Below are 111809 nucleotides of genomic sequence, written 5' to 3' on the forward strand. Positions count from 1 at the left end.
AACAGGTTAACCGCCGGACCATGATCGCGCAACGCCGACCCGCCCCCTCGCGCCCGGTGGGCGGCCGAGGGTGGGGCGGGTGCGCGAGTTTGAATACAGAGCTGTACTGTATTCATGGATCGAGAGGAGACCCACGATGTACGAGACCGAGGCGATCACCCTCCCCACCCTGCGGCCGAATCCGTTCGACCCTCCCGACGGCCTCGCCGAGCTGCGCGCGACCACCCCCATCACCCGCCTCGCCTACCCCGACGGCCACCTGGGCTGGCTGGTCACCAGTCACGCGCTCGTGCGCGAGGTGCTGGCCGACCGGCGCTTCAGCACCCGCACCGAGCTGCGGCACGTCCCCATCGAGAGCACCAGCACGGGCCGGCCGAGCCCGCCCGGGATGTTCATCGGGATGGACCCGCCCGATCACACCCGTTACCGCCAGTTGCTCACCGGCGAGTTCACGGTGCGCAGGATGCGCATGCTCACCGAGCGCATCGAGGAGGTCACCGAGCAGCAGCTCGACCTCATGGAGCGGCAGGGCCCGCCGGCCGATCTGGTGGAGACGTTCGCGGCGCCGGTGCCGGCGGTGGTCATCTGCGAGCTGCTCGGCGTGCCCGAAGAGGAGCGGGCGGGCTTCATGGCCGAGGCCACCGAGCTGGTGCGCCCGGACGCCCCGCAGGAGCGGAAGATCTCCACGTTCCTGACGATGCAGGCGCGCATCCGCGACCTGGTCGTGGCCAAGCGGGCCGAGCCCACCGACGACATGCTCAGCGGCCTGACCAGGAGCGACCTCACCGACGAGGAGCTGGCCAACATCGGCTTCCTGCTCCTGGGCTCCGGCCTCGACACCACCGCCAACATGCTCGCCCTGGGCACGTTCGCGCTGCTGCGCCACCCCGGCCAGCCGGCCGTCCTGCGCGACGAGCCCGGCCGGGTGGACCAGATGGTGGAGGAGCTGCTGCGCTACCTCACGATCGTCCCCTTCCTCGTCCGTACGGCGCTGGAGGACGTCGAGCTGGGCGGCGAGGTGGTCAGGGCCGGTGAGACGGTCACCGTCTCGATGCCGTCCGCCAACCGCGACCCGGGCCGCTTCCCCGACCCGGACGTCCTCGACCTGCGCCGGGACACCGGCGGGCACGTGGGCTTCGGCCACGGCGTGCACCAGTGCCTGGGCCAGCAGCTGGCCAGGGTGGAGATGCGGGCCGGCTATCCTGCGCTGTTCAGGCGGTTCCCGTCGCTGCGGCTGGCGGTCGAGCCGGAGCAGGTGCCGCTCCGTACCGACATGCTCATCTACGGGGTCCACAGCCTCCCGGTGGCCTGGGACGTCCGGTGATGAGCGGCGTCAAGGGCAGGGTCTGCCTCGTCACGGGCGCGTCGTCCGGCATCGGCCGCGCCACCGCGCTGGAGCTGCTGCGCGCCGGCCACACCGTGTACGGCCTGGCGCGCCGCGTGGAGCGGATGGACGCGCTCCGCGACGCCGGCGGCCACGCGATCGGCGCGGACGTGACCAAGGACGCCGACCTGGAGCGGGCCGTGCGGACGGTCCTCGACGAGCAGGGGCGCATCGACGTGCTGGTGAACAACGCGGGCACCTCCGTGTACGGCGCCACCGAGGAGGTGCCGATGGAGCGGGCGCGGCAGGTGTTCGAGGTCAACCTGTTCGGCCTGGCCCGGCTGACCCAGCTCGTCCTGCCGCACATGCGCGAGCGCCGCGCCGGCACGATCGTCAACATCTCCTCGATCGGCGGCGAGATCGCCCTGCCGCTGGGCGCCTGGTACCACGCCTCCAAGCACGCGCTGGAAGGGTATTCCGACTCGCTCCGGGAGGAGGTGGGGCGGTTCGGGGTGCGGGTCGTGGTGGTGCAGCCCGGGATCATCAAGACGGAGTTCGGCGACGACACGCCGCGCGAGCTGCGGGAGATCTCGGGGCACGGGGCATACGCGGACGACGCGGAGTGGATGGCGCGGCGGACCGAGGCGGGGTTCGGGCCGGGCAGCAAGGCGTCGGACCCGAGCGTGGTGGGCCGGGCCGTCGTGCGGATCGTGGCCGCGCGCGACCCGAAGCCCCGCTACCCCGTCGGTTACCTGGCCGGGCTGCTGCTGTGGGTCAATAGACTCCTGCCGGACCGCCTCTACGACAAGATGGTGACCCGCCGCGCATGATGACCACCGACGACCTCGGCACGACCGGCACGCGAGCCGCGCGACCGGCCGGACGGCCGCGCAACCAGGAGGCCGACACGGCCATCCTGGCGGCCGCGCTCGACCTGCTCATCGAGTACGGCGCCCAGCAGACCAGCATCGAGCAGGTCGCCAAGCGGGCCGGCGTGACGAGGGCGACGGTCTACCGCAGGTACGCCGACAAGACGGCGCTGCTGGTGCGCACCCTGAAGTGGGCCCTGCACGACAACGACCCGGCGCTCACCGGCTGGCGCGACCTGGACCACATGTTCGAGGAATGGGCGCTGCATCTCGCCGATCCGCGCAACCGGGTCCTGCTCCGGCGGGTCTTCGGCACGGTCGACGACTATCCCGAGCTGGTGCGGACGTACCGGGAGAGCAACGGCGGGCGGCGGGCGGCGGTGGTGCGCGAAGCGCTGACCGCGGCCCGCGAGCGCGGGGAGCTCCCGTCCGACCTCGACGTGGACGTGGTGCAGGAGCTGCTGACCAGCGCGGTGACGGGCCATCTGGTCGGCCGCCCCGACGACGAGGGCGCCGAGGAGATCAAGGCGTACTTCCTTACGATCATGCGGCAGGTCGGTTACCGGCGATATATCAGCTGACCAGATTACATTTCAGGCAGTCACGTTACATTTCGCGACACCTCTTGCTTTCCCGACACGATCTCTTCACGCTTCTCGACAGAAGCGTAAAGATCACCTCTTGTCTCGAGGGACTCGAAGGAGAGTCGCGTGCCCAACACCCCCCGCTGGCGTGCGGTCCTGACCGGGATCGCCGTCATCGCAGGCTTATGCGTGCCGCAGGTCCCGGCGCTGGCCGCGCCGGAGCCCGCGAAGATCGACGCCGCCGTCCAGGCGCAGCTCGACAAGGACGACAAGGCCACCTTCTGGGTCCGGTTGAAAGGGGCGGCCGACCTGAGCGGCGCCCGCCGGGCCGTCACCAAGGACACGAAGGCCGAGCTGGTCTTCGAGGCCAAGACCGAGCGGGCCGCCGCCTCCCAGGCGGGCCTGCGCAAGCTGCTCGACTCCCGCCGCACCGACTACACCCCGTACTGGATCGTCAACGCCGTACGGGTGACCGCCGACGCGAAGCTCGCGGGCGAGATCGCCAAGCTGGCCGAGGTCGAGAGCATCCAGCCGGTCCGCACCGTCAAGCTGCCCGACCCCACGCCCGGCAAGGCAGAGGCGAAGATCAACGCGGTCGAGTGGAACATCGACCGGGTCAACGCCCCGCGCGTCTGGAGCGAGCTGGGCAACCGCGGCGAGGGCATCGTGATCGCCCACATCGACTCCGGCGCCCAGTTCGACCACCCCGACCTGGTGCAGAGCTACCGGGGCAGGAACCAGGACGGCACGTTCACGCACGACTACAACTGGTTCGACCCGGCGCGCGTCTGCCCGACCGCCGCGCCGTGTGACAACAACGGCCACGGCACGCACACCATGGGCACGATGGTCGGCGCGAACGGCATCGGCGTCGCGCCCGGCGCCAAGTGGATCGCCGCCAAGGGCTGCGAGGTCAACACCTGCACCGACGCCTCCCTGCTGGCGGCCGGGCAGTGGGTCCTGGCGCCGACCGACCTGAACGGCCAGAACCCGCGCCCCGACCTGGCCCCCGACATCGTCAACAACTCCTGGGGCGGCGACGGCTACGACCCCTGGTACAAGGAGACGGTCGAGGCGTGGGTCGCGGCCGGGATCTTCCCGGCGTTCGCCAACGGCAACGAGGGCCCCGCCTGCCGCACCAGCGGCTCGCCCGGCCAGTACGTGGAGAGCTACAGCGCGGGCGGCTTCGACATCAACAACACGCTGTACAACCGCTCCAGCAAGGGCGAGGGCGAGAACGGCGAGATCAAGCCGAACATCGCGGCCCCGGCCGTCAACGTGCGCTCCTCGACCCCGGGCAACTCCTACGAAAGCTTCACCGGCACCTCGATGGCCTCGCCGCACGTGGCGGCCACGGTCGCGCTGATCTGGTCCGGCTCGCCCGGCCTGCAGGGCAAGGTGGCGGCCACCCGGCCGCTGCTCGACAGCACCGCCGTCGACGTCGGCGACACCAGCTGCGGCGGCACCGCGGCCGACAACAACGTCTGGGGCGAGGGCCGGCTCGACACGTACGCCGCCGTGCAGGCCGCGCCGCACGAGGACCTCGGCGACCTGCGCGGCACCGTCACCTCGGGCGGCTCGCCCGTGGCGGGCGTGACGATCACGCTCTCGGGGCCGCTGAGCCGTACGGTGACCACCGGCCAGGACGGCACGTACGCCGTGCCGCGCCTGCTGCCGGGCGACTACCAGGTCAGCGCGGAGAAGTTCGGCTACGAGAAGGCGGGCGCGACGGCCACGATCGCGGCCGGGCAGGCCGCGACCGCGGACGTGTCCCTGACCAGGCTGCAGTCCGGCGTGGTGTCCGGCACGGTCAGCACCGCGGGCACGCCGGAGGCGGGCGCGACGGTGGAGGCCACCGGCACGCCGGTGAGCGCCGTGACCGACGCCTCGGGCCGCTACAGCCTGACGCTGCCGCGGGGCGACTACGAGCTGCGGATCACGCCGGTGTCCCGCTGCTCCAGCGGCACGACGGCGTCCGTCTCGGTGGCCGGTGACGTGACCAAGGACATCGAGCTGCCGCTGCGCGGCGACAACTTCGGCTACACCTGCAGGAGCGGCGCCCAGGCGTACGTGGCGGGCACCGACAAGCTGGCGCTGAGCGGCGACGACGAGGCCGTGCAGGTGACGCTGCCGTTCCCGATCCCGTACTACGGCACGGGGTACGGCAAGGCGTGGATCGGTACGAACGGGTACGTCTCGTTCGCCACCGACCGGGTCACCACCGGCAGCAACGGCCGGCTGCCGACCACGACCACGCCCAACAACGCGGTCTACCCGTACTGGGACGACCTCATCATGGACGCCCAGGCCGGGGTCTACACCGGGGTGACGGGCACGGCGCCGCACCGGACGTTCGTCGTGGAGTGGCGCAACGCCGGCTTCTACAACGCCGCCGACCTGCGGGTGTCGTTCTCGGCGCTGCTTGGTGAGGACGGCTCGATCGCCTTCCGGTACAAGGACATCGACAGCGAGCGCGAGCAGGGTTCCAGCGCCACCATCGGCATCGAGAACGCGGGCGGCACCGACGCCATGCTCTACTCCTACGAGGAGCCGGTGGTGTCCACCGGGCAGGGCCTGACGTTCACGGCCAGCCGGCACGGCCTGGTCACCGGCGCGGTCACCGACGCCAACGACGGCAAGCCGCTGGCCGGGGCGACGGTGAAGGTGGGCGACGTGGCCACGTTCACGACCGCCGAGGACGGCTCGTTCTACGGGCAGGTGCTGGCCGGCGACTACGACGTCGTGGTGTCCAAGGAGCACTACGGCACCTTCACCAAGGCCGTCACGGTCGCGCCCACCACGGTGACGCGGATCGACACGGCGCTGGTCACCGGCCAGGTGAGCGCGTCGGCGGGCGAGCTGACCGTGGTGATGCCGGCCGGGTCCACCCGCACCAGGACGCTGGAGCTGACGAACCTGGGCGCGCCGACGCCGTACACGGTGGCCTCGGAGCCGTGGTTCGCCACGACGCCGGCCTCGGGCGAGCTGGCCAAGGGGCAGAAGGTGACGCTGAAGGCGACGCTCTCCAGCGCGGGCGTCGCGCCCGGCACGGTCAAGACCGGCACGCTCCTCGTCCGGTCGGCCAGCGGCCGGCAGCCGACCATCGAGATCAAGGTGTCGGTCGTGGTGCCGAAGCTGCAGGTCGCCATCGACACGGGCGCCACGAAGAACGTGGTCGACGCCGCCGGTGACACCTGGACGCCGGACAAGAAGTACGCGGCGGGGAGCTACGGCTACGTGGCCACCTCGACCAGCACGTCGAGCACGTCCAAGACCATCGCGGGCACCGCCGACCAGGCACTGTTCAGGACCGCCAGGGAGAAGATGCTGGAGTACCGCTTCGACAACGTGCCCGCCGGCACGTACACGGTCGAGCTGGACTTCGCCGACCTGAAGAGCACGCAGCCGGGCAAGCGGGTCTTCGACGTCCTCGTCGAGGGGCAGCTGGCGATCCCGGCGCTCGACCTGGCCCTGGAGGCGGGCACGTACACGGCGGTGAGCAGGCAGTACACGGTGAAGGTCACCGACGGCCAGCTCAACGTGCGCTTCGCCACCCGGCAGGGCGCCACGATCGTGAACGCCGTCCGCATCTCGGAGCGCCCCGACCGGGCGACTCCGTAGCGGCCCACGGGTGCCCCCGGGCTGTCATGGCCCGGGGGCATCTGTTACTGGTTAGTACATGAGACGCGTGCGGCTCCAGCGGGATCTTCCCGTTCCGATGCCCGACGGCGTGACACTCCTGGCCGACCACTACGCCCCGGCCGGCGGCGAGCGGGCACCCGTCATCCTGATGCGCTCCCCGTACGGCCGTCGCGGCCTGTTCGGCTGGTACTACGGCCGCGGCTTCGCGCGGCACGGCTTCCACGTCGTCATCCAGAGCTGCCGCGGCGGCTTCGGCTCCGGCGGGCTGCTCGACCCGCTCGGCGACGAGCACGACGACGGCCTGGCCACCATCGCCTGGCTGCGCAAGCAGCCCTGGTACGGCGGCTCGTTCGCGATGTTCGGCCCCTCCTACCTCGGCTACGCGCAGTGGGCCGTCGCGCCCTACGCCGGGCCCGAGCTGAAGGCCATGGCCACCCAGATCACCGCCTCCCAGTTCAGGGACGCCGCCTACGTGGGCGGCGCGTTCGCGCTGGAGTCGACGCTGAGCTGGACCACGCTCACCGACGGCATGTCGCGCCGGTTCGGGGGCGCCGCCCTGCTGACCGCGCCCCGGCTGACCCGCAGGGCGGTCCTGTCCGGCCGCCCCGTGGCCGAGCTGGACCTGGCCTCGGCCGGGCGGCCGCTCCGGTTCTACCAGGACCTGCTCATGCACCACGCCCACCCGGACGTCCCCTACTGGGACAAACGTGACTTCTCACCGCAGGTGGGTGAGGTGGAGGCGGCCGTCACCATGCTGGGCGGCTGGTACGACGTCTTCCTGCCGTGGCAGCTCAAGGACTACACCGCGATGCGGGCCGCGGGGCGGCGGCCGTACCTGACGATCGGGCCGTGGTACCACATCGACACCCGGCACGGGCGGCCCGCCATGGCCGAGTCGCTGGCCTGGTTCCGCGCGCACCTGCTGGGCGACCGCTCCGGGCTGCGGCCCGACCCCGTGCGCCTGTACGTGACGGGGGCCGAGGAATGGCGCGACTTCCCCGACTGGCCGCCGCCGGGGACGCGGGAGCAGCGCTGGCACCTGCAGCACGGCTTCGGGCTGGGGACGGACGGGCCCCTGGACGCCCCGCCCGACCGGTTCCGGTACCACCCCTCCCATCCGACACCGGTGATCGGCGGGCCGGTCCTGCTCGGCGACTCCCGGCCGCGTGATCAGCGGCGGCTGGAACAGCGGCGCGACGTGCTGGTGTACAGTTCGGCGGCACTGGAGTCGGACGTGGAGATGATCGGGCCGGTGCGGGGCGAGCTGTTCGTGCGGTCGAGCACGCCGTACGTGGACGTGGTGGTGCGGGTGTGCGACGTGCACCCGGACGGGCGCTCGTTCAACGTGTGCGAGGGCGTGCGCCGCCTCTCGGCGTCGGACTCCCTCGACGGGGTACGGCGGGTCTGCGTGGACCTGTGGCCGATCGCGCACCGGTTCGGGCGCGACCACCGGATCAGGGTGCACGTGGCGGCCGGGGCGTACCCGACGATCGCCCGCAACCCCGGCAACGGCGATCCGCTCGGCGGCGGCGACGGCGCGATGGTGCCCGCCGACGTCGAGGTGTTCCACTCCCCCGACCTTCCCTCCGCCGTGGTGCTGCCGCTGTGCGCGCCTCGCGGTTGATGTCGCTGGTCCTGCTGCTGCAGGGCCGGGGCGGGATGACGGCGGCCGAGCTGGCCAAGGAGCTGGAGGTCTCCGAGCGGACCGTGCATCGGGACGTGCTCGCGCTGTCGGAGGCGGGCGTGCCCGTCTACGCCGACCGGGGACGGGGCGGCGGCTACCGGCTGCTGGACGGGTACCGGACGCGGCTGACCGGGCTGGACCGGGCCGAGGCGGAGGCGCTGTTCCTGTCGGGGGTGCCGGCGGCGCTGCGGGAGATGGGGCTGGAGGAGGTGGCGGCCACGGCCCGGCTGAAGGCCGCCGCCGCGCTCTCCCCCGCGCTGCGGGACGCGCCGGCCGTCGCGGCGCAGCGCTTCCACCTGGACGCGCCCGGCTGGTTCGTCGGCGACGACCCGCCGCCGGAGGCGCTCGCGCCGCTGGCCAGGGCCGTGTGGAACGACCGCCGCGTCTCGGCCGTCTACAAGGGGAAGGTGCGCACGCTGGAGCCGTACGCGCTGGTGCTCAAGGCGGGCGCCTGGTACCTGGCCGCGCGGCTCGGGACCCGGTTCCTGATCTTCCGGGTACACCGGTTCGGCGCGGTGTCCGTGCTCGCCGAGCCGTTCGACCGGGAGCCCTCCTTCGACCTGGCCGCCTTCTGGGCGGAGCAGTCGGCGGAGTTCAGCCGGTCGCTGCTGCGGGACGTGGTCACGCTGCGGCTCAGCGAGCACGGAGTGCGGATGCTGCGGCACATCGCCGACCCGGCCGCGCTCGACGACGCGCTCGCCTCGCTCCAGCCGGACGGGACGGTGCGGCTGGCGGTGGAGTCGGTGCCGGTGGCGTACTCGCAGGTGCTGCGGTTCGGGCCGGAGGCGGAGGTGCTGGACCCGCCCGAGCTGCGGAAGCTGGTCGCCGACGCCGCCGCCCGCATGTCCGCCCTCTACCGGCCCTGACCGGCCTTCAGCGGTACTCGGCCGGGTCGGTGTCCTTGCCCGGCTCCCGTACCTCCGTGATGAAGCTCCACACCCGCGGGCGGCTGCCGTCCACGTCCGTGAAGCCGTACGCGCCGGCCAGGTCCTCGCTGGCGACCGACCTGCCCGACCAGCGCTGCCGGTCGGGGTCGGTGGCGAGGGCGGCGACGCCTCTGCCGACGTACGCGGGGGTCTCGGAGACCATCCAGGTGACGTCCACCTTCGCCTCGCGCCAGTTGTCCTCGGTGACGCCGAAGTTGTCGAGCATCGCCTCCGAGCGCAGGAACCCCGGCGTCACCGCCACCGCGGTCCCCCCGTACGGGCGCAGCTCGCGCGACCAGGCGAAGGCCAGCCGGTTCACCGAGACCTTGGCCAGGTCGTAGTAGACGTTCTCGCGGTAGCGGGTCTCGTTGAAGGCCCAGGTGCCGTCGGTGACCTCGACGACCAGGCCGCCCTCGTTCCTGATCAGCAGCGGGAGCAGGTGGCGGCTGCTGATGATATGCGTGTCGACCGCCAGCCTGAGCAGCCGGAAGCCCTTGTCCATGTCGTGCTTCCAGACCGGGGTGTCCCACGCCCAGAGGTGGTCGCTGCCCCACACGTCGTTCACCAGCACGTCGAGCCTGCCCTGCTCGCGCTCCACCCGCTCGGCCAGCGCCTCGACCTGGCCGGGGTCCAGGTGGTCGACCTGGACCGCGATGCCCGTCCCGCCGGCCGCGGTCACCAGCTCCGCCGTCTCCTCGATGGTCTCCGGCCGGTTCATCTCCGAACGCCGCTCGCGCGTGCTCCTGCCCGTGCAGTAGACCGTCGCGCCGGCCGCGCCCAGCGCCACCGCGATGCCCCGTCCCGTTCCGCGGGTCGCCCCCGCCACCAAAGCAATCATGTGGCCGATCGTTCCCCGAATACCCGACATCTCGTGTCATGTTTTTTCGGATAACCCTGTGATAAGTACGGAGTTACTATGAACAGCGAATTCGAGCTCCGCGGGGTCAACCATGTCGCGCTGGTCTGCTCGGACATGAAGCAGACCGTCGACTTCTACTCGGGTGTGCTGGGCATGCCGCTGATCAAGACGATCGAGCTGCCCATGGGCTGGGGCCAGCACTTCTTCTTCGACTGCGGGGGCGGGAACGCGCTGGCGTTCTTCTGGTTCCCGGACGCGCCGGAGGGCGTGCCGGGGGTCTCGGCGCCGAAGAACCTGCCGGATCGGGGGGAACTGCTGTCGGCGGTCGGGTCGATGAACCACATCGCCTTCGACGTGCCGCCGGAGCGGATCGAGGAGTACCGGGAACGGCTCGTGGCCAAGGGGGTGGACGTGGGGGTGGTGCTCAACCACGACGACAGCGAGTTCGGGGTGGCGCCGGAGATGCACGACGGGGTGTTCGTCAGGTCGATCTACTTCAAGGATCCCGATGGGGTGCTGGTGGAGTTCGCGGCCTGGACGCGCCGGGTGGGGCAGCCGGGGGACGTCCACCACGACCCCAAAACCGCCGCCGACCGCACCATCTGACCCACGAACGCGGGCACCTCGCGCCCATGGAGGGCTGGGCACCGACGACAGCGCCGGGCTCCACCGCACCCCGACCCGCCGACGCGGCGCTCCGAAACGCCGTCCCGCATCGCCGCACCACGACGGTCCTACGCCAAGCGGCCACGCCAAGCGGCCACGCCACGCGCCGCCCGGTGATGGCCCCACGCCGCCGCCCAAGCGCCGCCCACCACGGCGCATCCCCGCGACCTGCCGACCTACGACGGTCCCAGGACGTCGCGCAACGCCCGCACGCCGCCGCACGCCGCCCTGCAACGGCCCGTCCGGTCCCGTTGTCCGGGGTCTCGCCGGTGCGGTGGGGGTGCGGGACCGTTCGTCGCGGGGAAGGGACCATTCGGCGATCAGGGGGAGGCGTGCGGCGGGTGAGTGTTTATGGTTTCTGTGGCGACGCGTGTGGCCCCCTGTCAAGGGCCAAAGATTTAGGCCAAACCGTAATATTGCCGACATTTGGATTAATACCGCCGCAAAGCTACTCTCCCTCCATTGACTACCCGTCAGGAACCGGTCACAGCCGGCTCCAGATCCACTCATCGGAGGGTTGATGACTACCGGGGAACCCGGGCAGCCACGCACCGACCGCAGCCCCTGGAATTGGCTGCTGATCCTGCCCATCGTGCTGCCGCTGCTGACGTTCCTGTTCAACGCCGACGAGCCCCGCCTGCTGGGCTTCCCGCTCTTCTACTGGCTCCAGCTGGCCTTCATCGTGGTCGGCGTCGTGTCCACGACCATCGTCTACAGGATGACCAAGTGAGCGCGCACACGACCGAGCTGGTCGTCTTCGTGCTGCTGTTCCTCCTGGTCACCGTCATGGGGTTCGTGGCCGCGCGGTGGCGGCGGCCGAACGACCTGGCCAGCCTCAACGAGTGGGGGCTCGGCGGGCGCAGCTTCGGCTCCTGGATCACGTGGTTCCTGGTGGGCGGCGACCTCTACACCGCCTACACGTTCGTGGCGGTGCCGGCGCTGGTGTTCGGCTCCGGCGCGATCGGGTTCTACGCGCTGCCGTACACGGTCGTGGTGTACCCGCTGGTGTTCCTGGTGCTGGCGCGGATGTGGTCGGTGTCGCACGTGCACGGGTTCGTCACGCCTGCCGACTTCGTCCGGGCCCGCTTCGGGTCGCCGACGCTGGCGCTGGTGATCGCGATCACCGGGCTGGTGGCGACGATGCCGTACATCGCGCTCCAGCTCATCGGCATCGAGGCGGTGCTGAAGGCGATGGGCATCACCGGGCACCTGCCGATCGTCATCGCGTTCGCGATCCTGGCCGCGTACACCTACCAGTCGGGCCTGCGAGCGCCCGCGCTGATCGCGTTCGTGAAGGACGCGCTGATCTACATCGTGATCCTGGCGGCCGTCATCTACATCCCGGCCAAGCTGGGCGGCTGGGACTCGATCTTCGACGCGGCCAAGGCCAAGTTCGACGCCACCCCGGCGCCGGGCGACGGCATCCTGCTGAACGCCAACAACCAGCTCCAGTACGTGACGCTGGCCTTCGGCTCGGCGCTGGCGCTGTTCCTCTACCCGCACAGCCTCACCGGCGTGCTGGCCTCGAAGAGCCGCAACGTCATCAAGCGCAACATGTCGGCGCTGCCCGCCTACAGCTTCGTGCTCGGCCTGATCGCGCTGCTCGGCTTCATGGCCATCTCGGCCGGCATCAAGCCGGTGATGAGCAACGGCACGGCCGACACCAACACGATCGTGCCCCTGCTGTTCGACAAGATGTTCCCCGACTGGTTCACGGGCGTCGCGTACGCGGCCATCGGCATCGGCGCACTCGTCCCGGCGGCGATCATGTCGATCGCGGCGGCGAACCTGTTCACCCGCAACATCTACCGCGAGTACTTCAACAAGAACGCCAGCGACGCCCAGGAGGCCAACGTCTCCAAGGTCGTGTCGCTGGTGGTCAAGGTGGGCGCGGTGCTGTGCATCCTGCTGCTCGACCCGCAGTTCTCGATCGACCTGCAGCTCATCGGCGGCGTGATCATCCTGCAGACGCTGCCGTCGGTGGCGCTGGGCCTGTACACGCGCTGGTTCCACAAGGGCGGCCTGATCGCCGGCTGGGCGGCCGGCCTGGCGACGGGCATGTGGATGCTGTACCTCACCCCGAACCCGGCCAAGCACCAGGAGCACTTCGGCGGCTCGGCGTTCGCGCTGTCGAACCTGGGCTTCGACACCAAGATGACGATCTACACCGGGTTCCTGGCGCTGGCCGTGAACCTGGTGGTGGCGGCGCTCGGCACGCTCCTGTTCCGGGCGACCAAGGTGGCGGACGGCGAGGACGCGACGGCCCGCGACGACTACTTCGCCGACGAGGGCGATCCGAAGGTCAAGGGCCTGGACCTGACCGGCTCGCACTGATCCCCCGGGTGACGGCCCGTCCCGCTACGAGCGGGGGCGGGCCGTCAGTCTTGCGGGTAGGCGGGGTTGGCGACCGCCAGCTTCGCCCGTACGGCCTGCTCCAGGGCGGTGACGAGCGCGTGGTCGTCCTCGATCCGGCCCTCGCGGATGGCGGCGGCCAGCTCGGCGTCGTCGGCCATGCCGAGCGCGGCCAGCCGCGCCGCGTGCTCGCGGGCCTGCTCCGGGCCGAGCGTGATCTCCCGTTCCACCATGCCGAGCACGTTGATGGCCACCCGCGCGTGGAAGCGCACCCGCCCGTCCACGGCCGGGAGCACGTCGCTCTGGAGGAAGTCGCGGACGGCGGCCACGAGCTGGGCCGCCGTGGGCACGTCGTGCGGAGCAGATGTCATCTGATGTCTCCTCAAGGCACTATTTATTCGCGTCCGATCGATGAACGGCTAGCCTGCGGCCATGCGCACAGAGTCTCCCACCGCCTCCCCCCTGGGACCGCCCCCGGAGCTCGGGCCCCGGCTCATCCGGGCCGAGCTGTTCGTCGTGTTCTCGGTCTCGCTCGGCGCCAGCGGCCTGCTGGCGCTGCTGCGGCTGATCGGCTCGCTCACGGCGCCCGAGCAGCTGAAGGGCCAGCAGGCCGTGCTGGTCCGGTCGATGGCGCCCGGGCGGCCGTGGCTCGACCTGGCGCTGCAGCTCGCCGACATCGCCGTCAGCGTGGCGCCGGTCGCGCTGGTGGCGTACCTGATGGTGCGCTCCGGGGAGTCGCTGCGCACGATCGGCGTGGACTTCCGGGAGAAGGGCCGCGACACGGTGCGCGGGGCGGTGCTGGCGGCCGCGATCGGCGGCACCGGGCTGGCGTTCTACCTCGTCGTGTGGGCCACGGGCGTGAACCTGACCGTCGTCGCCGGCCAGCTCCCCCAGGTGTGGTGGCAGGTCCCGGTGCTGCTGCTCGCCGCGGCGCAGAACGGGGTGCTGGAGGAGGTGCTCGTCGCCGGGTACCTGCTGCACCGGCTCGGGCAGGCCGGGTGGACGCCGTGGAAGGCCGTCGCGGTGTCGGCGCTGCTGCGGGGGTCGTACCACCTGTATCAGGGCTTCGGCGGATTCGTCGGGAACGTCGTGATGGGCGTGGTGTTCGGGCGGCTCTACCAGCGCTGGGGTCGCGCGATGCCGCTGGTGGTGGCGCACACGCTGATCGACGCCGTCGCCTTCGTCGGGTACGCCTTCCTGCACGGCCGCGTGAGCTGGCTGCCCTGAAACCGCCCCGAAACCGTTGACCTGACAACTGGTTTCGGGTGAGATCCGGAACATGAGCTTCGCCGTTCCCGACGGTGTCCGGCCGATCCGCGACGCCGTCCACGCGTTCATGACCGAGCGGGTGGAGCCGGCCGAGCCGGTGCTGCACGCGGGCGGGCCCGAGGCCGCGGCGGCCCTGGACGAGCTGCGGGCCGAGGCCAAGAAGGAGGGCCTGTGGGCCCTCGGCCACCCGCGCGAGCTGGGCGGCGGCGGCCTGCCGTTCCTCGACTACGTCTACGTCAACGAGGTGCAGGGCCGCAGCGAGTACGGGCAGCTCGCGCTGGGCACATTCACGCTGCAGGACTCGCTGATGCTGCACGAGCACGCCTCCCCCGAGCAGCGCGAGCGCTACCTCGAACCGCTGGTGCGGGGCGACATCTGGCCCAGCTTCGCCATGACCGAGCCGTCGATCTCCAGCAGCGACCCCACCCAGATCAGGACCGCCGCGGTGCTCGACGGGGACGAATGGGTGATCAACGGGCACAAGTGGTTCACGACCGGGGCCTCGCGGGCCGCGTACACGACCGTCATGTGCCGGACCGAGCAGGACGCGCCGCCCCACCTGGCCTTCTCCATGATCCTCGTGCCGACGGACACGCCCGGCTACCGCATCGTCCGCGAGACGCCCGTGCTGGGGCTCGACGGGGCGCACTGCGAGGTCCGGTACGAGGACGTCCGCGTCCCCGCCGCCAACCTGCTCGGCCCGCGCGGCCACGGGTTCGTCATCGCGCAGCAGCGGCTCGGGCCCGGCCGGATCTTCCACTGCATGCGCTGGCTCGGGCAGGCGCAGCGCGCGTTCGACCTGATGTGCCGCAGGTTGCAGGAGCGGACCGCGTTCGGCGAGCCGCTGGCCGGGAAGCAGCTCATGCGCCAGCACGTGTTCGACTCCTACGCCGAGATCCAGGCCGCCCGGCTGCTCACGCTCCACGCCGCCCAGTCCATGGACGGGGCCATCGACGCGCGCTCGCAGGCCCGGGTCGAGATCGGCGCGATCAAGGTGGTCGGGGCGCGCACGCTGCACAACGTGATCGACCGGGCCATCCAGGTGTACGGCGCCGCCGGGCTCACCCCCGACACGCCGCTGGACCGGATGTACCGGCACGCGCGGGCCGGGCGGATCTACGACGGGCCCGACGAGGTGCACATCGACGCGGTGGGACGGCGCATCCTCGGCGAGTACGCGGCGGGCGGCAACTGGGAGTTCGGCCTGCGATGACCCGGCTCCACGAGATCGTCGGCGAGGTGTTCGGGGCAGACGCGTCCGTGCCCTTCAGCGCCCGGCTGCCCGGCGGGGCGTCCCGGGAGACCTGGGCCCTCGACGTCGTCACGGGCTCCGAGCGGCACGAGCTGGTCCTGCGGCTCGACTCCCCCGGGGCCGCGCTGGAGGCGGGCGCGCCGCTCGCGTCGGAGGCCACGCTCATGCGGGCGGCGGCCGGCGCCGGGGTGCCGGTGCCCGCGATCGTCGCCGCCGGGGAGTCGTACATCCTCATGACCCGCGTGGCCGGGGAGACCATCCCGCGCAGGATCCTGCGCGACGACGCCTACGCGGCGGCGCGGCCCCTGCTGGCCGGGCAGTGCGGGCGGGCCCTGGCCGCGATCCACCGCATGCCGCCCGGCTGCCTGGCGCAGGAGGGGACCGAGGATCCGCTGCGGCGCTGGCGGGACGTGCTGGACCTGCTCGGCGAGCCGCACCCGGTGTTCGAGCTGGCGCTGCGCCGGCTGGCCGCCGACCGTCCCACCGGCACGCGGCGCACGGTCGTGCACGGCGACTTCCGCAACGGCAACCTCATCGTCGGCCCCGACGGCATCAGGGCGGTGCTCGACTGGGAGCTCGCCCACCTCGGCGACCCCCTCGAGGACCTCGGCTGGCTCTGCGTGAAGGCGTGGCGGTTCGGCTCGCCGCTGCCGGTGGGCGGCTTCGGCGCCTACGACGAGCTGATCGACGCGTACGAGGCCGCCGGCGGGCACCCGGTGGACCGGGACGCGCTGCGCTGGTGGGAGACGTTCGGCGTGCTCAAGTGGGGGATCATCTGCGTCATGCAGACCATGCGGCACCTGCGCGGCGGCGCCCGGTCGGTGGAGCTGGCCGCGATCGGCCGGCGCGTGTGCGAGAACGAGTGGGACCTGCTGCGCATGCTCCGGGGAAAACCCGTTGCCCCGGCGTGACCCCGGACCGCACGCTTGACCGGTGGCCATCCTGGAAGCGTCCCATCTGGTCAAGCGGTTCGGCGGGGTCACCGCCGTGCGCGACCTCAGCCTCACCGTGGGCGAGGGCGAGGTCGTCGGCCTGCTGGGCCCCAACGGCGCGGGCAAGTCGACCACCCTCCACATGCTGCTCGGCCTGATCACCCCCGACGCGGGCACGATCCGGCTGTTCGGCCTCGAGCTGGCCCGGCACCGCACCGAGACGCTCAGCCAGGTCAACTTCGCCGCCAGCTACGTGGACCTGCCCGGCGTGCTGCACGTGCACGAGGTGCTCGACGCGTTCGCCCGGCTCTACGCGCTGCGCCACCCGCGCCGCCGGGTGGCGGAGATGATCGAGCTGTTCGAGCTGGGCCCGCTGCGCAGGCGGAAGGTGATGGACCTGTCGTCGGGCCAGCGCACCCGCGTGCACCTCGCCAAGGCGCTGCTCAACGCGCCCAGGCTGCTGGTGCTCGACGAGCCCACGGCCAACCTCGACCCCGACGCCGGTGACCGCGTCCGCAGCCTGCTGTCCCGGCTGGCCAGGGAGGAGGGCAGCGCCATGCTGATCACCTCGCACAACATGCGCGAGGTCGAGCGCATGTGCGACCGGATCCACTTCATGTCGGACGGCGTCGTCGTGGCCGCCGGCAGCGCCAAGGAGCTGGCCGGCCACTACGGGGCCGAGGACCTGGAAGAGGTGTTCCTGAAGGTGGCACGCGGATGACCACGCAGCTGACCACGGTGACTCTGCCCCCGTTGAGCCTGGCCGCCCGGCGCACGCGCGTCATGGGCGTGGTCCGGCGCGACTTCGCGGCGCTGCGGCGCAGCCCGGTCAGGATGTTCGAGATCCTGTTCTGGCCGACGATCGAGCTGGTGCTGTGGGGCTTCGTGACGCTGTTCCTGCAGGCGCAGCGGGTGCCGTTCGTGGTGGCGTTCCTGCTCGGGGCGGTGCTGCTCTGGCAGGTGCTGCAGAAGGCCAGCAACGAGATCTCGATCGCGTTCCTGGAGGACATCTGGTCGCGCAACCTGCTCAACGTGCAGGTCAGCCCGCTGTCAAGCGTCGAATACCTGGCCGGGCTCGTGCTGTTCTCGCTGGGCAAGGTGGCGTTCGCGGTCGCGGTGATGGCCGGGCTGGCCCTCGGCCTGTACGGGTTCGGGCTGTCGAGCATGGGCGTGGGGCTGGTGCCGTTCATGGGGATCCTGCTCGTCCTCGGCTGGTCGCTGGGCCTGGTCGGCATCGCGGCGGTGCTCCGCTTCGGCGAGAACGCGCAGGTGATCGCCTGGTCGCTGGTGTTCGTGGTGCAGCCGCTGGCCGGGATCTTCTACCCGATCTCGGTGCTGCCCGAGCCGCTGCGGACGATCTCGTGGCTGCTGCCGGCCTCGCACGTGTTCGAGGGCATGCGCACGGTCATGGGCGGCGGCGCGGTGCCGTGGGACCGGCTGGCCTGGGCGGGCGGGCTCAACGTGGTCTACCTGGCCGGCACGGTGGGGTTGTTCGCCTGGGCGCTCAGGTATGCCCGGCGGCATGGGAAGCTCTCCCGTTTCGGGGACTGACGGCGGCGGGCTGCCGGACGAGGGCCGCGGCGATCACGTCCACCAGGCCCTCGACCACCTGCACGCGGTCCACCTCGGGGTGCTCCAGCCACCAGTCGCCGGTCGTCTGCACCATGCCGACGAACGCGTGCCCCAGCACCTGCGCCCGCACCGGGTCGGGCACCGCGCGCTCGCCGGCCAGCAGGCCGCCGAGCTCCTCTCCCAGCCCCCGCACGAGTGCGGTCATGTGGGAGCGGAACCTCGAGTCCTCGGCGCTGGCCCGGTGGAACAGGAACCGGTAGAGGTTGCGGTTGGCCGAGATCAGGTCGAGGTAGACGCCGATGGTCGCCCGCGCCCGGCCCCGCAGGTCGGCCCCGGGGGCGACGAGCTCGGGGCGGAGCTGGGCGATGACCGTGCGCACGTGGCGGTCGGCCAGCGCCTGGTAGAGGCCGCTCTTGTCGCCGAAGTGGCGGTAGAGGATGGGCTTGGTGATGCCGGCCTCGGCGGCGATGGCCGCCATCGATACCTCGGGGCCCTGGGTCAGGATGACCCGGTCGGCTGCGTCGAGCAGCGCTCTGCGCCGGTCGGGGTCCCGTCCACTCACCCGCCCAGGATAGGCCGCCCCGGAATCCGCCCTTCACCTGCCCAGGACGGACCGCAACCGGCCGGGCAGCAGCGCCGAGAGCACCAGGAGCGCGCCGATGATCGTGTAGAGGCCGGTCATCCCGGCCATCGTGCCGGGCGGCTCGGTCAGCTCGGCCCAGGGGACGCCGTTCGGCTGCGACCACGGCAGGCCGCCCTCCCGCGCCCAGGGCAGGCTGCCCGCCACGCCGAGCGCGGCGTTCAGGTCGAGGGCGAACACGGCCCCCGCCGCCGCCAGCGGGATGCCGCAGCCGAGGGCCGCCGCGGGCCAGGCGGTCAGGAGGGTGACGATGACGGCCACCGCGACCAGGTAGCCGAGCGCCGCGGGCGACGGCCCGAACGTGGCGCTGCTCGTACGCAGGGCTCTGGCGGCCGCCTCGGTCAGGTAGTAGACGGGCACGAGGGCGGCCACGCCTGCGGCGGCTCCCACCAGATGTCGATTCTCACGGGTCACACCGCCTTCGTCCCCGCCTCGTACGCTGATTACGCACGTCAGACCGCTGTCCACTGGCAGCGCGGCCGCCTTTACGTCGTAGATCACACGTTCGCCTCGAAATCGCGAAATTACTGGAAAATACTGGGACTGTTGGTACGCTCGCGCCATGAGTGACCGGCTGGACGATCTCGAGCGGCGGATCGACGAGCTCCGGGCGGGCGTGCGCAAGGCGATGCGGGTCAGGGACGGCGCCACGGCCCGCGCCCTGCGCGCCGAGCTGCGTACCGCGGAGCGCGAATGGGACGCCCTCGTGAGCGGCGAGCCGGCTCAGGCCAAGCCGGAGCCACCGCGCCTGGTGACCGTGCGCGAGCAGGTGAACCAGGGGCTGCGGCTGCTCGGCGCGCCCGCCCAGCCGCGGCTCGTCGTGGCCGTCAGCGACGTGTTCTTCGGCGGCACGATCCGCAGCGCCCAGCTCACCAGCCTGCGCAGGGACGAGGAGCGCTCGTTCCGGTCGTCGCCGCACGGGCGGCCGTACTACCTGTGCGCCGCGCTGACCGACCGCCTCTCCCCCGCCCGCGGGCTGCTCACGCTCAGCACCTGGCCGCTGGAGCGGCGGGTGGTCGGTCCGCTCAGCCCCCGCGTCGACTTCCTGACCTGCGCCATCGCGGTGGCCTCGCACGAGTCGGCCGACGGGCGGGCCGACCGGTTACTCCTGCGGATGGCCAGGAACATCCCCGGCGCCACTGACGGCACGCTGGGCCCGTCCGACCCGGATCGGGTGATCGAGGCGGCCCGCGCCGAGCTGCGCGTGCACGGCGACCGCGACACGCGGGATCGCGCCGAGCTGGCAGAACGCGCCGCGGCGCAGCTCGGTGACGCCGCCCGCCTGTTCGGCGCCGCTACGCTGAGCACGATCAAGAAGGAGAACGCGAAGTGAGCGGCTTGAAGCGCGAGGGCGAACACATCCAGCGGCTTGACGCGTTGCGCGGCACGACGCCGCCCCGCCCGCACGACGCCCGCGCCATCGCGGCCCTGGCCGCCAACCCCGGCTGCACCCGCCGGGCCCTGCTCGACGGCGCCGGCATCGACAAGGACGCCGCCGCCCGCCACCTCGGCTTCCCGGCGCCGTTCGGCCAGTCGCCGTTCGCGATCACGCGCGGCAACATGTTCGAGGCGCTGGTCAAGGCCGACGGGTGCGCGGAGCTGCTGCGGATGCTGCGCGAGCTGCTGCGCCTGCCGGTCGCCGAGGTCGCCTACCACGACGTCGAGAACGTCGGCGCCCACCTGCGCCACGCCCACACCCGCGCGCTGATCGACCGCGCGGCCCGCGACGGCCAGGACGCGGGCACGCTGTACGACCACCCGCTGCTCACCCTGGAGATCGCCGGCCACACCGCCTACCTGGAGCCCGACGTGGTGGCCTTCCAGCTCGGCGGCAGCTTCCACATCGTGGAGATCAAGTCGTTCGCGGTGATCGACGGTCAGGCCGACCCGGCGGCGGTGGCCGCGGCGGCGCGGCAGGCGGCGGTGTACGTGCTGGCGCTGCGCACGCTCCTGGAGGAGCTGGGCCACGACCCGGCGAAGGTCTCGCACGACGTGGTCCTGGTCTGCCCCGAGAACTTCGCCAACCGGCCCGTCGCGACCCTCGTCGACGTGCGCAAGCAGATGGCCGTGCTGCGCCGCCAGCTCACCCGGATGACCACGCTCGACCGGCTGCTCGAAGGGCTGCCCGACGACCTCACGTTCGACCTGCGGCCCGGCGAGGACGGGCGGCCCACCCGGCCCGTCGCCGAGCTGGGCGACGCGCTGCGCAGGGCGACCGCCCGCTACGCGCCCGACTGCATGTCCGCGTGCGACCTGTGCTTCTTCTGCCGTGACGAGGCCCGCCAGGAGGGCGCCTCCGACCTGCTCGGCCGGCAGGTGCGCGACGAGCTGGGCGGGGTGGCCTCGGTGGCGGAGGCGCTCGGGCTGGCCGACGGCGCCCACGACCCCGCCGAGGGCCAGGAGGAGATCGCCCGGCTGCTCCGCAACGCCGAACGCCTGCGCAGGGAGTGCCTCACGTGAGCATGCTGACCTCGCTCGCGCGGCTGCGGGCCCTGGAGGAGGGCATCGCGCAGCCCGTCGCGACCGTCAGGCACTGCCATCTGTCGGAGCGGCCGATGGTGTTCATCCCGCTCAAGCTCTCGGGCGAGGCCGCCGCGCCGCTGGCCGCCATGCTCGGCACCGATCGGGAACGGCCGCGCCTGCTCGTGGTGACCCAGCCGCGCAACCGCGACCTGCGCTTCGCCTGGGCCGCCGAGCTGGCCGGGGTGCTGCTGCCGTACGTCGAGGGCTTCATGGCCGACACCGAGACGGTGGAGCGCAAGAACGCCGACCCCTACGAGCGCGTGCTGGACGCGCCGCAGCTCATCGTGCCCAACCAGACCGGGGTGGCCTTCACCAGGCTGCTCGGCCGCTCCACGCGCTTCCGCCGGGCCGACGGGCCCTATCCGGTGCCCGAGGCGGTGCCGCTGCTGGGGCGGTGGCTGACGTACTTCGCGGAGCGGGCCGCGTACCCGGGCTCGTCGATGATGCTGGCCGCGACCGAGGAGCTGGGCCGGCACTGGGCGAGCGGGCAGAGCTCGCTGGAGGACGCCAACCTGGCCGCGCTGCTGGCCTGGATCACCAGAGGGCCGGACGACGAGGCCGAGGACCCGCTGATCTGGCCGCCCGCCGGGCCCGCGACCGATCCGGGGTTCGACGCGGAGGTGCTGTCGCCGGCGATGGACAGCGAGTCGCCCGAGCGCATCACCGAGGCGCTGCGCACCCAGCTCGAGCCCACGTGGCGGCTCATGTGGCAGGCCGTCGAGCTGCTGGCCGGGCTGGAGGAGGGTTCGAGCGCGGTGCAGCGGTGGGAGCAGGACCGCGGCTCGTTCAGCGGCATGGCGGTGCACATCGCCGAGGGCGCGCCGCCGCAGGCCAGGCGCGACGGGGCGGTGGCCGCCGCGGCCAAGCTGGCCCGCATGGAGCGGGCCCAGGCCGCGTACGACGTGCAGCGCGCCTACGACGACCCCCTGGTCATGGCCGAGTACCGGCTGACCGGGGAGGCGTTCGCGGGCGAGGTGATCGAGACCGTCCCCGACAACACCGAGGGCGAGGGCCGCTCCCGCAAGCTCCGCCCGCTGGTGGTGATCAAGACCGACGACCCGGTACGCCTGGCGCCCGGCACCTCGCTGGGCACCCCGCAGCGCCGCGGCCAGGGCGCCGAGCTCGTGGAGGCCGGCCAGGGCCTGGTCACCCTGAAGATCACCAAAGGCATGGGCCGGGGGAAGACGGCCGCGCCGGGAGCGGTGCCCGAGGTCGGCGAGCGGGTCTGCTACACCTCGCTGACCGACGACTTCCAGGGCTCCCCCCACCTGCCCGACTCCGAGGCCACGCCGTGGACGCACGGCGGGCCGCCGCAGGAGTACGTGCCCGACGACGAGGACGCCCAGGAGGAGTGGTCGTGACCGACAGCCCGGAGCAGGTCATCAGGAACGTCCTCGCCGACCTGCCCCGGCACCGCGGCGTCGTGGTCGACTCGCCGCCCGGCGCGGGCAAGTCCACGCTGGTGGTGCGGGCGGCGGCGCACATCGCGGCGACCGGCGAGCCCCTGATGATCGTCGCCCAGACGAACGAGCAGGTCGACGACCTGGTGACCCGCATCTCCGAGAAGCACCCCCACCTGACCGTGGGCCGGCTGTCGGCCGGTGGCTACGTGCCGCCGCTGCGGCTGCTGGAGCTGGCCGGCGTCCGGGTCGGCACCCGGATCCAGGATCTCGGCGACCCGGACGTCGTCATCGCGACCGCCGACAAGTGGGCCTGGATCGGCGGCCGGGTGTGGCCGTGGGCGATCGTGGACGAGGCGTACCAGATGCGCTCGGACAAGCTGCTGCGGATCGCGGGGCTGTTCGAGCGGGCGCTGTTCGTGGGCGATCCGGGGCAGCTCGACCCGTTCTCGATCGTGGACGGGGACCGGTGGTCGGGGCTGTCGTGGGATCCGCTGCAGAGCGCGGTGTCGGTGCTGCTGCGCCACAATCCGGACATCCCGGTGCACCGGCTGCCGGTGTCGTGGCGCCTGCCGGCCTCGGCCGCACCGGTGGTGTCGCAGGCGTTCTACCCGTTCACCGGGTTCCGGTCGGGGACGTCGCACGGCGATCGGCGGCTGGAGCTGGTGACCGGCGGCATGGGGACCGTGCACGACCGGGCGCTGGAGGAGGCCGCCCGGTCGGGGTGGGCGCTGCTGGAGCTGCCCAACCGGCACACCGTGCGTACCGACGGCGAGGCCGTGCAGGCGGTGGCCCTGCTGGCCGAGCGCCTGCTGCAGCGCGGCGCCGTGGCCTCCTCCGAGCAGGGCGAGCGGCCGGTGACGGCGGACCGCATCGCGGTCGGGGCCGCCCACCGCGACCAGGTGGCCGCCATCCGGGCCGCCGGGGTGCCGCCGGAGATCACCGTGGACACCGCGAACCGCCTGCAGGGGCGCGAGTACGACGTGACCGTCGTCCTGCACCCGCTGTCCGGCCGCCGCGACGCCACGGCCTTCCACCTGGAGTCGGGGCGGCTGTGCGTGCTGGCGTCGCGGCACCGGCACGCCTGCGTCGTGGTGGCCCGGGCGGGCATCGCCGAGCTCCTGGACGCCCACCCGTCGGCGGAGCCGGTGCAGCTGGGGGTACCGGTCAAGTTCCCCGACGGCTGGGAGGCCAACCAGTCGATCCTCGACCACCTGTCCCACCACCGCGTCTGAGAACGCCGGTCCTCAGACGCGGTGCTGCCAGACGTCGATGACCAGGACGGGGCGCATGCCGGCCGACTCGTAGAGCCCGAGCGCCGGGGTGGTGTTGTTGGAGTCGACGTGCAGGATCGTGCCCTTGCGGCCGCGTGCCGCGTCGGCGGCGAAGGCGTGGCGGAGCAGGAAGCGCCCCAGGCCCCGGCCGCGGAACTCCGGGACGACCGCGAGCGTGGCCACGTAGCCGCAGCCCTCGTCCGGGACGAACTGGTTGTTGGCGATCAGCACCCCGGCGGGGCGGCCGTCGAGGCGGGCCAGCGTGAGCTGGGCCCAGTCCGTCGTCGACTGCGCCTGCCGGCGCGAATACCACACGTCGTAGTCGACCGGCACGAACCCGAAGTGCTCGGCGAAGCCCTCCTGGTGCACCCGGTGCGCCGCGCGCCGCGCGTCGTCGCTCTCCCCCGTGTGCAGGGTCAGCCCGGCGGGCGGGGCGGGCGGCGCCACGGGCCCCCCGTGGTCGATGCGCATGCGGTGGAAGCTGGTGCCGGGCGAAAAACCGCGTGCCTCGACCGTGGCCCGCTTGGCGGTGTCGGCGCGGTAGACGCCGATGTGCAGGGTGGCGCCGTCGTGGCCGGCCTCGGCGGCCAGCTCGCCGGCCCGGCCGATCACCAGGGGCCAGAGCCGGTCGTCCAGGCCCGCCCGCCCCGGATCAGGGCCGGGCCGTACGATCACCTCGACGTCCACCGTGTCGCTGTCGCCGACGCGGCACGCCCAGGCCCACCCGTCGAGACGGCCGTCGCCGTCGCGGGCGAGCCAGCCGTCCCTGTCGCGGTCAAAGCCGGGCTCGGCCAGCTCGTCGGCGACGTCGTCGAGCGTCATGTCGGGAGAGCCGATCACCGCGGTGTCGTAGGCCGCGATCAGCTCATGGATGGCCGCGGCGTCTTCCAGGCGCGGGCGGCCGAGGGTGTGGTGCATAGCGGGGATTGTCCACAAAACACCGGCCGCGCGCCTCCCATTTTTTCCCCGAGATCGAAACGGGAGGCGCGCTCGGCCGGGTGCTCAGCCCGCGGCGGGGCTGACGGCCGGCTCGTCCTTGGCGGGCGCCGGGGCGCCGCCGCGCAGCGGGATCTCCTTGACGAACGCGGCCAGCACGGGCACGACGACCGCGAACAGGATGGCCCACCAGAAGACGCCGGAGATGGAGGTCGCCAGCGACTCCAGCAGCCCGGTGCGCATCTGCGCGGGCATCTGGGCGACCGCGCCGGGGTCCATCCTGCCGCCGCTCTTGGCCACCCGCTCGGCCGCCTGCTCGCCGAAGCGGGAGGTCAGCTCCGACAGGAAGTGGTTGTTGAAGATCGCCCCGAACAGCGAGACGCCGAACGAGCCTCCGATCGACCTGAAGAACGTGGTGGCGCTGCTGGAGACGCCCAGGTCCTTCTGCTCGACGCTGTTCTGCGCGATGAGCATCGTGGTCTGCATGAGGAAGCCCATGCCGAGGCCCAGCACGGCGATGTAGACGCCGGTGACCCAGGAGGCCGTGTGGACGTCCATCGTGGACAGCAGCCACATGCCGACCGCCATGCCGATCCCGCCGAGCACCGGGTAGATCTTGTACTTGCCCGTGACGGTGATCGCCTTGCCCACGAACAGCGACACGACCATCGCGGCGCCCATCATCGGCAGCATCAGCAGGCCGGAGTTGGTGGCCGTGGAGCCCTGCACCATCTGCTGGAACAGCGGCAGGAAGTTGATCGCGCCGAACATGGCGAAGCCCAGCAGGAAGCCGATGATCGAGATCAGCGTGAAGTTGCGGTTGGCGAAGAGCTGCAGCGGCATGATCGGCTCCTCGACCTTCCGCTCGACCACGACGAACAGCGCCAGCGTGACCACGGCGATCGCGACGAGAGAGAGGATCTGCCAGGAGCCCCAGGCGTACTCGTTGCCGCCCCAGGTCGTGATGAGCACCAGGGCGGTGATGCCGACGGACAGCAGGCCCGCGCCCGCCCAGTCGATGCGCACCTTGTTGCGCAACTTCGGAAGGTGCAGCTGCGTCACGATCATGGCCAGCGCGATCGCGCCGATCGGCAGGTTGACGTAGAAGGCCCAGCGCCAGTCGATGTTGTCGGTGATGAAGCCGCCGACCAGCGGGCCCGCGATCATCGCCAGCGACATGACGCCGGCCATGATGCCCTGGTACTCACCGCGCTCGCGGGGCGGCACCAGGTCGCCGATGATCGCCATGACGTTCACGATGAGGCCACCGGCCCCGAGCCCCTGGATCGCGCGGAACGCGATCAGCTCGGCCATGCCGCCGTCCGGCCCACCGAGCAGCGACGAACCGGCCATGCCGCAGAGCGCGGAGCCGACCATGAAGATGACGATCGAGATGATGAAGATGGTCTTGCGACCGTACAGGTCGCCGATCTTGCCCCAGATCGGCGTCGAGACGGTCGTGCCCAGCACGTACGCCGTGACGACCCAGGACAGATGCGTCAGACCGCCGAGCTCCCCGACGATGCGCGGCATGGCCGTGCCCACGATCATGTTGTCGAGCATCGCCAGGACCATGGCTAACATCAGTCCCGGCAGAACGACCATGACCTCACGGCGCCGTCCGACTGCCTCCGCCACCAGACACCCCCCCATTTGCACTTTGGATCTTGCTTACTTGCCGCCCGGCAAGCATAGAATAAGGTAGATACTTACTTGCCGGCCGTCAAGTCGAAAAGGTGTGAAGTGCGGGAAGACACTCGGACCCGGATTCAGGAGATCGCGCTCCGGCTGTTCACCGAGCAGGGATACGAGGCGACGTCACTGCGGGAGATCGCCGAGGAGCTCGGAGTGACGAAGGCCGCCCTGTACTACCACTTCAAGACGAAGGACGACATCGTCACGAGCCTGGTCGGCAACCGGCTGGTCGAGCTCGAGGAGCTCCTCGCCTGGGCCCGGAGCCGGCCGAAGACGCCGGAGACGCGGCGCGAGCTGGTCGAGCGCTACGCCGCCGGGATCCGGCGGACCCAGCACATCGGGGTGGCCAGGTTCCTGGAGCGCAACCAGACCGCCCTGCGTGACCATCCGACGCTCACCAAGACCCGCGAGCTGATGATGGAGCTCGTGGCCGAGCTGAACGAGCCCGGCGCCACGCCCGTCGAGCGCGTCAGCCGCGCGACGGCGCTGTTCGCGATACACGCGGGGAAATGGATGATCGAGGAGGGCCGGCTGTCCGAGGACGAGGTCGACAAGGCCTCCCTGGAGGTCGCCATGCGCCTGCTGGAACCATAGCTTCCGGATTCCGGACCCCTGACGGGACGATTGACGCACCGTAACGGGGGAAGGGGACTGAGCACGCATCCGAGCAGAAGGAGGAGGCCGAATGGAGGCCACGATAGCGCTCCGACTGCCCAGGGATGCGGCGAGCGTCCCCCTGATAAGGAAGATGCTGGACGGCACGCTGCGTTCCCTCGGCGTCGATCCGCAGATCCGCGACGACATCGAACTCATGCTCACCGAAGCGTGTTCCAACGTGATCAGGCACGCGGAGCCAAGCGACGACTACACGGTCAGCGCGTCCGTGCTCGATGACCGGTGCGTCATCAAGGTCATCGACAACGGAGAAGGCTTCGACCCGAACAAGATCATCAACCCCGAGCCGGGCGCCGAGCACGGGCGCGGACTGCTGATCATGCGCGCGCTCGCCGACGACATCCGGTTCGTCAACAGGCACGAGCACGGCGCGGTGGTCTGCCTGGAGAAGCGGCTGCGGTACGCGCCGGGGGCGGCCGGGCTCCAGCTCATGGCCATGTGAGCCGGCCCGCCCCATCGCTCAAAGGCGCGTGTGCCGATCCACGGGGCGATGCCCGTGGATCCGCGGACCGCGCGGGTGTCCGTGTCCCCTGGAACGGGCGGCGCCGAGCAGGAAGCCACAGGCCGCGCCAGTCGGTCACCATCGAGCCGGCCAGGCACCCGAGGACGACCAGCGCGACCACGGAGATGGCCAGCACGGCAAGGACGATGAGCAGGAGCACGACGGCGAGGGAGCCGATCGTGCCGAGCACCTCCATCATTCGGCGGAGAATGCCCGGCACCCAGCGCTTTATGCCAATTTTTCGGGATAGATCGTCCTTACTCCAGCGCACTATCGCTGCGCAGGTCGAACCGGCCCGGCAGGATGTCGAGCCGGCGCAGTATCACGCCCTCGCGCAACGCCCACGGGCACACCTCCAGCCGGTCCACCTCGAACAGGTCCATGGCCGCGTCGGCGACCAGCGCCCCGGCCGCGAGCTGCGCCGCCCGTCCCTCGGACACGCCGGGCAGCTGCGCCCGCTCGGCGCCGCCCATGGTGGTCAGCTTGACCGCCCAGTCGGCCATGGCCTGCCTGGACAGCGGGCGGGAGACGTACGGGCCGTCGCTGGAGGGCGCCGCGCCGGCGATCCTGGCGAGCTGCTTGAACGTCTTGGAGGTGGCCACCGCGCGGTCGGCCTCGCCGTTCCTGACGACGTCGCCGACCGTGCGGGCGATCTCGGTCCGTACGTGCTTGCGCAGCTTGCGCACCTCCTCGGCGGACGGCGGGTCGGCGGTGAACCAGTCACGCGTCAGCCGCCCGGCTCCCAGCGGCAGCGAGACGGCCACGTCGGGCTCCTCGTCCACACCGGAGGCGATCTCCAGCGAGCCACCGCCGATGTCGAAGACCAGCAGCCGCCCCGACGACCACCCGTACCACCGCCGCACCGCCAGGAACGTCAGCCTGGCCTCGTCACGCCCGGACAGCACCTCGATGTGCACGCCGCTGCGCTCCTCGACCTGTGCCAGGACCTCCACGCCGTTGGCCGCCTCGCGCACGGCCGAGGTGGCGAAGGCCAGCAGGTCCTCGACCCCCTTGTCCTCCGCCAGGTGCACGGCCTCCTCGACGAAGGCGCCGAGCCGCTCGACGCCCTCGTCAACGAGCCGGTTGTCCTCCCCCAGATATTCCGTGAGGCGGAGCCCCTCCTTGTGGGAGTAGGCGGGCATGGGCCGGGCGCCCCTGTGGGCGTCGACGACCAGTAAATGGACAGTGTTCGAGCCGATGTCCAGCACGCCGAGTCGCATGGGAAAACGCTACCGTTACGCGGCTTTTACAGCGAAGTTGAGTCGGAAGTGGTTGAGCATGGCCGGCAGCGCCCCCTCCAAGCGTACGGACGGTCTGACTGAGCGCTCGCGCAGGACGGCGTCCAGGAGGGCGGCGGCGGTGAACAGCACGAGGTCCTCCCCCGCGCAGCTCGCGAACCCGGCGCCGAACGGCACGCCCGCCCACTCGCCACTGCCGTCGCGCCACAGCTCGGGGCGGTAGGAGTCGCCGGGCTCGGCCCTGTTCACGTACGGGCTGTAGATCGCCGCGGTGGTGCCCTCGGGGACGTCCCATTCGGTCGGGCCGACGGCCTCGCGCACGATGGTGACCGTGATGGGCCAGAGCCGCACGGACTCCAGCACGGTGGCCCTCAGGTCGGCGGGCCCCTGATGGGCGGGCTCCTGGTGGGCGGCCAGCGCGAGCGCCCGGTAGGCCGCGGCGGCGGCCCCGTCGAAGGCGAACAGCCAGTGCGGCACCTGCCCCTCGGGGTGCACGTCGGCCGTGGCGTGCGCGCGGGCCAGCTCGGCCGCCAGGCTGCCCGGCTCGGCCCGGGCCAGGTGCCCGGCCAGCCGGCGCCGGAAGGCGTTGAACACGTCGGTGCGGAGCCCGCGCAGATCCGACCAGTTGGCGTCGGCGCGCAGCCGGTCGAGCTGCCGGGTGAGGATCACGTCGTCCCGCGCCCCGTCGCCGAGCACGATGCGCCGCACGATCCGCCAGTGCGTGGCGTGGAAGCGCGGCCAGGTCAGCAGCCCGTGGCGGGGCAGCGTGGCGGCCTCCTCCTCGACGACCCGGGCGAAGGGGGCGAATCCGGAGCAGAGCACCTGGTCGTTCAGGGCGCGCCGGCGCTCGCGCAGGCCGGGGTCGCGGGTGATCAGCAGGCCGTCGGGCTGGAAGTGGCCGAGCGCGCCGCGTTTCGCCCTGGTCGCCGGGGTGAAGTCCCGGTCGTCGAGCACCGCGCGCACGTCGCGCGCGGCCAGCGGCAGCATCACCCAGCCGCGTCCGGGCACCCGTACGAGCAGCGGGCCCTCGCCGTGCTCGGCGCGCAGCCGGGCGAGCAGCCGGATCGCCCGGCCGTCGGCGTCGGCGAGCTCCGCCAGCCGCACCGCGTACGGACGGCGCGCGACGGGGCCCTGCGCGATCGACGGCAGCGCCACCGCGGCGGCCAGGGCCAGGGTCTCTTCGGCCGTGACCCGGGGCAGCCGTGTGATCGTGGACATGTTCCAGGGACTACCCTTCCTTGGTGTCGTGGACACGTTTGGGGGACTTTTGAGCACTTGCTGTGGGCCGAGCAGAGACGGCGCCGCCGCGCAACCGTACGCGGAGCCCCACGCGCAGCCGGTGATCGCCGTACGGCGGGAGGCGCCGCGCGGGATGGTGCGCGTGCCCGGCGGAACGTTCCTCATGGGCGGCGAGGACCCCGACGGGCGGCCCGAGGACGGCGAGGGGCCGGTGCGCGAGGTGCGGCTGGACCCGTTCATGATCGATCCGACGTGCGTGACGAACGCGCAGTTCGCCACGTTCGTGAAGGAGACCGGCTACGTCACGGAGGCCGAGCGGATCGGCTGGTCGTTCGTGTTCGCCCAGTTCGCCACGGACGGGGTGATGGACGCCAGTGTGCCCGGCGCGCCCTGGTGGGCGGGCGTCGAGGGTGCCTCGTGGCGCTCGCCGGAGGGCCAGGGGTCGTCGGCCGGCGACCGGCAGAACCACCCCGTCGTGCACGTGTCCTGGAACGACGCGACCGCGTACGCCACGTGGGCGGGCAAGCGGCTGCCCACGGAGGCGGAGTGGGAGATGGCCGCCCGCGGCGGCCTGGAGCGCAAGCGCTACCCGTGGGGCGACGAACTGGCGCCCAAGGGGCGGCAGCGGTGCAACATCTGGCAGGACCGCTTCCCGGTGGCGCCGAGCAAGGGGACGGTGCCGGTCAAGTCGTTCCAGCCCAACGGGTACGGCCTCTACAACGTCTCCGGCAACGTCTGGGAGTGGACGGCCGACTGGTGGGGCACGGCCTGGGAGGCGTTCGCCGGCAACCCGGCCGGTCCCGCGCAGGGTGCGGCGAAGGTGATCCGCGGCGGCTCGTACATGTGCCACGACTCCTACTGCAACCGCTACCGCGTGGCCGCCCGCACCTCCAACACGCCTGACTCCTCCACCGGGCACACGGGTTTCCGCTGTGCGGCCCTAGTCTGATCGCATGTCACGAACCCTGCGACTGTTGATCACCGGCGGCGGCACCGGTGGTCACACCTATCCGGCTCTGACCACCCTGTCGGCCGTCCAGCGGCGTCAGGTGCCCCACGACGTGCTCTGGGTGGGCACGGCCAACGGCCTGGAGGCGCGGATCACGTCCGAGCACGGCATCCCGTTCAAGGCGATCACCACGGGTAAGCTGCGCCGCCGTCCGAACCTCAAGGAGCTGGGCACCAACATCGCCGACGTCTTCCGCATCCCGATCGGGGTGCTGCAGGCGGTGGGGCACGCGGCCCGCTACCTGCCGGACGTGGTGTTGTCGACCGGGGGCTACGTGGCGGTGCCCATCGGGGTCGCGGCCAAGCTGATCCGCCGGCCGCTGGTGATGCACGAGCAGACGACCGTCGTGGGGCTGGCCAACCGCATCCTGGCCAGGCTGGCGACCAGGATCGCGCTGTCGCACGAGTCGTCGCTGGACTATTTGCCCGCCTCCGCGCGCTCGAGGGCCGTGGTGACCGGAAACCCGATCAGGCCCGAGCTGCTGCAGGGCAACCGGGCGGCGGCGTACGACCTGTTCGGGCTGACGTTCGAGGTGCCGCTGATCTACGTGACGGGCGGCGCGCAGGGCAGCAAGCAGGTCAACACCCTGATCGCGGAGATCCTGCCGCGGCTGCTGCCGCACGCGCAGGTCGTGCACCAGTGCGGGCCGGCGTGGATCGACCAGATGCGGGCCGTGGCGCTGCCCGTGGACCTGGCCGATCGCTATCATCCGGTGCCGTACGTGGGCGGGGAGCTGGCCGACCTGTTCGCCGCCGCCGACGTGGTGATCTCCCGCAGCGGGGCGGGGACGGTGTCGGAGCTGACCGCCATCGGCAAGCCCTCCGTGCTGGTGCCCCTGATCCCCACCGGGGGTGACGAGCAGCGCAAGAACGCCGCGTACCTGGTGTCGGCGGGGGCGGCCCGGGCCCTGCTGGAGCCGCATCCGACGGCTGGGCAGCTGCTGGCCGAGCTGATGCCGTTGCTGGCCGACCCGGGGCTGCGGCATTCGATGGGGCAGGCGTCGGCCAAGCTCGGCCGCGTGGACGCCGCCGACGCCCTGTGCGACCTCCTCCTGGAAACCGCCCGGCCCACCTGACCAGGCGCCCCCTCGTCCGAAGTGCGGACCGTACTCCGGCTGAGGTCCCTTCGAGGTGAGGAGCGTCGGCCGGAGGGCGGGAGCCGCCGGCCGCACTCCGGCTGAGGCCCCCTTTGGCGCCACCCCGGCGATCGGCGCGGGCCGCACCTCCTGCGGCCCCGAGGACACCGGCGGAGGGGTCAGGGGTCGAGGTAGCGGAAGGCTTCGTGGGCGGAGGTGACGCTTCGCCGCAGCGCCTGCTCCAGCCGGTCCGCGTCCTGCGCCAGCCGCTCCAGCTCCGGCACCGCGAACCCGTCGGCCCCCGTCTCGGCCACCAGTTCCTCGTACTGGTGCAGCCGCCCCCGCAGCTCCTCGATCTGGTGGTGGGCCTGGTACGCGCGCTCGGCGTCCGCGACGTTGGACGCGTAACGTTCCAGCGCCTCGACGCGGGCCAGCACGGCCTCCTCGCTGCTGTCGAGGGCTCGCGCGAGGGGTTCGGCCACGGCCTCCACCTCGGGGGTGAGCCCCTTGGACACGGTCTCCCTGTGCTTGGTGCGCAGCGCGGACAGCTTGGCCAGCAGGCGGGCGATCTCCCACTCCTGGGCGGGCAGCATCACCGCGTTGCGCACGTCGTCGAGCAGGCCCTCGGCGTTGACCCGGGACTCGGTCACGACGGCGATGGCGCGCTGGGCGCGGGCGAGCAGGCGGGCGGAGGCCTCGTCGAGGTCCTCGGTGAGCACGTAGCGGCCCTCGTACCAGCGCAGTTGCTCGTAGACCTCCCGCTCGTACTCCTCCTCGTCGTCGTCGGGCAGGTCGTTGCGGATGAACAGCACGATCATCATGGGGATGCCCAGGAGGACGAGCATCAGCAGGCCGAGGCCCCGGCCGACCAGGCCGCTGACGGCCATCATCCCGAAGAGCGCCACCGATCCGAACGCCGCGACTATCCGGTACTGCGCGCTCGACAGGGCCCGCCTCGGCTCGGGGGCCCAGCCCTGGCGCATCTTGAGCAGCACCCGCCGGCTCTCCCTGAGCAGCTGCGCGTCATCCGGCGGCACCTCGGGGTCAACCACCACATCCGCCACGAAATCGGATCCTAAGGGAAGTCACCCCCTCAGGTGGCGAAAAGCTTCATGCGCGGAGCTGACGCTGTCACGAAGCGCTTGTTCAAGGCGGTCGGCGTCGTCGGACAACCGGCTCAGCTCCGGTACGGACGATCCGTCGGCGCCCGACTCGGCGAGGAGTTCCTCGTAGCGGGGCAGCTTGGCGCTGAGGCGTTCGATCTGGTGCCGGGCGCGGTAGGCGCGCTCGGCGTCGCCGACGTGGCCGGCGTAACGTTCCAGCGCCTCGACGCGGGCGATCACGGCCTGCTGGCTGCTGTCGAGCGCCTGGGCGAGGGGTTCGGCGACGGCGGCCACCTCGGGGGTCAGGCCTTCGGAGACGACCTCCTCGTGCTCGGCCCGCAGCTCCGACAGCTTGGCCAGCAGGCGGGCGATCTCCCACTCCTGGGCGGGCAGCATCACCGCGTTGCGCACGTCGTCCAGGAGGCCCTCGGCGTGGACGCTGGAGCCCATGACCTGGTCGATGGCGGTCTGGGCGCGGATCATCAGGGCCCTGGCGGGCTCGTCGAGCTGGTCGCGTACGACGTAACGGCCCTCGTGCCTGCGGGAGCTGTCGTAGACGGCCAGCTCCAGCGCGTGCGTGCGCTCCACCTCGGCGTCGGGCCTGGGCCTGAGCAGGACGCTGACGACGAGCAGGGCGGCGCCGGTCATGATCACGGCGAAGGGGGTGTAGCGTCCGGCGACGAAGAGGAGCAGGCCGTAGAAGACCGCGACGGCGGCGGCCCCGGTGGCGGCCAGCCTGGTCACGACGCCGACCAGCGGGCGGTGGCGCTTGTGCGCGGGCACCCAGCCGGAGCGGATGCGTACGAGGAGCTTGCGGTTGTCACGTAAGAGGGCCGCGACGTCGTCGGCCACCGCCGGATCGACTATCACCTTCGCATGACGTCCGGGCACGTTATCGATCCTATGTCCGGGTGTCATCCTTCGAGATAGCGGAACGCCTCGTGGGCGGACCGGACGCTGCGTCGTAAGGTGCGTTCGAGCACGTCGGCGTCCTCGGTCAGGCGCTCGATCTCGGGCACGGCGAGCTTGTCCGCGCCCGACTCCGCCAGCAGTTCCTCGTAGCGCGGCAGCCGGGCGCGCAGCTCCTCGATCTGGCCGCGGGCGTGGTAGGCGCGCTCGGCCTCGGCCACGTGGCCGGCGTAACGTTCCAGCGCCTCCACGCGGGCGACGACGGCGGCCTCGCTGTTGACCAGGGCCCGTTCGAGCGGCTCGATCACCGCGGCCACCTCGGGCGCGATGCCCCTGGCCAGCAGCTCCCGGTGTTCCAGGCGCAGCGCCGACAGCTTGGCGAGCAGGCGGGCGATCTCCCACTCCTGGACGGGCAGCATCACGGCGTTGCGGGCGTCGTCCAGCAGTCCTTCGGCGTTGACGTGGGAGCGCAGCACCGACCCGATGGCCCGCTGCGCCCTGACCAGGACGGCTCGCGCCTCCGGGTCGAAGTCCTCGAGCAGCAGGTAGCGGCCGTCGTACCAGCGGGCCTGCTCGTACACGGCGCGCTCCTGCGGCCGGTCGTCCTCGGGCACCTCGCTCATGGAGGCGATCTTGACCAGGACGATGAAGACGTACGTGCCGAGCAGCACGAACCCGGCCGGTGCGAACGGCGAGGCGAGCAGGAGGCCCATGAGCGCGACCACGAAGGGGGTCGCGGCCAGGAGCATGGCGCTGGACGGGCTCTTGCCGCGGGACGGGGGCGTCTCGGCGGGCGGCACCCATCCGGCCCTGATCCTGGACAGCAGCGGGGCGTTGGCACGCAGCAGTCCGGCTACTTCCGGAGGCACTCCGGGATCGACGACCACACCCACGCTCTGTCCTGGCACCCTGGCGCCCCCAACGCTCGTGATGTTCGGATATTACGTAACATTCCGGTGGAGTGTCAGCCTCAAAAGGGTCATTCGGGGGAATCGGCGGGGGCGATCCCGGGGCGCGTCCATGGCCGGCCGGGCTCATGAGGGCGCCTCGACCAGCGGCGCGGCGGGCCGCCCGGCCCTTCAGGACGCGCGAGACCCGTTCGCCGATGCTCTCGGACGCGCAACATGATCGTAGCCACGGGGGTAACCACCCGACCGGCGCGGCGCCGGCCGCCGCACGGCCAGGGCGGCGGCCACGCAGGCGACGGGGATGGCGGGCAGGACGTAGCGGTGGTCGAAGTCGAGCGCGGCCACCGGCGCCACGAGCAGGAACACCGCGAACGACCACGGCAGCAGCGCCGTGCGCGGGCGCAGCACGGCGCCGGCCCCGCCGGCCAGCAGCAGGACGCCGAACAGCGTGCCGTGCAGGAACCACGGGTACGGGTAGGCGGCCAGGATCGCGGCGAACGGCTCGACGGACCGCATGCCCCGGATGTCCGGGTCGTACTCCTTCCTGACCTGGTCCACGAGGGGCTGGCCGGACGGGAGCGGCCAGGAGCCCCGCTGGAAGGCCGTGGTCGGGCTCATGCGCTTCGGGTGGGCGACGGGCTCCCAGGTGAAGGCGAGCGAGGTGTCCCGGACGACCTCGCGCAGGTAGTCAAGGGGCTGCGCGGCGATCGCCCGGAGCGCGAACGCCCTGGCCAGGTCGTTGTGGGTGAACCGGTCGCCGGGCAGGCGGTTGAGCGAGGCCCGCGGGTCCCAGACGTACTCGGAGGCGGCGTCCAGGATGGTGCCGTTCGGGCAGAGCGCGGCCTGGTCCGCGGGCGGCCTGATGACCGAGCAGTCGGCGAAGGTCATGGTGCGGGCCCACAGGGCGACGCCGTCCGAGCCGCTCAGCGCGAACCTGCCGTGGTGCTGGGCGTACCAACCGGCGTAGGCGGCCAGCGGCAGCGCCCCCGCCACCACCATTGCGAGGGTCGCGCGCCAGGGCGTCCGCCGCAGCAGGAGGTAGAGGGCGGCCAGGCCGAGCAGCGGCACGGTGGCGGTACGGGTCAGACCGGCCAGCGCGAGGAGCACCCCGGCCACCGCCGCCGCCCGCGTGGACACCTCCCCGCGCCACATGAGCACCAGGAGCGCGGCCACGACGAGGAGGATCACCTGCGTGTCCGACAGCACGGCGTGCTCCAGGCGCACGAACGCCGGGTCGAACAGCACCGGCACCGCCGCCAGCGCCGCTCCCCAGGCGGGCAGCGACCGGCGGCGCAGCAGCAGGTAGATCATCACCCCGACGGCCAGCCCCATCGCGTGCTGCACCCCCACGACGAGCTCCACGCTCTGGAAGGGCCGCAACGCCCACAGGAACCAGGAGTAGCCCGCCGGGTGGAACGCGCCCTGCGGCCGCAGGCGCACGGCCGTGTCCAGGTAGGTGAACGAGTCGTACCAATAGAGCCGCGCCGTGTCGTACCCCAGCATGACCAGCACGCGCAGCGCGGCGGCGAGCGCGAGCACGCACCCGAACAACCCGTGGTCACGTGGCCCCGCGAGTATGGGCGCCATGGTCTTCTCCCCCGAGACCGCCAGGCGGATCCCGGCTTCAGGGGGGCCAGTCCAGCGCGCCGCCTATAACCTGAACGTCACCGAATCTGGTTATGCGCGCGTTATGCCGGCCAGAGCAGACTGGCGGGCATTTAACATCTTTTGGGGGCAAGGTGCGCGTTTTGGTCGCTGAGGATGAGCGGATGCTCGCCGACTCGATCGCCGAAGGGTTACGCGGAGAGGCACTGGCCGTCGACGTCGCCTACGACGGGGACGCGGCGCTCGAACGGCTCGGCGTGCACGACTACGACGTGCTGATCCTCGACCGCGACCTGCCGCAGGTGCACGGGGACGAGGTGTGCAAGGCCGTGGTCGAGCGCGGCTGGCTGGTGCGGGTGCTCATGCTGACCGCCGCGAGCGACGTGCGCTCGCGGGTGGTGGGGTTGTCGCTGGGGGCCGACGACTACCTGCCCAAGCCGTTCGCGTTCGAGGAGCTGGTGGCGCGGGTGCACGCGCTCGGGCGGCGGGCCAGGAGGGCCGACCCGCCCATGCTGGAGCGGGCCGGGGTGCGGCTGGACTGGGCGCACCGGCAGGTGTTCAGGGAGGGCCGGTACGTGCCGCTGGCCCGCAAGGAGTTCGGCGTGCTGGCCGAGCTGCTGCGGGCCCAGGGAGCGGTGGTCTCGGCGGAGACGTTGCTGGAGAAGGTGTGGGACGAGCACATCGACCCGTTCACGAACACGGTCCGCACCACGATGATGAAGCTGCGCAAGAAGCTCGGCGAGCCGCAGGTCATCGAGACCGTGCCGGGATCGGGGTATCGCATCCCATGAGCATGCGCCTGCGTTTCGCCCTGGTCAGCGGGGGCGTGTTCTTCGTGGTCGCCGCCCTCGCGCTGGCCGCCGTCTACTTCGTCGTCCAGACGAGCCTCCAGTACCGGGCCTCCGTGTTCACCCCCGACGAGATCCGGGTGGATCGGGACGGCTACAGCCTCTATGCCCCGCGCTACCAGGACGGGTACGAGATAGCCAGGGGGTTCGCGCTCAAGACGCACCTCACCTACCAGACCAGCGTCCTCGCCAACCTGCGCACCGCCGGCGGGCTCGCGGTGCTCGCCGGCACCGGGGTGGCGTTCGGGATCGGCTGGCGGACGGCGGGCATGGTGCTGCGCCCGCTCAGGAACGTCACCGACACCGCCCGCCGGGTCGCCCAGAGCCACAACCTGAGCGAGCGGATCGGCTACGACGGCCCCCAGGACGAGATCAAGGAGCTGACCGACGTCTACGACACCATGCTCGCCCGGCTGGCGCGCTCGTTCGACGGCCAGCGCAGGTTCGTCGCGAACGCCTCGCACGAGCTGCGCACCCCGCTCACGATCAACAGGACGCTCGTGGACGTGGCCGTGCGGCGGCCGGACGCGACCGAGGACGTCAAGCGGCTCGGCGAGTCGCTGCTGCTGGTCAACGCCCGCCACGAGCGCCTGATCGACGGCCTGCTGGCGCTGGCCGAGGGCGAGCAGGCGGTGCTGGACCGGCGGCCGTTCGACCTGGCGGACGTGGCCGAGCACGTGCTCGACCAGGCGGCGGCCGAGGCGGCCGAGCGTGAGGTGACCATGCACCGGCTGCTCGACCCCGCGCCGACGGCGGGCGAGGCGGTGCTGGTGGAGCGGCTGGTGCAGAACCTCGTGGAGAACGCCATCCGGCACAACCACGCCAAGGGCGAGGTGTGGGTCACGACGCGGCGGCGGGCCGATCGGGTCGAGCTGGTCGTGGCCAACTCGGGGCTGCAGGTGCCGTCGTACGAGATCGAGACGATCTTCGAGCCGTTCCGGCGGCTGCACGGCGACCGGCTGCGCTCGGACCGCGGCAGCGGGCTGGGGCTGTCGATCGTACGGGTGATCACCGAGGCGCACGACGGCACGGTCACGGCCACGCCCAGGGACGAGGGCGGTCTGACGATCAGCGTGGAGCTGCCCGTCGGCTCCGAGCCGGCCTGATCAGTCCAGGCCCTGGATCTCCCAGAGCGCCGTCTCCGGGACGCCCGCCTTGACGAGCTGCTCCCAGGTGCCCACCCGGTCGGCCGGGTCGGCGAGCATCGCGCGCAGGAGCGGCCGCAGCTCCGTGTGGTCGGCGCCGTCCTCGGTCCACATCGCGCCCAGGGCCCGGTGCATGGCCGGCGACCGGACGGCCACGGTCCGCACCAGCTCGTCCAGGATCGCCAGGCGGTCCCGGTACGGCAGGAAGCGGCCCTCCCCCAGCGCCGCGACCAGCAGGTCGAGCAGGCGCCGGTGCCGGGCCGAGTGGCCGGTGGCGACCGCGACGACGACGTCGCCCATGCCGCCGGTCTCCGCGCCGCCGAGCACGACGTCCTCCTTGCCGTCCTCGAGCACGCGGTGCGCCGACAGGGCGGTCACCAGCCCGGTCCAGCCCTCCTGCCCGAGCTGCCCCTTCCACAGGTGGCTGAGCGAGGACCACTGCTCCAGGTGGTCGGGCCCGGACAGGATCGACGACACGCGGACCGGCTGCTCGGACGCGCAGACGATGAGCAGGGTGAGGTTGGCCGAGTAGGCGGCCAGGCGGCGGGTCATCGTGTGGCGTACCGGCCGGAATCCGATGAAGTGGCGGCGGGGCCGCTCGTGCAGCGACCGGCGCAGCAGCCCGGCCAGCAGCTCCACACAGCGCTCGCGTACGGCGGAGGGCACCTCGTCCAGCAGCTCCAGGATGAACCCGACGGTCGGCCCGCGCTCGGCCAGGCACGAGTGGGACGTGACCGCGTACAGCAGGTCGTCGTCCACGGCCTGCACCAGCGCGAGCGGCTCGTCCCCGGCCAGGCGGCGGCGCCGGTCGAGGTCGCGCAGCGCGTACATGGTCAGCCAGGCCACCAGGAACTCGCCGAACGTGGCGTGCAGGAAGGCGTGCCCGTTCCTGCGCACGAAGAAGAAGCGCTCGGTGGCCTTGCGCGCCCAGTCGACGCGGGCCTCCCCTGGTTGATCGGGGTCGCCGGGGTCGTCCTCGCCACCCTGGCAGAGGGCGGGCAGGTCGCGGTTGAGCGCCTCGTCGGTGATGACCTGGCGGCCGCCGGCCAGCATGGACAGGGCCACCGCGCCGAGCAGGACCAGCTCCTGGTCGATGGCCACCCGGCGCACGCCGCCGGTCTCGCGTTCGGTGTAGTCGCGCAGCAGCACCTCGTACAGGCGGGCGCGCCCGAGCGGGCCGTGGTCGCGCTGGAGCGCGTTGCTGCCCGCATCGTAGAGGGCCAGCAGCAGCAGGAGCAGCGGCTGCCTGGCCATCTCGCCGTGGACGAGCGCCGCCTCGGCCGGCAGGGGCTTCAGGTCGCGGCGGGCGAGCAGGCCGCGGTTGCGGCGGTCCCAGATGGTCAGCCACTGCCGCACCTGGTCGTCGTCGAACGGCTGGAGCTGCAGCCCGAGCAGCCCCTTGGGGAACCTGATCCGGTCGGCCACCACCGTGCGGCCGGTCACGATCACCGCCACCGGGCGGCCCAGCTCCGCCTCCCTGGCCTGGAACTCCTGTACCCGTTCGAGGTAGTCGTGGCGGTCGACCCCGCCCTGCACCAGCTCGTCGAACCCGTCGAGGAGGATCACCGGCATCGCCCCGTCGGCGGCCGTCACCAGCTCGGCATAGTCCACCACCGTCCCCAGCACCGTGCCGAGAGCCTGCTCGACCTGCGCGGTGACACCCGCCCGCGCGGACACGCCGGCCAGCTCGACCCGGATCGGCAGGAACTCCGACCTGGCCAGCCGCGCGGCGAGCACCTCGGTGAGCTTGGTCTTGCCCGAGCCGGGCTCGCCCAGCACGAGCAGGGGCGCCTGGGTGGCGCGCAGCGAGGTCAGGTGGCCCACCAGGAACGCCTCGGTGTCGGGCACCGGCCGCCGGTCCTCCCACCAGTCCAGCTGGGCGGGCGTGGCGTCCCGGGTCAGCTCGGCGACCCGGAAGCGAGGGCTGAGGTAGCCCTCGCCGAGCAGCGGGAGCCAGACGTCCTCGGGCAGCTTGCCGGCGTGCAGGAGGGGCTGGTCGAGCGCGTTGGCGGCCATCCTGGCCTGGTGGATCATCGGGCGGTCGCCCACCCGGGGCGGGGCCAGCTCGGCCAGCAGCCAGGCCACCCGTGACAGCGCCGTGGCGGGCGCCGGCTTCTCGGTGACGAGGCTGCGCACCCCGAACTCGTGGCTGTCGAGCGCCAGCGACCGGTAGTCCTCGTCGTAGATGCGCAGCGCGCGGGCGGGCGGGCCCTCGGCCAGCATGCGGGGCAGCAGGAGCTGGTCGTCGACCGTCAGGTCGTCCCAGACGCTCAGCCCGCCCACGTATCCGGCCATGGCCTCCGACATGCGCTGGTAGGCACGTTCCACGGCGAGACGGGTCTCGGAGTAGGGCAGATGCGGCTCAGGGGTGGGCAGCCGCTCCAGCAGCAGGCTCGCCACCAGCCGGGCGAAGCGCTCGGCGGTGGGCACGCCGTGCGAGATCTTGCCGCCGCGGTCGAGCTGGTCGAGCGTGAACGGCAGCTTCGCCTCGCCGAGCGCCTCGAAGTAGGCCGAGATGACGATCACCGCGTGCGCGGAGGCCAGCCGCTGGGTGCGGGTGTACCGGTCGACGCCGCTCTTCAGCTCGGGCATGCGCCGCACGACGTCCTCGCCGTAGCCGACGATGCTGTTGCGCATGTCGGTCAGGCCCGTCGCGAGCTGCCCCGCCCCGGCCAGCGCCCAGCCGGTACGCGCCGCCGCCGCGGCGAACCCGACCACCTTGACGAGCCGGGCGTCCTTGCACCCGAGGATCCTCAGGGCATCGGCGTAGCTCGGGGTCTCGATCATGTGCCTTCTCCCGGGGACTGGGAGTCCCATCATGCGCTGTGCGGCCGGGCCTTTTGGCGGAAGTTACCGGGCCGTCATGTTCGCTTCACGGCCTCCTCGATCTCCGGCAGCGCCGCGGGATCCTCGATCGTGGAGGGCGTGGAGTACGGGTTGCCGTCGGCGATGTCCCGCATGGTCGCGCGCAGGATCTTGCCCGAGCGCGTCTTCGGCAGCCGGGCCACCACGACGGCGCGGCGGAAGGCGGCGACGGGGCCGATGCGCTCGCGTACCAGGGCGGTCAGCTCGCGCTCGATCTCCGCCGGGTCGCGGTCGGCGCCCGCCTTGAGCACCACGAACCCGACGGGCAACTGGCCCTTCAGCTCGTCGGCCACGCCGATCACCGCGCACTCGGCCACGTCGGGGTGGGCGGCGATGACCTCCTCCATCGCGCCGGTCGACAGGCGGTGCCCGGCGACGTTGATCACGTCGTCGATGCGGCCCATGACGTAGAGGTAGCCGTCGGCGTCCACGTGGCCGCCGTCGCCGGTGAGGTAGTGGCCGGGGTAGCGCTCCAGGTAGGAGCGGGCGAAGCGGGCCTCGTCGCGGTAGAGGGTGGGCAGCGCGCCGGGCGGGAGCGGCAGCCTGACGGTGACGGCGCCGTCCACGCCCGGCGGGCACTCGTCGCCGCCGGGGTCGAGGATGCGCACGTCCCAGCCGGGGACGGGCTTGGTGGGCGAGCCGGGCTTGAGCGGCAGCGGCTCGATGCCGACGCAGTTGGCGGCGATGGGCCAGCCGGTCTCGGTCTGCCACCAGTGGTCGATGACGGGGATGCCCAGCAGGTCGGAGGCCCAGTGGTAGGTGTCGGGGTCGAGGCGTTCGCCGGCGAGGAAGAGGTAACGCAGCCCCGACAGGTCCCACTTTTTCGGGAAAATGCCGGATGGGTCCTCTTTCTTGATGGCCCTGATCGCGGTCGGCGCGGTGAACAGCGTGCGCACCCCGTACGTGGACACCACCCGCCAGAACGCGCCCGGGTCGGGGGTGCCGACCGGTTTGCCCTCGTACAGCACGGTCGTGCAGCCGGCCAGCAGCGGCCCGTACACGATGTAGGAGTGACCGACCACCCAGCCGACGTCGGAGGCGGCCCAGTAGACCTCGCCCGGGGCGGCGCCGTACACGTGGGACATGCTCCAGTGCAGCGCGACCGCGTGCCCGCCGTTGTCGCGCACCACGCCCTTGGGCAGGCCGGTGGTGCCGGAGGTGTAGAGGATGTAGAGCGGGTCGGTGGCGGCCACGCTGACGCAATCGGCCGGCTCGGCGTCGCGCACCGCCCGCGCCCAGTCGAGGTCGCGGCCCTCGTCGAGCTCGGCCACGGCCTGCGGCCGCTGCAGGATCACGCACCTGGCGGGCCGGTGCCCGGCCTGCTCCAGCGCGGCGTCCAGCAGCGGCTTGTACGCCACCACCCGCGTCGGCTCGATGCCGCAGGACGCCGAGAGCACCACCTTGGGCCTGGCGTGGTCGATCCGCACGGCCAGCTCCCTGGCCGCGAACCCGCCGAACACCACCGAGTGCACCGCCCCGAGCCGCGCGCAGGCCAGCATCGCGATCACGGCCTCCGGCACCATGGGCATGTAGATCACCACGGTGTCGCCCGCCGTCACGCCGAGGTCGCGCAGCATGCCGGCCGTCCTGGCCACCTGGTCGAGCAGCTCGGCGTAGGTGTACGTGCGGGCCGCCCCGGTCACCGGGCTGTCGTATATCAGCGCCGCCTGGTCGCCGCGCCCGGCTGCCACGTGCCGGTCGACCGCGTTGAAGCAGGTGTTGAGCCGCCCGTCGGGGAACCACCGGCCGCCGGCCGTCACGGTCGCCGGCGCCAGGTCCCAGGAGATCCCCAGTGCCGCCTCGGCCCAGAACTCGTCGGGTTGCTCGATGCTGCGCCGGTAAGCCTGCCGGTAAGCCTCGCCATAACCGCTCACTTATCGATCAGACCAGTCCACGGGCCCATGGCGCAAGATATCCGGGTGACCGATGACATGATCCTTACCGTCGTCATGGGGTCGAGGGCGTACGGACTCGAGACGGAAGCCTCCGACACCGACCGGCGGGGCGTCTTCGTGGCGCCGACGGCCGCGTTCTGGCGGTTGGAGAAACCGGCGACGCACCGGGACGGGCCGCTGCCCGAGCAGTTCTCGTGGGAGGTCGAGCGCTTCTGCGTCCTCGCCCTCGAGGCGAACCCCACCGCGCTGGAGTGCCTGTGGTCCCCTATGGTGGAGGTGATCACGCCTGCCGGGCGGCGGCTGCGCGAGCTGCGCCGGGCGTTCCTGTCGGAACGGGCGCGGCACTCGTTCGCCGGGTACGCCGACTCGCAGTTCCGCCGGCTCGACCCGGCCGCACCCAAGTGGAAGCAGGCCATGCACATGGTCCGGCTGCTGCTCAGCGGCCTGCACCTGATCCGCCACGGGGAACCGCTGGTCCAGGTGGGACCCTATCGGGAGCGGCTGCTGGCGATCCGGCGCGGCGAGGTGCCGTGGGCGGAGGTGAACGCCTGGCGGATCGAACTGGCCGCCGAGGTGGGCGCCGCCGGCAGCGTGCTGCCGGCGGGGCCGGACCGGGAGCGGGTGGAGGAGTTCCTGGTCGGCGTGCGGAAGGAGTACCTGTGAAGCTGCCCGGATTGCTGCCCGATTGGCTGGCCGAGATCCCCGGCGAGCAGCCGTACCCGCTGGTGTTCGCGACGGTGAGCGGGGCGCACCTGTACGGGTTCCCCTCGGTGGACTCGGACGTGGACCTGCGCGGCGTGCACGTGCTGCCGGTGGAGGAGGTGGCGGGGCTGCGGCACGGGCCGCAGACGCTGGAGCGGATGTGGACGCGCGACGGCGTCGAGGTGGACCTGGTGACGCACGACCTGGCGAAGTTCTGCCGATTACTGCTGCGCCGCAACGGCTATGTGCTGGAGCAGCTGCTGTCGCCGCTGGTCGTGACGTCGTCGCCGGTGCACGAGGAGCTGGTGGCGCTGGCCCCGGGCTGCCTGACGCGCCACCACGCCCACCACTACCTGGGGTTCGCGCGGACGCAGTGGCGGCTGTTCACCAAACGCCTGGAGCTGAAGCCGCTGCTCTACACCTTCCGCGTGCTGGCCACCGGGACGCACCTCATGCGCACCGGCGAGCTGGAGGCCGACCTGACGCGCCTGTACGCGTACGGGCCCGCGTACCTGCCGGACCTGGTCGCCCGCAAGGTGGAGGCCGAGCACGTGCGCGCGCCCTCTACGCTCGGTCTGGAGGCGGACGTGGAGCGGATGACGGCGGCGCTGGAGGCGGCGCGTGACTCCTCCGACCTGCCCGAGCGCGCCACGGCGGAGGCGGCGCTGCACGACCTGGTGGTACGGGCGCGCGTGCGCGGGTGGGGCTCTCTGACGTGACGTCAGCAGGCGGGGAGCCGGTGGGCAGAGCGGACGGGCTCGAGGCCGTCGGCGGCGAGCCGGTGGGCAGGACGGACGGGCTGGAGGCCGTCGGCGAGGAGCCGGTGGACAGAGCGGACGCGCTTGAGGCCGTCGGCGGCGAGCCGGTGGGCAGGACGGACGCGCTCGGGATCGTCGGCCGGGTCCTGGCGGCTGGGTCGGGGTGCGTGGTGGTGGAGGGACCGGCGGGCATCGGCAAGAGCCGCCTGCTGGAGGAGGCCGCGGCGCGGGCGCGGGTGCGCGGGACGGCGGTGGTGCTCGGCCGCGCCACCGAGCTGGACCGGGTGGCGCCTCTGTCCACCCTCCTCCGCCCGCTCGCCTCCGATGGCGGGCCGCTCACCGCCGGAGGCGGGCCGCTGGACACGGGGTTCGGGGGTGACGGGTTCCGGGTGATCGAGCGGGTCGGCGAGGCGGTCGAGCGCTTCACGCGCTCCCGGCCGCTGGCGATCGTCCTGGACGACGTGCAATGGGCGGACGAGCTGACCTGCCTGGCGCTGCGGCAGCTCGTACCGGGGCTGGCCGGGTCCCCCGTGGTGTGGCTGCTGGGACGGCGGCCGCTGCCCCAGCAGGAGGCGGTGGACCGGCTCATCGAGGAGGGCGCTCGGCGCGTGCCGCTGCCTCCGCTCGGCCCGGAGGAGGCGGCCGAGCTGAGCGCGCGCCTGCTCGGAGCCGCACCCGGCCCGTCGGTGCTGGAGCTGGTGCGGAGCAGCGGCGGCAACCCGTTCCTGCTGGAGGAGGTGCTGACGGGGCTTCGCGCCGAGGGCCGGATCTCGGTGCGCGACGGCGTGGCCGAGGTCGTGGCGGGCGGCGCGAACCCGGTCATAGGCCCAGCGGGTGGCAGGGCGAGTGGTGCGGTGGAGTTGCCCGCCGGGTTCGTGGCGGCGGTCGAGAGGCGGCTGCGCGATCTGTCTGCCGAGGCGCGGCGGCTGCTGGAGGCAGCCGCCGCGCTGCGGCGGCCGTTCTCGGTGCACGAGGCGGCGGGGGTGCTGGGGATGACGGCGGGGGCGCTGTTCGGGCGCGTGGAGGAGGCCGTGAGGGCGGGCGCGCTCGTCGGTGAGGGGGATCGGCTGGCGTTCCGGCACGACCTCATCCGGGAGGCCGTCTACGGCGGGCTCGGCGCGCCCATCAGGACGGCGCTGCATCGGGAGGCGGCGTCCGTGCTGCGGGCCGAAGGCCGGCCGCCCGCCGAGCTGGCCGAGCACCTGAGGCACGGCGCCCGCCGGGGGGACGCGGCGGCGATCCGGGAGCTGCGGGCGGCTGCCGAGGAGATGACGGCCGCCGCCCCTTCGGCCGCCGCCGACCTGATGCTGCGCGCCCTCGAATTGGCCCACCCCCGCGACATCGCACCGGAGGCCACGCGAGGCACCGCTCCGGAGGCCACGCACGACGCCGCGCCGCTGGTGGCCGGGGCCGTGCGGTTGCTGGCTTCGGCGGGGCGGCTGGGTGAGGCCAGGGAGCTCGCCGACCGCCTCGGCGTACCGCTCACGGCGGCCGAGGAGGCGGGGGTCGCGCTCGGGCTGGCCGAGGCGCTCAAGCACATCGGCGACGACCGGGGCGTCATCCGGCGGACCGGACGGGTGCTGGACCGGCCGGGGGTGCCGGGGCGGGAGCGGGCGCGGCTGCTGGCCGTACGGGCCCACGCGCTGATGATGACCGGCGAGATCGACGCGGCCGCCGAGGCGGCGGCCGGCGCGGTCGCGGAGGGCGAGATGTTCGCCCAGGTGGTGGGGTTGCAGGCGCGATCCACCGTGGCGCTGTTCCGGGGGGACCTCGACGGCGCGCTGCGGCACGCCGAACGGTCGGTCGAGCTGGCCGACGCGGCGGGCGGTGAGGCGGCCCACCGGCATCCGCGGTTGTGGCTCGGCGCGGCGATGGTGGCGCTGGACCGGTTCGAGGAGGCCGAGAGCCTGTACGCGGTGGTCGAACGGGAGGCCGGGCGGCTGGGCACGGCGTGGGCGCTGCCGCTGCTGCACCGCTTCCGGGCCGAGCTGCTGCTGGCCTGGGGGCGGCTCGACGACGCGGCGGCCGAGGCGGAGGCGGGGCTGCGGGTGGCCGGGCAGCTCTCGGCGATGGCGCTGGCCCCGGCGCTGCTCGGCGTGCTCGGCCACGTGGCGCTCCTCCGGGACGAGACGGAGGCGGCACGTGGGTACCTGGATCGGGGCCGCGAGCTGGCCGGGGAGGGGCCCGGCCTGGTGTCCGAGGAGCTGCGGTGGCGGCGCGAGCTCCTCGGCGAGGCGGCGGGCGCCTCCGATGGAGGCCCGTCCTATGGCGGGGCCCTGGCGTACCTGATCGTGCAGGAGCCGTGGACGGCGGCGCGGTGGCGGGCGGATCCGCGCGTGGTCGCGTGCGCGCGGGACCTCGCCCGCCGCAACCCCGGCGTCACGTCCCTCGCGGCCGGGCTCGCGCACGCGGAGGGCAGGCTGGACGAGGCCGTCGAGCTGTACCGGAACGCCCCGCGGCCGCTCGGGCTGGCGGCGGCCCTGGAGGAGGCGGGGCGGCGGGAGGAGGCCTTCGAGGTCTACCGGTCGTGCGGGGCCGCGGCGGGGAGGGTGCGGCGGGGGGCGACAGGGCTTGGGTGGGCGGCGCTGACGGCCTCCGAGCTGCGTGTCGTCCGGCTCGTCGCCCGGGGCATGACGAACCGGGAGGCGGCGGCCACCCTGTTCCTGTCGCCGCACACGGTCGACAGCCACCTCCGCCACGCGTTCGCCAAGCTGGGGGTGAACAGCCGGGTGGAGCTGACCAGGCAGGTGCTGGCGCACGAGCCCGGCCAATGAGTCAGCCCGTGAGTCAGCCCGTGCGGTCGGCCTGGAGCACGGGCAGCAACTCGCGGGCGTCCTCCTCGGTGATCTCGATCCCGAGGCGCTCGCGCAGCCCCTCGGCCAGCTCCGCGGCCGTGCTCGCCGCCAGGTCCTCGGCGCGGACGCGGGCGTCGGCCGTGGTGCGCTGGGCCAGCACGTGGTGGACGAACGGCGAGCGGGGGCTGTTGGCGACGTAGAAGTTGGCCACCTCGAAGTCGCTCGGATAGTGCGGCTCGTCCGGGCGGAACGCGTACAGCTCGGCCGGGCCCGCGTGCAGCACCCGGAAGTCGCCGTCCCGGCCCAGCCGCCACTCCCACGGACCGGACCGCGCCGTCGCCCCGTCCTCGAAGGCGATCGGCACCACCAGCCCCTCACCGCCGAAGCCCACGTCGGCCAGCCACGTGCGGCCGTCCGCCTCGACGGTGAGCGTGGCGTGCGAGCGCGGCAGGTGGCGGCGGCCCAGCCGGATCCTGGCCAGGTGCCGGGTCAGGACGAAGCCGAGGCGTTCGAGCGCGGCGGCGAACAGCAGGTTCTGCTCGTGGCAGTAGCCGCCGCGCCCGCCCGTGACGAGCTTGTCCTGGAGGCTGCCCACGTCGAGGGCGATGCCCCGGCCGAGGACCACGTCGAGGTTCTCGAAGGGGATGGAGCGCACGTGCGCGAGGTGCAGCGCGCGCAGCGTCTCATATGTCGGCGCGAGCGGGCCGCCGTGTCCGATCCTGGCCAGGTACGCCTCGAGATCGAGCTTGTCGATGTCCCATGTCATGAGATCGACGATCTCGTACGCGACGGCCCGCCCGCATCACGCGTTCACGGGATTCGCCGACAGGACGAGCCTGATGGCGAAGTTGTGATAGCCGGCGCGTTCGAACGCCCTGGCCATCGGCACGTTGCCGGAGTCCGTGTCCGCCAGGATCCGCTGGACCCCGTGCTCGGCGTGGACGCGGGTGATCTCGCCGAGCAGGTCGTCCACGTACCCGTGGCCCCGGTGCTCGGGCACCACGCCGAGGTAGCCGACCACGGGCCCGCCGTCGTTGGCCGACGGCAGGGCGACCCCGACGAGGTCTCCGCTCTTGTCGTACGCCAGCCGCCACCACGACCGGTCGCCCCGCATGGACCGGTTGTCGCGGACGTCCTCGCGCGCCTGCTCCAGGGGGTCCATCGTGACCAGGGCCTGCCGGGTGTGGAAGTCGAGCGTCCCGACGGCCACCCGGCGGAACGCCTCCACGAACACCTCGTCGTCGTCATCGCCACGGAAGACGAGCCGGTCGGACGGCTCGGGGACGGGCCCGGCCGTCCATTCGTACCGGAGCCGTTCCAGCTCCTCGGTCAGCCCGGCGCGGCCGGCCGCCTCCCAGCGCCAGGCGATGGCCGCCGCGGCCTTCGGGTGGTCGCGCCAGCCGCGGGTGACGAACACGTGGTACTCGATCGCCCGCCCGTACGCCTCGTGGGCACGGCCCAGCAACTCGGCGGCCAGCCCCACGCGATCGTCCACCGACGGATGGACGTACACGCAGTCGAGCGCGAGGGGCCTGTCGCCGTCGGGGAAGCCCCACCAGACGGCGCGGGCCAGGATCTCGCCGTCGTCGGCGACGGCGAGCCAGATGCGGTCGTACCGGTAGTTGCCGCTCTCCAGGAACGAGAGCAGGCGTTCGGGATGCGCCCAGCTGATGGACTCGTCGACGACGCAGCCGAGCAGGCGGTCTAGATCGTCCTCGACCGCGGAACGGAAAAGCACAATTCCTCCGAGAAGTAGAAGCGGGCCCAGTGAGTGCCCGAAGTAGTGCCGAACATCTCAGCGCCTCCTTTCTTCCGACTTTTCGGCGTCACGGGGCACTGTAGCGGAAATATCGCGACAGGATGGGCTCGTGAGGTCCTACGACGACACCCTGCCCCTGCAGCCCCCGATCCGGCTGCCCGAGGAGGCCACGCTCGCGGCGGCCGTCCGTGCCGCTCCCCTGGCCGAGGAGCTGAAGCCGGAGGGCTCCGACGCGGAGGTCCTGACCTTCTGGGCGGGCCACTGCCGCGAACGGCTGGCCGCCGACGAGGGGCTGCTGCTGGAGCTCATCAGGATGTTCCTGTCGCGCGAGCCGCATCCGGGCGCCGTGCCCGAGGTGCTGACCGGGCTGGGCCTGGTACGCCAGGCGGAGCCGTACACGCTGAGCTGGCTCGGCCTGTGGGCGGCGCGGCTGATCATCGCGGAGACCACCGGGCAGGAGGTGCCGGTCATCGGGTCGCTCGCGGACGCCGACGCCGCCAAGCTGCTGCACGGCCTGCGCTCCTACCCGGAGGCGGAACGCGGCGAGGAGCTGGCCGGATGGCTCAAGGGCCGGGACACGGACGCGGCGGTGGCCGAGATCGCCTCGGCGCTGGCCCCGGTGAGCCCGCTCAGCCGGGCGGTCGGCGTGGAGCTGCTGTCCTCGGACTTCGGCGAGGAGGGGAAGCGTGCGCTGGCCGGGCTGCTGGAGGAGCCCGGGCTCGGGGCGGTGATCGCCACCAGGACGGAGCGCGACGACCGCCCGGCCGCCCCGGAGGAGATCGCCTGGGTGTTCGTGGACATGGCGGCGGCGCTGCTGGAGTTCGGGGGCGAGGCGGGCGAGGTGATCGAGTCGATCGCCATGGGGATGGACGCGGAGGAGCAGGCGGGGACGATCGCGATCCTGGCGTTCGGGGACCATCCGTGGACGGGGCAGGTGCTGCGCGTGCTCATCGACCACCACCCCGACGAGCGCGTCGCCGCCGCGGCCCGCAAGGCCCTTCGCCGGCTGCACGGGCTCGCGGACCTGCGCGGCTGACATGCGGCCGCCGTTCTGGAGTGCGCCGGGTGCCCGGGACGGCGGCGGGCGGCGGTAGAGTCGGCCCGGTGACGACGCATGCGATCTCCCCGCAGACCGGCATCCTGGGTGACGCGTTCGCCTGCGAGTGCGGCGCCGTGCTCGCCGGCCGGATGACGGCCGAGCTGCACGCCGCCGAGAACGGCCTGTGCTCGGTCTGCCTCGGATCCGGCCAGGAGGAGATGGCGCCCGGGCTGACGCACGGCTGCACGGCGTGCGCGGCCACCGGGGGCCGCCAGGAGCAGGTCATCTGGCAGCTCGCCTACGCCGAGGCCGAACACCTCATCACGATCGCCGTCGTACGCGGGATCGTCGCGAACTTCGACGGGCCGTTCCACCTGTCGGAGGCCGCCGACGCGGTGCGGGCCGGGATGGGGCTGCCCGCCGGACGGCTGCCGGTCGGCCCGCGGGTGCGCGACCTGCTGCTGGAGATGCAGGCCGCCGGCGAGATCACCATGCTGTCGGCGCCGGACGAGATGATCGGCTCGGACATGGTCCTCTACCGCGACCCCCAGTGGCAGCGGGCCCGCACCCTGGGCCTGTGACCCGCCCGGCGCGTGCCGGGGACGCGCCCCACGGCGCCGGGGGTCGTCAGGCGCGGCAGATGATCTCGCCGTGGACGATGGAGATCCAGCCGTCCTCGGCCTCCGCCCACTTCAGCCACCCCTGCGAGATCCGCCGCAGGTCGGCCTCCGTGGCCGCGCCGGTCGACAGGGCCTGCTCGGCCATGGCGGAGCCCAGGATGCGGTCCGCCCACATCCCGCCCCACCAGGCCCGGTCCTCCGGCGTGGCGAAGCACCACGTCGAGGAGGTGGCGGTGACGTCGGTGAAGCCCGCCGCCCTGGCCCAGGACAGCAGCCGCCGCCCCGCGTCCGGCTCGCCGCCGTTCGCCCGCGCGAGCCTCTGGTACAGCGCCATCCACTCGTCCAGCTCCGGCAGCAGCGGATACCAGGCGAACGCCGCGTAGTCGCTGTCGCGCGCCGCCACGTACCCGGTCGGCTTGGTCACCCGGCGCATCTCCCGCAGCGCCCGCACCGGGTCGCCGACGTGCTGCAGCACCTGGTGCGCGTGGACCACGCAGAACGTGTCGTCGGGGAAGTCGAGGGCGTGCGCGTCCGCGACGGCGAAGTCGACGTTGTCCAGCCCCCTGGCGGTGATCTCGGCCCTGGACAGCTCGAGCGCCTCCTCGGTCACCTCCGACGCCGTCAGGTGGCCGACCAGGCCCGCCAGGTCGGCGGCGATCGTGCCGGGGCCACTGCCCACGTCCAGCACCTTCATGTGCGGCTTGAGGTGGGGCAGCAGGTACGCGGCCGAGTTCTCGGCGGTGCGCCAGCGGTGCGAGCGCAGCACGGACTCATGGTGGCCATGCGTGTACACGGCGTTCATCGGCAAACTCCTTCGTTTCCGCTCCGACGCCGATCACTCTAGCGGTTGTCTCACCATCCAAGAAGAAACGTCTTGTATATCGAGACGGCGAAGAGCCCGTAAACTTTGTTGCGAAACGTTCGCAAATTCGGAGAGAGGCGTTGGTCGTGGGAGAGGTCCGGCCGATCGTGCACGTCGGAGACCCGGTGCTGCATCACCCGTGCGAGCCGGTCACCCGGTTCGACGACGCGCTGGCGGCGCTGGTGGAGGACATGTTCGCGAGCATGTACGCGGCGGAGGGCGTGGGCCTGGCCGCCAACCAGATCGGCGTGGCCCTGCGCGTGTTCGTCTACGACTGCCCGGACGCGGACGGGGAGCACCACAAGGGCGTCGTCGTCAACCCCACCCTGGAGCTCCCCGAGGTGGGCGAGCGCCATCTCGACGCGGACGACGAGGGCTGCCTGTCGGTGCCCGGCCAGTACGCGCCGCTCCCCCGGCCCGACCACGCCACCGTGCACGGGTTCGACGCCGCCGGGGAGCCCGTCACGGTCGAGGGGACGGGGCTGCTGGCCCGCTGCCTCCAGCACGAGACCGACCATCTCGACGGCTACCTGTACATCGACCGCCTTCCCGCCAAACGCCGCAAGCGGGTGCTGGCCGCCTACGAGGAGGCCCGTTCCACTATCGCGGACAAAGCACCGCTATAGTGGAGGAATGGAAGGCGAAGGGGTCCTGTCGAGCGGCCTGTCGATGGCCGAGCTCGGGCTGCGGATCCGCACGGAGCGGCGGGCGCGCGGGCTGACCGTCGAGCGGCTGGCCACGCTCAGCGGCATCAGCCGGAGCATGGTCTCGGAGGTCGAGCGGGGCGCCAAGACCCCGACGGTGCTGGTGCTCGACCGGCTGGCCACGGCGCTCGGCACGTCGATCGCCCGGCTGCTCGACGAGCCGGCGCACTCGGCGATGCGCGTGCTGCGCCACGCCGGGCAGCGGGTCCTGCGCGACCCGTCCGGCTGGGAGCGCCGCGTGTTGTCGCCGGTGCTCGGGGACGTGGAGTTCGAGTTCATGCGGACGACCCTCGGGCCCGGCGTGGACGCGGGCGAGTTCGCGCCGCACGCGCCGGGGTCGCGGGAATACCTCGCGGTCGAGCGCGGCAGCCTGCGGCTGACGATCAACGGCAGGCCGTACGAGCTGGCGGAAGGCGACTCGGCCTACTACCCCGGCGACTGCCGCCACGCCTTCGCCAACGACGGCGCCGACGACTGCGTCTACTACCTCGCCATGGAGCTGGGCGGCGCCGGACAGCACGATCCCTGGAAGGAGCCCTCCGATGGCTGAACTCCACCCGACCGACGTGGCCGCGGCGGCGGCGATCGCCGCCGAGCACCTGGCGGGCCTCGGCGAGCGGCCCGTGTGGCGGCCCGTGCCGGAGGCCGAGCGGGCCTGGCTGAGCGGTCAGGAGCTGCCCGAGCGCGGGCGGCCCCTCGGCGAGCTGCTCGAGGACGCCCGTACGCACGTGCTGCCGTACCCCATGGGCAACGGCCACCCCCGCTTCTTCGGCTGGGTGAACTCCCCGCCCAACCCCGCGGGCGTGCTCGTCGAGCCGCTGGCCGCCGCCTTCAACCCGAGCTGCGCCGGCGGCGACCACGCGGGCCCGCACCTGGAGCGCGCGGTGGTGCGATGGCTGGCCGAGCTGGTCGGCTTCCCGCACCCGCCGGGCGGCGGGCTGCTGACCAGCGGCGCCTCCATGGCCACCGTGATCTGCCTGGCCACCGCCCGCCAGCGGGCCGCGCTCGCCGACGGGTGGGACGCCCGCGAGGAGGGCCTGTCCGGGCGGCCGCCCATGGTCATGTACGTCACCGAGGAGGGCCACAGCTGCCTGCACAAGGCCGCCCAGCTCCTCGGCCTCGGATCGCGGCAGGTCCGCGTGGTCCCGGTGGACGGCGCGTACCGGATGGACGTGGGCGCGCTCCGCACCATGGTCGAGGAGGACCTGCGGGCGGGCCTGCGGCCGTTCTGCGTGGCGGGCAGCGCGGGCACCGTCAACTCCGGCGCGGTCGACCCGCTCGACGAGATCGCCGACGTGGCCGCCGAGCACGGGCTCTGGTTCCACGTGGACGGCGCGTACGGCGCGCTCGGCGTCCTGGCTGACGGCGCCGCGCCGCACTACGCGGGGCTGGAGCGGGCCGACTCGCTGGCCCTCGACCCGCACAAGTGGCTCGGCGTCCCGGTGGGCTGCGGCTGCGCCCTGCTGCGCGACCCGGGGGCCGCTCGGGCCGCGTTCAGCCTGGTGCCGTCGTACCTGATCGACGACAACGCGGGCGATCTGGGGTGGTTCTCCGAGTACGGACCCGAGCAGACCCGCCCGTTCCGCGCGCTGAAGACCTGGGCCACGCTGTCGCACCTGGGCCGCTCCGGCGTCGAGCGCCTGGTGAACCACACGACCGGACTGGCCCGCACGCTCGCCGCCATGGTCGAGGAGGCCGCCGACTTCGAGCTGCTGGCACCCGCCACCACCTCGATCACCGCCTTCCGCTACCGGTCCGGCCCCGATGACCTGGATGCCCTCAACCGGGCGATCCCGGGCGCGGTTCAGGCGCGCGGGAACGCGTTCATCACCGGCACCCGGCTGGGCGGCCGCGACGCGCTGCGCGCCTGCTTCCTGCACCCGGACACCACCGAGCGGGACCTGACCGTCCTGCTGGAGGAGATCCGCCTGGCGGCCAAGACGTTCTAGCCGAACGCAGAGACCCGGCAAAGGCCGGTGAGCCGCGCATCCACCCGGGTAGGGGGTCGGGGACCGATCAGGCAGGAGGATCCCCATGGCCGACACCGTGGCAGAGGTCATGACGTCCCACCCGGCGGCGGTCGAGGCCGACCAGCCGGTGTCCGTCGCGGCCGCGCTGATGCGCGACCACGACACCGGCGCCGTGATCGTCAACGAGAACGGCCGGATCCAGGGCATCATCACCGACCGCGACATCGCCGTCCGCGTCGTGGCGGCCGAGAAGTCCTCCCAGACGCCGGTACGCGAGGCGTGCAGCCCGTACGTCGAGGCCATCGACCCCGACACCACCATCGACCAGGCGGTGCGGATCATGCGCTCGCACGCCGTCCGCCGCCTGCCGGTGCTGGAGGACGGCCGCGCGGTCGGCATCGTCAGCCTCGGCGACCTGGCCCTGGAGCGCGACCCGCACTCGGCGCTCGCCGACATTTCGGCCGCGGAGGGCAACCAGTAACGTTTGCCCCGTGTTCACAGTCGACGATGTACGGCAGTTCGCCCGCACGCTCCCCCGCTCGTCGGAGCACCTCATCCGGGACCGGGTCAAGTTCCGCGTAGGCAAGATCGTCTACGTGGCGTTCTCGCGTGACGAGACGCTGATGGGCTTCGGCTTCCCGAAGGAGGAGCGCGCCGCGCTGGTGGCGGCCGAGCCGGACAAGTTCCTCATGCCCGGAGAGTCCGACCTGCGCTTCAACTGGGTGGTGGCGCGCATGGACGCGCTCGACCCGGCCGAGATGCGGGAGCTGGTCCTGGAGGCGTGGCGGATGTGCGTGCCGAAGAAGGTACGCCTGGAACAGCAGGCCCAGGCCCGGTGACGGGCCCGCGGCAGCTCAGCGGGGTCGCACGCCCGCGGCCATCGCCTTCACCTCGGCGGTCGTCACCGGCTTCCCGCCGACGCCCCAGTCTCCGCTCTTGACCTCCTCCACGATGACCAGGGTCAGCGGGCGCAGGTTCTCGCCCTCGATGGCGACCATCACGTCGGTCAGCTTCTCCACCATCTCGGCCTTCTGAGCGGCGCTGAACACGCCCTCGATGACCTTCACGTTGATGAGCGGCATGGCTTCCCCCCTCCAGCGGACCTGCCCCCGCACCTAAGGGGCAAACCCGGCCGGCCGCCGGCGCAGCCAGTGCAGCGACGCCTTGCCCAGCGCGGTGGCCATGTCGATCAGGTGGCGATCGGCGCCCGGCCCGGCGCCGGCCGCCGGTGGCGTGCGGCATGCCCGCCATCAGGGGAGGCTGCGGTACAGGTCGCCCGTCAGCTTGGTGACGCGGGTGACCGAGGAGGCCCAGGTGCCGCCCGCCGGGTGCGCCGTCAGCACCGCCATGACGTACCGCTCGTTCTTGCCCACCAGCCCCGTCGTGTGCAGCACCGGGCGGCCGTAGTCGGGCACGCCCGAGCCGGTGGCGCGCTGGGCGATCCACGAGATGGGCGCCCCGACCGCCCGGGCGCCGGAGCACCGCGTGGGCGGCGTGTCGCCGAACCCCGACCAGCCCTGCTTGACCGCCCACGGCCGGGGCACCGCGCCGGGGATGCCGAACGTCTGGTCGAAACCGTCGGTCCCGCACGGCGTGGACTGCCGCAGGTGCCCCAGGATCGTGTCGCGGACCCTGGGCTCGGCCCTGTCGAGCAGGTAGCGGTACGTGCGCACGATGTCGTACGCGCTCAGCGAGGTGTAGCCCCAGAAGCCGGGCTTGGAGGCGGGCGGCGGCGCGGTGTCGGACAGGCCGAGCCTGCGCGCCATCCGCACGATGATCTGCCCCTTTCCGGCGCGGTCCCAGAACGCCGAGGCCGCGTCGTCGTCGCTGGAGCGCAGCATGATCTTCAGCAGCCGCGCGTCGGCGGCCGGCACGCTCTTGCGCCGCTCCAGGTAGTCGATCGCGATGAGGATCTTGACGACCGAGGCCGAGCGGAACTTCCGGTGCGCGTTACGCGTGGCCACGAACTTGCCCGCCTGCCGGTCGAACACCAGCCACGACGCCGTGGTGCCCGCGGGCACCCGCGGGGCCGCCTGGGCGGGCGTGGCGAGCCCGACGACAAGGGGGACGGCCGCCATCGCGGCGGCCAGGGGCTTGCTTCGCATTCGCCTATACCTACCAAGCCTTGACCCAGCCAACAAAGCGGGTATAAACAAAGATGAAACCAACCCGAAACGGCGGTGAACCAACATCATGTACGCCGAGGAGCGGCACCAGGAGATCCTGCGGAGGGCGCGCGCCGCGGGCCGCGTCGACGTGGTGACGCTGGCCGCCGAGCTCGACGTGACCACCGAGACGATCCGCCGCGACCTGACGTCGCTGGAGCGGGCGGGCGTGCTGCGCCGGGTGCACGGGGGCGCGATCCCCGTCGAGCGCCTCGGGTTCGAGCCCGCGCTGGCCGCCCGCGACGAGGTGATGACGGCCGAGAAGGAGCGCATCGCCAAGGCCGCGCTGACCGAGCTGCCCGAGGACGGTTCCGTGATCATCGACGCGGGCACCACGACGGGCCGGCTGGTCAAGGTGCTGCCCGCCGACCGCGAGCTCACCGTCGTGGTGAACTCGCCGCCACTGGCCACCGCCCTGGCCGCCCGCCCCAACCTGCACGTGATCATGCTGGGCGGCCGGGTGCGCGGCAAGACGCTCGCCACGGTCGACGACTGGGCGCTGCGCCCGCTGGCCGACCTCAACGTGGACGTGGCCTTCATGGCGGCCAACGGCTGCTCGCTCGCCAGGGGCCTGACCACGCCCGACCCGGCCGAGGCGGCGATCAAGCGGGCCATGGTCAAGGCCGCCCAGCGCAGCGTGCTGCTGGCCGACCACACGAAGTTCACGAACACGTACCTGGCCAGGTTCGCCGGCCTGGACGAGATCGACGTGCTCGTCACCGACACCGGACTGGACGTCGCCCTCGCCGCCGACCTGGCGGCGGCGGGCCCGGAGGTGATCCGGGCATGATCCTCACCCTGACCCTGAACCCCAGCCTCGACCGCACCATCGAGATCGCCGCGCTCGACCGCGGCGCCGTCATCCGGGCCGCCGCCGCGCACCTCGACCCGGGCGGCAAGGGCGTCAACGTCTCACGGGCCCTGCTGGCCAACGCCGTGGCGAGCCGGGCGGTGGTGCCGTTCGGCGGCGACGAGGGCAGGCAGCTCGTACGGCTCCTCGCGGCCGAGGGGCTCGACATGGTCACCGTCCCGGTGGCCGGCCCGACCAGGTCGAACGTCACGCTGGCCGAGCCCGACGGCACCATCACCAAGATCAACGAGCCCGGCACGGCGCTGTCGGCCGAGGAGCTGGACACGATCGCCGACGCCGTGCTCGACGCCGCCCACGAGGCCGACTGGGTGGTCGCCTCGGGCAGCCTGCCGCCCGAGGTCCCGGCCGACGTCTACGCCCGGCTGTGCCGCAGGTTCGCCGGGGCGGGCATCCACATGGCCGTCGACACCAGCGGCCCGGCGCTGGCCTGCGCGCTCGGCGCCGCCCCCGCGCTGGTCAAGCCGAACCTCGAGGAGCTGTCCGCCGCCACCGGCATGCTCATCCGCCGCCTGGGCGACGTGGTCGAGGCGGCCGGCAAGCTGCGGGCCGCGGGCGCGCGTACCGTGCTGGCCAGCCTGGGGGCCGACGGCGCCGTCCTCGTCGAGGAGCAGGGCATCTGGTACGGCGAGGCCGCCGTCACCGAGCCGCGCAGCTCCGTCGGCGCCGGGGACGCCATGCTGGCCGGTTTCCTGGCCGGCGGCGGGCGCGGCCCCGACGCGCTGGCGCGGGCGCTGGCCTGGGGCGCCGCGGCGGTCCGCCTGCCCGGCAGCCGCATGCCCGGCCCCGCCGACATCGACCCTGTCGTCGTCGCCGTCCACCCGCCCGACCCGTCCCGCCCCCTCACCTCCCCCCTTGTCCCGCACAGCGGCTGATCAACTGCTCATCCCCCCGAAGGAGCAAGTCCATGGCCGACAGTTACACTCCCCCGGTCACCGGAACCGGTGTCAAGGCCACCATCCAGCGCATCGGCGGCCACCTGGCCGGCATGATCATGCCGAACATCGGCGCGTTCATCGCCTGGGGCCTGATCACCGCGCTGTTCATCCCGACCGGCTGGCTGCCCAACGAGACGCTCGCGAAGATGGTCGGCCCGATCATCTCGACCCTGCTGCCGATCCTCATCGCCTACACCGGCGGCCGGATGGTGCACGGGCAGCGCGGCGCGGTCGTGGGCGCGGTGGCGGTGATGGGCGTCGTGGTGGGCACGGACTCTCCGATGTTCCTCGGCGCCATGATCATCGGCCCCCTCACCGCCTTGATCCTGAAATATGTGGACAAGTTCACGGAGCAGCGGACCAAGGCCGGCTTCGAGATGCTCGTGGACAACTTCTCCGCCGGCATCGTGGGCGGCGCGATGGCCGTGGTCGGGATGTTCGGCATCGGCCCGATCGTCCAGACGGTCACCACGGCCGCGGGCAACGCGGTGAGCTGGCTCATCGGCCACAACCTGCTCCCCGTCGCCTCGGTGCTGATCGAGCCGGCCAAGGTGCTGTTCCTGAACAACGCCATCAACCACGGCGTGCTCGGCCCGCTCGGCGTCGCCCAGGCGGCGGAGACGGGCAAGTCGATCCTGTTCATGCTGGAGTCGAACCCGGGGCCCGGCCTCGGGCTGCTGCTGGCGTACCTGCTGTTCGGCCCGCGCGAGCTGCGCCCGAGCACGCCCGCCGCCATGATCATCCACTTCTTCGGCGGCATCCACGAGATCTACTTCCCGTACGTGCTCATGAAGCCCCGCCTCATCCTCGCGGTCATCGCGGGCGGCGCGGCCGGCGTGTTCACGTTCATGGTCACCGGGGCTGGCCTGGTCGCCACGCCGTCTCCGGGCAGCATCTTCGCCTACATCGCGGTCACGCCGAAGGGCGGTTGGCTCGGCTCCAGCCTGGGGATCCTCGTGGCCACGGGCGTGTCGTTCGCCGTCGCCGCGATCCTGCTCGGCTTCGGCCGGGGCGAGAAGAAGGACGAGTCCGCGGACTCGCAGGAAACCGTCACCGAACCCGCCACCGCACCCGCCAACAAGGAGGCCTGAGCCATGGCCGGCATCGACAGCAAGGACATCCACAAGATCATCGTGGCCTGCGACGCGGGCATGGGCAGCAGCGTGATGCTCGCCTCCACGCTGCGCAAGCAGCTCAAGGACACCGGCGTCAGCGTCGAGCACACCCCCGTCAACTCCATCCCCGACGACGCCGACGTGGTCCTGTGCCACGCCGGGCTGGCCGCCCGCGCCAGGGCCGCCGCCCCCGGGAAGGTCCTGGTCTCGTTCCAGATCTTCCTCGGCGACCCGGCGGTGACCCGGCTGGTCAACACCATCAAGAACGGCGGCACGGTCGATGCGTGACGGCCTGCTCGACCCGCGGGCCGTGCTGCTGCACGAGAGCGCCCCCGACCGCGCCGCGGCCATCCGCCGGTGCGGGCGGGCGCTGGTCGAGGTGGGGGCGGTCGCGGAGCCGTACGTCGAGGCGATGCTCGAACGCGAGCGGACGATCTCCACGTACGTCGGCGAGGGCGTGGCCATCCCCCACGGGACCAACGCCTCCAAGGAGGACGTCAAGCGCGACGCCATCTGCGTGGTGCGCTTCCCCGGCGGCATCGACTGGGACGGCGAGCAGGTCACGCTCTGCGTCGGCATCGCGGCCAAGGACGACGGGCACGTGCCGCTGCTGGCGGCGCTGGCCGAGATCCTGCTCGACCCCGACCGCGCCAGGACGCTGCGCGAGGCCACCGAAGTCTCACAAGTGATGAAGGAGCTCACAGCGTGAAAGTCGCCAGATTCCATGCTCCCGGCGACATCCGGATCGAGGACGCGCCGGAGCCCGTCGCCGGGCCCGGCGAGCTGAAGATCCGCGTACGGAACTGCTCGACGTGCGGCACGGACGCCAAGATCCTCAAGTTCGGGCACCACCACATCAGGCCGCCGCGTGTGATGGGCCACGAGATCGCCGGCGAGGTCGTGGACACGGGCGAGCGGGTGCAGGTGATCGCCGCGATCCCGTGCGGCGCCTGCCCGGAGTGCCTGCGCGGCCGCCTGACCGTCTGCCCGAACCAGGAGTCGATGGGCTACCACTACGACGGCGGCTTCGCCGAGTACATGGTGATCCCGGCCAAGGTGCTGGCCGTGAACGGCGTCAACGCCATCCCGCCGGGCGTCGGCTTCGCCGAGGCGTCGGTGGCCGAGCCTCTCGCCTGCGTGCTCAACGGGCAGTCGCTGGCGCGCGTGGGGGCGGGCGACGACGTGGTGGTGATGGGCGCGGGCCCGATCGGCTGCCTGCACGTACGCCTCGCGCGGGCCCGCGGCGCCGCCCGCGTCTTCCTCGTGGACGTCAACCCGCAGCGCCTGGCGATGGCCGCCGAGCTGGTACGTCCGGACGCGGCGATCGACGCGGACCCGGTCGAGCAGGTGTTCAAGCTGACCGGCGGGCGCGGCGCCGACGTGGTGATCACGGCGGCGGCCTCGGGTGCGGCGCAGGAGCAGGCGGTACGGATGGCGGCCCGGCAGGGGCGCATCAGCTTCTTCGGCGGCCTGCCCAAGGACGACCCGCTCGTCACCCTGGACTCCAACCTCGTGCACTACCGCGAGCTGACCATCGTCGGCGCGAACGGCTCCAGCCCGGCCCACAACGCCGAGGCGCTGCGGCTCGTAGCCTCGGGGGACGTGGTGGTGTCCGACCTCATCACCCACCGGCTGCCGCTGCCCCGGGTGCTCGACGGGATCGACCTCGTCAGCAGGGGCGCGGCCATCAAGGTCACTATTGAGCCCTAGGAGGTTCGGGATGGCACAGCGAACGGTGATCGTGGCCTCTTCCAGCGGCCTGCACGCCCGGCCCGCCAAGCTGTTCGTGCAGGCGGCGGCGCGGCTGGGGGTGCCGGTGACGGTGCGGCTCGGGGAGAAGGCGGTCCCGGCGAAGAGCATGCTCGGCGTGCTGTCGCTGGGAGCGGTACGCGGCACGGAGGTGACGCTGGAGGCGGACGGGCCGGGGGCGGACGAGGCGCTGGACTCGCTGGCGGCGCTGCTCGCGCGCGACCTCGACGCGGAAGAGGCCCTCGATGCCTGACCGGCCCGCCTTCTCCGGTTCTGGCGGGCTGCTGACCGGCCTCGGGGTCAGCCAGGGGCGGGCGGCGGGGCCGACGATGCGGATGGCCGCCCCTCCGACGCTGCCCCCGCCGCGCCCAGTCGCCGACCGCGCCGCCGACCCCGCCGCCGAGCCGGCCGCCGTCGCCGCCGCCCTGGAGGCGGTCGCCGCGGACCTCACCCGGCGCGCCGCCGGCGCCTCAGGGGAGGCGGCGGACATCCTCGAGGCGCTGGCCATGATCGCCGACGATCCGATGCTGCTGGAGGACGCCCAGGGCCGGGCCCAGGAGGGCATGGACGCCGCCCACGCGCTGGACGCGGCCTTCGCGCAGCACCGGGACACGCTGGCCGCGCTCGGCGGCTACCTGGCCGAGCGGGCCGCCGACCTCGACGACCTCAGGCACCGGGCCGTGGCGTTCGCGCTCGGCCTCCCCATGCCGGGGCTCCCCTCCCCCGGCCACCCGTACGTGCTGGTGGCCGAGGACCTCTCCCCCGCCGACACCGCGGGCCTGGGCCCGGACGTGCTGGCCCTGGTGACCGAGCGGGGTGGGCCGACGAGCCACACCGCGATCCTGGCCCGCGGCCGGGGCCTGCCCGCCGTGGTGGCCTGCAAGGGGATCATGGACGTCCCGGACGGCACCGTGGTCGGCGTGGACGGCCGCACCGGCGAGCTCGCCGTCGGCCTCACCGAGCGGGAGGCGGCCGAGGTCCGGGAGGCCGACCGCGCGGAGCGGGCCAGGCTGGCGGCCGGCCGGGGCCCGGGCCGGACGGCGGACGGCCACCCGGTGAAGCTGCTGCTCAACATCGGCTCGGCCGGTGACCTGCGGCCGGGCGCCGAGGGGGTCGGGCTGTTCAGGACGGAGTTCCTGTTCCTGGACCGTACGACGGCGCCGTCGTTCGAGGAGCAGGTGGCCGCGTACGCCGAGGTGTTCGCCCAGGCGGAGAGCGTGATCGTGCGGACGCTCGACGCGGGCACCGACAAGCCCCTGCCCTTCCTCGGCCTGCCCGGCGAGCCGAACCCGGCCCTCGGCGTGCGCGGCCTGCGCGTCGACCGGCTGCTGCCGGACGTCCTGGACACCCAGCTCGACGCCATCGCCGAGGCGGCCCGCAAGACGGGCGCGGAGGCGTGGGTGATGGCGCCCATGGTCACCACGACGGCGGAGGCGACCGGGTTCGCGCGGCGCGCCCGCGCCAGGGGCATCGCCAGGGTGGGCGCGATGATCGAGGTCCCGGCGGCGGCGCTGCGGGCCGGGCGGCTGCTGCGGGAGATGGACTTCCTCAGCATCGGCACCAACGACCTGGCCCAGTACACCTTCGCCGCCGACCGCCAGCACTCCGCCCTCGCCGACCTGCTCGACCCGCGCCAGCCCGCGCTGCTGGAGCTGATCGCCATGTGCGCCGCCGCGGGGCGGGAGGCGGGCAAGCCGGTCGGGGTGTGCGGGGAGGCGGCCGGAGACCCGCTGCTCGCGCCTCTGCTGGTGGGGCTCGGCGTGACCAGCCTGTCCATGGCCCCGGTGTGCGTCCCCGCCGTACGCGAGGCCCTGGCGGACCTCACGCTGGCCGACTGCCGCGAACGCGCCGCGGCCGCCCTCGCCTGACCGCGCCCCCGCCGCGCCCCCACCGCGGGAGGCCGGGAGCGGCGGTCAGGGGGTCGGCTGCGCGGCGGTGGCGCGGAAGGCGAGGTGGTCGCCCTCGACGTCCGCCGTCACCCGGCCCCCCTCCTCGACCTCCCCGGTCAGCAGCATCGTGGCCAGCCGGTTGTCCACCTCCCGCTGCACCGCGCGCCGCAGCGGCCGGGCCCCGAACTCCGGCTGGTAGCCGCGCTCGGCCAGCCAGTCCTTGGCCGCGTCCGTGACCTCCAGCGCGACGCCCTGCCCGCGCAGCCGCTGCCGGGTGCGATCCAGCATCAGGTCCACGATCTGGCGCAGCTGTTCCTTCTCCAGCCGCTTGAAGATGATCGTCTCGTCGATGCGGTTGAGCAGCTCCGGCCGGAGCGAGTGCCGCAGCAGGTCCATGAGCCGGTCCTCGAGCTCCTTGACGTCGCCCGGCGAGTCCAGGATGAGCTGGGCGCCGATGTTGCTGGTCATGATGACGATCGTGTTGGTGAAGTCCACCGTGCGGCCCTGACCGTCGGTGAGGCGGCCGTCGTCGAGCATCTGCAGCAGGATGTTCATGACGTCCGGGTGGGCCTTCTCGATCTCGTCCAGCAGGATCACGCCGTGCGGGCGGCGGCGGACGGCCTCGGTGAGCTGACCCGCCTCCTCGTACCCGACATATCCGGGCGGCGCGCCGATGAGGCGGGAGACCGTGTGCCGCTCCTGGAACTCGCTCATGTCGATGCGCACCATGTGGTCCTCGCCGCCGAACAGCGCCGCGGCGAGCGCCCTGGCCAGCTCCGTCTTGCCGACCCCCGTCGGGCCGAGGAACAGGAAGCTGCCGATCGGGCGGTTCGGGTCCTTCAGGCCCGCCCGCGCCCGGCGTACGGCCTCGGCGATGGCGGTGACGGCCTCCTCCTGGCCGATCACGCGCTCGTGCAGGTGCTCCTCCAGGCGCATCAGGCGCTCGCGCTCCTGCTGGGTGAGCTGCGTGACCGGGATGCCGGTGCGGCGGGAGACGATCTCGGCGATGTCCTCGACCGTGACCAGGGGCACGCTGTCCGTGCCGTGCCTGGCGCGTTCGACCTCCGGCCTGACCTTGTCGATCTGCGTGGTGAGGTCCTTGGCGCGGTCGAAGTCCTCGGCGGAGACGGCCTGGTCCTTGTCCCGGCGCAGCGCGTCGAGCCGCTCCTCCAGCTCCCGTACGTCGGCGCCGGGCGTGCGCGAGCGCAGCCGCACCCGGGCGGAGGCCTGGTCCATGAGATCGATGGCCTTGTCCGGCAGGAACCGGTCGGAGACGTAGCGGTCGGACAGGGTCGCGGCCGCGTCGAGCGCCTCGTCGGTGATGCGGACCTGGTGGTGCGCCTCGTACGCGTCCCGCAGCCCGGCCAGGATCTCGACCGTCTCCTCCACGCTCGGCTCGGCGACCAGGATGGGCTGGAAGCGGCGTTCGAGCGCGGCGTCCTTCTCGATGTTCTTGCGGTACTCGTCGATCGTGGTGGCCGCGATGACGTGCAGCTCGCCGCGGGCCAGGGCGGGCTTGAGGATGTTGGCCGCGTCCATGGCGCCCTCGGCGGCGCCCGCGCCGACCAGGTTGTGGACCTCGTCGATGAAGACGATGATCTCGTCGGAGTGCGCGCGCACCTCGTCGATGACCTTCTTGATGCGCTCCTCGAACTCGCCGCGGTACTTCGTCCCGGCCACCATGCCGGTCAGGTCGAGGCCGACGACGCGCCGGTCCTTCAGCGTGTCGGGGACGCTGTTGTTCACGATGCGCTGGGCGATGCCCTCGACGATCGCGGTCTTGCCGACGCCCGGCTCGCCGATCAGGCACGGGTTGTTCTTGGTGCGGCGCGAGAGCACCTCGATGGCCTGCTCGATCTCCTCCTCGCGGCCGACGACCGGGTCCAGCCTGCCCTGCCTGGCCTCCTCGGTCATGTCCCTGCCGTACTCGTCGAGCGTCGGCGTGTCGCTCTGGCGGCGCGGCTCGCCGTCGGTCCGGCGCGGGACGGCCATCATGGCCTCCTGCAGCTCGTTCGCGGAGACGCCCTGGTCCTGGAGGATCCGGGCGGCGCCGGAGTCGGGGCGCGCGGCGATCGCGAGCAGCAGGTGCTCGGGCCCGATGTACGACGACCGCAGCGCACGCGAGATCCGCTGGGCGTCGAGGATGGCCCTCTTGGCGGCCGGTGAGAGCGTGGCGGGTGGCTCGCCGGCCTCGCCCGGCCCGGCCACCTCGTCGATGCGGTCGCGCACCCGGCCCACGTCCACCCCGGCCGTGCGCAGCGTGTTGCGGATGGCGTCGTCCTCCGTCAGGGCGTCGAGGATGTCGAGCACGTCAAGGTCGGGGGCGCCGCGCTGACCGGCGGCGTCCATGGCCCGCGCCAGGACCTCCCTCGCCGAGGCGGACAGCAGCCGGCCGACGTCCACCCGCTGCACGCCGGGCCGGGTCGGCGGCCAGGACTCCATGCCGCCGAACACCCGGCCCGTGAGCTCTTCGAACCCTCTGAACGGGTCCCCACCGAAAAACGACATCGCATGTCCCCCCTCGATTCGGGGGACCCCTACCGCGTACGCCGAACGTCACACCCAGCGTCAGGCAAAGCCTCGGGCCAGGTCAGGGACGTCGGCGCAGGCCCGCGTCGCCCAGCTCCGGCGGCTGCCAGCCCCGGTCGGCGGGGTTGAGCGTCACGCCCGGCGGGACGATCTCGTCGATCCTGTCGAGCACGTCGTCCGTCAGGCGTACGTCGGCGGCCGTGAGCTGGCCCTCCAGGTGCTCCATGGTGCGCGGCCCGATGATGGCCGACGTCACCGCCCGGTGCCTGATCGTGAACGCGATCGCCAGCTCGACCAGCGTGACGCCCGCCTCCTCGGCCAGCACGGCGAGCTGCTCGACGGCGTCCAGCTTGCGCTGGTTGACCTCCTTGGTCAGGTCGTACCGCTCGGGCAGCCGGGAGGCCCGGCGCGTCTGCGGCTGCTCCTGCCCCTTGCGGTAGCGGCCGCTCAGCCAGCCGCCGGCCAGCGGGCTCCACACGATGACGCCCATGCCGTACTTCTCGGCCACGGGCAGCATGTCGGCCTCGATGCCGCGGGCGAGCAGCGAGTACGGCGGCTGCTCGCACACGAACCGCTCCAGCGAGCGCCGCTCCGCCGCCCACTGGGCCTCGACGATCTGGTGGGCGGGGAAGGTGGAGCTGCCGATGTAGCGGACCTTGCCCTGCCGTACGAGGTCGGTGAGCGCGCCGAGGGTCTCCTCGATGTCGGTGGCCGGGTCGGGCCGGTGGATCTGGTAGAGGTCGATCCAATCGGTGCCGAGGCGGCGCAGGCTGTTCTCGACCTCCTGGATGATCCAGCGGCGGGAGTTGCCCCGCTGGTTGGGGCCCTCGCCCATGGCGCCGTGGACCTTGGTGGCCAGCACCACGTCGTCGCGTCTGCCCGACTTGGCGAGCGCCTGACCGACGAACTCCTCCGACTGGCCCTGGGCGTAGACGTCGGCGGTGTCGATGAAGTTGATCCCCGAGTCGAGCGCGCGGTCGATGATCCTGGCGCACTCCGCGGGGTCGGATTCACCCCACCCGCCGAACATCATCGCCCCCAGGCAGAGCGGGCTTACCTTGAGTCCAGTACGTCCAAGTACGCGATATTCAGTCACAGAAGTCACTCTGTCCCAATGGCGGCCTTGATGGGAGTGTCCCCGGAGACGAGTTCCAGGGTCGTGCGGGCCGTACCGGGGGCTTCCAGCAGGGCCGCGATGACGGCGGCCACGTCGTCGCGCGGCACCGCCCCCGGCGCGACCTCGGGGGCCAGCCGCACCAGGCCGGTGCCGGGCTCGTCGCTCAGCCGGCCCGGCCGCAGGATCGTCCAGTCGAGGTCGCGGGCGCGCAGGTCCTCCTCCGCTTCGGTCTTGGCCGTGATGTACGCGGCCCAGACCTCGTCACCGCCCTGCGGCGCTCTGCCCGCCCCCATGGAGGAGACCTGGATGAACCGCCGCACACCCGCGCGCTCGGCAGCGTCGGCCAGAAGCACGGACGCGGCCCGGTCCACGGTGTCCTTGCGGGCCGCGCCGCTGCCGGGACCGGCTCCGGCCGCGAAGACCACCGCGTCGGCTCCCTGGGCGATCGCCGCCACCTCTTCGACGGTCGCCCGCTCCAGGTCGCACACCACGGCCTCGGCTCCGGTGGCCTCGATGTCGGCGACATGCGCGGGATTGCGCACGATGCCGACCGCGCCGGACTTGAGGCGCTCCTCCAGAAGCAGGGCGATCTTCCCGTGACCACCCGCGATGATGATCCGCATAATCCCTCATGGTGTCATGGACCCATGAGCGAGTTTCCGGAGGCCCCGACGCCAGCCTTCCTGTTCGACCTGGACGGCACCCTGATAGACAGCGTTTACCAGCACGTCATCGCGTGGCGGCAGGCGTTGTCGAGCATGGGGATCGACCTGTCGGTGTGGCGGATCCACCGGCGCATCGGCATGAGCGGCGGGCTGTTCGTCAGCGCCCTGCTGCGCGAGACCGGGCTGAAGCTGACGCGGGAGCAGATCGAACAGTTGCAGACCACGCACATGGAGGCGTACGAGCAGCAGGTCCACTCCGTACGGCCGCTGCCCGGCGCGGCGGAGCTGCTGTCGGAGCTGTCCTCGCGCGGCGTGCCGTGGGCGATCGCCACCAGCGGGTACGCCCGCACGGCGCGGCTCGCGCTGGGCATGCTGGGCCTGCCGGACGACACCCCGATGATCACGCGCGACATGGTGCGCCGGGCGAAGCCGGACCCCGACCTGTTCCTGGCCGGTGCGGCACTGGTCCGGGTGGACCCCGCGCATGCCATGGTGGTGGGCGACAGCGTCTGGGACCTGCTCGCCGCCCGCCGGGCCGGCGCGCTGGGCATCGGGCTGCAGTCCGGTGGGTACGGCAGGGACGAGCTCGAACGCGCCGGCGCCTTCAGGGTCTACGCCGATCCGGCTGACATGCTGGACAGGCTCGACGAGCTGGGCGTCCGACAGTCCGACTGATGCTGGAATATCCCCTGGAACCACCGAGCTGGATCATGCGTATCCCCCACAAAGGAGCTTGAGATGGACTTGGCAGACATCGGCGTCACCGGCCTGGCCACCATGGGGCGCAACCTGGCCCGCAACCTGGCCAGGCACGGATACGCGGTAGCCGTGCACAATCGCACATATGGGCGCACCCAGCAGCTGGTCAAGGAGTTCGGCGGGGAGGGCACGTTCGTCCCGTCCGAGGACCTGGCCGCCTTCGTGGCCTCGCTGAAGCGGCCACGCCGGGCGATCATCATGGTGAAGGCGGGGGCGGGCACCGACGCGGTGATCGACCAGCTCGCCGACCTGATGGAGCCGGGCGACATGATCGTCGATGGCGGCAACGCGCACTTCGACGACACCCGGCGGCGCGAGGCGGCGCTGCGCGAGCGCGGCCTGCACTTCGTCGGCACCGGCATCTCGGGCGGCGAGGAAGGCGCGCTGAACGGGCCCAGCATCATGCCGGGCGGCTCGAAGGAGTCGTGGGAGGCGCTCGGCCCGATCCTGCAGGACATCTCGGCCAAGGTGGACGGGGTGCCGTGCTGCGTCCACGTCGGCCCCGACGGTGCCGGACATTTCGTGAAAATGGTCCACAACGGCATCGAGTATTCGGACATGCAGCTCATCGCCGAGTCGTACGACCTGCTGCGCCAGGCCCTGGGCGCGACCCCGGCCGAGCTGGCCACGGTGTTCCGCGAGTGGAACCGGGGCGAGCTGGACTCGTACCTGATCGAGATCACCGCCGAGGTGCTCGACCAGGTGGACGCCGAGACGGGCCGGCCGTTCGTGGACGTCGTGGTGGACCAGGCCGAGCAGAAGGGCACCGGCCGGTGGACCGTGCAGAGCGCGCTCGACCTGGGCGTGCCGGTGACGGGCATCGCCGAGGCGACCTTCGCCCGCGCCCTGTCCGGCCACCCGGAGCAGCGCGCCGCCGCCGCGTCCCTGCAGGGTCCCGGCCTGTCCGGGGTCGGGGGGAGCGAGCTGGTGGAGGACGTGCGGCAGGCCCTGTACGCGTCCAAGATCGTCGCGTACGCGCAGGGCTTCGACCAGATGGCCGCCGCCTCCCGTGAGTACGGCTGGGACCTCGACCTGGGGGCCATGGCCACGATCTGGCGCGGCGGGTGCATCATCCGGGCCAAGTTCCTGGACCGGATCCGGGCCGCGTACGACGCCAACCCGGCCCTGCCGACGCTCCTGGCCGACCCGACCTTCGCGGCCGCGCTGGACGCGGGGCAGGAGGCCTGGCGGCGCGTGGTGACGACGGCGGTGCAGATCGGCGTGCCCACGCCCGGCTTCTCGTCGGCGCTGGCCTACTACGACGGCCTGCGCCGCGACCGGCTCCCGGCCGCGCTGATCCAGGGGCTGCGCGACTTCTTCGGCGCGCACACCTACCGCCGGGTGGACAAGGAGGGCTCCTTCCACACGGACTGGTCCGGCGACCGCACCGAACACCCGGCCTGACCCACACCCACCACCACCCACGCCGGACCGCCGCCCCGGCGGCCACGCCATCCGGCAGCCCAACGATCCGCCCCCGGCCGCACCGCCACCGACACACGGCGGCCGTGCCGGTGGGCGGCGGCCGTCTCGGAGGGCTGTCTCGGGGGTGCGGCGGCCGTGTCGGAGGGCTGCCTCGGGGGGTGTGGCGGTCATCTCGGGGGGCCGTCTCGGGGGGTGGCGGTCGTGTCGGGGGTGGTCGGTGCGGTTTCGGGCAGATGCGATACCGGTCCATGTGCGGGTGGCGGTGGTGGGCGGTGGTGCAAGGATGTTCAAGACCCGGCCGCCCGGTTCCCGGGAGGCTGGGCGCATGACAGCGACACTTACCTCCATCGTCATCGACTGCGCCGACCCCGCCGCCCTGGCGTCCTTCTACGCCCAGGCCACCGGCTGGCGGATCACCCCCGGTGACCCCGACTTCGTCAGCCTCGAGGGCGGCCCGGTCTCGGTCGGTTTCCAGCGGATCGACGGCTACCGGGGCCCGGCCTGGCCGGACAGCGGCAAGCACGTGCATCTCGACTTCACGGTCCCCGACGTCGAGGCCGCCATGAAGGAACTGACCGATCTCGGCGCCACCGTGCCCGACTTCCAGCCGGGCGGCGGCGACTGGACCGTGCTCCTCGACCCAGAAGGCCACCCCTTCTGCGTCATGGGCGGCTGACTCGTCCGGTGTCCCGCGCTCTCGTTCAGGGAGTGCGGGGGGCGAGCAGGCGGCGCAGGGCGGTCGGGGTGTGGCCGACGTGGTGGCGGATCGTACGGGTGAGGTGGGCCTGGTCGGCGAACCCGAGGTTGGCGGCCAGCCCGGCCAGGCTCGGCTCGCCGTCCTCCAGCCGGTCGAGCGCCCGGCCCACACGCACGCGGTTGCGGTAGTGGGTCAGGGAAACGCCCAGCTCCCGGGTGAACGCCCGGCTGAGCTGGTACGGCGAGACGGCCAGGAGCTCGGCCAGCGACATCAGCCCACCGGCCGCCGGATGATCGGCGGCGATGGCCTCCCGGGCGGCGCCGGCGATCACCGCACCGGACCTCGGCCCACCGCCGCCCCGGGAGCGACCCGCCGGGGCGGGGCTCCCCTTGGCCGCATACGCCTTCCCGACGCCACGCCCCCTGGTGGCGCCTTCTCCGACGCCATCCGCCCCGACGTCGGCGGTCCGAGAAGCGGGCGCTCCGACGGCGACGATATCGGTGCCGCCCGGCCGAGGAGCGGGGGCCGCGCCGGCGGTTGCCTCGGTGCCGCGCGACCCAAGAGCCCGCGCTTCGGTGCTTTCCAGCCCAGGGGCAGGTGCCGTGGCCTTGGGGACGGACGCCCCGATGGTGCTCGCTCCGGGGCGGGGCGCATCGGTGGCGCCCGAGCCGGAAGAGGCCGGTGTTGGGGTTGGGGCCAGTTGGGCGAGGGTGGTGGCGATGAGGGAGAGCAGGGACTCGGCCAGCTCGAAAGCCGTGTCCCCGCCCCGCGCCGCCACCAGGAACCGCCGATGGGCGAGGTCGAGGCGGGCGTCCACGTACAGGGTCGGCCGGCCCGGCGGGCCCTCCCCCGCGAGCGTGTGCCACAGCTCCGGGGTCAGGGACACCGAGGTGCACACGTCGCCGCCCGCCGGGTGGGCGAAGTGCTCCTCCTCGCCGGGCACCCCGAGGTAGGCCATCGTCGGGTCGATCACGGCGGCCCGGCCGTCCGCCTTGCGCCGGAACAGGCCGCGGCGCACCAGCACCAGGCGGTGCGCGGAGCCCAGCTCCGCCGCCGACCACCCGCGATGGTCGTCGAGGCAGGTCACGGCATCGAGGCGGAACCCGTCCCCGGCAGCAAGAGGCACAGCTGAACGCACCCGCGGAACGTTACGCCGCGGGTACGACATTCTCCGGCGGCACTAGCGGCCGCCGATGCCGATCGTGTTGGCGACCGCCGTGACCACGCAGAACCCGAACGGCCCGCTCGCGTCATGCATGGTGACCTGCCCCGTGGCGACCCCATCGGCGGACAGGTGGCCGGTGGCCTCGACCCCGATCAGCTTTGCGGACGGGAGCCGGGCGAGCGTCAGCGAGTAGTCGGCGTTGATGAAACGCAGCCCCTCCACCCCGGAGTTGCTCAGCGGGCTGGCGAAGTCGGCGGCCAGCGCCGCGCGTACGAACGGCGTCAAAGGCTCCTCGTCCACCAGCGGATACGTCTCCCGCATCCACACCCGCCCCGGCCCGGGCGCCCCCCACTCGGTCACCCGCCACAGGTCGAACGGCGGCTTCCACGTGGCCTGCCCGTCCACCGGCGGCTCGGAGGGCGCGGGCGTGTCCCAAGGGGGCGTGACGAACGTCTGCTCCCCGTCCGGCTGCTCCCCCTGCCGCAGCAGCACCGCGCCGGCCCGCCCGATCACCCCCTGCTCGGTGATGATCACCGCGTCGGCCACGAGGATCCTGCGCCCGGCCCTGACCAGCGAGGTCTCCACCGTGACCGGCACCATCGGGCTGTTGCGGAACAGGTCGACCGTCAGGCGGGCGAAGTGCAGCCCCGGCTGGGCGTAGCGGCGCTCGATGGCGCGGGCGGCGAGCCCACCGAGCAGGCGGCCGTGGAGCATGTCGGGGGACCAGGGACCTCGGGCGTGCGGCGCGGGGACCAGCTCGCCCTGCTTCTGGGTGAAGAACGCTGACACAGAATCAGATTCTAGAGGAGAGCAGCCGTTCACCGAGAGCCCGCAGGTGTTCCTTCAGCTCCAGGGGCTCCAGCACCTCGAAGTCCACGTCCAGGAAGGCCACCACCATGGCCATCATGCGCAGGTCGTCGCCGCGCAGGGTGAGCAGGCAGGTGTGCTCGTCCACCGGCTCGACGGCGCCCGCCGTCCGGCCCTCGATCCGCTCGGCGGGCGCGCGCAGCAGGAAGCGGCTCTCGTACGGCCACATCTCGTGCGCCAGGCGGTGCTGCACCCAGGCGGCCACGTCGGGGGCGGGCGGCTCGCGCGGCGTGAAGCGCGGGCCGTTCGGGGTCCGAAGACGCATCCGGTCGGCCCGGTACGTGCGCCAGTCGCCGCGGTCGGCGTCCCAGCCGACCAGGTACCAGCGGTTGCCCTTGGTGACGAGGCTGTGCGGCTCGGCCCTCCTGAGCGCGTTCTCGCCCCCGTGGCCGGTGTAGTCGAAGCGGAGCTGCTCGTGGTCGCGGCAGGCGGCGGCCACGTGGGTGAGCACGTCGGGGTCCACGGTGGGGCCCGCGCGGTCGATGCGCACGGTGTGCCGCTGCAGCGTGTTGACCCGCTGCCGCAGGCGGGCGGGCAGGACCTGTTCGAGCTTGGCCAGCGCGCGCAGGGAGGTCTCCTCGATGCCGGTCACGGTGCCGTTCGCGGCGGTGCGCAGGCCGACCGCGACCGCCACGGCCTCCTCGTCGTCGAGCAGCAGCGGCGGCAGCTCCGCGCCCGCGCCCAGCCGGTAGCCGCCGGAGACACCGGGCGTCGAATGGACCGGGTAGCCCAGGCTGCGCAGCCGGTCGACGTCGCGGCGCATCGTCCGGGGGGCGACGCCGAGCCGCTCCGCCAGGTCGGCGCCGGGCCACTCGCGCCGCGCCTGCAGGAGGGCCAGCAGGCGCAGCAATCTCGCCGAGGTGTCCAACACAGGCACCATTGTGGCCCGAATCTGGCCGCAATGGCTTCTAGCGTTGCGGACATGGACGAATTCGTCATCGACATATCCCAGGGCCGGCTCGACGACCTGCGTGAGCGGCTGGAGCGCACTCGCCGGCCCGACGCCCTCGACGGGGTCGGCTGGTCGTACGGGGTGCCGCCCGAGGCGGTGGGCGAGCTGGCCGCGTACTGGCTCGACGGCTACTCCTGGCGCGCGCACGAGGCCAGGCTCAACGCGTTCCCGCAGTACACGACCGTGATCGACGGGCAGCGCGTGCACTTCGCGCACGTGCGCTCGCCCCGGCCCGACGCGCTGCCGCTGCTGCTGACGCACGGCTGGCCCAGCACGTTCGCGGACTTCTCGCGCGTGGCCGGGCCGCTCAGCCGGGACTTCCACCTGGTCATCCCGTCCCTCCCGGGGTTCGCGTTCTCGGGCCCCACGACGGAGCCGGGCTGGGGCGTGCGGCGGGTCGCCGCCGCCTGGGTGGAGCTGATGGCGCGGCTCGGCTACGAGCGGTACGGCACGCAGGGCGGCGACTTCGGCGCCCTGGTCTCCCCCGCCGTGGCGCGACTGGCCCCCGAACGGGTGGTCGGCGTGCACGTGAACGCGCTCACGGCGTTCGTCACCGACGACATGTCGGGCCTGACCGAGGCCGAGACGGAGCGGGCCCGGGGCGTCGAGCGGTGGCGGACGGAGTTCTCCGGGTACGCCGCCATCCAGGGCACCAGGCCGCAGACGCTCGCGTACGCCCTGGCGGACTCGCCGGCCGGGCTGCTCGGCTGGACCCTCGACGCATTCGCCTCCTGGGGCCGGGACGTGGGCGGGGTGCCCGCCGACGACGTCCTCACCGACGTCTCCATCCTCTGGCTCACCGGCACCGCCGGCTCCTCCACCCGCATCTACCGGGAGAGCGGCGGCGACTGGGCGGTGCCGGACGCGCCGGGCAAGACCCCGACGGGCGTGGCGGTCTTCCCCGGGGACAGCACGGTCCGGCGGTACGCCGAGCGGGCGCACAACGTGGTGCGCTGGTCGGAGTTCGCGACGGGCGGCCACTACGCCGCCCTGGAGACCCCCGACCTGCTGGCCGCCGACATCAGGACCTTCTTCGCGGGGCTGTGAACGCCCCCGGAGGTCAGTGGAACTGCGGGACGATCAGGTAGATGCCGTACAGCACGACCGCGGCGCAGGCGGTGAAGCACAGGACGGCGGCGGCCAGGCCGCCCGCGCCGGTGCCGGTCCCCCGCTCCTGCGCCGACTGACGGGCCGCGAGCGCCAGCGCGCCGAGCGAGAAGACCGCGACGACGACCACGCTGACGGCCAGGCTGATGACGAAGACCTGTCCGAGGGCGTCCCATTTGATGTCCATCGGCGTCCGCCCTTCAGACCGGGGCGGGCACGTCGTTGACGTTGCCCGCGTGAACGGGTTCGCGGCGGCTGGCCGCGTACAGGCCGCCCGCCGCCGCGATCGCCACCAGCGCGGTGATGGCGACGCCGAGGGTGCCGGTGGTGGCCACGGCCGCCACGACCGCGCCCACCGCGGCGGCGGACGGCAGGGTCAGCAGCCAGGCCAGCGCCATCCGGCCCGCCACGCTCCAGCGCACCTTGGCCAGCCGGCGGCCCAGCCCGGTGCCGAGGATCGCGCCGGACACCACCTGCGTGGTCGACAGCGCGAACCCCAGGTGGGAGGAGGCGAGGATGACCGTGGTGGCGCTCGCCTCGGCGGCGAAGCCCTGCGGCGACTCGATCTCGGTGAGGCCCTTGCCCATGGTGCGGATGATCCGCCAGCCCCCGAGGTACGTGCCCAGCCCGATGGCCAGCCCGGCGGTGGCGATCACCCACAGCGGCGGGTTCGAGCCGGAGGCCAGCGCCCCGGACGAGATCAGCGTGAGTGTGATGACGCCCATGGTCTTCTGGGCGTCGTTGGTGCCGTGCGCCAGCGACACCAGCGAGGCCGAGACGATCTGCCCGAACCGGAACGTGCCCGTCACCGACTCGTGCCGGGCCCTGGCGGTGAGCGAGTACGCCAGGAAGGTGGCGGTCATCGCGACGAACCCGGCGATCAGCGGCGAGGCCACCGCCGGGATGAGGATCTTCTGCACCACCGTGCCGAAGTTCACGCCCTGGATGCCGGCGCCCACCCACACCGCGCCGATGAGCCCCCCGAACAGCGCGTGCGAGGAGCTGGACGGCAGCCCCAGGAGCCAGGTGAGCAGATTCCACAGGATCGCGCCGATCAGCCCGGCGAAGATCATCGGCGGGGTCACCAGGGTGTCGTCCACGATCCCGCCCGAGATCGTCTTGGCCACCTCGACCGACAGGAACGCGCCCACCACGTTCAGCACGCCCGAGATCGCCACCGCCACCTTCGGCCGCAGCGCGCCGGTCGCGATCGAGGTGGCCATCGCGTTGGCCGTGTCGTGGAAGCCGTTCGTGAAGTCGAACACCAGCGCCGTGATGATCACCACGACGACCAGGAACGTCACATGCTCCATGAGGGTTTCCCCATCGTCTCGACGTCACCAGGACGATAGACCGGGGCGATGAACCGGCCGTGAACTCCTGTCGGCCATCATGCATACCCGCGGCACCGCCAAATACCGGCCAAGGAGGGTTACGGAGTGGTTCATGGTTAATTAGCCGATTAGGACATATGTCCGGCCATCATCCAGACGTGCGTATCGTTCGGTTAGCGAACTTCGTCACTCCCACGTCGGGTGGGCTGCGTACCGCCCTGCATGAGCTCGGCGCCGGCTACGCGGCGGCGGGACACGAGCCCGTCCTGGTCGTCCCCGGCGCGGCGGCCCGCGACGAGCGGACCGCGGCCGGACGGGTCATCACCCTGCCGGGCCCGGTGGTCCCCGGTCTCGGCGGCTACCGGGTCATCGCCGCCCGCGGCACGCTGAGACGCCTCCTGGAAGAGCTGGCACCCGACCGGATCGAGGTGTCGGACCGCACCACCCTGCGCTGGCTCGGCCCCTGGGCCAGGGCCGCGGGCGTCCGTTCGGTCATGGTCTCGCACGAGAGCCTGTCGGCGCTGCTGCGCCTGTACGGTCCCCTCGGCCGGCTGGCCGACCCCGTCAACCGCGCCACCGCGGCCCGGTTCGACACCGTGGTGTGCACGACCGCCTGGGCCGCGGCCGAGTTCGCCAGGCTGGGCGTGCCGAACCTGGTCCGGGTGCCGCTCGGGGTGGACCTCGCCACGTTCTCCCCCGAGCGCTTCGACCCCGGCCTGCGCTCCCGCCTGGCCGCGCGGGGCGAGGCGCTGCTGGTGCACTGCGGCCGCCTGTCCCCCGAGAAGCGGCCCGACCGCTCCATCCGTGCCCTCGCCGAGCTGCGCCGCAGGGGTGTCCCGGCCGTGCTGGTGGTGGCCGGCGACGGGCCGCTGCGGCGCAGGCTCACCCGGCTGGCGGACGGACTGCCGGTCCGCTTCCTCGGCCACCTCGCCGACCGGGACGCGCTGGCCGCGCTGCTCGCGACCGCGGACGTGGCCCTCGCCCCCGGCCCGGTGGAGACGTTCGGCCTGGCGGCGCTGGAGGCGCTGGCCAGTGGCACCCCGGTCGTGGCCACGCGCGACAGCGCCCTGCCCGAGGTCATCGGCCCGGCGGGGGCGGCGGTGGCCGACGACCCGGCGGCCTACGCCCGCGCGATCGAGGAGCTGCTGTCCGACCCCGCGCGCCGGGAGCGGGCCCGGGTCAGGGCCGAGCGGTACGGCTGGCCCGCCGCGGTCCGGGGCTTCCTGGACGCGCACGGCCTGATCGGCACGCCCGCGAGGCCGCGATGACGCGGATGGTCTCCCTGGGCGACTCGGTCACGGTCGGACTGGGCGACCCGGTGCCGGGGCGCGGCTGGGCCGGGCTCCTGGCCGAGGCGCTGGCGCCCGCCGAGCTGAGCAACCTCGCCGTCTGCGGCGCCCGCGTCGCCGACGTCGTACGCGACCAGCTCCCCCGGGCGCTGGCCCTGCGCCCGTCCCTCGCCACCGTGCTCGTCGGCGTGAACGACACCCTGCGCGGCGACTTCGCCCCCCGCCAGATCCACGCGGACCTGGAACGCCTGATCACCCGGCTGCGCGCGGACCAGGTCACCGTGCTCACCGCCACGCTGCCCGACCCCGGCCTCATGCTGCGGATCCCGGAGCTGCTGCGCCGCCCCCTCGCCCGGCGCGTCCACGTGGTCAACACGATCGTGACCGACCTCGCGCACCGCCACGGAACCATCCACCTCGACCTCGCCCGGCAACCCGCCCTGTACGAGCGGCGCATGTGGGGCGCCGACCGCCTGCACCCCAGCGAACGCGGGCACCGCCACCTGGCCCGGCTCTTCGCCGCCGAACTGCGCGAGCGCGGCGTCCCCGTGCGGCTGCCGGACCCGGAGCCCGCGAACGCCGAGCCGACCGCCTGGGCCAGCGCCTTCTGGCTGGCCACCGCGGGCACCGCCTGGCTGGTCCGGCGGTCCCGCGACTTCCTGCCCGCCTTCGCGAGGCTCGTCGCCCAGGAGATCTGGCACGAGAAATTCGCCGTACGGGCGACTGCCGGTGAACCGGACGTCGCCCCCAACCGGGATGAAACATCACATGAGGGTCGCCATTGTGGCCGAGTCGTTCCTGCCCCAGGTCAACGGGGTCACCAACTCGGTCTGCCGCGTTCTTGACCACCTGGCCGCCACCGGGCACGACGCCATGGTGGTCGCCCCGGCCCCCGCTCCCCCGTCCTACGCGGGCTTCCCGGTCCACCCGGTCCGCAGCCTCGCCCTGCCGTTCTACCGCTCCGTCACGGTGGGCCTGCCCGGCATGCGCCTGTCCCGTACGCTCGCCGGCTTCAAACCCGACGTCGTCCATCTCGCCTCCCCCGCCCTGCTGGGCGCGGCCGGGATGGCCGCGGCCCGGCGGCTCGGCCTGCCCACCGTGGCCGTGTTCCAGACCGACCTGGCCGGATTCGCCCGCCAGTACGGCGTCCGCAGCGACCCGGTCATCTGGTCGTGGCTGCGGCGGGTGCACCGGCACGCCACCCGCACCCTCGCCCCCTCCACACCGACCCTGCGCGAGCTGGCCGGCCACGGCATACCCCGCCTGTCGTTGTGGGGCCGCGGCGTCGACCTCGACCTGTTCCATCCCCGGCACCGCAGCGAGGAGCTGCGCCGCCGGCTCGCCCCGGACGGCCAGACCATCGTCGGATACGCCGGCCGCCTGGCCGCCGAGAAACAGCCTCAGCTGCTCGCCGCGCTCGCCGACGTCCCCGGGGTGCGGCTGGCCGTCGTGGGGACGGGCCCCATGGAGCGGCGGCTGCGCGGGCTGCTGCCCGGGGCGGAGTTCTTCGGCCTGCGCACCGGCCCCGACCTGGCCCGCGTCCTCGCCTCCCTGGACGTGTTCGTCCACACCGGCAGCAACGAGACCTTCTGCCAGGCCGTCCAGGAGGCCCTCGCCTCCGGCGTGCCGGTCATCGCCCCGGCCGCGGGCGGCCCCCTCGACCTGGTCCGGCCGGAGGCCAACGGCCTGCTCTACGCCGGCGGCGACCCGTCGGCGCTGCGCGCGGCCGTCGCCGCCCTCGCCGCAGACCCCGACCGGCGCGCCCGCATGTCCCGGCAGGCCAGGGAGTCGGTCCGCGACCGCGACTGGGCCTCCGTGTGCGAGGAGCTGGTCGGCCACTATCACGGCGTCATGACGGGCGAGCCGGTCTCTCCGGGCCCGGCTGGATTTCGGCGGCGCGCCGCCGTAGGCTCCCCCAATGCGCGATCTAGGTGAGGACCCCCGGCCCGTCCGGGGCGCGGTACGCGAGATCCACTCCCTCGGCGACTCGGCCACCCTGTCCTACTCCCCCGACCTCGACGGCCTGGCCGACCCGGGGGAGATCGTCTGGGCCTGGGTCCCTTACGAGGAGGACCCGTCCCGCGGCAAGGACCGCCCCCTGCTGGTCGTGGGCCGGACCGGGCGCCGGCTCCTCGGCGTGATGCTCTCCAGCAAGGGCGACGACGGGCCCGACTGGGTGGAGCTCGGCGCCTGGGGCCGGGACGAGCGGGTGTCGTACGTACGGCTGGACCGGGTGTTCGTGCTGGACGAGGACGACATCCGGCGCGAGGGCGCGGTGCTCGACGGCGACCGCTTCGCGCGGGTGGCGGCCCGGCTCATGAAGACCTACGGCTGGGACGCCGGCCGGTAGCCCCCGCCACGGCGCGTCGGCCCAGGAAACCCGCCTGGCCGAGCCAGTCGAGATACCGGTCCGTCCACGAGCTGCTCGGCGGGCCGGGCGGGGCCCCGGCGAACGCGACGTCGGCGTGCGTCCTGATGGCGTCCATGATGCCGTTCAAGGCCATCCGTGCGCTCCGCTGCCGGGCTCGCGGTGCCGGGGGGCTACCTGGTGGAGGCGCGTGCCACCAGATCGGGCTGGAAGATCACCTGGCGGTGCTCGTGGCCGACCGGCCGGTTGGCCTCCTCCAGCAGCATCACGGCCGCCGTGTGGCCGAGCTGCTCGCGCGGCTGCCGGATGGACGACAGCGGCACGGCGGCCGCCGCGGCGAAGTCGATGTCGTCGTACCCGAGGATGGCCAGGTCGTCCGGGACCCGCAGCCCGCGCTGCGTCATCTCCTGCAGCACCCCGATGGCCACCAGGTCGTTGGCGCAGAAGACCGCGGTGGGCCGCTCGGACGGCGGCCGGGTGGCGATCTCCTCGCCGGCCAGCCGCCCGGTGGCGATGGTGAGGTCGGGCAGGGGGATGACGGTCAGCCGGTCGTCCGGCGAGAGCACGGCGGACAGCCCCTCGTGCCGCTCCCGCACCTGGCGGACGGTGAACGGCCCGCCGGCGAAGGCGATGTGGCGGTGCCCCCGCTCGCGCAGGTGACGGCCGGCCAGCCGCCCGCCGAGCACGTCGTCGACCGCGACCGCGCAGCCGTGGCTGTGCGGGGCCGAGCTGTCGAAGCGCACCACCGGGATGCCGCGCGAGACGAGCCGGCGCAGCCGCTCCTCCTCGGCGCTGTCGTTGACCGGCGTGATCAGGACGCCCAGCGGACGCTGCTCCTCGAACGTCTCCAGCAGCCCCGCCTCACGGCCGGCGTCCTTGTTGCTGTTGAAGACCATCACGGTGAGCTCGGCCCGCTGCGCGGCGGTCTCGACGCCACGCAGGACGTCGATGAAGAACGGGTTGGCCAGGTCGAGCGCGACCACGCCGATGGTCCGGCTGTGACCGGCCCGCAGTTGCCGGGCGGAGCCGTTGCGCACGTAGCCGAGGCGGGCGATCGCGGCCCGCACCCGCAGCCGGGTGTCGGGGGCCACCATGTCGGGCCGGTTGAGCACATTGCTCACCGTGCCGACGGAGACCCCGGCGAGCCGGGCGACCTCTTTGATGCTCGACATCGTTCCTCGTCGCAGGCGTAATGTCGCTTTGATCATAACGCCTTCGACCAGGGGTTCGACACCAGGTGTGACAACCTCCGTCCGAGCCCGCGGCCGGGTCGGCCGCGGGGGCCGGTGTACGGAGCCGACACCTTGCCGTCACTGCCGTCCGACATCAACTCATCGCCGAGCCCGGTAGCACAGGCGGATCGAGATCACTTCCGGCACAATGGGCGTGATCCTGTCCGGGGGGACACCTCCTGGACCACGTTCCGGTCGCCGGTCGGCCGCGCAACCGCTGCCGGGAGAGATGGTGGGATGTCTGGCCTGCACGCCCGGAGTGGGCAGCAGCCAACAGGCACTTCATGAGGGTGTCACCCTGTACACCCAGTACATGAGCGCAGATCGGATCGGCGCCATCGTCTACGACGGAGCCGATCCCGCCGACGATCCACGGTGGCGCCTTTCGGGAGCACGCACCCGGGCGGAGTACGGCCGCTGGTGCGGGCACTGCTGCGGGATGGCCTGCCTGCACATGGCCCTTGATCATCGCGATGGCCACGCGCCGCCCCTTCTGGAGCTTCTGCGCGGCTGCCGCGACTACGGCGGTTACGTCGAGGACGACGACGGCCAGATCAAGGGCCTGATCTACGCCCCGTTCGCCGACTACGTGCGCGCCGAGCACGGCATGCCCGCCGACGTACACCCGCATCTCGCAGCGGCCGAACTGCCCGACCTGCTCGCGGACGGACACCTGGTGATCGCCTCCGTCCACAAGGAGATCCGCCAGCCCGAGATGCCCGCACCCGGCCGCGGCGGGCACCTGGTCCTCATCACCGGCCACGACCACGGGCTGCTGCATCTGCACAACCCATCCGGACACACCCCCGACGCCCGCCGGGCGAGGCTCCCCATCGAGGTGTTCGCGTCCTTCTTCGCCGGCCGGGGCGTCGCCTTGAGCATGCGGCGCGCCTACCGAGATCGCGTCGCCCGGTAAAGGGCGTTCTGCCAAGCCGGCCGCACCGCCCCGGAAAAGGCGCAGTGCGGCCGCGCGACTATGACAGCGGTGGTCAGGTCATCGCCTCGAAGGAGTAGTGCAGGCCGTATTGGGTTCTGTCGTAGGCGTGCACGAGCATGGGCTCCCCCGCACAGGCATGGTCGGAGTAGACCAAGATCGGGCCGTCGGTTTCGTTGATCACGGCGTGGTAGCCCGGGCCGAGGTCGTGGCAGTCGCCGGGCCGTGGGTCCCCGATCCCCCACGCAGGCTCGCCGAGGTTGCTGATGATCACGGCTCCCGAGGCGGCGGTGGCCGGGGTGGCGGTGAGCGTGACGGCCGTGGCGGCCACGGTCAGCAGGGCGAGGATGGAACGCATAGCGGATCCCTTCTGAGAAGACAACCCCCTAATCATGCACAGTCAGTAGTTGATTAGTCACTTAAGGCGAGCGACACACCGTGGCCTGCGCCGAACGTCAGCGCAGGCCCGTACTCGCCCGTGGCAGTGCCCGTCACCTGCGGCGGGCGTGAGGTCGATCGCAGGGTTGCGGCCAAAGAAGCCGACAGGCCCCGAGCGTGAAGCCGGTGTACTCCATGGGCATCACCGGGACGTCGAGGTCGCGATGTCGGCGACCAGCGTGGCGAACCGGCCCTCACGCTCCGCGGCGGTGGTGGCGCCGCTCCAGTGGTGCGACTGCACGCCTTATGGCTCGGACCCGCACATTGGGGTGCCAGCCATAAGGCGGAGCGGGTCACCTTCCCCGGCGGGCGGCCTTGCCACCGGCACCGAAGAACAGGATGGTCGCGGCCAGACCCAGCACAGCGACGAGCACGTCGGCGACCAACGTGAGGGTGGGCAGGCTGATGAACAGGCTCCCCACCTTGAACAGGACGGAGAAGATGACGATGATGGTGGCGAAGATCCGGACGGCGGTGCCGCCGCGCAGCGCCAGCCAGGCGAGCAGTACGAGCACGAGCGACCAGAAGATCGTGCTGTAGGCGAGCCCGGAGTAGATCATCTGGAGCCCCTCGAACCGGTCGCTCTGGATGTCGACCTCGTCGAGGCTCACGGGGGCGGAGCCCATGTCCGAATTCGCGGCGATCTGCTCTTTGATCGCCTCTGTGCCGGAGACGATGATTCCGATGGCGCTGATCACGTTGAGCACCGCTGTGGCGATGGCCGCGTAGACCGCTCGGGTTAAGTTCGCCGGCCTCTGGGGGGCGCCGGCGACGCGCCGGTCCTCGAATTGGGTGGGGGCTTGCCGTTCGTACATGGACATGCGGATCCCTTTCCGGAACGTTGTGTGTCTCGACGATGCGGTGATTACTGACCCGTGTCAGGCACTCCGCGACCGTTAATGCCACGCACATTTCGCGCGGCCTTGAGAGGTATAGCAGATTCGCCCGACATCTGCGGGCGGCGGCGAATTCTGGAACCGCTCCGATAGCAATCCCCTTCGTTCGATCGGCGGGGGAAAGCGGCTTCCCAGGCGGTTATTCCACCGCTCACCTGCGACGGAAGACGGACGGAAGCAAAACGGAAGAGCGGCACTCTAATGTCCTGCGACGTCAGCCGGGCCCACCCCAACGCCTCTTTGGAGCCGAATTTTTCGCGGCATCTCCGCTGAGTCGAGCGCACGGAAGAATGACACGCAATAAATGCCTCCCAGGGCGTTCTGCCGGGGGCTTTGTAATCACGGGCAACGGCAGGACCGGCGAGCTATGACGCGACGGCGAAGGGGGGAAGTCGGCCGGCGGCATCGTCCAGGTGCGGCGTGCTGAGGGTGGGCTGGTGAGGGTCGGGGAGGGAAAGTTCCCGCCTGATCGTCCGGCCCGCCGCGCAGCCCCTGGCCGGCACCGACCTCACGAGTCGGCGCCTTGCGCCGCACACGCCGTCGGCCTGGCAGTGGTGCTAGTGGCGGCTCTTGGCCTGGAGTTCGGGGGCGGTGCGGCCGGCCTGGGCGAGATGTCGCAGCGCCGAATGTCGGAGCTGATGGCCACCCGGGCTCGGCGGAACTCCAGATCGAGGTCCTCGACGTTGCGGGTAGCCCGGTCGCGGCGGCGGGCCGGTCTCACCCGATTGGCCGCCGTCGCCCGGTCGGTCTCACCTGATCCGCCCGCCGGGATAACGGGCGGATCAGGAGGCGAGCGTCATGCGCGTCAGGGGCGGCCGACGCTGAGGTAGTGGTAGCCGGCGGCCCGCATCGTCGCCGGGTCCAGCAGGTTCCGGCCGTCGAACAGCACCGGCCGGCGCATCGTCGCGACGGCCTGCGTCCAGTCGACCTGGGTGAGCTGCGGCCACTCGGTGACGATGATCGCCGCGTCCGCGCCCGCCAGCGCCTGCTCCACGCTCGCATGGCGCGTTGTCGACGTCCAGGGCTCGGCCGCGGGCGGGCGGGCCATCGGATCCCAGCAGTGCACCTCGGCCCCCTCGGCGAGCAGCCGGGCCGCCAGGACGGTGCTGGGCGCCTCGCGCATGTCGTCCGTCCCCGGTTTGAACGTCAGGCCGAGCAGTGCCACCCGCGCACCCGCCAGCGTGCCGAGCTCGTCCTTGAGCTTCTGGATCGCCCGCCGCTTCTGCAGATTGTTGACCTCGATCACCGCTGACAGCAGCTGCAGGTGGTAGCCGGTGTTGTTGGCCAGCTGCCGCAGCGCCTCGCTGTCCTTGGGGAAGCACGAGCCGCCCCAGCCGATGCCGGGCCGCAGGAAGTGCGGTCCCAGGCGATGATCCAGTCCGACGGCGTGAGCCACCTCCTCGACGTCGGCCCCGGTCTTCTCGCACAAAGTGGCGATCTCATTGATGAAGCTGATCTTGGTGGCGAGCAGCGCGTTCGCCGCGAGCTTCACCATCTCCGCCGAGCGCACGCTCATCACCGCGACCGGCCCGTCCACGCCCTCGTGCAGCTCGGTGAGCAGGCGGGCGGTCGCTCCGTCGGACGTCCCGATGACGATGCGGTCGGGATGCATGAAGTCGCTGACCGCGCGGCCCTCAGCGGTGAACTCCGGGTTCGCGGCATAGCCGACGTGGCCGAGCCCGGCGGCATCCAGCGCGGCTCGCACCTGGCTGCCGGTGCCCACCGGCACGGTGGATTTGACCACCACGGCCCGCAGGTGAGCGGCGTCCTTCAGGGCCGTCACCACCGACCAGACCCGTGACAGGTCCGCATCACCGGAAGCCGACGGCGGCGTGTCCACGCAGACATAGGCGATCTCGGCACCGGTGACGGCCTCGGCCAGGTCCAGCGTGAAGCTCAGCCGTTCCTTGTTCCGGGCGATCATGTCGCCCAGGCCCGGCTCGTAGATCGGCACATCGCCGGCCTGCAACAGCCTGATCTTCTCCGGGTCGATGTCCCGGACCACCACCTGGTGGCCGAGGTCGGCGAGACAGGCACCGGTCACCAGACCGATGTATCCCGCCCCGAACACAACAACACGCCGGTAGTGCGGCTTTCCCACCATGCGGCAGCCCGTCCCCTTTCTCCGCAACGCGTGGCCGAGCAGAGCCGAGCGGCTCGGGACCTGCGTGCCGGTGTCCCTTCACAAGCTTCACAAGGAGGTCCCACCATAGCCCCCGCCTCCTTCACGCCCCGGGCTGGCCCATGTGGCTTCGCGGGACTCGGCGAAGCGAAGCGGCGCGGCTCGGGTGGGAGCCACCGCGCTCTGGCCCATTCCAAGATCGTACTGACGCGCGCCCATGACCACCCGGCCGGGTTGACCACGCTGTGCAGGAGGCCGGGGCCGTCCCGCATCGCGCTGTGGGCGGGCCTGACGCTCCATGTCGTCTTCATCGCCAGGTCGGCGGCGGAGGCGTCGGGAGGGTGGCCAGATGGTCTTGGAGTTCGGCGTGCCGGAACCGGTAGATCGGGCCGACCGTGCGGAGCAGCCCGAGTCGGTGAGCGTGTTTCGCCCTGCTCGGCGCTGCTACCCGCCGGCGGCTCCTGGCGGACCGCCTTTGCGCGGACCCGTCCGATTCGCCCCAGTCAGTTGCTCGGCCGGCCACGGAAAGCGAGTGATCTCTCATGCTTCGCACTCTCTCCGGCAAGGCACTCGCCGTCCTGGCGGCCCTCGCTCTGGTCTTGACGCTCCACAGCCCCCGGCTTCCCGCGACGACCGCCCGGGACACGGCCGCCTCCGTGGGGCTGCAGTGCCAGGGTCTCTCCTGCCGGTACTACTTCAGCCGGGCTCAGACCGCGAAGATCAAGACCGCCCTGGATGCCAGGGAGCGGACCGCCCAGGCCGGGGCCCAGCTCATCTGCTCCAGGATCCCGCACAAGGTGGTCGCCGCCTTCTGCCTGCCGGCCTTCGCCTATCTGTATGACAGCGCTCGGAGCCGGCTCGTCAACGCGTACAAGATGGGCGGATGCCTGGTCGTGCGGGCCCGGGTGAGCCGGCGCAAATCGATCACGTTCGCCGGCGTTCCTCCGACCCACAGCAGATGTGTGTGACCGACATTTCCCGGTGAAGCACCGTCCACCCGCCGACCGTCTCCGGCATCAAGCGTGAGCTGGGTGCCGGGGATGCTCTTGCCCGGGCAAATCCGTACTCTCCCGAAATGCCAGTCGATGCGGCACGCACACCTCGTGCGCCTTGTCCGTCCCGCCGCTCAGCCGCTCGGCCAGCAGGTCCACCGCCGACTGCGCGATCAGCGCCTTGTCGGGCGCCACGGTCGACAGCGTGGGCGTGGCGAACCGGCCGTCCTGGATGTCGTCGAACCCCATCACCAGCACGTCGCCCGGCACCTCGTACCCCCGCTTGAGCAGCGTCCGCAGGGCGCCCAGCGCGAGCGTGTCGTTGAAGCAGAAGACCGCGTCCGGCGCGCCGGAGTCGAGCAGGCGGCTCATGGCCTCGGCGCCGTCGGCGCGCCCCCAGCGTGCGACCGGCGCGATCAGTGACGGGTCGGCGGGGAGGCCGGCCTCGGCGAGCGCCTGCCGGTAGCCCTTCAGCCGCAGGCGGCCCGTCGCGGCGACGGCCGTGCGCTGCACGCCGATGGCGGCGATCCTGCGCCTGCCGTGCTCGGCCAGGTGCAGGGTGGCCGCCCGCGCGGCGGCCACGTTGTCGATGCCGACGTGATCGTACGGCGAGCGGCCCGTCCCGATGCGCTCCCCGAGCAGCACCATCGGCGTACGCTCGTCGCGCCCGGCCAGGTCCTTGCCCGTGAGCGCGAGCGGGCTGAACAGCAGCCCGTCGATGAGGTGGTCGCGGATCCCGGAGATCACCACGCGTTCCTTGGCCCGGTCGCCCTGGGTCTGGTCGATGAGCACGGTCCAGCCCCGCCGGTCGGCCGCCTCGATGACGTTCGTGGCCAGTTCGGCGAAGTAGGGGTTGTCCAGGTCGGGCACCGCCAGCGCGACCACGCCGGAGCGGCCCGCGCGCAGGCTGCGCGCCGACAGGTTCGGCCGGTAGGAGAGCTCGGCTATCGCCGCCTCCACCCGCGCCCGCGTCTCGCCGCTGACATGGGGATAGTCGTTGACCACGTTGGACACGGTCTTGATCGACACCCCGGCCAGCTCGGCGACGTCCTTCAGCCTCGGCCGCACCATGCCCCCTTCGCCATCGGAACCCTACCTGGTTTACAACGATGTAACGAACTGGCGCCAGGCAATTTACAACGTTGGAACCAACGATGTACAACGTCCGTAACCTCACGGTCAGGAGTGATCTGGCATGTCCCAAAACGACCTTTCCAGGCGGCGCGCGCTGGGCCTGGGCCTCGGCGCGCTGGTCATCGGCGCCGCGGGCTGCGGCGGAGGCGGCGGTCCCAAGCAGGCGCAGGCGCCGGCCACCGCGCCGGCCACCACGGCGGCGCCGACCGAATACACCGGTCCCTCGGTCTCGCTGAAGTTCTGGAACGGCTTCACCGGCGGCGACGGCCCGTTCATGAAGAAGCTGGTGGACCAGTTCAACGCCGAGCACCAGAACATCAAGGTGTCGATGAACGTCTACCAGTGGGCCGACTACTACGCGAAGGTCCCCGCGGCCGTCTCCGCGGGTCAAGGCCCTGACCTCGGCATCATGCACGTCGACAGCGTCGCCACCAACGCGGCCCGGCAGGTGGTCCTGCCCCTCGACGACGTGGCCAACGCGCTCAGCCTCACCGAGGCGGACTTCTCCCCGCCGGTCTGGAAGGCCGGCGTCTACAAGGGCGCGCGCTACGCGATCCCGCTCGACGTGCACCCGCTCGGCATGTTCTACAACAAGACGGTCATGAAGAAGGCTGGGCTCGACCCGGAGCAGCCGCCCAAGACCGGCGAGGAGTACATGGCGGCGCTGGAGGCGCTGAAGAAGGCGGGCATCCAGGGGCACTGGGCCACGCCGTTCCCGTTCACCGGAAGCATGCAGTTCGGGACGCTGCTCTACCAGAACGGCGGCCAGCTCTTCGCCGACGACGCCAGCGCCTCGCGCTTCGCCGAGGACCCCGGCGTGCAGGCCCTGACCTGGCTCGTCGACCTAATCAACAAGGGCTACAGCCCCAAGAACGTCGGCCAGGACGCCGACTTCATCGCCCTGCAGAACGGCAAGGCCGCCTTCAACTGGAACGGCATCTGGTCCATCAACACGCTCAAGGAGATCAAGGACCTGGAGTGGGGTGTCGCGCCGCTCCCGCAGATCGGGTCGAAGCCGGCGGCGTGGGCGGGCTCGCACCAGTTCGTGGTGTTCAAGCAGCGTACGCCCGACCAGAACAAGCTGACCGCGGCCAAGGTGTTCATCAACTGGATCAGCGGCCACTCGCTGGAGTGGGCCAAGGGCGGCCAGGTGCCTGCACGCAAGTCGATCCGCGACGGCGCGGAGTTCGCGGCGCTGAAGGAGCAGGCCACGATCGGCACCCAGATCGACTACCTGTACTTCCTGCCGTCGGTGGCGGGCATCGGGGACGCCTCCGCGGTCGTCGACCAGGCGATCAACGCGGCGATCCTGCTCAAGAAGAGCCCCAAGGACGCGCTCACGGAGGCCGCCGCCAAGGCAGACAAGATCCTTGAGGCCAACCGGAAGAAGTACGGCGCCTGATGGTCGCGATCTCAGCGAAGGGGACGGCGGGCGTTCCCCGGTCGGGCAAGGCGACGCCGTACCTGTTCCTGGCGCCGTACCTGATCCTTTTCTCCGTGTTCGTGCTGGCCCCGGCCCTGTTCGGGATCTGGGTGAGCCTGCACGACTGGGACTACCTGCTCGAGGGCAAGCCGTTCGTCGGCCTGGACAACTACACGGCGCTGTTCGACGACCAGTCGCCCGTCTACGGCGACTTCTGGATGTCGATGCGGGCGACCGGGATCTTCACCGTGTTCAGCGTGCCGTTCCTGGTCGTGCTGCCGCTCGGGGTGGCGTTGCTGCTCAACCGGCCCTTCCGGGGCAGGACGCTGTTCCGGGGGCTGTTCTTCGCGCCGTTCGTGCTGGGCGTGGCGGTGGTGTGCCTGATGTGGCGGCTGCTGCTCGACCCGAACCTCGGCCTGGTCGACTGGATCCTCGGCACGCCGATCCCGTGGACCACCGCGACGCCGTGGGCCTGGATCGCGCTGGTCGGGGTGACGGTCTGGTGGACGCTCGGGTTCAACGCGGTGATCTACCTGGCCGGGATGCAGGACATCCCGCGCGAGCTGTACGACGCGGCGAAGGTGGACGGCGCGGGGCGGTGGGGCGAGTTCGTCCACGTCACGCTGCCGGGGCTGCGGCCCGTCGCGCTGTTCGTGGTGACGACGACGATCCTGGCCTCGGCGAACATGTTCGGGCAGTCGTACCTGCTGACCCAGGGGGCGCCGGGCGGGGACACGCGGACCGCGATCATGTACATGCTCCAGCAGGGGCTCAGGGAGTACAAGATGGGCAGCGCCTCGGCCATGAGCTACCTGCTCACGCTGCTGCTGATCCTGGTCAGCGTGGCCAACTTCCGGCTGTTCAGGACCCGGTCATGAAGCGCTACACGGGCCTGGTGGCCCTCGCCGTGCTGTTCGTGGGGCCGCTGGTGTGGGCCCTGGGCGTGTCGTTCAAGACGCAGACCGAGGCCACCCGGGTGCCGCCCACGCTGCTGCCTGCCGAGCCGACGACGTCCGCGTACGGGACGGTCTTCCAGGGCACCACGGACACGCCGGTGCTGCGCTGGTTCGCCAACAGTCTCATCGCCGCCACAGGGCACATGCTGCTGGTGCTCGCGGTGTCGTCGCTGGCCGCGTACGCGCTGGCCAGGCTGGAGTTCCGCGGCAAGAAACTGATGTTCGGGATGATCGTCGGCACGCTGCTGGTGCCGGGGTTCGTCTTCCTCATCCCACAGTTCCTGATCGTCGACCAGCTCGGCTGGCTGGACAGCCTGACGGCGCTCGTCGTGCCGGGGGCGGCGGGCGCGTTCGGGGTGTTCTTCCTGCGGCAGTTCTTCCTCGGGCTGCCGCGCGAGCTGGACGAGGCCGCGCTGATGGAGGGCGCCAACCACTGGCACATCTTCTGGCGGGTCACGCTGCCGCTGTCGCGGCCCGCGCTGGCCACGCTGGCCGTACTGAGCTTCCTGTCCAACTGGAACGACTTCATCTGGCCGATCTACGTGATCTTCAGTCCCGAGTACTTCACGCTGCCGCCGGGCCTGTCGATCCTGCAGGGGGCGTACACGATCCACTATCCGGTGATCATGGCGGGCGCGGTGCTGGCCAGCATCCCCGTCCTGATCCTCTTCAGTCTGACCCAGCGGTACGTCATCGAAGGCATCTCTCGTAGTGGCCTGAAGGGCTGACACATGCACCTGGCTGTCATCGCCACACTGATCCTCTCCCTCTTCACCAATCCGGCGTCCGGCTCCTTCTCCGACACGTTCGCCGACCCGTCGGTGATCCGCGGGCAGGACGGCTACTGGTACTCCTACGGCACGTCGGACCCGCTGCGCGAAGGCGAGAAGGTCCTGCACAGGCTGCCGATCGCGCGCTCCGGCGACCTGGTCAACTGGACCTACGTGGGCGACGCGTTCGGGCCGGACAACCTGCCGCCGTACGCGGCGCCGGGCAGCCTGTTCTGGGCACCGGACATCCGCTACCTCGACGGCCAGTACGTCATGTACTTCACCGTCACCGACACCGCCACCACGCCCGCCAACTGGGACTACTCGATCGGCGCCGCCACGGCGCCCACGCCGACCGGACCGTGGACGCACATCGACGCCCCGGTCGTCGCCCCGCGTCCCTCGGGCAACTCGTACTGGAACACCATCGACCCCTCGCAGTTCACCGACGTGGACGGGCGCAAGTACCTGTACTTCGGCGGGTTCTTCGGCGGCCTGTGGGTGACCGAGCTGTCCGCCGACGGGCTGCGCGCCACCGGGCAGCCGCAGCAGGTCGCGATCGACAACAAGTTCGAGGGCGCGTACGTGGTGCGCCACGACGGCTACTACTACCTGCTCGGCTCCTCGGCGAACTGCTGCGCCGGGCCGACCACCGGCTACTCGGTGCTGGCCGGGCGCTCGACCAGCCCGCGCGGGCCGTTCGTCGACCGCGAGGGCGTGCCGCTGCTGGCCTCACGCGCCGGTGGCACCCCCGTCCTGGACCAGAACGGCAACCGCTTCATCGGCACCGGCCACCACGCCCAGCTCACCGACCTTTCCGGTCAGGACTGGATGCTCTACCACGCCATCGATCGAAGCGACCCGTTCCTGGACGAGCCGTACGGGATCAACGAGCGGCCCATGCTGCTGGACCGGCTGGACTGGATCGACGGCTGGCCTACCGTGCGTGCGGGGGCCGGGCCTTCCGAGCAGTCACGGGAGACGCCGGTGACCCGCGGGGTCGTGGACGATCGGTTCGCGGGCGATCTGTCGGGCTGGCGGAACACGGCCGGCTGGACCGTACAGGATGGACATGTCCGTGGCCAGGGCACGCTCGTCAGCCGCAGGTCGCTCGACGGAGACGTCCGCGTCGAGACCGACCTCAAGACGGACAAGTCCGCCGGGATCCGCATCGGCGGCACGACCGCGGTCGTTTCGCCCGACGGGTTGACGCTCACCTCGGGCGGCGCGTCCCGTACGGTGGCGCTGCCCGGAGGGGCCGCGACCTGGCACAACCTGGCCGTCACCGTCAAGGGACGGACGATCACCGCCGAGGTGACCGAGGCCCGGCTCCGTGACCCGCAGGCGAGCGTCACCGTCACGGGCAGCGCGAACGGCCCGATCGGGCTGGTCGCCGACGGGGGCGCCGACTTCGACAACGTCACCGCCGCCCCGCTGTTCAAGGCCGTCACCAAGGCGGCGCCGACGCCGCGCACGGGCAGGCTGCTGGACGCCGACGAGTTCGACGGGCCGCTCGACTCCCGCTGGACCTGGGTCCGGCAGGACGCCGCGGCCAGGAACGAGGAGGGCGTGCTGCGCTGGCCCGTTCAGGGCGCCGACCTGGTCGGGACCGGCAACAAGGCGTCGGTGCTGCTGCGCGAGGCCCCCAAGGGCGACTACGTCGTGGAGACCAAGGTCACGCTCGACCTGGGCGAGGACGCCGTACGCAACTACCAGCAGGCCGGGCTGGTCGCCTACGCCTCCGACGACGACTTCGCCCGCCTGTCCCAGGTCGCCATCTGGAACACCCGCCAGGTCGAGTACGGCCGCGAGCTGACCTTCGCCGGCCGCCTGTCCTACGGCGGCAACATCGTCGGCCCGCCCGCGAAGACCACCTGGCTGCGGCTGGCGCACCACGTGGACCCGGCCAACGGGGAGCACGAGTTCCGCGCCGGATCCAGCCGCGACGGCAGGACCTGGACCTGGGGCGGCGTGTGGACCTTCCCCAAGGACACGGCCGTGCGCATCGGCCTGGTCGCCCACGGAGGGGCCCAGCCGGCCGTCAACGCCGACTTCGACTACGTACGCGTCTACCGAGGAGCCTGACCTGTGCCACAAGCACACCTGACCCTTGACCCCTCTTTCCGCATCGCCCCCGTCAACCGGCGCCTGTTCGGCTCGTTCGTCGAGCACATGGGCCGGTGCGTCTACACCGGCATCTACGAACCGGGCCACCCGGCGGCGGACGACAACGGCTTCCGCACCGACGTGCTGGAGCTGACCCGCGAGATGGGCGTGAGCGTGGTCCGCTACCCGGGAGGCAACTTCGTCTCCGGCTACCGCTGGGAGGACGGCGTCGGCCCCGACCGGCCCTCCCGGCTGGACCTGGCCTGGCGGCAGATCGAGACGAACGCGTTCGGGCTCAACGAGTTCATGTCCTGGACCCGGGCCGCCGGGGTGGAGCCGATGATGGCCGTCAACCTCGGCACCCGGGGCCTCCAGGAGGCCTGTGACCTGCTCGAATACGCCAACCACCCCTCGGGTACGCGGTGGTCGGACCTGCGGGTCAAACACGGAGTGACCGACCCGTACGGGATCAAGCTCTGGTGTCTCGGCAACGAGATGGACGGACCCTGGCAGATCGGCCACAAGACCGCGCACGAGTACGGACGGCTCGCGAACGAGACGGCCAAGGCCATGCGGCTCGTCGACCCCGACATCGAGCTGGTGCTGTGCGGCAGCTCCAACAGCGGGATGCCGACGTTCGGCGCGTGGGAGGCCACCGTGCTCGAACACGCCTACGACGCGGTCGACTACCTGTCGCTGCACAACTACTACGAGGAGAACGGCGACCTGCCCGGCTTCCTCTGCAGCGCCGTGGACATGGACCGCTATATCTCGGCCATCGTGGCCACGGCCGACCACATCGGGGCGAAGCTCCGGCGCAAGAAGAAGATCAACCTGTCCTTCGACGAGTGGAACGTCTGGTACCAGAGCCGGTTCGCCGGGCGCGAGCGCTCGCCGTTCCAGGAGGCGCCGGAGCTGATCGAGGACACCTTCACCGCCGCCGACGCCGTGGTGGTGGGGGACTTCCTGATCACGCTGCTGCGGCACGCCGACCGGGTGAGCATCGCCTGCCAGGCGCAGCTCGCCAACATCATCGCGCCGATCAGGACCGAGCCCGGCGGCCCGGCCTGGCGTCAGACGATCTTCCACCCGTTCGCGCTGACGGCCCGGCACGCGCGCGGCACCGTGCTGCGGGTGGAGCCGTCCGGGCCACTCCTGGAGACCGAACGGTACGGCGAGGCGCCCGCGCTGTCGGCGGTGGCCACCGTCGACGGGTCCCGGGTGGCGCTGTTCGCCGTCAACCGGTCGCCCGACCAGGACCTCGACCTCACCGTCCGGCTCCCGGCGGCGGTCAGGCCGGTGTCGGCCTCGGTGATCGCCGCCGGGAACGACCCGCACCGGGTGGAGGCCCTTCCGCAGCCGCTGGCCGTCCAGGCTGACGGCGACCGGCTGACGGCGCGGCTGCCCGCCGCCTCGTGGACGATGATTCTTGCGGAGAGTGATTTGTAGACGGGAGGCCCGACCGGGCCGGCTCCGTCTAGGGCCGCGCTCCAGCTCACGCGGGAGCGCGGCCTCACCCCTGACAGTGCACCGGCATGACCGTCCCGCTGTGGTCGCGGCACGTCGCCGGAGCATGCCGGCGCCGGGCGCGGATCCGAGCCGACTCAGCGGCAGCCGCCACCGGCAACCGCAGCCCCAGCTTCCGCGTCGGCCTGCGTGCCGGTCTGGGGGTCGGAGATTCTGAGTACGAAGCGTTCTGCGGCGGCGACGCGGTCGCCGCTCTGCGTCTGTTCTGCTGGAACACTGAAGTCTCCGCAGCCTTCTACGGTCCTTTGCAACATCTCGAGCTCGCCCTGCGCAGGGTGCTGGACCAGCGCATGTTCCAGCTGTTCGGCCGCGACGAATGGCGGGCTCACCCCCGTGCCCAGTGGCACCGGTCCGCTCGGCCGCGGCAACAACTACGACCAGCGGCTCTGGCGCACCAGCCTCTATCAGGCCTTTCCCGGGTACCGCGGCGGCCGCCATGCGCTGCACCGTCAGCTCGATTTCCTGCGCGTTCTGCGCAACAAAATTGCCCACCACTGCCCGATTCACCACCGGCATCTGCAGGCCGACCAGGACACGATCTTGCAGCCGAAGCGGGCGTCCGCCTCCAGCCGGGTGCCTCACATGGTTAACGTGCCTTACAACCCCTGAATACCTGTCAGGCACGTTCCCGGACTGCCCTTCTTGGCACCCCAGATAACGGCACCAGCCCCGCCACAACGCGCTGCGACACCTTGCCGAAGCCGGACGCACCGCACCTGACCTGCAGGCCGAGTCCCGCCATCAGCACCTGGCCAGCCTCGGCCGCTACGTCCGCCTCGGAGAGGAGACCTCCGCCCGCACCACCGCCGAACGCGACCCAGCGGCCCGGCGACACCAACACTGAGAACTGGGGCCTACGCCACGCGGCGCGTTTTGGCGTACTTCGACCGCATTCGTTTTGTAGTGGCGCGGTGCCAGAGTCTGGTCCTTTACCAGTCCTGGAGGCCGTCTGGTTTCATTCCATGTCGCGCTGACACAGCACGCGGAAGGTCGTGAGGATGTAGGCATGAGTTCATCGCAACCCCTCGCCGACCCTGGGTCCGAGCCGGACACAACCTCAGGCGGGGCGGTGAATACCGCTGGCGCGGGGTCCGGCCCCCCATCGCCGCACACCCCTGGGTCTGCCCCGGACCACCGCTACTTGCTCGACAACGCCCGGGTGGAGGCGGGCGAGCGGTTCACCTGGCTGGCCGAGCTGTTCGACGGTGTCACACGGGGGCACTTCGACCGGCTCGGAGTGAAGGCGGGCTGGCGCTGCTGGGAAGTCGGTGCCGGAGGCCCCAGCATTCCCGAGGCACTCGCCACGGCCGTCGGACCAACCGGTTACGTGCTGGCCACGGACATCAATCCGGCCTGGTTGGACCCGCACGGCGGGTACGAGGTGCTCCGGCACGACATCGTCGGGGACCCGCCGCCGCAGCCAGGCACGTTCGACCTGGTACACGCCCGGCTCGTGCTCGTCCACGTGCCCGACCGTGCCCGGGCGTTGGCGACGATGGTGGCGGCGCTGCGCCCCGGTGGCTGGCTGTTGGTCGAGGACGCCGATACCGAGCTGCAGCCGCTGGCCTGCCTCGATGAGGTTGGCCCGGCACAGCAGCGCGCCAACCGGCTGCGGTGCGCCGTCCGGGAGTTGATGACCCGCCGTGGCGCCGACCTGCGCTACGGCCGTACGCTGCCGCGGGCGTTGCGTGCGGCCGGCCTGGCCGATGTCACGGCGGCCGGCTGCTTCCCGGTCGGCGGGGTAGCCTGCGACCGGCTGGAGACCGCGACGGTGCGCATGGTCCGCGCCGAGTTGCTCGCCGCCGGGTTGGCCCACGACGCCGAGATCGACGCGCACCTGGCCGCCATCGATGCCGGCGAGCTCGACCTCACCCTCGCGCCGCTGATCTCGGCATGGGGACGCCGCCCGGGATAGCCCGCGGCGTCCGGGCCGCGGTCAGCCACACGCCGGTGAGCACGGCGCAGGCCGGCGTCACGATGGCTTCAGCATGCCGAGCCTGACCGCCGCAGCGATGCGGCGGTCCTACCCGACCCCGAGGCGACCCGACCGGCCGTCCCCCTGCAACACCGCGCCCTTCGGCGGCGAAACTCGGCACGGGTGATCCGGCTGCGGACTTCACGGTCCCGGAGGGAAGACGCCCTGGCCCGGAGTGAGGATTCCGTCGGGATCGTAGCGTTCATGGGCCGCCTCGAAGGCGGCCCATGCGGGGCCGTAGTGGGTGCGCCACTCCTCAGGCGTGGTGGGTATGGAGCCGACCGGGTACTGGTAACCCCCGACTGCTCGGGCGCGCAGGTAGAGGGAACGGTTGGCCTCCACCATGTCCTGCGGACTCTCGGCTCCGGGCGAGGCGGTTCTGAGCAGTGTGAAGAGGAAGACCGTCTCCTCGTCGGGCATGCGCAGCAAGGGCAGGTGCAGGCGGGCGCGGGGGAAGGGATAGAGCAGGACCACGCCGCTGGCGCCGACCTCGGTCTCGGTCAGGTCCTTGATGGCGGCCTCCACGAAGGCGTCGGTGCGGCTCGCGGGCAGGAACATGTTCCACCAGGGGTGCGGGCGGTACCACTCGCCTGTGGACTTCAGATAGGCGACGCCCGCGGCGAGCCGGTTGAGGAAGTCGAAGTAGGACATGTCCTGGATCTGCCGGTCGCCGGGCTGGTCGCCCAGCCCGTCGAGCAGCCTGGCGTCGTCGGGCGGGGTCGTGCCGTCGAAGAAGGCGACCGCTTCAAGCTGGTAACTCCAGCCGGCGGAGCCGGTCGGCAGCCCGAGCTCTCCCTCCACGTAGGCGAAGCGGCCGTCGTTGACCACGCGCCGCTGGTCGGCGGTCAGCGCGGCGACGCTCGGGTAGGAGAGCAGGTAGTGGCGGACCGTCGCGGGGGCGGGCAGCAGGCGCACGGTGGCCTTGGTGATGATGCCGCACTGTCCTCTTCCAGCCAGCGCCGCGCGGAAGAGGTCGGGGTGCAGCTCCGCGGAACACCTCCTCAGGCTGGCATCCCCCGTGACGACCTCCAGCTCCACGACGCTGTCCGCCTGGGATCCGTGGTGGTGGGTCTGGCCGCCGACACCGCCCACCGAGAGCGTGCCGCCGACCGAGAGCTCCAGGTAGTCGGTGAAGACCGGAGGGGTCAGGCCGTGGGCCAGGGTCGCCTGCGCCAAGCTGCTCCAGAGCGCGCCCGCCTCCACGACGGCCGTGTCCTCCCGCACCTCAACCGCGTTGAGCGGGGTCATGTCGATGATCAGACCGCCCGCGACCTGGCCCTGACCTAAGGTGGCGTGTCCCTGGCCGCGCGCGGCCACCTGCAGGCTGTGCGTCCGGCAGTACTTCATCATCAGCATGATGTCCGACACGGCGCCGGGCTCCAGCACGGCCCCGGGGGTCCGATGGACCAGGTGCCCGAAGTCGTCGGCCGCCTGGCCGCGCGAGGCGGGATCGGTCACCACCCTGCCCTTCAGCGGCGGCAGGTCGACCATCCCCTGAGACTGGGCGGCGTCGGTGACCCACGTGCGCGTGGACGGGTCGAAGCCGACCACGGCCGCCCCCGCCGTGAGGAACGCCCGTCTCCACGGATACCACGTCATACCCGATCCTTTCGCAGCGGTCACGTCGCGTCGATAATCGCCGACGGCACCCGGCGACGCCACCCGAACGAAAACGGATGACAGCCACAAAAGGGTTACTACGGCGCTTCGGGCCTCGACGGGCCGGCGAGCATCATCGGGGCAGGATGGACCGATGAGTTTCGCGTGCCTGGCCGGCATCGACGAGCACGCAGCCGTCAACGTCTGATAACCCGCCGAGGAGGAAAGGCATCCGGGCGGACCGAATCGATAACGTCTGTCGGCGTCAGGCACGCTCAGGCACCGAACGAAGATCGCCCGCCCAGCGCCAATTCCCGCACGCATCCTCCTCGAAGACCTGCCTTCGCGCCGATGCACGAAACACCGCGCGAAGTTTATCTTGGGTGGCGTCCACGAAAGGATTCGGCCGAAACGTTTCGTGGCAGCAGCGTTCGCTCGTGGGGTGCCCATTGGTGAAAGAAACGGGCCATGCCGTCCACACGTCGGTGGGATGATTCCAGAAGATCATGCGCGCGGCGCTGGAGGAACCCGACGTGACGCCCTCAAACGCACTGACGAACGTGGAGAGGTCGCAGCGATTCCAGGCTCGGCCGCTTTCGCGGAGGAGACGGGCGGTGGTCTTGTCGTGGTAGCCGAGGGCGACGACGGGGGCGGACATCTTCAGGAGTTGCTGCCGGATGGCGGCACCTCGGGCGGCGGCCGCTGGGACATCGATCTCTCTCAGGAGCGGGGACAGATGGTCGGGGCGGCAGGGCCGACCCGCGCGTCGGCCGGGGAACAGCCAGCGAGAGGGCCCTGCTCACCCGGCGCCTCCACGGCCGAGCCATCGCGGGAGGCGGCCCGCTGCTTCACAATTGCGTGACCCGCCGCCTCCCCTTATGGTCGGGAACCATGAAAATCGTCAAGATCGCCGCACTGACGTGCGTGCTCATGACCCCCTTAGCCGGAACGGCCGCCGCAGCAACCGCGTATCCGGTCAAACATCCCAAGCTGATCGCCAACCCCCTTTACGACGCCGGGGTCCTCCCGACGACGACCTGTGAAGAACCCCCGCTCAAACGCAACAATCGCCAGCTCGGACGCGCCTATATCAACGCGATGCTCGCTTGCCTGGAAACGACCTGGGAACAACACCTCACCAGCACGAACCTGCCCTACCGCCCGGTCAAGGCGCGGCACGTGGACAAAATACCGAAGAAGTACTGCGGAGCCACCTTCAACCAGAAGAACGACTCAGAGGCCTACTACTGCGAAAAGACCGGCACGCTGACATTCGAAGTCGGCAAGGAATACTTGGACGACCCCACAGACCTCTGGATCCTGTATCAGGTCGGCTATATGTACAGCTATCACGTCCAATACCTCACCGGCATCGCGGACGCCTACAACGTGGTGAAGTACCGCAACAAGTCCGAGCTCCAAGAGCAGCAACGGCGCTACAGCTTGCAACGGGATTGCCTGGCCGCCGCGTTCATCAAAAGCGTCTGGCCACTGACCGGGCGTACTGGCAAGGACTGGAGCTATTTCCTGACGTTGCCCAGCGGTGACACCTCTGAGAAGGATCGCCGCTGGGGAAAGACGTCCAGCATCGGCTACTGGCTCAAGCAGGGCTTCGCCACCGCCGACCCTGCCTCGTGCAACACCTGGACCGCCGCCTCGGCCAAGGTGGCGTAGCACCGCGCGCCTGGTCTTACCTGCTCATGCGCCATCCTTCACGGAGTACGGGACATCAATGCCCGGCTCAGCCTGCATGACGGCCACAGAAGCGAAGGCGCACAAGACGGAAACGAGCCCCCAGGCCGGGCCCGGTGCCGGGGCGCGTGATGCCACGTCGTGACCCGGCCAGGCCAGGGGTTCCCGCGTGCAGCCTGCGCGACGCGCTGGGCGAGCGCCAAGCATTGCCGCGGCGGTGACCGAGCAAAAGATCAGGTCGAGTGACGCGGATGCCTATCGGCCCCTCAGGGGGTGACGGACGTGCCTGACAACCGCAGATAACTTGTCAGGCACGTTCCTCGGGAGCCCACCTGCCTGACGCCTTCTCGGCATTCCAGATAACGCGTGTTATCTGGAGTTCTCAAGTGAAGTAGCTGGTCAACGGCTTGAAGGTCGTTTAGGCCCGTAAGGCAAGTAGGCTGCTCGCGTCTGCCGCTTCGGTGAATCATCGAGGCGGCCGTCAGCGGCGATTCCCCTCTGCAGTGATCAGGCGACTACTGGTATGCAGGTATTGGAGTGGCGGACATGGCGGGGAGGGTTTACCGCAGCGCGTCCCCCATGAACGGTCACTGTTGATGATCGTGTTCCCTGATCACGGTCTCTACGAGGGGGCCTACCCTTGTCACCAAGATCCACTCAATGTGGGTGGGTTGATCCCCTGCATGGCGTGTCATCCGCTTCTAGCGGTGGATCTGGAGGAAGTGTTTCGTGTCGTCGCCGCAGTGCGCCCTCCCGGCCAGCAGGAGACGGGAGGTGGCGAGGAAACGAGTGATCGTGAAGCCGTCACCGCAGATCTCGCCGCCGACGTCGCGGTAGTCGCGGGTCCATCGTCGCCCGTCGTAGCGCAGCAGCGTGACCTGCGTGGGTCGTTCGTCGCCACCGTCGTCGACACCGGCCACCCACACGTCGTCAGCGGCGAAGGCGGTGACGCTCTGCAGACTCACCTTCCACCTGGGAAACTTGATCTTCTTCCAGGAGGTGCCGTTCCAGTGCAGGACCAGCGGCCCGCCCGGCCGCCCGTACTGGTCGCAGGCCCACCGGGTACCGGTCTCACCCACTGCCCACACGTCGGACGGGCTGTTCTGCCAGATGTGCCGCAACGAGCCGCGTCCCAGCCTGGGAAGTCTCATCTGCGTCGGCGCGCCACCGGGGGACGCGCTGTGCCAGATCGCCGGTTGCGAGTCCGCGCATCGGCCGCTGGACGACATGCCCACGATCCAGACGTGCCCCGCTCCGGCGTCCACGGCGTTGAACCTGCCGCCACGCTGATACTCCCGCCTGCTGAAACGCCTGCCGTTCCACGTCAAGAGGACAGGTGAGCTGATCTCACCGGCGTCCGCCGAGCCGCGTAACCCGATCAGCGCCGCTCGCCGGCCGTCCACGGCGACGTCGGCCAGCCAGTCGGTCAGCCAGCGGTCCTTGCGGTCTTTCAAGGATGTGTACAGGTCCCAGGACTCTGCGAAGGGCGTGTGTATGTCCCAGTTCCGACCGTCCCAGCGCAAGGCCAACGGGAACTGTTTGGTATCTGCGCTGCCCTCCCCCATGGAGTCGACGCTGCCGACGACCCAGGCGTTGCCGGACCCGTCGGCGTCCACTGCTCTGAAGTCCGAGCTGAGGTCGCCGAGGATGCGACCCTCTGTGCTCTGCTCGGACCGCCATCGCAAGCCGTCCACGCGCAGCAGGACTCCCGAGGAAGAAGCGTCGTCCTCCGCTTCCGCGTACTGACCGACCGCCCACGCCGTGTCGGGACCCGTCGCAGCCACATCACTCAAAGCGATGCCGTCCGCCTGCTCACCGTTCGGCTCCAATGGCTGCCATCCAGGCACCGGAACCGCAGAGGCCGTCGGGGACGACTGCGGCGCTGCGCTCGACACGGCGGTCTTCGGCGAGCCTGCCGAAGACCGCGGGGCGGACACCGGCGATGGTTCGGCGGCGCAGGATGCCAGCGCGAGCACGCAAGCGATCAGCATCGTCCTGCTGCGCAAGATCCTCATGCCCGCGCATTATGGCAGAGCCTTACCTATCGGATATCCGGGCGTCGGGGCAATCGTGCCAACGCATTCACGGATGACCTAACGACCGATCGCCACATGAGTCAGAGTCTCAGTGGGCATTGCGCGAGTTGATGCCCCTCTCGTCCTTTGCTTTGGGGAAGACGGGCTGGGCTGGGGGCGTGGCTGAACGAACAATCCTGGCTCGGTCTCGACGAGAATGCCCTGGTTGACCAGGCGCTTGAGCTTGGCGCGGACGTTCTCGGTGTTCGGCTTCACGATGGGCAGGGTCCGGGTTCTTCGGCGAGGGACAGCAGGGTCTTGCGGGTGATCCGCAGGTGCTCGATCGCTTCGTGCAGTTCGCCGAGGTGCGCGGTCATGCCGTCGATGTCCACCAGGGTCTGCTCGATCTGGCCGGTCAGGGCCCGCTCGCGGGCGTCGGTCTTGTTCAACAGCCACGTGCCGGGGTCCGGTTCCTGCGCGTCTGGCCTGGTCATGTCGACCGCCACGACGGTGCGGGGGTGCGGGTCAGCCGACGGGACATCATGTCGGTCATCGCCCAGTACACCCGTGATTCGGAGCTGGCCGGCAGGTGTTCATGGTCGCGGACCAGGCGCCGGTGCAGCATCAAGGTGCCGTACGTCTGCTCGACGATCCATCGTTTCGGCTGGGGGACAACCCCTGGTCGGCGGGGTTTCGTTCGACGATCTCCACGTCGATCCCAAGCCCGGCCCCATGGTCGACGACTGTGTTCTTGAACCCCTGATCGACCAGGGCGTTGGTCGCCATGCCGGAGGTCTGGGCTGCGACCCGGTCCAGCAGAACGGTCCCGGCAGCGTTCTCGTGTGCGGAGGCGGCCAGCACAACCACCGCGATGACCAGGCCGAACACGTCCACCGCCAGTCCTCTCTTGCGGCCCGGCACCTTCCTGGCCGCGTCCCTGCCCGTCGTGGTGGCGGGGACCCCGGCCGCCAGGTGGACGCTCTGGGTGTCCAGCACCACCAGACTCGGATCGGCTAATCGTCCCTTCTGCTCCACGCACATGCCAGCGCAGCAGGTCATGGATCTTCTGGGCAGTACCGTCGTCACGCCACTTGGCGAAGTAGTTGTAGGTCGCGCTGCCGGGTGGCAGGTAGTCCCGCTGGACGCCGGTCCGCCCGTGGTAGAGGTTCACGATCTCGCGCATCTCGTATTGCCCTGGTGGCCGCTGACGGAGCGATGCGCGGCCTTTCACCCGTGATGATCCGCTCGATCACACTGCGACATCGTGGACATCAACTCGCACAACGCCCCTCGCCGCCCAGCGCAGGGAACGCGCCCGCATCCGCAGCGAGAAAGGCATCCGCTGGGGCGGACGCCCCGTCGCCGCCGCAGCCTGATCAAACGACCCCAGCGGAGAACGTCAGACCCTCGCACTACAGGCGATGCGGTACAGCACGTTCGGACGCAGTGGCCCCTCGGGCTCGGTGGGGTCGTCGAAGTCGTCGGCCGGGTCCCGGGTCATGCCGATCCGGCGCATCACCGCCTGGGAACGAAGGTTGGTGGCCGTTGTGACAGCGAGGATCTCAGGAAGCTCAAGAGCGTCAAAGCCGTGGGCCAGGACTGTCAGCGCAGCCTCGGTGGCGTAGCCCTGGCCCCAGGCCGAGCGGGCGAGCCGCCAGCCGATCTCCACTCCTGTGAACGGCATGTGGTCGTCCACTTCATCCAAGCCTGCGAAGCCGATGAACTCGCCTGTGGTCTCCACCTCAACCGCCCACCACCCGTAGCCTCGCTGGTCGAACTCGGCCTGAAATCGCGACACGGAGGCATCGCTCTGTTCGCGGGTAAGCAGGTCGCCCAAGTGCTCCCGGACCTCGGGATCGGCATTCATCGCCGCCCACGGTGCAAGGTCGGAGTCACGCCATCGGCGCAAGATGAGGCGATCGGTACGCAGTTCAGCCATGTCGCCCAGCCAACATGAGCTCTGGCCCCGAGACAATCACTTTATCGCTCCCAGGGTGAACGAAGCGGCCACCGACCCGGCGAACCTCTGCGGTCAGAGCACTCCGCGGTAGAGATTCACCTGACGGAAGCCGAGCGGGCTCGGCTGATCGGCATGTCGGTGGAATCGTCGAGGCCGGCGATCCGGGCGAAGATCGGGTTGGCGTGCGCGGTGCCGGGAGCCGGCAATGCGCGGGTGTCGCGGGAACTCGGGATAGCCGTGGGCACGGTGCGAAAGCAGGGTGAAGTCGAACAGTCGCGGCCACTGGAGTTCGGATCTACATTGCCACTCCCAGCTGCCAGAACGGGGGCTCTGAAGACTTCATCCGGAACGGACACGGTGAGTCCGCTTCAGCGCGGGTCGGCGGCGAAGGCGAAGGCTGCGGCTCGGTCCCGCAGCAGGGCGGCGAGTTCGGGAGAGTCGATCACCTCGAAGGGCCATCGCACCCAGAGCAGGCCGTCGGCGAGGACCTCCAGGCGTACATCGGCGATGCGCCAGTGTGTCGCTGCTTGACCGGCGGCGGTTGTCGTCGGGGCGAAGTCCGCGGCGAAGCCACCCATGTACGCCTGTACCTGTTCGATCGGGGCGTGGATCAGGATCGTCGCTGTATGTTGCCGAGGCGGGGCGCCAAGCTGGCTGGTGACGAACGCGACCGGGTCGCCTCCGGGGACCTCCCGCGGCTCGAAGCGCACGCCCGTCGCCGATGCGCGCGTGATCCGATCGACGCGCACCACCCGCCAGCCGCGGTCGAGGTCGCGGCAGACGAGGAACCACCGGGTCTGCCGGGGCACCAGGGCGGCAGGCTCGACGTGGCGCGGGGACTCCCGTCCGGTGTCGGCGCCCTCGGTGCTCATCACGCGCAGCTGGACCCGTTCCGCGTCCCGGCACGCCAGGGCCAGGACTGCCAGCACGTCGGCGTTCATCGGAGCCGGATACGCGCCGGCCACTGCATTCGGTGTGTCGCCGAGGGCGACCGAGGAGCGCAGCGCCCGCACCCTCCGGCGCACCGCCGGGGGCATCACCTGCTCCATTTTGGCCAGGGCGGTGAGCGCGACCTCGCCCCCGCCGGCAGCGCCGTTCGCGGCCGACGAGGCGAGGGCGGCGGCCACGGCGAGCGCCTCGTCCGGGGTGAACACCAGCGGCGGCAGGTCGCTGCCCGTGGACAGCCGGTAGCCGCCGTCGGGGCCGCGACGTGCCTCGATGTGATAGCCGAGGCCCCGTAGCCGTTCCACGTCCCGCCGGAATGTGCGGCCGTCGACGCCGAGGCGGTCGGCGAGTTCGCCGCCGCTCCAGGACCGGCGGGCCTGCAGCAGCTCCAGCAGGCGCAGCGCCCGCTCAGTCGTGGTCTGTTCCGGCATACTCGCCAAGTCTAGGAGAAATAGGGACAGAGAATGTCCTAAACCCCTCCTAGGTTGGGGTTCAAGCCGGACAGACCGGCACCATTTCCTTAAGGTGCACCATCTTGACCATCCTTGTCACCGGCGCGACCGGCGCCGTCGGTCGTCACCTCGTCACGACCCTGCTCGCCCGCGGCGCTGCCGTGCGTGCGCTGACCCGCAAGCCCGATGACGCAGACCTGCCTGCCGGGGTCGAGGTCGTCGCCGGCGACCTGGCCGACGCCGCCACGCTCGGGTCGGAGGTGTTCGACGGTGTCGATCGCGCTTTCGTCTTCCCCGCCCAGGGCGTCGACGCGTTCGTCACCGCGGCCGTCGCCCACGGCGTCCACCGTTTCACCGTGCTGTCCTCCCTCGCCGCCGCGAAGGAGTTCCAGCGCGACCACGGCTCGGCGAGCCAGCTCCATCACGCCGTGGTCGAGGCCGCCGTGACCGACCGCACCGATGCCTGGACGATCCTGCGGCCCGGCACCTTCGCCGGCAACCTGCTCTCCTGGGCCTGGCAGATTCGCTCCGGCGCACCGATCCGGGCGCCATACCTCGCATCGGCACAGGCCCCGATTCACGAGTACGACGTCGCCGAGGCCGCCGCCGAGGCCCTGCTCTCCGACGACCATCTGGGTGAGGCGATCCCGCTCACCGGCCCGCAGGCTCTGACGCGCTCCGAGCAGGTGGCGATCATCGGCGAGGCATTGGGACGGGAGATCTCGCTGGTGGAGATCACGCCCGAGGAGTTCCGCGCCGAGACCGCACAGTTCATCCCCGAGCCGATGATGAAGATGCTGCTCGACTACTGGCACGACACCCTCACCGTCCCCGACGTCCCACGTCCCGTCACCGCAGTGACCGGGCGACCGGGCCGCGCTCTGGCGCAGTGGGCCATCGACCACCGAGCCGACTTCGGGGCCGCCTGACGGGACCGGGCAGACGCGATGGCCGGGCAGGAGCCGCCGAATCCGAATCCGCCCGACCATCGTGAGCCGCCAGGACCGAGCAGACAGGAGCGGGCGCCTGGACCGCGCCGCCGGCCAGGTGCTGTCGGCTGATGAGCTCTGCTGGATCCGCGCCTACCTGCGGATGCGACCTTCCGCTCTCGAACGTGTCCCCTGCCGCCAGATGACGAATCGCCGCTCTGTGCCGCGACCTGGTCGGCATCTACGCCGTCCGCGACTGGTGCCAAGCACTTTCGCCGTGCTCGACCGACGCTGTGCCTTGCCCTGGCGCCACCTTGTCGTTCTGCTCCGCCGTGGATGGCGGCAAGCGCATCACATGTCGGCTCGCCGGGGCTTGCGGTTGATCGCGGCTCGTGGGTAGGTCAGGCCGAGGTGCGCGGCCGGCGGGTTGTTGAGGTAGTCGCCCCAGGCGCACTGCGCTCCGACGGTGCGGGCGCTCCTGGACGAGCCGGCCACCTTCACCCATTGACCATGCTACGTTAAAAGAAGTATTGTCGCTGCCCTCATCAAGATCATGTATTGATGGAGGCAGCTCATGATTTTAGGCGGCACCCGGCGTGCGTGTCTCCACGCACCGGGCGCGCATCACCATGCCGAGCACCGTGACGCCTGCCGGTAAGGTCGGGGCGGAACGGCCGGCGTGGCCTTCGGCGGCGCCGACCAGGATTTCAGGCCGGTGCGAACAACCGCCCCGGTCAAGTGGCCCGGCCGGTAGCGTGCATGGCCAGATGCGATAGCGCACGAGCTGATCACGTGCCGTGCCATTCGCAGAAACGCGAGAGTGCGGCGTTCCTGCGCCTGTGCACCGACGCGGAAGGGGGCCGCTACGTGATCGTTTCCAAGGGGCAGGGCGCTGATGCGCGCCATGGCGGTCGAGGACGCCCACGGGGCTTCTGAGACTCTCGGCCCTCATCGAGGGCGGACCTGAGTTTCAGGGCTGGTCGCGCAACCCGAGCGGGGGTGGTGGAGGCTACCGCGGTTGACCATACTTCATTGAACAGAGTATTGTCGCCGGGCATGCCAGAAAGATCCACATTGGCGCTGATCGTCATAGTCGCATCCACGGCCTCCGACCGGGTCACGGGGGGACGGGCCACAGCACGTCCAGGCGGGCGACTGTCGCGGCAGTGCTCGGCACCGGCCGCTTGCCGCCGGACCCGCATGACCTACCCGATCGGACGGTAGCCGGCTCGTACGCGAGCCACGGAAGAAGCAGCTCACGCGCGCCGGGCGGAAGCCTCGGCGGTCGCGTGCGCGCGTGACGTTGAAATACGGGGAGACCGACCATGAACGCCATCAGAAAGACCGCCTTGACCCTGGCTGCGACGATCGTGCTCAGCGGCTGCGGCGCCGACGCCGAGCCGGCTGGGAAGGGCGCTTCACCTCCCTCGACGTCGGCCGCGACGGCACAGGAGAAGAGACGCCAGTTCGAATCCGTCAAGGCGGACTGCATGAAACAGAAGGGCTTCAGATACATCGCCTACGTGCCGCAAGAAGATCCCTTGACCGACGGGGAGCGCAAGCGCAGAGCCGGCGACTATGAGGCGTTGAAGGCCCAGCGGGCGAAGTACGGCTTCGGGGTCTTCTCGTCATACGTCTACCCGAAGGGCCCAGACGCCCCCGACAACATGCCCGACCTGTCAGGGGCCGACCCCAACGGGGACATCTGGACGAAGCTCTCCCCTGCGCAGAGCAAGAGCTACTGGAAGGCCGTGAACGCCTGCGCCGTCGTCGCGGCCAAGCAGGCCCTCGGCAAGAAGGTGACGTCCGACACGGACCTGTTCGACCAGCTCGCCGCCGCCTCGGACAAGGCGACTGAGCGCGAGATCGACGGCGACGCCGAACTGGTCGAGCTGGCATCGAGCATGGCCACGTGCCTGACGGGCAAGGGATACAAGGTCTCCGGCACCAGGCCGACGCAACTGTCGACCCGCGGCTGGAACGCCTTCCTCGACCAGGAGGACGAGATCGGCCGCAGGCAGCGCGAGGATGTTCCCGACGTACCGTCGCCCTCCAAGAAGGGCGAGATCGGCCGGACCTTCGGAGCCAGGCTCACCGCCGCCGAGGCCAAGCCGTACCTGGACAAGGAGATCAAGGCCGCTCTGGACGATCTGGAGTGCGGCAAGGACTTCTATCGGGTCTACACCCCCAAGTCGGAGGCCATCGATCAGAAGATCGCCGAGGAATTCGGCAGCTGACGCGGTCACGCTTTTGGGCCCGGCTGAAAGCCATGAGCCCGTTCATTACGTGATTTTCGACCTGACGCGCCGTCCGCTGTCCGAGCGGCGTGTGCTGCTGGAGGAACTGTTCGCGTCGATCCCAGCGGCCGAGGCTTGCCGTACTTACTGGTTACTGATGTTGAGTCGGCCTGGGGCGCGGTTTCAGTGTTGCCGCCGACCCGTTTTGCTTCCCGCAGACCCATCTGACCTGGCGGCATGTCGCTCCGGCGCCGGCAGACGGCTTCCGCGTTATTTGTCCCGACCTGCCCGGCTACGGGGCCAGCGCCAAGCCGGAGGGTGGGCACGAGCAATACGCCGAGCGTGTGACCGCGGCGACCATGGTGGCACTGATGCGGCAGCTCGGCCACGAACGTTTCAGCCTGGTCGGTCATGACCGTGGAGCGCTGGTCGCCTTCCGCGCCGCGTTGGATCACCCCGACGCCGTCGCTCACCTCGGCGTGATAGACGTCATCCCTCCTGCCGACATGTGGGAGTCGCTGGCGGGCGTGGGCGGCAGCGCCGCTTCAAAGCGGATGTAGGACGAGCGAGGCCGCGTCTTCGGCTCGGGGACAACCAGGCCGTGCCCTCGGCCCGGTAGCGAGCGACAAGCTTCGACACCCAACCCTTGGACACCGCATAAGAGCGGGCAACCTCCGCCTGAGAGCGACCCTCGACGACAGAGGAACGGCGCCCGATCCGGGGCTTCTCGGGGAGCGCCGTTCGCCGTTTCCGGGGCGTCAGATCACAGGTCGTGACCGCACTGACCGTAGAAGCCGCCCTCCCAGTCGAAACACCACTCCCAGATGGTGACGTGGCCGTCGTTGGGCATCGCCTGAGCGGGAGCCGCAGCAGCGCCGCTGATCAGCCCGGCGGCGAGGGCCCCGAGCATAACGACCTTGACTCGCTTACCGGCCCTGGAGAAACGCGACATCGATGGACTCCTTCTCACCCGTCGGAACGAGAAGGAGTCCATCGCAGCGGAACTGTGGATCACTTGGAACCCGGTTGTACACCGGTTGGAGGTGGACGGCCCGCTGGTAAGAATCGCGCCACACTACCCCGAACGAGCACCGTGACCGCAGGTCACGCTGGGCAACCGCAGCCGCCTGCCGGGGGCCGGTTCCGGTCGGGCCGTTCAGGGATGAGTCCGGCGCTCGGCGGCACGATGACGCTGCACGGGACGTTTCCGCAGGTGGCGGGCAGGTGGCGGGCAGGTGGAACGGACGCGAGCGGAGGACCGGCGCCGGCTCAGTAGGTGGTCTTGCTTACTCCACCCACCACGTAGTTGCCGTTGACCTCAATCAGCGCTGTGTTCTGGTAACGGTGACCGGCCTCCTTGGGCGTGTGGATCTCCGGTGACCTGCCCAGGCTGCATGGCACGGACGTGGACACCATTGTCTTGTCCCGTGTGATGTTGAAGATACCGAAGATGAGGACGCACGAGCTGCCCAGTGAGCCGCGGGCGTTGATGTACACATCGCCTGATACCCGAACGCCGTTGTCCGAACTGCAGACGCCGATGTTCCAGCCGCTGCGTGCGTAATTCAGGCAGCCGCCGCCGGCCGCCATCGCGGAGGTGGGAGCGGCGGCCAATAATGCGGTGGCAATGCCCACCGCGGCCCCCGCGCTCAGGAGTTTTCTCCTCGTTTTCGGGATGGGATGCTTTTCTCCGAGATCCATCGGAGTTTCTCCTTCGTTTGGCCTGGTGCGTGAGACATCGAGGCAGATTCGACGAAAGATGATTGCGTGGGACGCGCGAACCCGGGATCCCCGTCCGCGATTCTTTCTCCGCGCGGTCAGCCCACACTGATCGATCCCTGGGCCATAGGTGCCAGAGCCTTGCCGATACGTGCCAGATGACGTTCGGTGTGGAGGAATCTCCTGATGGAGTCGTAGTCATATCTGGCCGGAACCGCTGCGTGCCGGATTTCTTTGCCCGTGTTCCAGGTCCAATCAGAACACGAACCATCTCCCGGATGCGCATCCCACTCCTCCCGTGCAGACGATCGACCACCGGCCATGTACGCTATGTGATTTCTTCGTCACATCGCCCCTTGCCGGTTCCACCATGAGCGCGGACGTGACAAAGGTAAATGGGATCGCCTTCAGAAATCTTTCGCCTTTCTTGAATGGCCACCGACAATTGAGGTTCGATGGCTTTTGCCGCCGGACCTGCCGGGTTTCGCGCCGATGGGGGGACGCGCAGTGGAGTTTCGGCTGCTGGGCGCGCTCGAGTTGGTGGCCGGGGGCCGCAACCTCGATCTCGGGCCGGCCAAGCAACGGATCCTGTTCGCGTCCTTGGCCGTCGATGCCGGGCACCCGGTGGCCACAGAGACACTTATCGATCGGATAAGGGACGACGCCCCACCGCGCGAACCCCGCAAGGTGCTGCACACCTATGTCGCACGCTCCCGCCGCGTGCTGGAGCAGGCACGACATCTCGATAATGGACAGATCGCGCTGGAACGCCGGGCGGACGGCTACCAGCTGATCATGGACATCGATCGCATCGACCTTCACCGGTTTCGGCGGCTGGTCGAGCAGGCCCGCGCCCATCACCGCCGCCGGCCGGAGCGCGCTGCCCTGCTTGGCGAGGCCGTCGGCCTATGGCGGGCATCCCCACTGGACGGGATGGCTGGGGGGTGGGCGGCGCGGGTCCGCGAAGGGCTCCGGCAACAGCGCCTGGGCGCAGTGACCGACTGGGCCGAGGCCGAGCTGGACCTGGGCCGGCACTCGCCGGTGATCGAACGCCTCGAAGAGCTGATCGTCCACTACCCGCTGGCGGAGTCCTTGGTGGCCCGGTTGATCCAGGCTCTGAGCCTGGCCGGCCGTGGTGCCGAAGCTCTGGAGGTCTACGCAAGGGCGTGCCGGCGAATCGCCGACGAACTCGGCGCCCAGCCCGGTCCCGAGCTGCGTTCACTGCACACGGCCGTCCTCCGCGGAGAAGCGGTCACTCTCGCAGCCGGCGCGCCGGACCCCGCGCCGACGGTTTCCTCAGTGCGCAGGCCCGTACGACAGCCACCGGATATTGATGGATCGGAGCGTCCGCAGCCGGCGCAGCTCCCGGCGCAGGTGCCGGCGTTCGCCGGCCGCACCGGATACCTCAAGCGGCTGAACGACACGCTGGGATCCGACGATCAGGTCCGGTTACGGGTCTCCTTGATCGCCGGTATCGCCGGAGTGGGCAAGACCGCACTGGCCATGCATTGGGCGCATCGGGTGCGCCACCGATTCGGTGACGGGCAGTTATATGTGAACCTGAGGGGCTTCGACCCGAGCGGGTCCTGCGTGGCCGCGGCGGAGGCGTTGACCGGATTCCTGGATGCGCTTGGGGTACCGCCGGACCGTGTCCCGCCCGACCCGGACGGGCAGGCCGGCCTGTACCGCAGCCTGTTGGCGGATCGGCGGATGCTGGTGGTGCTGGACAACGCCCGCGACGCCGAGCAGGTCCGTCCGCTGCTGCCCGGCGCACCAGGCTGCCTGGTGGTGGTGACCAGCCGCAGCCGGCTCTCCGGCCTGGTCGCCGCGGAGGGCGCCCACCCGCTGAGGCTGGATCCGCTGTCCGACGCCGAAGCACGCGAGTTGCTGGTCCACCGCCTCGGACCGGCGCGGGTGGCAGCCGAGCCCCAAGTGGTGAACGAGATCATCGCCCGGTGTGCGGGGCTGCCTCTCGCCCTCGTCATCGTGGCCGCCCGAGCCGCCACCCACCCGGAGTTCCCCCTCACCGCGCTGGCCGGTTCCGGCGGCGCTCTCACAACGGCATGATCAGAGCCTGGGGACGGTCGGCGGGGAAGGCCCAGATGTGCTTGCCGGCCGCGACCACCAAGGCCAG

109 protein-coding genes and 1 pseudogene (1 of these 110 running past the window's edge) are annotated in these 111809 nt (G+C 71.5%); 65 read left to right on the plus strand and 45 right to left on the minus strand.

The window, feature by feature from the left end; genetic code table 11:
* Positions 1–136 precede the first annotated feature (136 nt).
* The 6 genes from AB0L65_RS07410 (at position 137) to AB0L65_RS07435 (ending at position 8969) form a co-directional block, all read left to right on the plus strand.
* Positions 137–1324 carry a cytochrome P450 gene (locus AB0L65_RS07410; RefSeq protein ID WP_364241497.1) on the plus strand — a complete coding sequence of 396 codons (1188 nt, stop codon included), beginning with the start codon at positions 137–139 and terminating at the stop codon, positions 1322–1324.
* Positions 1324–2154 (plus strand): oxidoreductase, encoded by an 831-nt coding sequence (locus AB0L65_RS07415; RefSeq protein ID WP_364241499.1) that lies wholly within the window; start codon positions 1324–1326, stop codon positions 2152–2154. Before AB0L65_RS07410 ends, AB0L65_RS07415 begins: the two co-directional genes overlap by 1 nt.
* The gene (locus tag AB0L65_RS07420; protein WP_364241502.1) at positions 2151–2774 is read left to right on the plus strand and encodes a TetR/AcrR family transcriptional regulator; all 624 of its coding nucleotides are present in this window, start codon (positions 2151–2153) and stop codon (positions 2772–2774) included. Before AB0L65_RS07415 ends, AB0L65_RS07420 begins: the two co-directional genes overlap by 4 nt.
* Before the next feature lie 129 nt (positions 2775–2903).
* The gene (locus AB0L65_RS07425; RefSeq protein WP_364241505.1) at positions 2904–6398 is read left to right on the plus strand and encodes a S8 family serine peptidase; all 3495 of its coding nucleotides are present in this window, start codon (positions 2904–2906) and stop codon (positions 6396–6398) included.
* A 58-nt stretch (positions 6399–6456) separates the two neighbouring features.
* Complete coding sequence (locus AB0L65_RS07430) at positions 6457–8043, plus strand: CocE/NonD family hydrolase (RefSeq protein WP_364241507.1); 1587 nt, start codon at positions 6457–6459, stop codon at positions 8041–8043.
* Entirely contained in the window at positions 8025–8969 is a 945-nt protein-coding gene (locus AB0L65_RS07435) for a WYL domain-containing protein (protein ID WP_364241510.1), read from the plus strand. Before AB0L65_RS07430 ends, AB0L65_RS07435 begins: the two co-directional genes overlap by 19 nt.
* Before the next feature lie 7 nt (positions 8970–8976).
* Here the strand turns inward: AB0L65_RS07435 and AB0L65_RS07440 are convergent, their stop codons facing one another.
* A complete protein-coding gene (locus AB0L65_RS07440; RefSeq protein WP_364241512.1) occupies positions 8977–9867 on the minus strand; it encodes an SDR family oxidoreductase in 891 nt (296 codons plus the stop codon).
* 78 nt (positions 9868–9945) lie between these two features.
* On the opposite strand from AB0L65_RS07440, the gene AB0L65_RS07445 reads away from it, so the two are divergent.
* The 3 genes from AB0L65_RS07445 to mctP all read left to right on the plus strand — a co-directional run bounded on the left by AB0L65_RS07445 (position 9946) and on the right by mctP (position 12888).
* Positions 9946–10494: a VOC family protein gene (locus tag AB0L65_RS07445; protein ID WP_364241515.1), complete on the plus strand. Its 549-nt coding sequence runs from the start codon at positions 9946–9948 to the stop codon at positions 10492–10494.
* Positions 10495–11074: 580 nt separating this feature from the next.
* Positions 11075–11284 carry a DUF3311 domain-containing protein gene (locus tag AB0L65_RS07450; RefSeq protein ID WP_350734699.1) on the plus strand — a complete coding sequence of 70 codons (210 nt, stop codon included), beginning with the start codon at positions 11075–11077 and terminating at the stop codon, positions 11282–11284.
* Positions 11281–12888: a monocarboxylate uptake permease MctP gene (mctP, locus tag AB0L65_RS07455; protein ID WP_364241518.1), complete on the plus strand. Its 1608-nt coding sequence runs from the start codon at positions 11281–11283 to the stop codon at positions 12886–12888. Before AB0L65_RS07450 ends, mctP begins: the two co-directional genes overlap by 4 nt.
* 44 nt (positions 12889–12932) lie before the next feature.
* Here mctP and AB0L65_RS07460 read toward each other — a convergent pair whose 3' ends face one another.
* A complete protein-coding gene (locus AB0L65_RS07460; protein WP_350734703.1) occupies positions 12933–13277 on the minus strand; it encodes a DUF6285 domain-containing protein in 345 nt (114 codons plus the stop codon).
* 61 nt (positions 13278–13338) lie between these two features.
* On the opposite strand from AB0L65_RS07460, the gene AB0L65_RS07465 reads away from it, so the two are divergent.
* The 5 genes from AB0L65_RS07465 to AB0L65_RS07485 are packed head-to-tail and all read left to right on the plus strand — an operon-like array spanning position 13339 to position 17910.
* Positions 13339–14133 (plus strand): CPBP family intramembrane glutamic endopeptidase, encoded by a 795-nt coding sequence (locus tag AB0L65_RS07465; protein WP_364241521.1) that lies wholly within the window; start codon positions 13339–13341, stop codon positions 14131–14133.
* Positions 14134–14185: 52 nt separating this feature from the next.
* The gene (locus AB0L65_RS07470; protein ID WP_364241524.1) at positions 14186–15388 is read left to right on the plus strand and encodes an acyl-CoA dehydrogenase family protein; all 1203 of its coding nucleotides are present in this window, start codon (positions 14186–14188) and stop codon (positions 15386–15388) included.
* Positions 15385–16338 (plus strand): phosphotransferase family protein, encoded by a 954-nt coding sequence (locus tag AB0L65_RS07475; protein ID WP_364241526.1) that lies wholly within the window; start codon positions 15385–15387, stop codon positions 16336–16338. Before AB0L65_RS07470 ends, AB0L65_RS07475 begins: the two co-directional genes overlap by 4 nt.
* A gap of 22 nt (positions 16339–16360) precedes the next feature.
* Entirely contained in the window at positions 16361–17080 is a 720-nt protein-coding gene (locus AB0L65_RS07480) for an ABC transporter ATP-binding protein (RefSeq protein WP_364241529.1), read from the plus strand.
* Entirely contained in the window at positions 17077–17910 is an 834-nt protein-coding gene (locus tag AB0L65_RS07485) for an ABC transporter permease (RefSeq protein WP_364241532.1), read from the plus strand. Before AB0L65_RS07480 ends, AB0L65_RS07485 begins: the two co-directional genes overlap by 4 nt.
* Here AB0L65_RS07485 and AB0L65_RS07490 read toward each other — a convergent pair.
* On the minus strand, positions 17864–18493 hold the full coding sequence (locus tag AB0L65_RS07490; protein ID WP_350734713.1) for a TetR/AcrR family transcriptional regulator: 630 nt from the start codon (positions 18491–18493) through the stop codon (positions 17864–17866). The two genes, AB0L65_RS07485 and AB0L65_RS07490, sit on opposite strands and share 47 nt — an antisense overlap.
* Before the next feature lie 33 nt (positions 18494–18526).
* Complete coding sequence (locus tag AB0L65_RS07495) at positions 18527–18985, minus strand: hypothetical protein (protein ID WP_355199009.1); 459 nt, start codon at positions 18983–18985, stop codon at positions 18527–18529.
* Positions 18986–19133: 148 nt separating this feature from the next.
* Between AB0L65_RS07495 and AB0L65_RS07500 the strand changes: the two genes are divergently transcribed.
* From AB0L65_RS07500 to AB0L65_RS07515, 4 genes are read left to right on the plus strand one after another with little or no spacing between them, the layout of a single operon-like run.
* Positions 19134–19904 carry a hypothetical protein gene (locus AB0L65_RS07500; protein ID WP_364241536.1) on the plus strand — a complete coding sequence of 257 codons (771 nt, stop codon included), beginning with the start codon at positions 19134–19136 and terminating at the stop codon, positions 19902–19904.
* On the plus strand, positions 19901–21031 hold the full coding sequence (locus AB0L65_RS07505; RefSeq protein WP_364241539.1) for a hypothetical protein: 1131 nt from the start codon (positions 19901–19903) through the stop codon (positions 21029–21031). The genes AB0L65_RS07500 and AB0L65_RS07505 overlap by 4 nt, the downstream gene beginning before the upstream one ends.
* Before the next feature lie 2 nt (positions 21032–21033).
* Entirely contained in the window at positions 21034–22455 is a 1422-nt protein-coding gene (locus AB0L65_RS07510) for a hypothetical protein (protein ID WP_364241833.1), read from the plus strand.
* Positions 22452–23729, plus strand: a complete 1278-nt coding sequence (locus tag AB0L65_RS07515) for an AAA family ATPase (protein WP_364241541.1) — start codon at positions 22452–22454, stop codon at positions 23727–23729. Before AB0L65_RS07510 ends, AB0L65_RS07515 begins: the two co-directional genes overlap by 4 nt.
* A gap of 12 nt (positions 23730–23741) precedes the next feature.
* Here AB0L65_RS07515 and AB0L65_RS07520 read toward each other — a convergent pair whose 3' ends face one another.
* Positions 23742–24686: a GNAT family N-acetyltransferase gene (locus AB0L65_RS07520; protein ID WP_364241543.1), complete on the minus strand. Its 945-nt coding sequence runs from the start codon at positions 24684–24686 to the stop codon at positions 23742–23744.
* An 84-nt stretch (positions 24687–24770) separates the two neighbouring features.
* Positions 24771–26357, minus strand: a complete 1587-nt coding sequence (locus AB0L65_RS07525) for an MDR family MFS transporter (RefSeq protein ID WP_364241545.1) — start codon at positions 26355–26357, stop codon at positions 24771–24773.
* 90 nt (positions 26358–26447) lie between these two features.
* Here AB0L65_RS07525 and AB0L65_RS07530 point away from each other — a divergent pair, with 90 nt between their 5' ends.
* Both AB0L65_RS07530 and AB0L65_RS07535 read left to right on the plus strand, forming a co-directional pair.
* Complete coding sequence (locus tag AB0L65_RS07530) at positions 26448–26993, plus strand: helix-turn-helix domain-containing protein (RefSeq protein WP_350734725.1); 546 nt, start codon at positions 26448–26450, stop codon at positions 26991–26993.
* A 91-nt stretch (positions 26994–27084) separates the two neighbouring features.
* Entirely contained in the window at positions 27085–27516 is a 432-nt protein-coding gene (locus tag AB0L65_RS07535) for an ATP-binding protein (RefSeq protein ID WP_364241548.1), read from the plus strand.
* Here AB0L65_RS07535 and AB0L65_RS07540 read toward each other — a convergent pair.
* From AB0L65_RS07540 to AB0L65_RS07550, 3 genes are read right to left on the minus strand one after another with little or no spacing between them, the layout of a single operon-like run.
* Positions 27503–27775 (minus strand): hypothetical protein, encoded by a 273-nt coding sequence (locus AB0L65_RS07540; RefSeq protein ID WP_364241550.1) that lies wholly within the window; start codon positions 27773–27775, stop codon positions 27503–27505. The genes AB0L65_RS07535 and AB0L65_RS07540 overlap by 14 nt on opposite strands.
* Positions 27776–27833: 58 nt before the next feature.
* Positions 27834–28796, minus strand: a complete 963-nt coding sequence (locus AB0L65_RS07545) for a Ppx/GppA phosphatase family protein (RefSeq protein ID WP_350734730.1) — start codon at positions 28794–28796, stop codon at positions 27834–27836.
* 15 nt (positions 28797–28811) lie between these two features.
* Positions 28812–30032: a cytochrome P450 gene (locus AB0L65_RS07550; protein ID WP_364241553.1), complete on the minus strand. Its 1221-nt coding sequence runs from the start codon at positions 30030–30032 to the stop codon at positions 28812–28814.
* Positions 30033–30081: 49 nt separating this feature from the next.
* On the opposite strand from AB0L65_RS07550, the gene AB0L65_RS07555 reads away from it, so the two are divergent.
* Positions 30082–31002, plus strand: coding sequence for a formylglycine-generating enzyme family protein (locus AB0L65_RS07555; protein WP_364241556.1), 921 nt, complete (start codon positions 30082–30084; stop codon positions 31000–31002).
* 4 nt (positions 31003–31006) lie between these two features.
* Positions 31007–32137, plus strand: a complete 1131-nt coding sequence (locus tag AB0L65_RS07560; RefSeq protein ID WP_364241558.1) for a UDP-N-acetylglucosamine--N-acetylmuramyl-(pentapeptide) pyrophosphoryl-undecaprenol N-acetylglucosamine transferase — start codon at positions 31007–31009, stop codon at positions 32135–32137.
* Positions 32138–32316: 179 nt separating this feature from the next.
* Here AB0L65_RS07560 and AB0L65_RS07565 read toward each other — a convergent pair whose 3' ends face one another.
* From AB0L65_RS07565 to AB0L65_RS07580, 4 genes are all read right to left on the minus strand, one after another.
* Complete coding sequence (locus tag AB0L65_RS07565; RefSeq protein WP_364241560.1) at positions 32317–33201, minus strand: hypothetical protein; 885 nt, start codon at positions 33199–33201, stop codon at positions 32317–32319.
* A gap of 21 nt (positions 33202–33222) precedes the next feature.
* Complete coding sequence (locus AB0L65_RS07570) at positions 33223–34131, minus strand: hypothetical protein (RefSeq protein WP_364241563.1); 909 nt, start codon at positions 34129–34131, stop codon at positions 33223–33225.
* Positions 34132–34154: 23 nt separating this feature from the next.
* On the minus strand, positions 34155–35042 hold the full coding sequence (locus AB0L65_RS07575; protein ID WP_364241565.1) for a hypothetical protein: 888 nt from the start codon (positions 35040–35042) through the stop codon (positions 34155–34157).
* 186 nt (positions 35043–35228) lie between these two features.
* Entirely contained in the window at positions 35229–36644 is a 1416-nt protein-coding gene (locus tag AB0L65_RS07580; protein WP_364241568.1) for a hypothetical protein, read from the minus strand.
* Between the two features lie 152 nt (positions 36645–36796).
* Between AB0L65_RS07580 and AB0L65_RS07585 the strand changes: the two genes are divergently transcribed.
* Together AB0L65_RS07585 and AB0L65_RS07590 are read left to right on the plus strand one after the other, a co-directional pair.
* Positions 36797–37453 (plus strand): response regulator transcription factor, encoded by a 657-nt coding sequence (locus tag AB0L65_RS07585; RefSeq protein WP_350734744.1) that lies wholly within the window; start codon positions 36797–36799, stop codon positions 37451–37453.
* 2 nt (positions 37454–37455) lie between these two features.
* Positions 37456–38616, plus strand: a complete 1161-nt coding sequence (locus AB0L65_RS07590) for a HAMP domain-containing sensor histidine kinase (RefSeq protein WP_364241570.1) — start codon at positions 37456–37458, stop codon at positions 38614–38616.
* Here AB0L65_RS07590 and AB0L65_RS07595 read toward each other — a convergent pair whose 3' ends face one another.
* On the minus strand, positions 38617–41442 hold the full coding sequence (locus AB0L65_RS07595) for a hypothetical protein (protein WP_364241573.1): 2826 nt from the start codon (positions 41440–41442) through the stop codon (positions 38617–38619). It abuts the gene before it with no gap.
* Between the two features lie 74 nt (positions 41443–41516).
* Positions 41517–43394 carry a propionyl-CoA synthetase gene (locus AB0L65_RS07600; RefSeq protein ID WP_364241575.1) on the minus strand — a complete coding sequence of 626 codons (1878 nt, stop codon included), beginning with the start codon at positions 43392–43394 and terminating at the stop codon, positions 41517–41519.
* Between the two features lie 45 nt (positions 43395–43439).
* On the opposite strand from AB0L65_RS07600, the gene AB0L65_RS07605 reads away from it, so the two are divergent.
* The 3 genes from AB0L65_RS07605 to AB0L65_RS07615 are packed head-to-tail and all read left to right on the plus strand — an operon-like array spanning position 43440 to position 47649.
* Positions 43440–44078, plus strand: coding sequence for a nucleotidyltransferase domain-containing protein (locus AB0L65_RS07605; protein ID WP_364241578.1), 639 nt, complete (start codon positions 43440–43442; stop codon positions 44076–44078).
* On the plus strand, positions 44075–44836 hold the full coding sequence (locus AB0L65_RS07610; protein WP_364241580.1) for a nucleotidyltransferase domain-containing protein: 762 nt from the start codon (positions 44075–44077) through the stop codon (positions 44834–44836). The genes AB0L65_RS07605 and AB0L65_RS07610 overlap by 4 nt, the downstream gene beginning before the upstream one ends.
* Positions 44833–47649 (plus strand): AAA family ATPase, encoded by a 2817-nt coding sequence (locus AB0L65_RS07615; RefSeq protein ID WP_364241582.1) that lies wholly within the window; start codon positions 44833–44835, stop codon positions 47647–47649. The genes AB0L65_RS07610 and AB0L65_RS07615 overlap by 4 nt, the downstream gene beginning before the upstream one ends.
* A gap of 13 nt (positions 47650–47662) precedes the next feature.
* Here AB0L65_RS07615 and AB0L65_RS07620 read toward each other — a convergent pair whose 3' ends face one another.
* Both AB0L65_RS07620 and AB0L65_RS07625 read right to left on the minus strand, forming a co-directional pair.
* Complete coding sequence (locus AB0L65_RS07620) at positions 47663–48436, minus strand: arylamine N-acetyltransferase (protein ID WP_364241585.1); 774 nt, start codon at positions 48434–48436, stop codon at positions 47663–47665.
* 36 nt (positions 48437–48472) lie between these two features.
* Entirely contained in the window at positions 48473–49408 is a 936-nt protein-coding gene (locus AB0L65_RS07625) for a GNAT family N-acetyltransferase (RefSeq protein WP_364241588.1), read from the minus strand.
* Between the two features lie 130 nt (positions 49409–49538).
* On the opposite strand from AB0L65_RS07625, the gene AB0L65_RS07630 reads away from it, so the two are divergent.
* On the plus strand, positions 49539–50465 hold the full coding sequence (locus AB0L65_RS07630) for a hypothetical protein (RefSeq protein ID WP_364241590.1): 927 nt from the start codon (positions 49539–49541) through the stop codon (positions 50463–50465).
* Between the two features lie 68 nt (positions 50466–50533).
* A complete protein-coding gene (locus tag AB0L65_RS07635) occupies positions 50534–51049 on the plus strand; it encodes a hypothetical protein (protein ID WP_364241593.1) in 516 nt (171 codons plus the stop codon).
* A 46-nt stretch (positions 51050–51095) separates the two neighbouring features.
* Here AB0L65_RS07635 and AB0L65_RS07640 read toward each other — a convergent pair whose 3' ends face one another.
* Entirely contained in the window at positions 51096–51890 is a 795-nt protein-coding gene (locus AB0L65_RS07640; protein ID WP_364241595.1) for a methyltransferase domain-containing protein, read from the minus strand.
* Between the two features lie 146 nt (positions 51891–52036).
* On the opposite strand from AB0L65_RS07640, the gene def reads away from it, so the two are divergent.
* The 5 genes from def (at position 52037) to AB0L65_RS07665 (ending at position 55463) form a co-directional block, all read left to right on the plus strand.
* A complete protein-coding gene (def, locus tag AB0L65_RS07645) occupies positions 52037–52576 on the plus strand; it encodes a peptide deformylase (protein ID WP_364241597.1) in 540 nt (179 codons plus the stop codon).
* A gap of 7 nt (positions 52577–52583) precedes the next feature.
* The gene (locus AB0L65_RS07650) at positions 52584–53204 is read left to right on the plus strand and encodes an XRE family transcriptional regulator (protein ID WP_364241599.1); all 621 of its coding nucleotides are present in this window, start codon (positions 52584–52586) and stop codon (positions 53202–53204) included.
* Positions 53197–54603 (plus strand): pyridoxal-dependent decarboxylase, encoded by a 1407-nt coding sequence (locus AB0L65_RS07655; protein ID WP_364241602.1) that lies wholly within the window; start codon positions 53197–53199, stop codon positions 54601–54603. The genes AB0L65_RS07650 and AB0L65_RS07655 overlap by 8 nt, the downstream gene beginning before the upstream one ends.
* A gap of 85 nt (positions 54604–54688) precedes the next feature.
* On the plus strand, positions 54689–55105 hold the full coding sequence (locus AB0L65_RS07660; RefSeq protein ID WP_350734769.1) for a CBS domain-containing protein: 417 nt from the start codon (positions 54689–54691) through the stop codon (positions 55103–55105).
* A 10-nt stretch (positions 55106–55115) separates the two neighbouring features.
* Complete coding sequence (locus AB0L65_RS07665; RefSeq protein WP_364241605.1) at positions 55116–55463, plus strand: MmcQ/YjbR family DNA-binding protein; 348 nt, start codon at positions 55116–55118, stop codon at positions 55461–55463.
* A gap of 15 nt (positions 55464–55478) precedes the next feature.
* Here AB0L65_RS07665 and AB0L65_RS07670 read toward each other — a convergent pair whose 3' ends face one another.
* Together AB0L65_RS07670 and AB0L65_RS07675 are read right to left on the minus strand one after the other, a co-directional pair.
* Positions 55479–55706: a 4-oxalocrotonate tautomerase family protein gene (locus AB0L65_RS07670; RefSeq protein ID WP_364241608.1), complete on the minus strand. Its 228-nt coding sequence runs from the start codon at positions 55704–55706 to the stop codon at positions 55479–55481.
* Positions 55707–55874: 168 nt separating this feature from the next.
* Positions 55875–56729, minus strand: coding sequence for a hypothetical protein (locus AB0L65_RS07675; protein WP_364241611.1), 855 nt, complete (start codon positions 56727–56729; stop codon positions 55875–55877).
* 88 nt (positions 56730–56817) lie between these two features.
* On the opposite strand from AB0L65_RS07675, the gene AB0L65_RS07680 reads away from it, so the two are divergent.
* From AB0L65_RS07680 to ptsP, 8 genes are read left to right on the plus strand one after another with little or no spacing between them, the layout of a single operon-like run.
* Complete coding sequence (locus tag AB0L65_RS07680) at positions 56818–57579, plus strand: DeoR/GlpR family DNA-binding transcription regulator (RefSeq protein WP_364241613.1); 762 nt, start codon at positions 56818–56820, stop codon at positions 57577–57579.
* Complete coding sequence (pfkB, locus tag AB0L65_RS07685; protein WP_364241615.1) at positions 57576–58532, plus strand: 1-phosphofructokinase; 957 nt, start codon at positions 57576–57578, stop codon at positions 58530–58532. Before AB0L65_RS07680 ends, pfkB begins: the two co-directional genes overlap by 4 nt.
* 32 nt (positions 58533–58564) lie before the next feature.
* Positions 58565–59686: a PTS mannitol transporter subunit IICB gene (locus AB0L65_RS07690; RefSeq protein ID WP_364241617.1), complete on the plus strand. Its 1122-nt coding sequence runs from the start codon at positions 58565–58567 to the stop codon at positions 59684–59686.
* 3 nt (positions 59687–59689) lie between these two features.
* Complete coding sequence (locus AB0L65_RS07695) at positions 59690–59998, plus strand: PTS lactose transporter subunit IIB (RefSeq protein ID WP_225963163.1); 309 nt, start codon at positions 59690–59692, stop codon at positions 59996–59998.
* The gene (locus AB0L65_RS07700; protein WP_364241620.1) at positions 59991–60419 is read left to right on the plus strand and encodes a PTS sugar transporter subunit IIA; all 429 of its coding nucleotides are present in this window, start codon (positions 59991–59993) and stop codon (positions 60417–60419) included. Before AB0L65_RS07695 ends, AB0L65_RS07700 begins: the two co-directional genes overlap by 8 nt.
* The gene (locus tag AB0L65_RS07705; RefSeq protein ID WP_350734785.1) at positions 60416–61420 is read left to right on the plus strand and encodes a zinc-dependent dehydrogenase; all 1005 of its coding nucleotides are present in this window, start codon (positions 60416–60418) and stop codon (positions 61418–61420) included. The genes AB0L65_RS07700 and AB0L65_RS07705 overlap by 4 nt, the downstream gene beginning before the upstream one ends.
* Before the next feature lie 10 nt (positions 61421–61430).
* The gene (locus AB0L65_RS07710) at positions 61431–61712 is read left to right on the plus strand and encodes an HPr family phosphocarrier protein (protein WP_364241623.1); all 282 of its coding nucleotides are present in this window, start codon (positions 61431–61433) and stop codon (positions 61710–61712) included.
* Positions 61705–63327: a phosphoenolpyruvate--protein phosphotransferase gene (gene ptsP, locus AB0L65_RS07715; RefSeq protein ID WP_364241626.1), complete on the plus strand. Its 1623-nt coding sequence runs from the start codon at positions 61705–61707 to the stop codon at positions 63325–63327. The genes AB0L65_RS07710 and ptsP overlap by 8 nt, the downstream gene beginning before the upstream one ends.
* A gap of 45 nt (positions 63328–63372) precedes the next feature.
* Here ptsP and AB0L65_RS07720 read toward each other — a convergent pair whose 3' ends face one another.
* The 3 genes from AB0L65_RS07720 to AB0L65_RS07730 all read right to left on the minus strand — a co-directional run bounded on the left by AB0L65_RS07720 (position 63373) and on the right by AB0L65_RS07730 (position 67617).
* Positions 63373–65856, minus strand: coding sequence for an ATP-dependent Clp protease ATP-binding subunit (locus tag AB0L65_RS07720; protein WP_364241628.1), 2484 nt, complete (start codon positions 65854–65856; stop codon positions 63373–63375).
* Positions 65857–65938: 82 nt separating this feature from the next.
* Positions 65939–66973, minus strand: coding sequence for an aldo/keto reductase (locus AB0L65_RS07725; protein WP_364241630.1), 1035 nt, complete (start codon positions 66971–66973; stop codon positions 65939–65941).
* A gap of 5 nt (positions 66974–66978) precedes the next feature.
* Positions 66979–67617: an SDR family oxidoreductase gene (locus tag AB0L65_RS07730; protein WP_364241633.1), complete on the minus strand. Its 639-nt coding sequence runs from the start codon at positions 67615–67617 to the stop codon at positions 66979–66981.
* A 24-nt stretch (positions 67618–67641) separates the two neighbouring features.
* Here AB0L65_RS07730 and AB0L65_RS07735 point away from each other — a divergent pair, with 24 nt between their 5' ends.
* The 3 genes from AB0L65_RS07735 to AB0L65_RS07745 all read left to right on the plus strand — a co-directional run bounded on the left by AB0L65_RS07735 (position 67642) and on the right by AB0L65_RS07745 (position 70519).
* Positions 67642–68334, plus strand: coding sequence for an HAD family hydrolase (locus AB0L65_RS07735; RefSeq protein ID WP_350734796.1), 693 nt, complete (start codon positions 67642–67644; stop codon positions 68332–68334).
* Positions 68335–68397: 63 nt separating this feature from the next.
* Positions 68398–69822 (plus strand): NADP-dependent phosphogluconate dehydrogenase, encoded by a 1425-nt coding sequence (gndA, locus tag AB0L65_RS07740; protein ID WP_364241636.1) that lies wholly within the window; start codon positions 68398–68400, stop codon positions 69820–69822.
* 346 nt (positions 69823–70168) lie between these two features.
* A complete protein-coding gene (locus AB0L65_RS07745) occupies positions 70169–70519 on the plus strand; it encodes a VOC family protein (protein ID WP_364241639.1) in 351 nt (116 codons plus the stop codon).
* A gap of 25 nt (positions 70520–70544) precedes the next feature.
* Here AB0L65_RS07745 and AB0L65_RS07750 read toward each other — a convergent pair whose 3' ends face one another.
* From AB0L65_RS07750 to AB0L65_RS07760, 3 genes are read right to left on the minus strand one after another with little or no spacing between them, the layout of a single operon-like run.
* Entirely contained in the window at positions 70545–71678 is a 1134-nt protein-coding gene (locus AB0L65_RS07750) for a helix-turn-helix domain-containing protein (RefSeq protein ID WP_364241641.1), read from the minus strand.
* Positions 71679–71720: 42 nt separating this feature from the next.
* Positions 71721–72494 carry an acyl-CoA thioesterase domain-containing protein gene (locus AB0L65_RS07755; RefSeq protein ID WP_364241644.1) on the minus strand — a complete coding sequence of 258 codons (774 nt, stop codon included), beginning with the start codon at positions 72492–72494 and terminating at the stop codon, positions 71721–71723.
* A 4-nt stretch (positions 72495–72498) separates the two neighbouring features.
* The gene (locus tag AB0L65_RS07760) at positions 72499–73443 is read right to left on the minus strand and encodes a YafY family protein (RefSeq protein ID WP_364241647.1); all 945 of its coding nucleotides are present in this window, start codon (positions 73441–73443) and stop codon (positions 72499–72501) included.
* 51 nt (positions 73444–73494) lie between these two features.
* On the opposite strand from AB0L65_RS07760, the gene AB0L65_RS07765 reads away from it, so the two are divergent.
* Positions 73495–74571, plus strand: coding sequence for an epoxide hydrolase family protein (locus AB0L65_RS07765; RefSeq protein WP_364241650.1), 1077 nt, complete (start codon positions 73495–73497; stop codon positions 74569–74571).
* Between the two features lie 13 nt (positions 74572–74584).
* Here AB0L65_RS07765 and AB0L65_RS07770 read toward each other — a convergent pair whose 3' ends face one another.
* Entirely contained in the window at positions 74585–74818 is a 234-nt protein-coding gene (locus tag AB0L65_RS07770) for a hypothetical protein (RefSeq protein ID WP_364241653.1), read from the minus strand.
* A 13-nt stretch (positions 74819–74831) separates the two neighbouring features.
* Positions 74832–75944 (minus strand): inorganic phosphate transporter, encoded by a 1113-nt coding sequence (locus AB0L65_RS07775; RefSeq protein WP_364241656.1) that lies wholly within the window; start codon positions 75942–75944, stop codon positions 74832–74834.
* A gap of 179 nt (positions 75945–76123) precedes the next feature.
* Here AB0L65_RS07775 and AB0L65_RS07780 point away from each other — a divergent pair, with 179 nt between their 5' ends.
* The 4 genes from AB0L65_RS07780 to AB0L65_RS07795 are packed head-to-tail and all read left to right on the plus strand — an operon-like array spanning position 76124 to position 79604.
* Entirely contained in the window at positions 76124–77233 is a 1110-nt protein-coding gene (locus AB0L65_RS07780; RefSeq protein ID WP_364241658.1) for a glycosyltransferase, read from the plus strand.
* Positions 77230–78099 carry an SGNH/GDSL hydrolase family protein gene (locus AB0L65_RS07785; RefSeq protein ID WP_364241660.1) on the plus strand — a complete coding sequence of 290 codons (870 nt, stop codon included), beginning with the start codon at positions 77230–77232 and terminating at the stop codon, positions 78097–78099. The genes AB0L65_RS07780 and AB0L65_RS07785 overlap by 4 nt, the downstream gene beginning before the upstream one ends.
* Entirely contained in the window at positions 78023–79189 is a 1167-nt protein-coding gene (locus AB0L65_RS07790) for a glycosyltransferase family 1 protein (protein ID WP_364241663.1), read from the plus strand. The genes AB0L65_RS07785 and AB0L65_RS07790 overlap by 77 nt, the downstream gene beginning before the upstream one ends.
* Entirely contained in the window at positions 79173–79604 is a 432-nt protein-coding gene (locus tag AB0L65_RS07795) for a type II toxin-antitoxin system PemK/MazF family toxin (protein ID WP_350734816.1), read from the plus strand. Before AB0L65_RS07790 ends, AB0L65_RS07795 begins: the two co-directional genes overlap by 17 nt.
* A gap of 191 nt (positions 79605–79795) precedes the next feature.
* On the opposite strand, the gene AB0L65_RS07800 is transcribed toward AB0L65_RS07795, so the two are convergent.
* Complete coding sequence (locus AB0L65_RS07800) at positions 79796–80794, minus strand: LacI family DNA-binding transcriptional regulator (protein ID WP_363968888.1); 999 nt, start codon at positions 80792–80794, stop codon at positions 79796–79798.
* Positions 80795–81167: 373 nt separating this feature from the next.
* On the opposite strand from AB0L65_RS07800, the gene AB0L65_RS07805 reads away from it, so the two are divergent.
* A complete protein-coding gene (locus AB0L65_RS07805; protein ID WP_364241666.1) occupies positions 81168–81770 on the plus strand; it encodes a peptidase in 603 nt (200 codons plus the stop codon).
* A 73-nt stretch (positions 81771–81843) separates the two neighbouring features.
* Here the strand turns inward: AB0L65_RS07805 and AB0L65_RS07810 are convergent, their stop codons facing one another.
* The 3 genes from AB0L65_RS07810 to AB0L65_RS07820 all read right to left on the minus strand — a co-directional run bounded on the left by AB0L65_RS07810 (position 81844) and on the right by AB0L65_RS07820 (position 85226).
* On the minus strand, positions 81844–82146 hold the full coding sequence (locus AB0L65_RS07810) for a hypothetical protein (protein WP_363968892.1): 303 nt from the start codon (positions 82144–82146) through the stop codon (positions 81844–81846).
* A gap of 373 nt (positions 82147–82519) precedes the next feature.
* The gene (locus AB0L65_RS07815) at positions 82520–83047 is read right to left on the minus strand and encodes a hypothetical protein (RefSeq protein ID WP_364241669.1); all 528 of its coding nucleotides are present in this window, start codon (positions 83045–83047) and stop codon (positions 82520–82522) included.
* A gap of 880 nt (positions 83048–83927) precedes the next feature.
* Positions 83928–85226: a UDP-glucose/GDP-mannose dehydrogenase family protein gene (locus AB0L65_RS07820; RefSeq protein WP_364241672.1), complete on the minus strand. Its 1299-nt coding sequence runs from the start codon at positions 85224–85226 to the stop codon at positions 83928–83930.
* Positions 85227–85786: 560 nt separating this feature from the next.
* Here AB0L65_RS07820 and AB0L65_RS07825 point away from each other — a divergent pair.
* A complete protein-coding gene (locus AB0L65_RS07825) occupies positions 85787–86212 on the plus strand; it encodes a hypothetical protein (protein WP_364241675.1) in 426 nt (141 codons plus the stop codon).
* Positions 86213–86260: 48 nt separating this feature from the next.
* Here AB0L65_RS07825 and AB0L65_RS07830 read toward each other — a convergent pair whose 3' ends face one another.
* Positions 86261–87307, minus strand: a complete 1047-nt coding sequence (locus AB0L65_RS07830) for a LacI family DNA-binding transcriptional regulator (protein WP_364241678.1) — start codon at positions 87305–87307, stop codon at positions 86261–86263.
* Positions 87308–87431: 124 nt separating this feature from the next.
* Between AB0L65_RS07830 and AB0L65_RS07835 the strand changes: the two genes are divergently transcribed.
* From AB0L65_RS07835 to AB0L65_RS07855, 5 genes are read left to right on the plus strand one after another with little or no spacing between them, the layout of a single operon-like run.
* Positions 87432–88772, plus strand: a complete 1341-nt coding sequence (locus AB0L65_RS07835) for an ABC transporter substrate-binding protein (RefSeq protein ID WP_364241681.1) — start codon at positions 87432–87434, stop codon at positions 88770–88772.
* A complete protein-coding gene (locus AB0L65_RS07840; RefSeq protein ID WP_364241684.1) occupies positions 88772–89671 on the plus strand; it encodes a sugar ABC transporter permease in 900 nt (299 codons plus the stop codon). Before AB0L65_RS07835 ends, AB0L65_RS07840 begins: the two co-directional genes overlap by 1 nt.
* Entirely contained in the window at positions 89668–90477 is an 810-nt protein-coding gene (locus AB0L65_RS07845; protein ID WP_364241687.1) for a carbohydrate ABC transporter permease, read from the plus strand. Before AB0L65_RS07840 ends, AB0L65_RS07845 begins: the two co-directional genes overlap by 4 nt.
* 3 nt (positions 90478–90480) lie before the next feature.
* Positions 90481–92604, plus strand: coding sequence for a family 43 glycosylhydrolase (locus AB0L65_RS07850; protein ID WP_364241689.1), 2124 nt, complete (start codon positions 90481–90483; stop codon positions 92602–92604).
* A gap of 3 nt (positions 92605–92607) precedes the next feature.
* Positions 92608–94074 (plus strand): alpha-N-arabinofuranosidase, encoded by a 1467-nt coding sequence (locus AB0L65_RS07855; protein ID WP_364241692.1) that lies wholly within the window; start codon positions 92608–92610, stop codon positions 94072–94074.
* 155 nt (positions 94075–94229) lie between these two features.
* Here AB0L65_RS07855 and AB0L65_RS07860 read toward each other — a convergent pair whose 3' ends face one another.
* The gene (locus tag AB0L65_RS07860; RefSeq protein WP_364241695.1) at positions 94230–94481 is read right to left on the minus strand and encodes a hypothetical protein; all 252 of its coding nucleotides are present in this window, start codon (positions 94479–94481) and stop codon (positions 94230–94232) included.
* Positions 94482–94485: 4 nt separating this feature from the next.
* Between AB0L65_RS07860 and AB0L65_RS07865 the strand changes: the two genes are divergently transcribed.
* Together AB0L65_RS07865 and AB0L65_RS07870 are read left to right on the plus strand one after the other, a co-directional pair.
* On the plus strand, positions 94486–94761 hold the full coding sequence (locus AB0L65_RS07865; protein WP_364241698.1) for a hypothetical protein: 276 nt from the start codon (positions 94486–94488) through the stop codon (positions 94759–94761).
* A gap of 532 nt (positions 94762–95293) precedes the next feature.
* Positions 95294–96067, plus strand: a complete 774-nt coding sequence (locus tag AB0L65_RS07870) for a methyltransferase domain-containing protein (protein ID WP_364241701.1) — start codon at positions 95294–95296, stop codon at positions 96065–96067.
* 201 nt (positions 96068–96268) lie between these two features.
* On the opposite strand, the gene AB0L65_RS07875 is transcribed toward AB0L65_RS07870, so the two are convergent.
* Together AB0L65_RS07875 and AB0L65_RS07880 are read right to left on the minus strand one after the other, a co-directional pair.
* Entirely contained in the window at positions 96269–97726 is a 1458-nt protein-coding gene (locus tag AB0L65_RS07875) for an FAD-binding protein (protein WP_364241704.1), read from the minus strand.
* 265 nt (positions 97727–97991) lie between these two features.
* Positions 97992–98384 carry a hypothetical protein gene (locus tag AB0L65_RS07880; RefSeq protein WP_364241707.1) on the minus strand — a complete coding sequence of 131 codons (393 nt, stop codon included), beginning with the start codon at positions 98382–98384 and terminating at the stop codon, positions 97992–97994.
* A gap of 233 nt (positions 98385–98617) precedes the next feature.
* Between AB0L65_RS07880 and AB0L65_RS07885 the strand changes: the two genes are divergently transcribed.
* The gene (locus tag AB0L65_RS07885; RefSeq protein WP_364241710.1) at positions 98618–99400 is read left to right on the plus strand and encodes a hypothetical protein; all 783 of its coding nucleotides are present in this window, start codon (positions 98618–98620) and stop codon (positions 99398–99400) included.
* A 719-nt stretch (positions 99401–100119) separates the two neighbouring features.
* On the opposite strand, the gene AB0L65_RS07890 is transcribed toward AB0L65_RS07885, so the two are convergent.
* Entirely contained in the window at positions 100120–101211 is a 1092-nt protein-coding gene (locus tag AB0L65_RS07890) for a hypothetical protein (RefSeq protein WP_364241713.1), read from the minus strand.
* Between the two features lie 4 nt (positions 101212–101215).
* Between AB0L65_RS07890 and AB0L65_RS07895 the strand changes: the two genes are divergently transcribed.
* Positions 101216–101515, plus strand: a complete 300-nt coding sequence (locus tag AB0L65_RS07895; protein ID WP_364241716.1) for a hypothetical protein — start codon at positions 101216–101218, stop codon at positions 101513–101515.
* 190 nt (positions 101516–101705) lie between these two features.
* On the opposite strand, the gene AB0L65_RS07900 is transcribed toward AB0L65_RS07895, so the two are convergent.
* From AB0L65_RS07900 to AB0L65_RS07915, 4 genes are all read right to left on the minus strand, one after another.
* Positions 101706–101927 (minus strand): hypothetical protein, encoded by a 222-nt coding sequence (locus AB0L65_RS07900; RefSeq protein ID WP_364241719.1) that lies wholly within the window; start codon positions 101925–101927, stop codon positions 101706–101708.
* 130 nt (positions 101928–102057) lie between these two features.
* A complete protein-coding gene (locus AB0L65_RS07905; RefSeq protein WP_364241722.1) occupies positions 102058–102492 on the minus strand; it encodes a transposase in 435 nt (144 codons plus the stop codon).
* Between the two features lie 340 nt (positions 102493–102832).
* A complete protein-coding gene (locus tag AB0L65_RS07910; protein ID WP_364241725.1) occupies positions 102833–103372 on the minus strand; it encodes a GNAT family N-acetyltransferase in 540 nt (179 codons plus the stop codon).
* A gap of 389 nt (positions 103373–103761) precedes the next feature.
* Positions 103762–104769, minus strand: a complete 1008-nt coding sequence (locus AB0L65_RS07915; RefSeq protein ID WP_364241728.1) for a WYL domain-containing protein — start codon at positions 104767–104769, stop codon at positions 103762–103764.
* A gap of 104 nt (positions 104770–104873) precedes the next feature.
* Between AB0L65_RS07915 and AB0L65_RS07920 the strand changes: the two genes are divergently transcribed.
* Positions 104874–105719 carry an NAD(P)H-binding protein gene (locus AB0L65_RS07920; protein WP_364241731.1) on the plus strand — a complete coding sequence of 282 codons (846 nt, stop codon included), beginning with the start codon at positions 104874–104876 and terminating at the stop codon, positions 105717–105719.
* A gap of 351 nt (positions 105720–106070) precedes the next feature.
* Here the strand turns inward: AB0L65_RS07920 and AB0L65_RS07925 are convergent, their stop codons facing one another.
* Entirely contained in the window at positions 106071–106220 is a 150-nt protein-coding gene (locus tag AB0L65_RS07925) for a hypothetical protein (RefSeq protein WP_364241734.1), read from the minus strand.
* Positions 106221–107044: 824 nt separating this feature from the next.
* Here AB0L65_RS07925 and AB0L65_RS07930 point away from each other — a divergent pair.
* The gene (locus AB0L65_RS07930; protein WP_364241736.1) at positions 107045–107956 is read left to right on the plus strand and encodes a hypothetical protein; all 912 of its coding nucleotides are present in this window, start codon (positions 107045–107047) and stop codon (positions 107954–107956) included.
* A gap of 209 nt (positions 107957–108165) precedes the next feature.
* Positions 108166–108501 (plus strand): annotated as a pseudogene (locus tag AB0L65_RS07935) (alpha/beta fold hydrolase); the annotation flags it as partial.
* Positions 108502–108719: 218 nt separating this feature from the next.
* Here AB0L65_RS07935 and AB0L65_RS07940 read toward each other — a convergent pair.
* A complete protein-coding gene (locus AB0L65_RS07940; RefSeq protein WP_364241739.1) occupies positions 108720–108908 on the minus strand; it encodes a hypothetical protein in 189 nt (62 codons plus the stop codon).
* A 317-nt stretch (positions 108909–109225) separates the two neighbouring features.
* A complete protein-coding gene (locus tag AB0L65_RS07945) occupies positions 109226–109657 on the minus strand; it encodes a hypothetical protein (protein WP_364241742.1) in 432 nt (143 codons plus the stop codon).
* A 525-nt stretch (positions 109658–110182) separates the two neighbouring features.
* Here AB0L65_RS07945 and AB0L65_RS07950 point away from each other — a divergent pair.
* On the plus strand, positions 110183–111742 hold the full coding sequence (locus AB0L65_RS07950; protein ID WP_364241745.1) for a BTAD domain-containing putative transcriptional regulator: 1560 nt from the start codon (positions 110183–110185) through the stop codon (positions 111740–111742).
* Here AB0L65_RS07950 and AB0L65_RS07955 read toward each other — a convergent pair.
* Positions 111729–111809: the 3' portion of a hypothetical protein gene (locus AB0L65_RS07955; protein WP_364241748.1), read on the minus strand. Its footprint extends 816 nt past the window's final position; the window shows 81 of its 897 coding nt (coding positions 817–897); its start codon lies beyond the right edge, outside the window; the stop codon is at positions 111729–111731. The two genes, AB0L65_RS07950 and AB0L65_RS07955, sit on opposite strands and share 14 nt — an antisense overlap.

It is taken from the genome of Nonomuraea sp. NPDC052116 (assembly GCF_040680035.1).
GTDB lineage: Bacteria > Actinomycetota > Actinomycetes > Streptosporangiales > Streptosporangiaceae > Nonomuraea > Nonomuraea angiospora_A.

Bases quoted from the DNA above. Each gene is read 5' to 3' on its own strand.
- AB0L65_RS07720 (WP_364241628.1), bottom strand. From the start codon at position 65,856: ATGTCGTTTTTCGGTGGGGACCCGTTCAGAGGGTTCGAAGAGCTCACG.
- AB0L65_RS07440 (WP_364241512.1), bottom strand. From the start codon at position 9,867: ATGATTGCTTTGGTGGCGGGGGCGACCCGCGGAACGGGACGGGGCATC.
- AB0L65_RS07845 (WP_364241687.1), top strand. From the start codon at position 89,668: ATGAAGCGCTACACGGGCCTGGTGGCCCTCGCCGTGCTGTTCGTGGGG.
- AB0L65_RS07735 (WP_350734796.1), top strand. From the start codon at position 67,642: ATGAGCGAGTTTCCGGAGGCCCCGACGCCAGCCTTCCTGTTCGACCTG.
- AB0L65_RS07415 (WP_364241499.1), top strand. From the start codon at position 1,324: ATGAGCGGCGTCAAGGGCAGGGTCTGCCTCGTCACGGGCGCGTCGTCC.
- AB0L65_RS07800 (WP_363968888.1), bottom strand. From the start codon at position 80,794: ATGTCGAGCATCAAAGAGGTCGCCCGGCTCGCCGGGGTCTCCGTCGGC.
- AB0L65_RS07930 (WP_364241736.1), top strand. From the start codon at position 107,045: ATGAACGCCATCAGAAAGACCGCCTTGACCCTGGCTGCGACGATCGTG.
- AB0L65_RS07880 (WP_364241707.1), bottom strand. From the start codon at position 98,384: ATGTCCGCCCCCGTCGTCGCCCTCGGCTACCACGACAAGACCACCGCC.
- AB0L65_RS07830 (WP_364241678.1), bottom strand. From the start codon at position 87,307: ATGGTGCGGCCGAGGCTGAAGGACGTCGCCGAGCTGGCCGGGGTGTCG.
- AB0L65_RS07765 (WP_364241650.1), top strand. From the start codon at position 73,495: ATGGACGAATTCGTCATCGACATATCCCAGGGCCGGCTCGACGACCTG.
- AB0L65_RS07535 (WP_364241548.1), top strand. From the start codon at position 27,085: ATGGAGGCCACGATAGCGCTCCGACTGCCCAGGGATGCGGCGAGCGTC.
- AB0L65_RS07465 (WP_364241521.1), top strand. From the start codon at position 13,339: ATGCGCACAGAGTCTCCCACCGCCTCCCCCCTGGGACCGCCCCCGGAG.
- AB0L65_RS07485 (WP_364241532.1), top strand. From the start codon at position 17,077: ATGACCACGCAGCTGACCACGGTGACTCTGCCCCCGTTGAGCCTGGCC.
- AB0L65_RS07940 (WP_364241739.1), bottom strand. From the start codon at position 108,908: ATGTCGCGTTTCTCCAGGGCCGGTAAGCGAGTCAAGGTCGTTATGCTC.
- AB0L65_RS07475 (WP_364241526.1), top strand. From the start codon at position 15,385: ATGACCCGGCTCCACGAGATCGTCGGCGAGGTGTTCGGGGCAGACGCG.
- pfkB (WP_364241615.1), top strand. From the start codon at position 57,576: ATGATCCTCACCCTGACCCTGAACCCCAGCCTCGACCGCACCATCGAG.
- AB0L65_RS07945 (WP_364241742.1), bottom strand. From the start codon at position 109,657: ATGGATCTCGGAGAAAAGCATCCCATCCCGAAAACGAGGAGAAAACTC.
- AB0L65_RS07745 (WP_364241639.1), top strand. From the start codon at position 70,169: ATGACAGCGACACTTACCTCCATCGTCATCGACTGCGCCGACCCCGCC.
- AB0L65_RS07670 (WP_364241608.1), bottom strand. From the start codon at position 55,706: ATGCCGCTCATCAACGTGAAGGTCATCGAGGGCGTGTTCAGCGCCGCT.
- AB0L65_RS07915 (WP_364241728.1), bottom strand. From the start codon at position 104,769: ATGCCGGAACAGACCACGACTGAGCGGGCGCTGCGCCTGCTGGAGCTG.
- AB0L65_RS07710 (WP_364241623.1), top strand. From the start codon at position 61,431: ATGGCACAGCGAACGGTGATCGTGGCCTCTTCCAGCGGCCTGCACGCC.
- AB0L65_RS07820 (WP_364241672.1), bottom strand. From the start codon at position 85,226: ATGGTGGGAAAGCCGCACTACCGGCGTGTTGTTGTGTTCGGGGCGGGA.
- AB0L65_RS07540 (WP_364241550.1), bottom strand. From the start codon at position 27,775: ATGATGGAGGTGCTCGGCACGATCGGCTCCCTCGCCGTCGTGCTCCTG.
- AB0L65_RS07875 (WP_364241704.1), bottom strand. From the start codon at position 97,726: ATGACGTGGTATCCGTGGAGACGGGCGTTCCTCACGGCGGGGGCGGCC.
- AB0L65_RS07775 (WP_364241656.1), bottom strand. From the start codon at position 75,944: ATGGAGCATGTGACGTTCCTGGTCGTCGTGGTGATCATCACGGCGCTG.
- AB0L65_RS07805 (WP_364241666.1), top strand. From the start codon at position 81,168: ATGAGCGCAGATCGGATCGGCGCCATCGTCTACGACGGAGCCGATCCC.
- AB0L65_RS07730 (WP_364241633.1), bottom strand. From the start codon at position 67,617: ATGCGGATCATCATCGCGGGTGGTCACGGGAAGATCGCCCTGCTTCTG.
- AB0L65_RS07695 (WP_225963163.1), top strand. From the start codon at position 59,690: ATGGCCGGCATCGACAGCAAGGACATCCACAAGATCATCGTGGCCTGC.
- AB0L65_RS07595 (WP_364241573.1), bottom strand. From the start codon at position 41,442: ATGATCGAGACCCCGAGCTACGCCGATGCCCTGAGGATCCTCGGGTGC.
- AB0L65_RS07850 (WP_364241689.1), top strand. From the start codon at position 90,481: ATGCACCTGGCTGTCATCGCCACACTGATCCTCTCCCTCTTCACCAAT.
- AB0L65_RS07700 (WP_364241620.1), top strand. From the start codon at position 59,991: ATGCGTGACGGCCTGCTCGACCCGCGGGCCGTGCTGCTGCACGAGAGC.
- AB0L65_RS07895 (WP_364241716.1), top strand. From the start codon at position 101,216: ATGCCGTCCGCCTGCTCACCGTTCGGCTCCAATGGCTGCCATCCAGGC.
- AB0L65_RS07815 (WP_364241669.1), bottom strand. From the start codon at position 83,047: ATGTCCATGTACGAACGGCAAGCCCCCACCCAATTCGAGGACCGGCGC.
- AB0L65_RS07640 (WP_364241595.1), bottom strand. From the start codon at position 51,890: ATGAACGCCGTGTACACGCATGGCCACCATGAGTCCGTGCTGCGCTCG.
- AB0L65_RS07785 (WP_364241660.1), top strand. From the start codon at position 77,230: ATGACGCGGATGGTCTCCCTGGGCGACTCGGTCACGGTCGGACTGGGC.
- AB0L65_RS07460 (WP_350734703.1), bottom strand. From the start codon at position 13,277: ATGACATCTGCTCCGCACGACGTGCCCACGGCGGCCCAGCTCGTGGCC.
- AB0L65_RS07545 (WP_350734730.1), bottom strand. From the start codon at position 28,796: ATGCGACTCGGCGTGCTGGACATCGGCTCGAACACTGTCCATTTACTG.
- AB0L65_RS07825 (WP_364241675.1), top strand. From the start codon at position 85,787: ATGCTTCGCACTCTCTCCGGCAAGGCACTCGCCGTCCTGGCGGCCCTC.
- AB0L65_RS07520 (WP_364241543.1), bottom strand. From the start codon at position 24,686: ATGCACCACACCCTCGGCCGCCCGCGCCTGGAAGACGCCGCGGCCATC.
- AB0L65_RS07410 (WP_364241497.1), top strand. From the start codon at position 137: ATGTACGAGACCGAGGCGATCACCCTCCCCACCCTGCGGCCGAATCCG.
- AB0L65_RS07500 (WP_364241536.1), top strand. From the start codon at position 19,134: ATGAGTGACCGGCTGGACGATCTCGAGCGGCGGATCGACGAGCTCCGG.
- AB0L65_RS07510 (WP_364241833.1), top strand. From the start codon at position 21,034: ATGCTGACCTCGCTCGCGCGGCTGCGGGCCCTGGAGGAGGGCATCGCG.
- AB0L65_RS07620 (WP_364241585.1), bottom strand. From the start codon at position 48,436: ATGACATGGGACATCGACAAGCTCGATCTCGAGGCGTACCTGGCCAGG.
- AB0L65_RS07445 (WP_364241515.1), top strand. From the start codon at position 9,946: ATGAACAGCGAATTCGAGCTCCGCGGGGTCAACCATGTCGCGCTGGTC.
- AB0L65_RS07680 (WP_364241613.1), top strand. From the start codon at position 56,818: ATGTACGCCGAGGAGCGGCACCAGGAGATCCTGCGGAGGGCGCGCGCC.
- AB0L65_RS07550 (WP_364241553.1), bottom strand. From the start codon at position 30,032: ATGTCCACGATCACACGGCTGCCCCGGGTCACGGCCGAAGAGACCCTG.
- AB0L65_RS07590 (WP_364241570.1), top strand. From the start codon at position 37,456: ATGCGCCTGCGTTTCGCCCTGGTCAGCGGGGGCGTGTTCTTCGTGGTC.
- ptsP (WP_364241626.1), top strand. From the start codon at position 61,705: ATGCCTGACCGGCCCGCCTTCTCCGGTTCTGGCGGGCTGCTGACCGGC.
- AB0L65_RS07910 (WP_364241725.1), bottom strand. From the start codon at position 103,372: ATGGCTGAACTGCGTACCGATCGCCTCATCTTGCGCCGATGGCGTGAC.
- AB0L65_RS07525 (WP_364241545.1), bottom strand. From the start codon at position 26,357: ATGGGGGGGTGTCTGGTGGCGGAGGCAGTCGGACGGCGCCGTGAGGTC.
- AB0L65_RS07840 (WP_364241684.1), top strand. From the start codon at position 88,772: ATGGTCGCGATCTCAGCGAAGGGGACGGCGGGCGTTCCCCGGTCGGGC.
- AB0L65_RS07790 (WP_364241663.1), top strand. From the start codon at position 78,023: ATGAGGGTCGCCATTGTGGCCGAGTCGTTCCTGCCCCAGGTCAACGGG.
- gndA (WP_364241636.1), top strand. From the start codon at position 68,398: ATGGACTTGGCAGACATCGGCGTCACCGGCCTGGCCACCATGGGGCGC.
- AB0L65_RS07690 (WP_364241617.1), top strand. From the start codon at position 58,565: ATGGCCGACAGTTACACTCCCCCGGTCACCGGAACCGGTGTCAAGGCC.
- AB0L65_RS07795 (WP_350734816.1), top strand. From the start codon at position 79,173: ATGCGCGATCTAGGTGAGGACCCCCGGCCCGTCCGGGGCGCGGTACGC.
- AB0L65_RS07885 (WP_364241710.1), top strand. From the start codon at position 98,618: ATGAAAATCGTCAAGATCGCCGCACTGACGTGCGTGCTCATGACCCCC.
- AB0L65_RS07450 (WP_350734699.1), top strand. From the start codon at position 11,075: ATGACTACCGGGGAACCCGGGCAGCCACGCACCGACCGCAGCCCCTGG.
- AB0L65_RS07810 (WP_363968892.1), bottom strand. From the start codon at position 82,146: ATGCGTTCCATCCTCGCCCTGCTGACCGTGGCCGCCACGGCCGTCACG.
- AB0L65_RS07430 (WP_364241507.1), top strand. From the start codon at position 6,457: ATGAGACGCGTGCGGCTCCAGCGGGATCTTCCCGTTCCGATGCCCGAC.
- AB0L65_RS07560 (WP_364241558.1), top strand. From the start codon at position 31,007: ATGTCACGAACCCTGCGACTGTTGATCACCGGCGGCGGCACCGGTGGT.
- AB0L65_RS07835 (WP_364241681.1), top strand. From the start codon at position 87,432: ATGTCCCAAAACGACCTTTCCAGGCGGCGCGCGCTGGGCCTGGGCCTC.
- AB0L65_RS07470 (WP_364241524.1), top strand. From the start codon at position 14,186: ATGAGCTTCGCCGTTCCCGACGGTGTCCGGCCGATCCGCGACGCCGTC.
- AB0L65_RS07655 (WP_364241602.1), top strand. From the start codon at position 53,197: ATGGCTGAACTCCACCCGACCGACGTGGCCGCGGCGGCGGCGATCGCC.
- AB0L65_RS07420 (WP_364241502.1), top strand. From the start codon at position 2,151: ATGATGACCACCGACGACCTCGGCACGACCGGCACGCGAGCCGCGCGA.
- AB0L65_RS07900 (WP_364241719.1), bottom strand. From the start codon at position 101,927: ATGACCAGGCCAGACGCGCAGGAACCGGACCCCGGCACGTGGCTGTTG.
- AB0L65_RS07675 (WP_364241611.1), bottom strand. From the start codon at position 56,729: ATGCGAAGCAAGCCCCTGGCCGCCGCGATGGCGGCCGTCCCCCTTGTC.
- AB0L65_RS07770 (WP_364241653.1), bottom strand. From the start codon at position 74,818: ATGGACATCAAATGGGACGCCCTCGGACAGGTCTTCGTCATCAGCCTG.
- AB0L65_RS07905 (WP_364241722.1), bottom strand. From the start codon at position 102,492: ATGACCTGCTGCGCTGGCATGTGCGTGGAGCAGAAGGGACGATTAGCC.
- AB0L65_RS07650 (WP_364241599.1), top strand. From the start codon at position 52,584: ATGGAAGGCGAAGGGGTCCTGTCGAGCGGCCTGTCGATGGCCGAGCTC.
- AB0L65_RS07660 (WP_350734769.1), top strand. From the start codon at position 54,689: ATGGCCGACACCGTGGCAGAGGTCATGACGTCCCACCCGGCGGCGGTC.
- AB0L65_RS07580 (WP_364241568.1), bottom strand. From the start codon at position 36,644: ATGGCGCCCATACTCGCGGGGCCACGTGACCACGGGTTGTTCGGGTGC.